83 protein-coding genes, 6 tRNA genes, 1 rRNA gene, 2 other RNA genes and 8 pseudogenes (2 of these 100 running past the window's edge) are annotated in these 89,144 nt (G+C 40.1%); 81 read left to right on the top strand and 19 right to left on the bottom strand.

What is annotated here, in order from left to right; genetic code table 11:
- From EEL30_03605 to EEL30_03545, 13 genes are all read left to right on the top strand, one after another.
- Window positions 1–1,656, top strand: a 23S ribosomal RNA gene (locus tag EEL30_03605); it begins 1,275 nt to the left of the window's first position.
- Between the two features lie 59 nt (window positions 1,657–1,715).
- Window positions 1,716–1,792: transfer RNA gene (locus EEL30_03600), tRNA-Asp, on the top strand.
- A gap of 22 nt (window positions 1,793–1,814) precedes the next feature.
- Window positions 1,815–1,890: transfer RNA gene (locus tag EEL30_03595), tRNA-Phe, on the top strand.
- Between the two features lie 9 nt (window positions 1,891–1,899).
- Window positions 1,900–1,975 (top strand) — tRNA-Lys (locus EEL30_03590).
- A gap of 7 nt (window positions 1,976–1,982) precedes the next feature.
- A tRNA-Leu gene (locus EEL30_03585) sits at window positions 1,983–2,065 on the top strand.
- An 11-nt stretch (window positions 2,066–2,076) separates the two neighbouring features.
- Window positions 2,077–2,152: transfer RNA gene (locus EEL30_03580), tRNA-Gly, on the top strand.
- Between the two features lie 250 nt (window positions 2,153–2,402).
- Entirely contained in the window at window positions 2,403–4,136 is a 1,734-nt protein-coding gene (locus tag EEL30_03575; GenBank protein ID QDX91531.1) for a tetratricopeptide repeat protein, read from the top strand.
- Between the two features lie 120 nt (window positions 4,137–4,256).
- A complete protein-coding gene (trxB, locus tag EEL30_03570) occupies window positions 4,257–5,216 on the top strand; it encodes a thioredoxin-disulfide reductase (GenBank protein ID QDX91530.1) in 960 nt (319 codons plus the stop codon).
- 193 nt (window positions 5,217–5,409) lie between these two features.
- Window positions 5,410–6,324 (top strand): RNase adapter RapZ, encoded by a 915-nt coding sequence (gene rapZ, locus EEL30_03565; protein ID QDX91529.1) that lies wholly within the window; start codon window positions 5,410–5,412, stop codon window positions 6,322–6,324.
- Window positions 6,325–6,421: 97 nt separating this feature from the next.
- A complete protein-coding gene (locus EEL30_03560) occupies window positions 6,422–7,408 on the top strand; it encodes a YvcK family protein (GenBank protein QDX91528.1) in 987 nt (328 codons plus the stop codon).
- 6 nt (window positions 7,409–7,414) lie between these two features.
- Window positions 7,415–8,362: a DNA-binding protein WhiA gene (whiA, locus tag EEL30_03555; protein ID QDX91527.1), complete on the top strand. Its 948-nt coding sequence runs from the start codon at window positions 7,415–7,417 to the stop codon at window positions 8,360–8,362.
- A 50-nt stretch (window positions 8,363–8,412) separates the two neighbouring features.
- Complete coding sequence (locus tag EEL30_03550) at window positions 8,413–8,670, top strand: HPr family phosphocarrier protein (protein ID QDX91526.1); 258 nt, start codon at window positions 8,413–8,415, stop codon at window positions 8,668–8,670.
- 104 nt (window positions 8,671–8,774) lie between these two features.
- The gene (locus EEL30_03545; GenBank protein QDX91525.1) at window positions 8,775–8,963 is read left to right on the top strand and encodes a hypothetical protein; all 189 of its coding nucleotides are present in this window, start codon (window positions 8,775–8,777) and stop codon (window positions 8,961–8,963) included.
- 56 nt (window positions 8,964–9,019) lie between these two features.
- On the opposite strand, the gene clpP is transcribed toward EEL30_03545, so the two are convergent.
- From clpP to EEL30_03520, 5 genes are all read right to left on the bottom strand, one after another.
- On the bottom strand, window positions 9,020–9,601 hold the full coding sequence (clpP, locus tag EEL30_03540) for an ATP-dependent Clp endopeptidase proteolytic subunit ClpP (protein ID QDX95659.1): 582 nt from the start codon (window positions 9,599–9,601) through the stop codon (window positions 9,020–9,022).
- A gap of 137 nt (window positions 9,602–9,738) precedes the next feature.
- The gene (locus EEL30_03535) at window positions 9,739–10,866 is read right to left on the bottom strand and encodes a hypothetical protein (GenBank protein QDX91524.1); all 1,128 of its coding nucleotides are present in this window, start codon (window positions 10,864–10,866) and stop codon (window positions 9,739–9,741) included.
- Window positions 10,866–11,420, bottom strand: a complete 555-nt coding sequence (locus EEL30_03530) for a hypothetical protein (GenBank protein QDX91523.1) — start codon at window positions 11,418–11,420, stop codon at window positions 10,866–10,868. The genes EEL30_03535 and EEL30_03530 overlap by 1 nt, the downstream gene beginning before the upstream one ends.
- Window positions 11,404–12,021: a sigma-70 family RNA polymerase sigma factor gene (locus tag EEL30_03525; protein QDX91522.1), complete on the bottom strand. Its 618-nt coding sequence runs from the start codon at window positions 12,019–12,021 to the stop codon at window positions 11,404–11,406. The genes EEL30_03530 and EEL30_03525 overlap by 17 nt, the downstream gene beginning before the upstream one ends.
- A gap of 52 nt (window positions 12,022–12,073) precedes the next feature.
- The gene (locus tag EEL30_03520; GenBank protein QDX91521.1) at window positions 12,074–12,334 is read right to left on the bottom strand and encodes a hypothetical protein; all 261 of its coding nucleotides are present in this window, start codon (window positions 12,332–12,334) and stop codon (window positions 12,074–12,076) included.
- 251 nt (window positions 12,335–12,585) lie between these two features.
- On the opposite strand from EEL30_03520, the gene ytzI reads away from it, so the two are divergent.
- Window positions 12,586–12,702, top strand: a complete 117-nt coding sequence (ytzI, locus tag EEL30_03515) for a YtzI protein (GenBank protein QDX91520.1) — start codon at window positions 12,586–12,588, stop codon at window positions 12,700–12,702.
- Between the two features lie 274 nt (window positions 12,703–12,976).
- Here the strand turns inward: ytzI and EEL30_03510 are convergent, their stop codons facing one another.
- On the bottom strand, window positions 12,977–13,492 hold the full coding sequence (locus EEL30_03510) for a copper amine oxidase N-terminal domain-containing protein (protein ID QDX91519.1): 516 nt from the start codon (window positions 13,490–13,492) through the stop codon (window positions 12,977–12,979).
- 648 nt (window positions 13,493–14,140) lie between these two features.
- A tRNA-Arg gene (locus EEL30_03505) sits at window positions 14,141–14,215 on the bottom strand.
- Window positions 14,216–14,477: 262 nt separating this feature from the next.
- Here EEL30_03505 and rpoN point away from each other — a divergent pair.
- The 9 genes and pseudogenes from rpoN to EEL30_03460 all read left to right on the top strand — a co-directional run bounded on the left by rpoN (window position 14,478) and on the right by EEL30_03460 (window position 23,958).
- Entirely contained in the window at window positions 14,478–15,863 is a 1,386-nt protein-coding gene (gene rpoN, locus EEL30_03500; protein QDX91518.1) for an RNA polymerase sigma-54 factor, read from the top strand.
- Window positions 15,864–15,948: 85 nt separating this feature from the next.
- Complete coding sequence (locus EEL30_03495) at window positions 15,949–16,248, top strand: glutaredoxin family protein (protein QDX91517.1); 300 nt, start codon at window positions 15,949–15,951, stop codon at window positions 16,246–16,248.
- Between the two features lie 153 nt (window positions 16,249–16,401).
- Entirely contained in the window at window positions 16,402–17,445 is a 1,044-nt protein-coding gene (locus EEL30_03490; GenBank protein QDX91516.1) for a hypothetical protein, read from the top strand.
- Between the two features lie 340 nt (window positions 17,446–17,785).
- Entirely contained in the window at window positions 17,786–18,790 is a 1,005-nt protein-coding gene (gene gap, locus EEL30_03485; GenBank protein QDX91515.1) for a type I glyceraldehyde-3-phosphate dehydrogenase, read from the top strand.
- A gap of 117 nt (window positions 18,791–18,907) precedes the next feature.
- Window positions 18,908–20,089 (top strand): phosphoglycerate kinase, encoded by a 1,182-nt coding sequence (locus EEL30_03480; GenBank protein ID QDX91514.1) that lies wholly within the window; start codon window positions 18,908–18,910, stop codon window positions 20,087–20,089.
- A gap of 35 nt (window positions 20,090–20,124) precedes the next feature.
- On the top strand, window positions 20,125–20,880 hold the full coding sequence (locus EEL30_03475; protein ID QDX91513.1) for a triose-phosphate isomerase: 756 nt from the start codon (window positions 20,125–20,127) through the stop codon (window positions 20,878–20,880).
- A gap of 13 nt (window positions 20,881–20,893) precedes the next feature.
- Window positions 20,894–22,435, top strand: a complete 1,542-nt coding sequence (locus EEL30_03470) for a 2,3-bisphosphoglycerate-independent phosphoglycerate mutase (GenBank protein ID QDX91512.1) — start codon at window positions 20,894–20,896, stop codon at window positions 22,433–22,435.
- A gap of 27 nt (window positions 22,436–22,462) precedes the next feature.
- Window positions 22,463–23,752, top strand: a complete 1,290-nt coding sequence (locus tag EEL30_03465) for a phosphopyruvate hydratase (protein QDX91511.1) — start codon at window positions 22,463–22,465, stop codon at window positions 23,750–23,752.
- Between the two features lie 110 nt (window positions 23,753–23,862).
- Window positions 23,863–23,958, top strand: a pseudogene (locus tag EEL30_03460) (DinB family protein).
- A 138-nt stretch (window positions 23,959–24,096) separates the two neighbouring features.
- Here the strand turns inward: EEL30_03460 and EEL30_03455 are convergent.
- Window positions 24,097–24,498 (bottom strand): cytochrome c, encoded by a 402-nt coding sequence (locus EEL30_03455; GenBank protein ID QDX91510.1) that lies wholly within the window; start codon window positions 24,496–24,498, stop codon window positions 24,097–24,099.
- A 419-nt stretch (window positions 24,499–24,917) separates the two neighbouring features.
- Between EEL30_03455 and secG the strand changes: the two genes are divergently transcribed.
- The 4 genes from secG (at window position 24,918) to ssrA (EEL30_03435) (ending at window position 29,068) form a co-directional block, all read left to right on the top strand.
- On the top strand, window positions 24,918–25,160 hold the full coding sequence (gene secG / locus EEL30_03450) for a preprotein translocase subunit SecG (GenBank protein QDX91509.1): 243 nt from the start codon (window positions 24,918–24,920) through the stop codon (window positions 25,158–25,160).
- Between the two features lie 184 nt (window positions 25,161–25,344).
- The gene (gene rnr, locus EEL30_03445; protein QDX91508.1) at window positions 25,345–27,927 is read left to right on the top strand and encodes a ribonuclease R; all 2,583 of its coding nucleotides are present in this window, start codon (window positions 25,345–25,347) and stop codon (window positions 27,925–27,927) included.
- A 112-nt stretch (window positions 27,928–28,039) separates the two neighbouring features.
- Entirely contained in the window at window positions 28,040–28,513 is a 474-nt protein-coding gene (gene smpB, locus EEL30_03440; GenBank protein ID QDX91507.1) for an SsrA-binding protein SmpB, read from the top strand.
- A gap of 200 nt (window positions 28,514–28,713) precedes the next feature.
- Window positions 28,714–29,068, top strand: a transfer-messenger RNA (tmRNA) gene (gene ssrA, locus EEL30_03435).
- Window positions 29,069–29,283: 215 nt separating this feature from the next.
- Here ssrA (EEL30_03435) and EEL30_03430 read toward each other — a convergent pair.
- On the bottom strand, window positions 29,284–29,610 hold the full coding sequence (locus EEL30_03430) for a hypothetical protein (protein QDX91506.1): 327 nt from the start codon (window positions 29,608–29,610) through the stop codon (window positions 29,284–29,286).
- 21 nt (window positions 29,611–29,631) lie between these two features.
- Entirely contained in the window at window positions 29,632–29,880 is a 249-nt protein-coding gene (locus EEL30_03425; protein ID QDX91505.1) for a hypothetical protein, read from the bottom strand.
- A 360-nt stretch (window positions 29,881–30,240) separates the two neighbouring features.
- On the opposite strand from EEL30_03425, the gene EEL30_03420 reads away from it, so the two are divergent.
- The 4 genes and pseudogenes from EEL30_03420 to ssrA (EEL30_03405) all read left to right on the top strand — a co-directional run bounded on the left by EEL30_03420 (window position 30,241) and on the right by ssrA (EEL30_03405) (window position 32,984).
- A complete protein-coding gene (locus EEL30_03420) occupies window positions 30,241–31,284 on the top strand; it encodes a hypothetical protein (protein QDX91504.1) in 1,044 nt (347 codons plus the stop codon).
- Window positions 31,285–31,598: 314 nt separating this feature from the next.
- Window positions 31,599–31,865: a hypothetical protein gene (locus EEL30_03415; protein ID QDX91503.1), complete on the top strand. Its 267-nt coding sequence runs from the start codon at window positions 31,599–31,601 to the stop codon at window positions 31,863–31,865.
- Window positions 31,866–32,048: 183 nt separating this feature from the next.
- Window positions 32,049–32,309 (top strand): annotated as a pseudogene (locus EEL30_03410) (elongation factor G-binding protein).
- A 149-nt stretch (window positions 32,310–32,458) separates the two neighbouring features.
- Window positions 32,459–32,984: a transfer-messenger RNA gene (ssrA, locus tag EEL30_03405) on the top strand.
- A 522-nt stretch (window positions 32,985–33,506) separates the two neighbouring features.
- On the opposite strand, the gene EEL30_03400 is transcribed toward ssrA (EEL30_03405), so the two are convergent.
- On the bottom strand, window positions 33,507–34,301 hold the full coding sequence (locus EEL30_03400) for a hypothetical protein (GenBank protein QDX91502.1): 795 nt from the start codon (window positions 34,299–34,301) through the stop codon (window positions 33,507–33,509).
- Window positions 34,302–34,483: 182 nt separating this feature from the next.
- On the opposite strand from EEL30_03400, the pseudogene EEL30_03395 reads away from it, so the two are divergent.
- A pseudogene (locus EEL30_03395) lies at window positions 34,484–34,616 on the top strand (YolD-like family protein).
- A gap of 325 nt (window positions 34,617–34,941) precedes the next feature.
- On the opposite strand, the gene EEL30_03390 reads toward EEL30_03395, so the two are convergent.
- A complete protein-coding gene (locus tag EEL30_03390; protein ID QDX91501.1) occupies window positions 34,942–35,811 on the bottom strand; it encodes a PhzF family phenazine biosynthesis protein in 870 nt (289 codons plus the stop codon).
- A gap of 486 nt (window positions 35,812–36,297) precedes the next feature.
- On the opposite strand from EEL30_03390, the gene EEL30_03385 reads away from it, so the two are divergent.
- The 4 genes and pseudogenes from EEL30_03385 (at window position 36,298) to EEL30_03370 (ending at window position 39,338) form a co-directional block, all read left to right on the top strand.
- A complete protein-coding gene (locus EEL30_03385) occupies window positions 36,298–36,909 on the top strand; it encodes a hypothetical protein (GenBank protein QDX91500.1) in 612 nt (203 codons plus the stop codon).
- An 89-nt stretch (window positions 36,910–36,998) separates the two neighbouring features.
- Window positions 36,999–37,352, top strand: a complete 354-nt coding sequence (locus tag EEL30_03380) for a hypothetical protein (GenBank protein ID QDX91499.1) — start codon at window positions 36,999–37,001, stop codon at window positions 37,350–37,352.
- Window positions 37,353–37,610: 258 nt separating this feature from the next.
- Window positions 37,611–38,925: pseudogene (locus tag EEL30_03375) on the top strand (hypothetical protein).
- A gap of 212 nt (window positions 38,926–39,137) precedes the next feature.
- Window positions 39,138–39,338, top strand: a complete 201-nt coding sequence (locus tag EEL30_03370) for a YwbE family protein (GenBank protein ID QDX95658.1) — start codon at window positions 39,138–39,140, stop codon at window positions 39,336–39,338.
- 211 nt (window positions 39,339–39,549) lie between these two features.
- Here the strand turns inward: EEL30_03370 and EEL30_03365 are convergent, their stop codons facing one another.
- Entirely contained in the window at window positions 39,550–39,729 is a 180-nt protein-coding gene (locus tag EEL30_03365; GenBank protein QDX91498.1) for a hypothetical protein, read from the bottom strand.
- Between the two features lie 129 nt (window positions 39,730–39,858).
- Here EEL30_03365 and EEL30_03360 point away from each other — a divergent pair, with 129 nt between their 5' ends.
- On the top strand, window positions 39,859–40,680 hold the full coding sequence (locus EEL30_03360) for an alpha/beta hydrolase (protein ID QDX95657.1): 822 nt from the start codon (window positions 39,859–39,861) through the stop codon (window positions 40,678–40,680).
- 334 nt (window positions 40,681–41,014) lie between these two features.
- On the opposite strand, the gene EEL30_03355 is transcribed toward EEL30_03360, so the two are convergent.
- Window positions 41,015–42,208 (bottom strand): DUF418 domain-containing protein, encoded by a 1,194-nt coding sequence (locus EEL30_03355; GenBank protein QDX91497.1) that lies wholly within the window; start codon window positions 42,206–42,208, stop codon window positions 41,015–41,017.
- 143 nt (window positions 42,209–42,351) lie between these two features.
- Between EEL30_03355 and EEL30_03350 the strand changes: the two genes are divergently transcribed.
- The 33 genes and pseudogenes from EEL30_03350 to EEL30_03190 all read left to right on the top strand — a co-directional run bounded on the left by EEL30_03350 (window position 42,352) and on the right by EEL30_03190 (window position 72,089).
- Window positions 42,352–43,071 carry a DNA-binding response regulator gene (locus tag EEL30_03350; GenBank protein QDX91496.1) on the top strand — a complete coding sequence of 240 codons (720 nt, stop codon included), beginning with the start codon at window positions 42,352–42,354 and terminating at the stop codon, window positions 43,069–43,071.
- Window positions 43,064–44,800, top strand: coding sequence for a sensor histidine kinase (locus EEL30_03345; protein ID QDX91495.1), 1,737 nt, complete (start codon window positions 43,064–43,066; stop codon window positions 44,798–44,800). Before EEL30_03350 ends, EEL30_03345 begins: the two co-directional genes overlap by 8 nt.
- Window positions 44,801–44,968: 168 nt before the next feature.
- Window positions 44,969–46,567, top strand: a complete 1,599-nt coding sequence (locus EEL30_03340) for an ABC transporter substrate-binding protein (protein ID QDX91494.1) — start codon at window positions 44,969–44,971, stop codon at window positions 46,565–46,567.
- A gap of 95 nt (window positions 46,568–46,662) precedes the next feature.
- A complete protein-coding gene (locus EEL30_03335; protein QDX91493.1) occupies window positions 46,663–47,613 on the top strand; it encodes an ABC transporter permease in 951 nt (316 codons plus the stop codon).
- Window positions 47,614–47,617: 4 nt separating this feature from the next.
- Window positions 47,618–48,463 (top strand): ABC transporter permease, encoded by an 846-nt coding sequence (locus EEL30_03330; protein QDX91492.1) that lies wholly within the window; start codon window positions 47,618–47,620, stop codon window positions 48,461–48,463.
- Window positions 48,464–48,508: 45 nt separating this feature from the next.
- Window positions 48,509–49,519, top strand: coding sequence for an ABC transporter ATP-binding protein (locus EEL30_03325; protein ID QDX91491.1), 1,011 nt, complete (start codon window positions 48,509–48,511; stop codon window positions 49,517–49,519).
- The gene (locus EEL30_03320) at window positions 49,494–50,474 is read left to right on the top strand and encodes an ABC transporter ATP-binding protein (protein ID QDX91490.1); all 981 of its coding nucleotides are present in this window, start codon (window positions 49,494–49,496) and stop codon (window positions 50,472–50,474) included. Before EEL30_03325 ends, EEL30_03320 begins: the two co-directional genes overlap by 26 nt.
- A gap of 26 nt (window positions 50,475–50,500) precedes the next feature.
- Complete coding sequence (locus EEL30_03315; protein QDX91489.1) at window positions 50,501–50,683, top strand: hypothetical protein; 183 nt, start codon at window positions 50,501–50,503, stop codon at window positions 50,681–50,683.
- Between the two features lie 486 nt (window positions 50,684–51,169).
- Window positions 51,170–52,455, top strand: a pseudogene (locus EEL30_03310) (XRE family transcriptional regulator).
- A 452-nt stretch (window positions 52,456–52,907) separates the two neighbouring features.
- Window positions 52,908–53,060 (top strand): aspartyl-phosphate phosphatase Spo0E family protein, encoded by a 153-nt coding sequence (locus EEL30_03305; GenBank protein ID QDX91488.1) that lies wholly within the window; start codon window positions 52,908–52,910, stop codon window positions 53,058–53,060.
- 190 nt (window positions 53,061–53,250) lie between these two features.
- On the top strand, window positions 53,251–53,748 hold the full coding sequence (locus EEL30_03300) for a hypothetical protein (protein QDX91487.1): 498 nt from the start codon (window positions 53,251–53,253) through the stop codon (window positions 53,746–53,748).
- 739 nt (window positions 53,749–54,487) lie between these two features.
- The gene (locus tag EEL30_03295) at window positions 54,488–55,465 is read left to right on the top strand and encodes an NAD-dependent epimerase/dehydratase family protein (GenBank protein QDX91486.1); all 978 of its coding nucleotides are present in this window, start codon (window positions 54,488–54,490) and stop codon (window positions 55,463–55,465) included.
- A 1-nt stretch (window position 55,466) separates the two neighbouring features.
- Window positions 55,467–56,576: an undecaprenyldiphospho-muramoylpentapeptide beta-N-acetylglucosaminyltransferase gene (locus EEL30_03290; GenBank protein QDX91485.1), complete on the top strand. Its 1,110-nt coding sequence runs from the start codon at window positions 55,467–55,469 to the stop codon at window positions 56,574–56,576.
- 22 nt (window positions 56,577–56,598) lie between these two features.
- On the top strand, window positions 56,599–57,246 hold the full coding sequence (locus EEL30_03285; protein QDX91484.1) for a DNA-binding response regulator: 648 nt from the start codon (window positions 56,599–56,601) through the stop codon (window positions 57,244–57,246).
- A complete protein-coding gene (locus EEL30_03280) occupies window positions 57,239–58,636 on the top strand; it encodes a sensor histidine kinase (protein QDX91483.1) in 1,398 nt (465 codons plus the stop codon). The genes EEL30_03285 and EEL30_03280 overlap by 8 nt, the downstream gene beginning before the upstream one ends.
- 315 nt (window positions 58,637–58,951) lie before the next feature.
- Complete coding sequence (locus EEL30_03275) at window positions 58,952–59,887, top strand: iron ABC transporter permease (protein ID QDX95656.1); 936 nt, start codon at window positions 58,952–58,954, stop codon at window positions 59,885–59,887.
- Window positions 59,888–60,904, top strand: a complete 1,017-nt coding sequence (locus EEL30_03270; GenBank protein ID QDX91482.1) for an iron ABC transporter permease — start codon at window positions 59,888–59,890, stop codon at window positions 60,902–60,904.
- 22 nt (window positions 60,905–60,926) lie between these two features.
- Window positions 60,927–61,856 (top strand): iron-hydroxamate ABC transporter substrate-binding protein, encoded by a 930-nt coding sequence (locus EEL30_03265; GenBank protein ID QDX91481.1) that lies wholly within the window; start codon window positions 60,927–60,929, stop codon window positions 61,854–61,856.
- Window positions 61,857–61,951: 95 nt separating this feature from the next.
- A complete protein-coding gene (locus EEL30_03260; protein QDX91480.1) occupies window positions 61,952–62,314 on the top strand; it encodes a DUF1992 domain-containing protein in 363 nt (120 codons plus the stop codon).
- A 155-nt stretch (window positions 62,315–62,469) separates the two neighbouring features.
- A complete protein-coding gene (locus EEL30_03255; GenBank protein ID QDX91479.1) occupies window positions 62,470–63,426 on the top strand; it encodes an alpha/beta hydrolase in 957 nt (318 codons plus the stop codon).
- A 148-nt stretch (window positions 63,427–63,574) separates the two neighbouring features.
- Complete coding sequence (locus EEL30_03250; protein ID QDX91478.1) at window positions 63,575–63,787, top strand: hypothetical protein; 213 nt, start codon at window positions 63,575–63,577, stop codon at window positions 63,785–63,787.
- A pseudogene (locus tag EEL30_03245) lies at window positions 63,778–63,980 on the top strand (hypothetical protein). The gene EEL30_03250 and the pseudogene EEL30_03245 overlap by 10 nt, the downstream one beginning before the upstream one ends.
- Before the next feature lie 175 nt (window positions 63,981–64,155).
- Entirely contained in the window at window positions 64,156–64,560 is a 405-nt protein-coding gene (gene tnpA / locus EEL30_03240; protein QDX91477.1) for an IS200/IS605 family transposase, read from the top strand.
- A gap of 2 nt (window positions 64,561–64,562) precedes the next feature.
- Window positions 64,563–65,648 (top strand): transposase, encoded by a 1,086-nt coding sequence (locus tag EEL30_03235; GenBank protein QDX91476.1) that lies wholly within the window; start codon window positions 64,563–64,565, stop codon window positions 65,646–65,648.
- 174 nt (window positions 65,649–65,822) lie between these two features.
- Window positions 65,823–66,725: an aldo/keto reductase family oxidoreductase gene (locus EEL30_03230; GenBank protein ID QDX91475.1), complete on the top strand. Its 903-nt coding sequence runs from the start codon at window positions 65,823–65,825 to the stop codon at window positions 66,723–66,725.
- 272 nt (window positions 66,726–66,997) lie between these two features.
- Complete coding sequence (locus tag EEL30_03225) at window positions 66,998–68,101, top strand: hypothetical protein (GenBank protein QDX91474.1); 1,104 nt, start codon at window positions 66,998–67,000, stop codon at window positions 68,099–68,101.
- A 146-nt stretch (window positions 68,102–68,247) separates the two neighbouring features.
- Complete coding sequence (locus tag EEL30_03220; protein QDX91473.1) at window positions 68,248–68,730, top strand: DinB family protein; 483 nt, start codon at window positions 68,248–68,250, stop codon at window positions 68,728–68,730.
- Between the two features lie 123 nt (window positions 68,731–68,853).
- Entirely contained in the window at window positions 68,854–69,468 is a 615-nt protein-coding gene (locus EEL30_03215; GenBank protein ID QDX91472.1) for a TetR/AcrR family transcriptional regulator, read from the top strand.
- Window positions 69,469–69,609: 141 nt separating this feature from the next.
- A pseudogene (locus EEL30_03210) lies at window positions 69,610–69,891 on the top strand (HlyD family efflux transporter periplasmic adaptor subunit).
- Between the two features lie 11 nt (window positions 69,892–69,902).
- Window positions 69,903–70,151, top strand: a pseudogene (locus EEL30_03205) (MFS transporter).
- Window positions 70,152–70,249: 98 nt separating this feature from the next.
- Window positions 70,250–70,756 carry a DUF4188 domain-containing protein gene (locus EEL30_03200; GenBank protein QDX91471.1) on the top strand — a complete coding sequence of 169 codons (507 nt, stop codon included), beginning with the start codon at window positions 70,250–70,252 and terminating at the stop codon, window positions 70,754–70,756.
- 96 nt (window positions 70,757–70,852) lie between these two features.
- On the top strand, window positions 70,853–71,527 hold the full coding sequence (locus EEL30_03195) for a tetratricopeptide repeat protein (GenBank protein QDX91470.1): 675 nt from the start codon (window positions 70,853–70,855) through the stop codon (window positions 71,525–71,527).
- A gap of 118 nt (window positions 71,528–71,645) precedes the next feature.
- Entirely contained in the window at window positions 71,646–72,089 is a 444-nt protein-coding gene (locus EEL30_03190) for a flavodoxin (protein QDX91469.1), read from the top strand.
- Between the two features lie 197 nt (window positions 72,090–72,286).
- On the opposite strand, the gene EEL30_03185 is transcribed toward EEL30_03190, so the two are convergent.
- Window positions 72,287–73,021 (bottom strand): copper amine oxidase N-terminal domain-containing protein, encoded by a 735-nt coding sequence (locus EEL30_03185; GenBank protein QDX91468.1) that lies wholly within the window; start codon window positions 73,019–73,021, stop codon window positions 72,287–72,289.
- 619 nt (window positions 73,022–73,640) lie between these two features.
- On the opposite strand from EEL30_03185, the gene EEL30_03180 reads away from it, so the two are divergent.
- The 6 genes from EEL30_03180 to lpdA all read left to right on the top strand — a co-directional run bounded on the left by EEL30_03180 (window position 73,641) and on the right by lpdA (window position 79,060).
- Window positions 73,641–74,390, top strand: coding sequence for a thiol-disulfide oxidoreductase (locus tag EEL30_03180; protein ID QDX91467.1), 750 nt, complete (start codon window positions 73,641–73,643; stop codon window positions 74,388–74,390).
- Window positions 74,391–74,393: 3 nt separating this feature from the next.
- Window positions 74,394–74,804, top strand: a complete 411-nt coding sequence (locus EEL30_03175; protein ID QDX91466.1) for a disulfide bond formation protein B — start codon at window positions 74,394–74,396, stop codon at window positions 74,802–74,804.
- Between the two features lie 336 nt (window positions 74,805–75,140).
- Window positions 75,141–75,731 carry a TetR/AcrR family transcriptional regulator gene (locus EEL30_03170; GenBank protein ID QDX95655.1) on the top strand — a complete coding sequence of 197 codons (591 nt, stop codon included), beginning with the start codon at window positions 75,141–75,143 and terminating at the stop codon, window positions 75,729–75,731.
- Window positions 75,728–76,126 (top strand): multidrug efflux SMR transporter, encoded by a 399-nt coding sequence (locus tag EEL30_03165; GenBank protein QDX91465.1) that lies wholly within the window; start codon window positions 75,728–75,730, stop codon window positions 76,124–76,126. The genes EEL30_03170 and EEL30_03165 overlap by 4 nt, the downstream gene beginning before the upstream one ends.
- A 37-nt stretch (window positions 76,127–76,163) precedes the next feature.
- A complete protein-coding gene (locus EEL30_03160; GenBank protein QDX91464.1) occupies window positions 76,164–77,045 on the top strand; it encodes an ROK family protein in 882 nt (293 codons plus the stop codon).
- Between the two features lie 620 nt (window positions 77,046–77,665).
- Window positions 77,666–79,060, top strand: coding sequence for a dihydrolipoyl dehydrogenase (lpdA, locus tag EEL30_03155; GenBank protein QDX91463.1), 1,395 nt, complete (start codon window positions 77,666–77,668; stop codon window positions 79,058–79,060).
- A 58-nt stretch (window positions 79,061–79,118) separates the two neighbouring features.
- On the opposite strand, the gene EEL30_03150 is transcribed toward lpdA, so the two are convergent.
- The 3 genes from EEL30_03150 to EEL30_03140 form a co-directional block, all read right to left on the bottom strand.
- A complete protein-coding gene (locus tag EEL30_03150; protein QDX91462.1) occupies window positions 79,119–80,480 on the bottom strand; it encodes an MATE family efflux transporter in 1,362 nt (453 codons plus the stop codon).
- 96 nt (window positions 80,481–80,576) lie between these two features.
- On the bottom strand, window positions 80,577–81,419 hold the full coding sequence (locus EEL30_03145; GenBank protein QDX91461.1) for a MerR family transcriptional regulator: 843 nt from the start codon (window positions 81,417–81,419) through the stop codon (window positions 80,577–80,579).
- 186 nt (window positions 81,420–81,605) lie between these two features.
- A complete protein-coding gene (locus tag EEL30_03140) occupies window positions 81,606–82,424 on the bottom strand; it encodes a serine protease (protein ID QDX91460.1) in 819 nt (272 codons plus the stop codon).
- Between the two features lie 564 nt (window positions 82,425–82,988).
- Here EEL30_03140 and EEL30_03135 point away from each other — a divergent pair.
- From EEL30_03135 to EEL30_03120, 4 genes are all read left to right on the top strand, one after another.
- The gene (locus EEL30_03135) at window positions 82,989–84,383 is read left to right on the top strand and encodes an AAA family ATPase (protein QDX91459.1); all 1,395 of its coding nucleotides are present in this window, start codon (window positions 82,989–82,991) and stop codon (window positions 84,381–84,383) included.
- 88 nt (window positions 84,384–84,471) lie between these two features.
- Window positions 84,472–84,669 (top strand): hypothetical protein, encoded by a 198-nt coding sequence (locus EEL30_03130; GenBank protein QDX91458.1) that lies wholly within the window; start codon window positions 84,472–84,474, stop codon window positions 84,667–84,669.
- A gap of 42 nt (window positions 84,670–84,711) precedes the next feature.
- On the top strand, window positions 84,712–86,094 hold the full coding sequence (locus EEL30_03125) for a GntP family permease (GenBank protein ID QDX91457.1): 1,383 nt from the start codon (window positions 84,712–84,714) through the stop codon (window positions 86,092–86,094).
- Window positions 86,095–86,160: 66 nt separating this feature from the next.
- Complete coding sequence (locus tag EEL30_03120) at window positions 86,161–86,943, top strand: 3-hydroxybutyrate dehydrogenase (GenBank protein ID QDX91456.1); 783 nt, start codon at window positions 86,161–86,163, stop codon at window positions 86,941–86,943.
- 93 nt (window positions 86,944–87,036) lie between these two features.
- Here EEL30_03120 and EEL30_03115 read toward each other — a convergent pair whose 3' ends face one another.
- Window positions 87,037–87,324, bottom strand: a complete 288-nt coding sequence (locus EEL30_03115; protein QDX91455.1) for a hypothetical protein — start codon at window positions 87,322–87,324, stop codon at window positions 87,037–87,039.
- Between the two features lie 369 nt (window positions 87,325–87,693).
- Between EEL30_03115 and EEL30_03110 the strand changes: the two genes are divergently transcribed.
- Window positions 87,694–89,144: the 5' portion of a bifunctional acetaldehyde-CoA/alcohol dehydrogenase gene (locus EEL30_03110; protein ID QDX91454.1), read on the top strand. It continues 1,159 nt past the right edge of the window; the window shows 1,451 of its 2,610 coding nt (coding positions 1–1,451); the start codon lies at window positions 87,694–87,696; the stop codon falls past the right edge of the window.

The following is an 89,144-nucleotide window of genomic DNA, read 5'->3' as shown; positions in this document are numbered from 1 at the left end:
GGAGCGCTTGGAAGTGAGAATGCCGGTGTAAGTAGCGAAAAGACAAGTGAGAATCTTGTCCACCGAAAGCCTAAGGTTTCCTGGGGAAGGCTCGTCCTCCCAGGGTTAGTCGGGACCTAAGCTGAGGCCGAAAGGCGTAGGCGATGGACAACTGGTTGATATTCCAGTACCACCTCTGTTCCGTTTGAGCAATGGCGTGACGCAGGAGGATAGGGTGAGCGGCCTATTGGATGGCCGTCTAAGCAGTAAGTGTGGTGTGTAGGCAAATCCGCACACCAGTAAGCACAAGCTGTGATGGCGAGGGAAATTATAGTACCGAAGTCCCTGATTTCACACTGCCAAGAAAAGCGTCTAGCGAGGAACAAGGTGCCCGTACCGCAAACCGACACAGGTAGGCGAGGAGAGAATCCTAAGGTGCGCGGGATAACTCTTGCTAAGGAACTCGGCAAAATGGCCCCGTAACTTCGGGAGAAGGGGCGCCTCGGTAGGGTTTATAGCCCGAGGAGGCCGCAGTGAAAAGGCCCAAGCGACTGTTTAGCAAAAACACAGGTCTCTGCGAAGCCGCAAGGCGAAGTATAGGGGCTGACGCCTGCCCGGTGCTGGAAGGTTAAGGGGATGGGTTAGCGCAAGCGAAGCTTTGAACCGAAGCCCCAGTAAACGGCGGCCGTAACTATAACGGTCCTAAGGTAGCGAAATTCCTTGTCGGGTAAGTTCCGACCCGCACGAAAGGCGTAACGACTTGGGCGCTGTCTCGGCAAGAGACCCGGTGAAATCATAATACCTGTGAAGATGCAGGTTACCCGCGACAAGACGGAAAGACCCCATGGAGCTTTACTGTAGCCTGGTATTGAAACTTTGTGCATCATGTACAGAATAGGTGGGAAGCTGTGAAGCGAGGGCGCCAGCCTTCGTGGAGCTGTCGTTGGGATACCACCCTTGATGTACGGAGTTTCTAACTTGCCGCCCTTATCGGGTGGAAGGACCATGCCAGGTGGGCAGTTTGACTGGGGCGGTCGCCTCCTAAAGAGTAACGGAGGCGCCCAAAGGTTCCCTCAGAATGGTCGGAAATCATTCGTAGAGTGTAAAGGCACAAGGGAGCTTGACTGCGAGACCTACAAGTCGAGCAGGGACGAAAGTCGGGCTTAGTGATCCGGTGGTTCCGCATGGAAGGGCCATCGCTCAACGGATAAAAGCTACCCTGGGGATAACAGGCTTATCTCCCCCAAGAGTCCACATCGACGGGGAGGTTTGGCACCTCGATGTCGGCTCATCGCATCCTGGGGCTGAAGTAGGTCCCAAGGGTTGGGCTGTTCGCCCATTAAAGCGGTACGCGAGCTGGGTTCAGAACGTCGTGAGACAGTTCGGTCCCTATCTGTCGCGGGCGTAGGAAGTTTGAGGAGAGCTGTCCTTAGTACGAGAGGACCGGGATGGACGCACCCCTGGTGCACCAGTTGTCACGCCAGTGGCACAGCTGGGTAGCTATGTGCGGACGGGATAAGCGCTGAAAGCATCTAAGCGTGAAGCCCCCTTCAAGATGAGACTTCCCATAGCGCAAGCTAGTAAGACCCCTCATAGACGATGAGGTTGATAGGTTCGGTGTGGAAGTGCAGTAATGCATGGAGCTGACGAATACTAATCGGTCGAGGACTTATCCATCCACATTGCCTGTATGCTGACTTTCATTATCTAGTTTTCAGAGAACAAATTTTAAATATGGAGCTGTGGTGAAGTTGGAGTTCACGCCGGTCTGTCACACCGGAGGTCGCGGGTTCGAGTCCCGTCAGCTCCGCCATATTTTTACTAAAATTTGATATGGCTCGGTAGCTCAGTCGGTAGAGCAGAGGACTGAAAATCCTCGTGTCGGCGGTTCGATTCCGTCCCGAGCCACCACTTTAATGGGAGCCATTAGCTCAGTTGGTAGAGCATCTGACTTTTAATCAGAGGGTCGAAGGTTCGAGTCCTTCATGGCTCACCATTGCCACGCGGGTGTGGCGGAATTGGCAGACGCACCAGATTTAGGTTCTGGCGGGCGACCGTGGGGGTTCAAGTCCCTCCACCCGCACCATTTTTTTATATGCGGACGTAGCTCAATTGGTAGAGCGTCGCCTTGCCAAGGCGAAGGTCGCGGGTTCGAGCCCCGTCGTCCGCTCCATTTGTTTATAATTGAACGGAATGACACCACTTGCTATGCAGGTGGTGTTTGTTGATGTATACAAGAAAATCTGCTATGATGGTAGACTCGGCGATCATCAGGTTATTCAAACATATAGATAAGTAGAATAAATAGTTCTAATAAAAAGATGCTTTAAGTGTTTTCCAGGTTGAGACACAGGCTACGATTTGATACGATATGTTGAGATTACGAATAGCTACTTTGAGCTCCTGGACTACAAGGAGGAATTATGAACAAAAATGAGCAAGAGAGACGTGGCGTAATTACTAGCTTTCAGCAGGACGCCAATTTTTTTGCTAACTGGGGAATGCGTTCGCTTCAACGAAACAATTTCACTAAGGCCCTACAGTGCTTTGACAGGGCGTTGGAGATTGAACCAGCAAATGCAGTACATCATTGCAATAAAGCCAGTGTTCTAGCAGAAATGGGTAAATTTGAAGATTCGAACGACATCCTGCATTCCGTTATAGAAAAAATTGACTCGTCGTTGGTTGATGTATATTTTTTTCTAGCAAACAATTATGCGAATATGGATGACTTTGAAATGGCAGCTGATATGGCTGTTAAATATTTGGCTTGTGAAGCCGATGGAGTTTATGCGGAAGAAGCGCAAGATTTACTTCATTATATATACTTTGAACTAGATTTACCGCCACGCAATCCACTGGAACCACAAGAAGATGAAGAAATGGTTATACAGCATGAAGAGGCTCGTAAAAAGCTAGAGGAAGGGAAATTTATGCAAGCTGTTGATTGTTTGAACAGCTTAGTTAAAGAGTATCCTGATTTCATGCCTGCATGGAATAACTTAGCGCTGGCCTACTATTATATCGGTGATTTTGATAAGGCTATGGATACGATTGAATTAGCTTTGGAAAAGGATCCGGGTAATTTGCATGCCATTTGTAATATGGCCGTATTACTTTCCCATCACAATAAATGGGCTGAATTAGTTCCCATTATCGCTCGCCTGAAAAAAATTCAACCTTTTCATTATGATCATATGTACAAACTTGCCACGACAATGGGAGTATTAGGCCAGCATGAGGAAGCCTGTAAGCTGTACCAAAAAATCTTGAGACAGCCTATGCTACATGATGTGTCTACTTACCACTATGCGGCAACCTCGGCTTATTTATCAGAACGATATCAACAGGCGATAAAATGGTGGAAAAAAGTACACCAGATGGATCCTGAAGCAGGCATTGCTCAATACTATTTAGAAAAAGCAAAGAAAGCCTTACATGGGATGCCTAAAGAAAATATTCCTTATCACTACCATCACCCGCTCAAAGAAATGGAGATGAACCAAGCTCCTATTACAGCAGAGGATTTTAAATATAATCCGATGGTAAGAGCCTCTATGCTATGGGCCCTACAACATGGCAAGGAAGAATCTAAGGAAACGGTTATCCGTACCTTGGCTATGATAGGTGATTCTGAAGCAATTTCCACATTGGAGTATTATATAGACATCACAAATAATGAAGAATTGAAAGAAGTAGCGATAACAGCTCTTGAAGAGTTAGTGGCAAGAATTGAAATGGAAAATAATAAGGAATCGGTATTGAAAGAGGTCACTTCTAATTCTAATGAATGGCCAAAGGGAAATCACACCACACTAGATCAAAGAGACCAAGCTGAAGACTTCTCTTTAGATTTGATTAACACTTCACACAAACAAACGATAACCGATCAAGTGGAGTTCATTATTACGGAACAATTATCCTCACCAACCGATCAAGAGAAGCGTGAGTGGATGATTCACCAGTGGAAATACTACATTAGTCAAAAAGAACAAATTCAAGTTCGTAAGCTGGAGGCATGGGCAGCTGCATTAGATTACTTATATGAAAGAGCGAAGGGCATTCATAAAATTTCCCAGAATAGTATTGCTGAGCAATACGGAGTTTCTAAGTCAACTTTGACAAAATGTTTACGGGCTTTGTCTTATATTGATTAAAAAGAATTCTTATTTTATAATAAGTATAATCTGTTATCTTATAACGTTACAATCTATAAAGAAACTGTGTTATATATTGATGATAGAAGAGGCTAATTCCCACCAAGGAGGAGTTACTTTATGAGCGACCAAAAAATCTATGATGTAATTATTGCAGGGGCGGGACCAGCCGGAATGACGGCAGCTGTCTATACATCTCGAGCGAACATGTCTACTCTAATGCTGGAGCGCGGTATTCCGGGCGGACAAATGGCTAATACCGAGGATATTGAAAACTTTCCTGGTTTCACCAGCATTTTAGGACCTGACTTGTCTAATAAAATGTTTGAGCATGCACAAAAGTTTGGAGCAGAATATCAATATGGAGACATCAAAGAAATCCGCGATGGCAATCCATACAAGACCGTAATAGTAGGCGATAAGGAATACAAAGCAAAATCGATTATCGTGGCTACTGGAGCAGAACATCGTCTATTAGGAGCACCTGGTGAAAAAGAATATTCTGGTCGTGGAGTATCTTATTGTGCTGTTTGTGACGGAGCTTTCTTCCGAAACAAGGAACTCGTTGTAGTTGGTGGAGGCGATTCAGCTGTTGAGGAAGCTATTTTCCTAACTCGTTTTGCAACCAAGGTAACGATTGTGCATCGTCGCGATGAATTCCGTGCACAAAAAATTATCCAGAAGCGTGCTTTCGAAAATGAGAAAATTAATGTTATCTGGGACACCGTTGTTAAAGAAATTCGCGGTGATAACCTAGTAACAGGCGTTTTATTGGAAAACCTGAAGACTGGTGAGCAAACCGAATATCCAACAAATGGCGTATTTATTTACGTGGGTATGGATCCATTGACCGAAGCAGTTAAAAGCCTGGGTATTACCAATGACGGAGGCTATATCCCAACTGATGAAGTAATGCGTACGAATGTAGAGGGAGTCTTTGCTGCTGGTGACGTGCGTGAGAAATTACTACGTCAGGTTGTAACAGCTACAGGCGATGGTTCTATTGCTGCTCAAAATGCTCAAATCTACGTAGAAGATTTAGAGGAACGACTAAAAGAGCAGGATGTTACAATATCGTAAAATCCTTGTAACACTACTGAAATATTAGGCGGGTACAATACAGATAGTTACTTTATTGAATGTGAATTGCCCCCTTTTTCTATATAACCTTGATTGCGTGGTCTGCGGATAGACCACGTCTTTTTTTTTGGCCGGAAAAATTTGGGTTTTCTTGCATGAATAATAAGGAAAAGCTTACTGGGGAGTGTGACATATGGTATCCTTAGAGGAGGATGGAGGCGAGAAAATGGGTGAAGATAGTAAACAAAAAGCAGTAAACTTACTCATTATTACAGGCATGTCAGGAGCGGGGAAAACCACAGCTGTGCAAAGTCTAGAGGATCTAGGTTTTTTCTGTGTAGATAATTTGCCACCAATCCTTATTCCTAAATTCGCAGAGCTTATTATTCAGTCGGGACGTGGGATTGAACGAGTAGCTCTTGTCATTGATTTACGCGGGCGTGAATTCTTTGACAGTCTTTTTGATGCTATTGATGGATTATCAGAAAGAGAAGGAATACATTTTCAGATTCTATTCTTAGATGCGAATGATCAAAACCTGGTTCGTCGCTATAAAGAAACAAGAAGACGCCATCCCCTTTCCCCAACAGGTACGCCTTTAGAGGGAATTATGGCTGAACGTAGACTTCTTCAAGATTTAAAGGGCAGAGCAAATCAAATTATTGATACAAGTCAAATGAAGCCAATGCAGCTTCGTGATAAAATTATAAATCAGTACTCACAACAAAGCTCTGAATGGACCCTTAATGTTCAGTCATTTGGCTTTAAGTATGGCATTCCGATTGATGCTGACTTAGTCTTTGATGTGCGCTTTTTACCGAATCCGCATTATGTTGATGATTTGCGACCAAAAACGGGTTGTGATAGCGATGTCGCTAATTACGTCATGAAATGGACCGATACACAAGAATTTTTGACACGGCTGATCGATTTTCTGAATTTTACCATTCCTCATTATCAACGGGAAGGGAAAAGTCAGCTAGTCGTCGGTATCGGATGTACAGGCGGAAAGCATCGATCTGTGGCAATTGCAGAGCATATTGGTGAAACGTTCCGTAAAGATTATCAGGTTCGCGTTACACATCGTGACATCGAAAAGAATAAATAACATAAGATGATAAGAAAAGAATAAATGGGAATCAGCACCAAAGAACTCTCAACAAAGGGAATCGAGGTGACCTATGGCATTAGGGAGAGGCACGAACATGCAACAAAGAGAAGAAATGTTGAAAGTCGTGGTAATAGGAGGAGGGACAGGTCTGTCCGTCCTGTTACGCGGTTTGAAAGAAGAGGCTGTTCATATCACGGCTGTTGTTACGGTTGCTGATGATGGCGGAAGCTCAGGGCGTCTTCGGGAAGAGATGGATATGTTACCCCCAGGAGATATTCGCAACGTGTTAACATCACTTGCTGACGCAGAACCATTAATGAAGCAGTTGATGCAATATCGATTTAACACCGGAACTGGCTTAGCTGGTCATAATTTAGGAAATCTGTTGCTTGCTGCCATGAATGATATTACAGGGGACTTTGTCACGGCCGTAAAGGCACTCAGCAGGGTTTTAGCGGTACGCGGGGATGTGTTGCCATCATCTACTCAATCTATCCTGTTAAAAGCGGAAATGGAAGACGGAACAATCGTCTCAGGAGAATCACAAATCCCGTTGTCAGGAAAGAAGATCAAGCGAGTCTTTCTAGATCCAGCAGATGCGCGTCCTCTGATTGAAGCTTTAGATGCAATCAAAGAAGCAGATGCGATTATTTTGGGGCCGGGTAGCCTGTATACGAGTATCTTACCCAATTTATTAGTTAACGGTGTTTTTGAGACAATACTGGAATCATCTGCACCAAAAGTATATATTTGTAATGTAATGACTCAACCAGGTGAAACCGATAACTTTACAGCTTATGATCATGTCAGAGCCTTATATGATCATGTTGGGGTAGAGTTTTTAGATACAATTGTGGTAAATACCGAACAGGTACCTGAAGATTATTTAGCTAAATACGCAGAAAAAAACGCATATCCAGTCTTATGTGATATGGATAAGTTGAAGGATTTAGGCGTGACGATTGTGGCTGAGCCTATGATTACCTATGGGGAATTGTACTTACGTCACGATGCAAAACGAGTGAGTCAGGAGATCGTGGCTATCCTTCGCCAGATTATATCGCAACTAGAAAGGAAGTGATGTGACATGTCATTCGCCGCACACACAAAAAAAGAGTTAACGTTGATTGAAGGTTCAACTTGCTGTAATCGATCGGAACTTGCTGCACTAATTCGTATGAACGGAACCATTCAACTAGGAACCGGAAAATTTATTTTGGATATCTCTACAGAGAATGCGGCGATCGCACGAAGAATTTACACGTTGGTTAAGCAAATTTTTCAGATTCATGCCGAGTTATTGGTGCGTAAAAAAATGCGTCTGAAAAAAAACAACGTGTATATTGTGCGAATTCCACTTCGGGCTTATGAGATCCTGGAAGACTTACGTATTATGGATAAGAATTTAACCTTTTATCCGGGTATTTCACATGATCTCGTGGCGAATGAATGTTGCGTACGTGCGTTTCTTCGAGGAGCCTTTTTAGCAGGTGGTTCTGTAAATCACCCTGAGGCTTCTAGCTATCATTTGGAAATTTTCTCTGCTTATCAAGATTTTTGTGAAGCGTTAACCGATCTAGCTAATCGCTATGAATTGAATGCCAAATGTATTGAACGCAAAAAAGGTTTTGTCATGTACATAAAAGAAGGCGAAAAAATTACGGACTTCTTGAGTGTAATTGGGGCGCATCAGGCTTTGTTATATTTTGAAGATGTGCGTATTGTTAAAGACATGCGGAATTCAGTTAATCGTTTGCATAACTGTGAGATTGCGAATATCAATAAAACGGTCAATGCTGCTACTAAACAAATGGAGAATATTCAATTGATCGAGAAAGAGCTCGGCCTTGAAAACTTACCTATTCGCTTACGTGAGGTGGCGGAACTCCGCTTGCAGAATCCTGACATTAACCTGAAGGAATTAGGCGAAATGATTCCAAGTGGGGTTGTGAGCAAGTCAGGCATTAACCATCGCTTGCGTAAGATAAATGAGATTGCAGATAACTTGCGAGAAAAACTGAGTTTTTCTACGTAGGGACATGTTATAATAGAAATAAAGGAAAATTCCAAGCGGGGAGGTCCAAGATGGTACAGCAACGGGTTATGGTTAAGCTTAAAACCGGGTTACAAGCCCGCCCAGCGGCATTCTTTGTTCAAGAAGCAAATCGATACCGTTCTGAAATTTACGTAGAAAAAGACAATAAAAAGGTGAATGCCAAAAGTATCATGGGAATTATGAGTTTGGCGATCAGCTCGGGAACGGAAATTACCATCTTGGCTAGTGGGGATGATGCCCAAATGGCAGTTGATACACTAGTTAACCTGATTGATAAGGATGAATAAAAATGTAAACGCTAAACCAGCAGGTATTGCTGGTTTTTTGTTTGCATGACCTGCTACTTGTGGTGAGATGCTAATTAGGAACATCTAAGCCAGGAGGGAAGAGCATGTCAAACAAAGCTAAGGGATTACCAGATTGCTGTCTAGAAGGCAGAGATAAGAACTTTATGGATATTGATCGCATGGTAAATGAGGGGCTGGGAGGCGGGATAGTTGCTGACCACAACGGTTTGATTGAAGAGACTACAGTTGATTCTATGGATGGAGAATATACAAATATGGCATCAACTAACTGATGAACGAACATGCAAAAGAGGGCAACCTAAGTCGCCCTCTTTATGTGTATCTATACTTATTTTCTTGTGATGACTTCGTCGATCAAGCCATATTCTTTTGCGGATTGAGCAGACAGGAAGTTATCGCGATCCGTATCTTTAGCAATTTGCTCGTATGGTTGACCAGTACGCTCAGCATAAATGCGGTTAAGGTGTTCACGCATTTTAATAATACGTTTTGCGGCAATTTCGATGTCGCTTGCTTGACCTTGAGCGCCACCTAGAGGTTGGTGAATCATGATTTCGCTATTAGGCAAAGCGTAACGCTTTCCTTTTGCTCCGGCACAAAGCAGGAACGAACCCATAGAAGCTGCTAATCCCACACAGATGGTTGATACATCTGGTTTAATAAATTGCATAGTGTCATAGATAGCCATACCGGCTGTAATCGATCCACCCGGGCTGTTTATGTAGATACTGATGTCCTTATCAGGATCTTCTGCTTGTAGGAACAAGAGCTGTGCCACAACGCTATTTGCTACCTGGTCATTGATAGGCGTTCCTAAGAAGATGATACGATCTTTTAACAGGCGGGAATAGATATCGTAAGCGCGTTCTCCACGGTTGGTTTGTTCAATAACAGTTGGAATCAGATTCATATTCATTCAGGTTCCTCCTCCCTTTTCTTACAATAATCATACACAATTGGTCAATAAAGGTCAAACAGAATCAGTGCTCTATCCCATTATTAAACCCAAAAAAATCCCATTTTAAACCTTATGCAAAAGCCTATTGTTTATAGAGCAGTTCGTTTGTTACTGGCACGAACACAGCTAGTAATCGCACCTAAGAAATAAATGCTGACCAATATTCCGAGTAGAAAGCCTAGTAAAGGGATTTGTATGATAACGACTAATAGGAATACACCAATAAATTCGGCTAATAAAGGTGCAATTTTCCAATGGAAACGACTAATTAATTTTTGTCCCAACCAAGTGCCTACATACACTTTTCCTAAAATAAGGAGCAGAGCGTAAGCGATCGCAATGGTAATGCCCACAGGAATACCGACAACAGTAAGGAACATACCAATACTAATCAGTGGAGCTATGATAAAAATAAGCAGTCCAATGCCAAACTGTTTAAAGGGATGGCGTGTATGTAGCTTCTCGCCCACATTGTACAGAGATCCAGCAAAAAAATAACGGATGAGTAGCCAAAAAATTAATGTACTTAAGCAGGAAGAGATAGACATCATTAACATAAAAGAACGGAATGACGGTCTAGGTTCAATAAAAGTATGTTTGTGTTCGCCCTTGATATAGGCACCAGCATCAATCTGAGCAGGCTCAAATGATGAATAAAGAAGATCACTATTAATGACAGCTGTAGGCTTGAGGTGAAGAGTTTCTACTTGAAAGAGGGATGTGCCTTGTTCTAAGAGACCGGAAAACGTAGCAAGATGGTACATCCCATTGGTTTCTTTTCCTACACGCCCTTCTATATTGATTTCATTGACAAAACCTAAAATACTGCCATTCACATTCCCTGATTGATTAATATGAAGCTGGTCAGCTCCAGCGGATATATTCTTTTGAATGGTACCTGAGACAGTCAATGCTTGAGAATAAGAGCGTACGTTTCCTCCTACTGTCCCCGACACATTTGTTAGGTAAGCAAACGAGATTACATCTCCTGTGACAGTCCCTTTTATGTCAATCATTTCTGCAAAGGCATATAAGTCTCCATCTACTGTTCCTTCAATAACAACTTTGCTAGCATTTGTAATCACATCTCCGTGATGTACCTCATTAGATTTCACATGATATAACTCTTCATTGTGTATATTGATAGCGGCTGCAGAACTAGCCAGGATCAAACAAAAACAAAGTAAGAAAGAGAGAAAAAATAGTTTCTTACTCATTACCTGGTCCTCCAGTTACCCGTATCCATTTTGATAGACAAACGAATGGCATACAAGAGAATGGCTAGCACAAATAAAATAGAAGAGATAAAACCAATGAGGTAGAAGTTCTTAAACATGAGTAAAATCATTGTTGTTTGCTCTTTGATCCAGAACATCGAGCTCCAGACTGATTGCCATTGAAACAGAGAATTAATAGCACTATACCAGTTATTAAGCCAGTTGATTCCCGCTAATGCTATGACAATAAAGAAACCAAGAGTTGCTCCAAAAATAAAGCGTAAACGATGGACAAATAGGTGGTGACGGTTTTGATTCAAACTTGCGATTTTGTTAATTTGATCACAAACGGTGTTTTCCAAGCGAATAGGCGGAAGCGTCGGTGTTGTAAGATGAATGGCTTTTACAAGCTCTGCCTGATCTTCAAGAAATGTAGCATATAATTTCTGACACTCAGAGCAACTGTGCAGATGGCTGGTCACTTGTTGCTGTTCTTCGTGGATTAATTCACCGTCTGCATACATCATGAAAGTAAACTCATCCGGATGTTGCATTGTGTACGCTCCTTTCTATTGATTTATGGCTCAGCAACTCTTTCAAAAACTTGCGGGAACGGAACAGTCTGGTACCAACAGTATTTTTGCTCATTCCTACAATGGTCCCTATTTCTTCATAACTTAATTCATCTACAAAGCGGAGGGTAACAATTAATCGATCTACTTCTTCCAAATGGCATAATAATTCTTGAATATGAGAGTAAAATTCCTTTTTCATAAATAATGCTTCTGGTGTATCAACTGCTTTTTGTTGTTTATTTACTTGATGATACAATTGATCGTCCTTCATGGTAATTTCCTTTTTCTTTCTAAGGAAATCGATGCATGTATTTGAGGATAAGCGGTACAACCAGGAATGGAAGGGGTAAGATTGATCAAACTTATTCAGGTTTTGGGCTACTTTAAGCCAAATATCATTGCATACATCCTGAGAATCATGATAGGAATAGACCATTTTGAGGACGATGCGTTGCACACGCTGATCAAAAAGCTCGACAAGTAAAGGGAAAGAATCAGCATCCCCTTTTAAAAATTTCAGAATATATTCTAAAGCTTTTCGATTTAGCGCGTAAAGATCTTCGCGTGATTGCTCTTCCACATTCGGTCCTCCTTTCTAGTACTAGTACGTATTTTCCGACACAAAAATTTCGCTAATCCAAATCCTTTTCTTCATTCGACTCATGGTGTTCATCTTCCTTCAAATCTTTTCCAACATCTTCTGTTAAATCAATCATAACCCGCATTTTTGCCTTCATTTTTTTACCTTTAATGATTGTGTACTCGGTAATATCTTGATGTTCTAAGCGACTGATAGCTTCTGCTAATTCTTCAGATGTCTGGTATGGTTGGATCGTTAGCAGACATTCATCTTCACTTGATTCTTGATAAATGAGAAATAATTGCTCTTGCATAGCTATAAACCTCCGAAAAGACTTATCCACAAAGTTATCAACAGGTTGTGCACAAAAACATTTGTTCGTGGAATAGCTTTTTGGTTAGTATGCAACAACAGCTTTGGATCATACGGAAGCAGACTGGTTATTATACGTTAAATAACATGTATAGTTGCATAAGGTGAGATGAATTCCCTTGGTTTGTTTTGGAATGTTCTGTACAATGTAGAGGGGAATAACTGTATAGTAATAAACGGGGGTGATGTAAATTGAGTTCCATGATTGTTGCAGTCGTTGTCATTGTCGGTATTATTGTCGGGTGTTCTGTCTGGGCAATAAATAAAGGATATTCTTATAAAAACAAAATAGACGATATAGATGAGTGATAAATAAAACACACCAGTAGGGTGTGGAATAAACGAAAACAACCTCCCTTGGTATTTACGATACTAAGGGAGGTTGCTACATATCTGGTCATTAAAGTAGCGTAAAGTATTTTGAAAGCAAAGAAATCAAATGTAAGTATGTAGAAATGGACTTGTAAGATTAGACAGGATGTGACCTGTGTAGCTTTTGATTCGGCTATGTCTTACACGCTGCAATACAGTGAATCGGAAAAGGAAGAAAAATAGTATGAACTTTGAACATTTCTAGAAATCATTAAAACATAGATTTAATATCACCGGAATTGGGATTTACGATATACCAGCCATAGGTGTTAATGTAACTATCTCCGTTTTGGAAGTTGTTTACGACTTCCTGATAAATCTGGATCACATAATTTCCACGTTCATCATCGTGATCATAGGCAATGGTGAAGTTCTCTGGTACTTCTTTACCGTGTTTCTGACGTACAAGTTCCACTGCTTGATACTTGGAGTAGGTCTTGCTTGTAGGGAGTTTTCCGATGAAAACGGATAGAGATTTCCCGTCATATACGATTGGCTTTCCTAAGTTTTCTGCTGCAAAGCGAACAGGGACATAAGCTGTATTTTTGTATAAGAAGCCTTGTGTTTGAACGGGTGGTGATTTAGGTATACCATCGAAGTAAAAAGTAATTGGTTTTTCCATATCTGGTTTGACAGCCATTTCTGAAGCGGCATAAGCGATAGAGGAAGATAAAATAGTTCCAATCCCAATGCCAATTGCTAACGATTTTAGATTCAACTTACCCATACTTGTTTTTAGCCCCACTTATCTTTATTTTTGTTAGTCAAAGTATGACAAATGGCGACAAAATCTGCAAAAGTCGTCGGTAATAGGAAATTGTATCTAACGTAGGCAAATAAACTGTAGATTTTCCTTATTTCACCCTGAAAAACGTCATATCAACCGAGGTATTTCATTTAAATACATGATTATTGTAGAGCCCCCCTCATTCTCAAGCCCTACAGAGAAACAGACAAGCGAGTAAATAAAGGCGAAACTGAGTAGAAAGAACCATGCAGCATGTCTGTGTAGATTTGTACGTAGATAAATTTTTAGTAAAAATCACTTGTTAGTTTGATTAAATTTAGGTATGATTGCGCTTTCATAAGTGGATACCAATTGGAGGTTCGTTACTACGCATACTTCTTTACCCTTCTTAACGTAGAAGCATAGCTACATACAGAAACATCCATGACATTGTTAACCAGCCTATACCAAACAGTACTTTTCGCATAATATCACCTAACTTTTAGAATAGTCTGATAATATTATAGCTTATTGAGTAATAAATGGATATCCGTTTTTAGAGAAAAAAGTAAAATTGATTCAATGGTTTGGTTCCGTAAACATAAAAAGCCCCCGTTATAAACGGAGACTTCGTTATGTACATCTAAATGGTACGCCCGATAGGAATCGAACCTACGCACGCGGTTCCGGAGACCGCTGCTCTATCCACTGAGCTACGGGCGCATAACTTTCAGACAACAAGGATTATTATATACGAAAATGGAGCATAGGACAACTTTTTTACTGTATGAGTAAAAAGGAGTAACAAAAAGGAATCTTTGCCGAGCTATTCTTGGTATACTGATGAAAAGTGTACCGATGAAAGATATACCTTGGCGAGAAAATTGCATGAACGCTATAATAGAGAAAGAGAGTAAGGAGGGGTGGAAGGATGATGTTGGTTTCACTGACATCTTGATGGGTTCTTACGGGAGGAGGATGCAATATGAATATGGGCTTAGGTTTGTATCAAGAGCAGACGTTAAAGTTGGTGATGACGCCTGAATTGCGTCAAGCTATTACAATATTGCAGTTTTCGGCCATTGATCTGATGAATTATTTGCAGGAACAAGCGATCGAAAATCCAGTCATTGATCTTCAGGAAATTGCGGTTGCACAAGAACCGTTGCCTCTTGATAAAAAGGAAAAGACCTTGGAATTCGATTGGAAGGAATTATTGAATAATCCAGGACACAACGATTTTTCAGTCAAAAGAGATGAAAGCGCCTACAATCCTCTAGATTATGTAAGCGATACGCGAACCACCTTATTTTCTCATTTAGAAGAGCAACTGGGTTATGTGAAAAGATTGACACCGGTACAACGTCAGATTGCCAGGTATATCATAGGAAATCTTGATGAGCGTGGATATTTAGAGATACCTGTTACTAGTATCAAAGAGCGATTAGGTGTTGAGTTAGATGAGGTAGAGGATGTTCTTCGCGTTATTCAGCATTTAGATCCAGCTGGTGTAGCAGCGCGCTCGCTAGAAGAATGCTTGTTGCTACAACTAGAGCATGAAGGGCAGGATGAAGAGCATATCGTAGAGGTTATTCAGCATCATCTGATGGATCTGGCTAATAACCGTTTTGGAAAGATTGCGGAGCATCTGCATATAAGCGTAGGCGATGTGCAACGGATTGCTGATTTAGTTCGCACGCTGAATCCGAGACCTGGAGTAGCATACAGTAGCCAAGAGACACGTTATATCGTTCCAGATGTTACAGTAGAAAAGGTAATGGGCGAGTATATTGTCCTAGTGAATGATTCTTCGTTGCCGCGCTTGTCTATCAATCCCTTTTATGAACGAATGTTAAAAGTGAAAACCGAGCAGGATGAGGCTCGGCAATTTGTTCATGAAAAACTGAATGCGGCGGTTTGGTTGGCAAAAAGCTTAGAGCAAAGACGGATGACTTTGTTACGCGTAACGCAGGCGATCGTTGACTTGCAGAATGATTTTTTTGAGAAAGGGATTCATTATTTGAAACCGATGACGCAAAAAGATATTGCGGAGCGAGTTCAATTACATGAATCAACGATAAGTCGTGCTACCAGTAATAAATACGTACAAACTCCTCGTGGTGTTTTTGAATTAAAGTATTTTTTCACATCAGCTCTCTCTACTGCCAATGGGGAAGCAACCTCGTCAGAAAGCGTGAAGAGAAGGATTAAAGCTTTAATAGAAGGAGAAGATCGTAATAAACCGTATTCCGATCAAAAGCTGGCGGAATTGCTGGAGAAAGAAGGGATTGAAATCTCCCGTCGTACCGTTGCTAAATATAGAGAGGAAATGTTAATCACATCTTCTGCTAAACGGAAGCGTTTTTTGTAAGGAGGAACACGACAGGAACAAAGAGAGAAACGCCGGAAAGCTAGGACTATAACCAGCAGAAATGAAAAGGAGCTAACCCACTCACATGGCTAGCAAAGCAAACATTCAGTTACAATCAGACAATATAGAGATTGTTTTATATGGAAGAGCCGGTTGTCATTTATGTGATGATGTAGAGGGGCATATCAAAAATTTGGCTATGGAGTTTCCGATAACATATAAGGTTGTGGATATCACTGGAGATATGAGATTAGAGGAGAAGTACATGTTTACTATTCCTGTAGTCGAGATAAATGGGCTTGAAACGTTTGTATCTATTGATTCAGTGGTTACGGAGGAAGAACTACGTGCATATTTACAAGAAAAAATGGGTAAATGTGAATAAATTACGATATCTCCGTTGGCTTCTTGTCAGTTAGCAGAGTGTGTGCTACATTAAGAGTAAGCATTCTGCTTATTTTTTTGGAAGCTGCGGGACATAATTTGTATGATGTGGGACGTTTGAAGTCCCGTCGAACTGAAAAAGGATGAATGTGGAATGCGTACTTTATTAAATATCCAAAACAAGCTTGTTCCCGACCTCGTACAAGTGTTGCGCAAACGATACGATCTTATGCAGTCGATTCGTCATTTGCAGCCTGTTGGTCGCAGGGCGTTAGCGCAGAATTTGCAAACGACCGAGCGCATCCTCAGGTCTGAAGTAGAACTCTTAAAAGATATGGGTTTAATTCATGTCAGCCCAATCGGCATGAGTTGCACAGAAGAGGGTATTCACCTTTTAAAAGAGATGGATTCAATGGCAGATGAGCTGTTCGGCTTTAATGACTTAGCTCTACAATTACAGCATGTATTACATATTCCAAAGGTAATTGTGGTTGCTGGGGATATGGACGTATCGGAATGGGGTAAAAAAGAGTTGGGACGAGTAGGAGCCCGGATCTTAAAACAAGTAGTTCAAGAAGGTGATGTGGTCGCTGTTACAGGCGGTTCCACGATTGTATCGGTAGCTGAACATGTGACACCTTCCTCGCACTTTCGTGATGTACAATTTGTACCGGCACGGGGTGGTCTTGGAGAAAAGGTAGAAATGCAGGCTAATACGATTGCTTCTTCTCTCGCAGCAAAGTCAGGTGGAACTTATCATCTATTGCATGTGCCTGATCGATTAAGCCCTGATGTAGTTCAATCTTTATTGGGGGAAGCACAGGTTGCAGAAGTTATGCAATTGCTTCACAAATCTCGAGTGGTTATTCATGGAATTGGTGATGGAATGGCCATGGCTATGCGACGTAAGTACACGGAAGAAGAGCTGGAAGTGCTACGAGATCTTGGTGCTGTTGGTGAAGCGTTTGGATATTACTTTAATGCGGCAGGAGAAACCATTTACAAAATGCCGACCATTGGCTTGTCTTTGGAAGACGTAAAGCGAGCTGATGTAGTCTTATCCTTAGGCGGAGGTAGTAGCAAGGCAAAAGCAATTATGTCCTTTGCCAAACAGGCATGCCAAACCGTTTTAATTACTGATGAGGGAGCGGCCCGAGCTATTTTGGAAGAGCATCGCCAATCCTCTACTCCAGTCTAAAATTAACAAGACAACTTCGTATGTTTTTTAATTGTCTGGGGATACACTAAATACCATTGGAAATCAATTCTTGTATTAGCCCTATGTATAGAGAATCTAACTTGCAAATGTGATAGAAGTGGAGAGTTTTAAATAGATAACGCGTTTGACAAGGACAGAACAAGGGTAAAAAGATTGGTGACCATGGGATTGGTTGGATAAAGTTTGACATACTAAGAACAAAGGTTTTTTGTTCGTTTTTACGGCTTTGTAATCGTCTGGTCATAGCAGTGCTATGAACTGGTTCGATATAGATTATCTACAAAAATATTCTAAGAGTGGAACTTAGGAGGTTATCTACATGGTAAAAGTGGGAATTAACGGTTTTGGACGTATTGGACGTAACGTATTCCGTGCAGCTCTAAACAACCCAGCAGTTGAAGTTGTTGCAGTAAATGACTTGACAGATGCAGTAACATTGGCGCATCTTTTGAAATATGACACAGTACACGGCAAATTGAATGCTACTGTTGAAGTAAAAGAAAACAGCCTGATCGTTAATGGTAAAGAAGTTAAAGTTTTAGCTGAGCGCGAACCTGCTAAATTACCTTGGGGCGAGCTAGGTGTTGAAATCGTAGTTGAATCTACTGGCCGCTTCACAAAACGTGAAGATGCTGCAAAACACCTTGAAGGTGGAGCTAAAAAAGTAATTATCTCCGCACCTGCTTCAAACGAAGATATCACAATCGTTATGGGTGTTAACGAAGATAAATACGATCCTGCAGCTCACACTGTAATCTCTAACGCTTCTTGCACAACTAACTGCTTGGCTCCATTTGCGAAAGTATTGAACGATAAATTCGGAATCGTAAAAGGTCTGATGACTACTGTTCACTCTTACACAAATGACCAACAAATTCTTGACCTGCCACACAAAGACCTTCGTCGTGCTCGTGCAGCAGCTGAGAACATCATTCCAACTTCTACTGGTGCAGCGAAAGCCGTATCTTTGGTATTGCCTGAGTTGAAAGGTAAACTAAACGGTTTCTCCATGCGCGTACCAACTCCAAACGTATCTGTAGTTGACCTAGTTGTTGAAACAAAAACTTCTACTACAGTTGAAGAAGTAAACGCAGCGCTTAAAGAAGCTTCTGAAGGTGCATTGAAAGGTATCATGGGATACTCCGAAGAGCCACTAGTTTCTTGCGATTACAATGGTAACCCTGATTCTTCTTCCATTGATGCTCTATCTACAATGGTAATGGAAGGCAACATGGTTAAAGTTGTTTCTTGGTATGATAACGAATCCGGCTACTCCAACCGTGTAGTAGATCTTTGCAAATTCATTGCTGAAAAAGGTCTGTAAGCCATACAAACCTTCATGTAACGTGAAAAGGGAGAGTTTCTCTCCCTTTTCCATTATATATAAGTACGAAACAAGCAAGTATTTAGTCAGGTAACAAGTCTGAGGGGGGTACCTTCCGTGAACAAAAAGTCCATTCGCGATATAGAATTAGCAGGTAAACGTGTGTTTTGTCGAGTAGATTTCAACGTCCCAATGCAAGATGGCGTAATTACTGACGACACGCGTATTCGTGCTGCTGTTCCAACTATTCAATTTTTGATTGATAACCATGCTAAAATCATTTTGGCTAGCCATTTTGGCCGTCCAAAGGGTGAAGTAGTGGAAGAAATGCGTCTTACTGCTGTAGGCGAACATCTAGCTTCTCTTCTTGGCAAACCTGTAAAAAAACTGAACGATTCAATTGGAACAGAAGTAGAAGCTGCTGTCCAAGAGATGAAAGAAGGCGATGTCATTCTTCTTGAAAACGTTCGTTTCCATAAAGGGGAAGAAAAGAACGATCCTGAGCTGGCGAAAAGTTTTGCAAAACTTGCTGACCTGTTTGTAAACGATGCATTTGGTACGGCTCACCGTGCGCATGCAACGACCGCGGGTATTGCTCAGCACATTCCGGCAGTAGCTGGCTTGTTGATGGAAAAAGAAATTCAATTCATGGGTGGGGCTTTGTCCAAGCCTGAGCGTCCTTTCACAGCTATCGTGGGCGGAGCGAAAGTAAAAGACAAAATCGGCGTAATCGAAAATCTGTTGGGCAAAGTAGATACTTTGATCATCGGTGGCGGTATGGCTAACACTTTCATCAAAGCACAAGGTTACAATGTTGGAGCTTCCCTTTGTGAAGAAGATAAGCTGGAACTTGCTCGCACGTTGATGGAACAAGCAAAAGAGCGTAAAGTGAACTTGCTTATGCCAGTTGACGTAGTGGTTGCTGACAAGTTTGCAGCTGATGCTAACAAGCAAGTAGTGAGCATTGACGCTATTCCAGAAGGTTGGATGGCCCTAGATATCGGACCAAAGACAATGGCTAACTACCGTGATGCAATTGTTCCTTCTAAAACAGTAGTATGGAACGGACCTATGGGTGTATTTGAAATGGACGCTTTTGCAGCTGGCACGATTGCGGTTGCTAACGCAATGGAAGAATGCCAAGGCACGACAATCATTGGTGGTGGTGACTCTGTAGCTGCTGTTGAAAAAGCAGGCGTAGCAGAGAAGATGACCCACATATCTACTGGTGGCGGAGCTTCCCTTGAGTTTATGGAAGGTAAAGAACTACCTGGCGTAACAGCTTTGCAAAACAAGTAAAATGATATATATGTTAAAGGTGAGGAGTGGAAGTAATGAGAACACCAATTATCGCTGGGAACTGGAAGATGTTCAAAAACATCGCGGAAGCAACTACGTTTGCCTCCCAATTACCTAAAGAGGATCAAACTCCTCAAATTGAAAAGGTTATCTGCGCACCTTACACGAATTTGCCAGCATTGGCTGAGCTATTCAAAGGTACTCCTTATAAATTGGGCGCACAAAACGTGCATTTTGAAGAAACAGGTGCATTCACTGGTGAAATCAGCCCACTTATGTTAAAAGAGCTAGGTGTTGAATACGTGATTATCGGTCACTCCGAGCGTCGCCAATACTTCAACGAAACAGACGAAACAGTGAACAAGAAAGCGAAAGCAACTCTTGCTCATGGAATGAAACCAATTGTTTGCGTAGGGGAGTCCCTAGAAGAGTACGAAGCAAATACGACTGAAAACGTAGTTCGTACGCAAACAGAAGCTGCTCTTAGCGGTCTAACTGCTGAGCAAGTCAAAGAAACAGTAATTGCTTATGAGCCAATTTGGGCAATCGGTACTGGTAAATCTTCTACAGCTGAAAATGCTAACAAAACAATCGCTTTCATCCGTAGCGTGATTGCAGGTGCATTTGACGCTAATACAGCAGCGCAAGTACGCATTCAATACGGTGGTAGCGTGAAGCCTGAAAATGTGGCAAGCTATATGGGTGAGTCCGACATTGATGGAGCACTAGTTGGCGGAGCGAGCCTAACTGTTGAAGGATACATGGGCTTAGTCAACGGAGTACAACAGTAGGAGGGGAAGCTACATGGCTAACAGACCAAAACCAGTTGCGTTAATTATTATGGACGGGTTTGGTCTTCGCGGTAATGATTACGGTAATGCTGTTAATCAAGCGAAAAAACCAAACTACGATCGCCTGATGAACGATTATCCAAATGCTACATTGCTAGCTTCTGGTCTAGAAGTTGGTCTTCCAGAAGGGCAAATGGGTAACTCTGAGGTAGGTCACTTGAATCTTGGTGCGGGACGCATCATTTATCAGGATCTTACTCGCATCACGAAGTCCATTAAAGAAGGCGCATTTTTTGATAATGAAACATTGGTTGCTGCTTTCAAGCATGCAAAGGAGAACAACAATAAGGTTCACTTCTTTGGCTTGTTGTCCGATGGTGGTGTCCATAGCCACATCAATCATCTTCTTGCTCTACTTGAGCTTGCAAAAAAGGAAAACGCAGAAGATGTGTTTGTTCATGGTTTCCTAGATGGTCGCGACGTAGCGCCTGATAGTGCGATCAAGTACATTGAAGAGCTTCAAAGTAAGATGAATGAACTTGGCGTTGGTAAAATTGCAACGGTTCAAGGTCGTTATTACGCAATGGACCGTGATAAACGTTGGGAACGTGTTGAAAAAGCATATCGTGCCATGGTCTATGGTGATGCGCCTCATTACTCTGATGCGATCAAGGCTGTGAAGGAATCCTATGAGAAATCTGTGATGGATGAATTCGTTATGCCTACTGTAATGGTAGATGAGAACGACCAACCAATTGGAAAAGTAGAAGACGGAGATTCTATCATCTTCTTCAACTTCCGTCCCGACCGTGCAATCCAGACTTCCCAAGCGTTCACGAATGAGGATTTCCGTGGCTTTGACCGTGGAGAGAATTATCCGAAAAACTTACACTTTGTATGCTTAACGAAATTCTCTGAGACAGTCGGTGGATACGTAGCATATAAACCAACTAACCTAGATAACACATTGGGTGAAGTGTTAGCTCAAAACAATTTGAAGCAACTACGCATTGCGGAAACTGAAAAGTATCCACATGTAACGTTCTTCTTCAGTGGTGGTCGTGAGCAGGAGTTCCCGGGTGAAAAACGTATTTTGATCCCTTCTCCAAAGGTAGCGACATATGACCTGCAACCAGAAATGAGCGCAAATGAATTAACGGATGCAGTAGTGAAGGAAATTGAAGAAGAAAACTTCGATGTGATCATTCTTAACTTTGCAAACTGCGATATGGTTGGACATTCCGGCATGATGGAACCAACTATTAAAGCTGTTGAAACCGTTGATGCTTGCGTAGGTCGTGTAGCAGACGCTATTATTGCTAAGGGCGGAGTATCCATCATCACAGCCGATCATGGAAATGCAGATTTGATGCTGACAGACGAAGGTAGACCTATTACTTCTCATAGCACAAACCCTGTTCCAGTTATTGTGACTAAAAAAGGTCTAGAACTGCGACCAGATGGTATTCTTGCTGACTTATCCCCAACTATGTTGGAGCTACTAGGTGTAACACAACCAGCAGAAATGACCGGACAATCCATTATTAAAAAATAATAATAAGACAATAAGGAGATGGCATTTATGACAACACTTATTACAGATATTTACGCTCGCGAGATTCTTGATTCCCGTGGTAATCCAACTTTAGAGGTAGAAGTATACTTAGAAGACGGTTCTATGGGCCGTGCAGCAGTTCCATCTGGTGCTTCCACAGGTGCACACGAAGCAGTCGAGCTTCGCGATGGAGACAAAGCTCGTTACCTTGGTAAAGGTGTAACTAATGCTGTTGCTAATGTAAACGACATAATCGCTCCTGAACTAATCGGTATGGACGCTACTGACCAAGTTGGTATCGACATGACAATGATCGCTTTGGATGGTACTCCTAACAAAGCGAAATTGGGCGCTAACGCTATCCTAGGTGTATCTATGGCAGCAGCTCGTGCAGCAGCTACATCTCTTGGTGTATCCTTGTACAACTACATGGGCGGATTCAACGCGAAAACTCTACCAGTTCCTATGATGAACATCCTAAATGGTGGAGAGCACGCTGATAACACAGTAGATATTCAAGAATTCATGGTTATGCCAGTAAACGCTCCTTCTTTCAAAGAAGCTCTTCGTATGGGTTCTGAGATCTTCCACTCCTTGAAAAAGGTTCTTCATGACAAAGGTCTTAACACAGCTGTAGGTGACGAAGGTGGTTTCGCTCCTAACTTGAAATCTAACGAAGAAGCGATCACTACAATCCTTGAAGCAATCAAAGCGGCTGGATATGAAGCTGGTAAAGACGTATTCATCGCTCTTGACGTAGCTGCTACTGAAATGTTCAAAGATGGTAAATACCACTTCACTGGTGAAGGCGTAGTAAAAACTACAGAAGAAATGGTAGCTTTCTATGAAGATCTAGTAACAAAATACCCAATCATCTCTATCGAAGACGGATTGTCTGAAGATGACTGGGAAGGTTGGAAGCTTCTAACTGATCGTCTAGGTAGCAAAGTTCAATTGGTTGGTGACGACTTGTTCGTAACAAACACTGAGCGTCTGACTACTGGTATCGAATCAGCAACAGCTAACTCTATCTTGGTTAAAGTTAACCAAATCGGTACATTGACTGAGACTTTCGATGCAATCGAAATGGCTAAACGCGCTGGTTATACAGCAGTTATCTCTCACCGTTCTGGTGAAACAGAAGACTCCACAATCGCTGACATCGCGGTTGCAACTAACGCTGGTCAAATCAAAACAGGTGCACCATCCCGTACAGACCGTGTTGCGAAATACAACCAATTGCTTCGTTTGGAAGATGAATTGGGAGAAACAGCTCGCTACGGCGGACGTGCAGCATTCTACAATCTTAAAAAATAAGGTTATTACATTCATACAAAAAGACATCTTTGCTTTAGCGAGGATGTCTTTTTTGTGTGGCTAACATTAGTGGGAGATTACTCGCAGGGAATCAGCAATCTGACTTTAAAATGATGCATCCAGGCTTTGGAGCTTTGAATGCACAAGAGTGGTATGTATTGGTGGAGATGCATTATCGACACCACCTCTTACAAAAAAACGACTAAAAGAATTTTTGTTACAAATGAAATAGTAAAAAACAAAGAAGCTCTGATGGTCACTAGGACTGTCAGAGCTTTTCGACTATATCAGGTAAGTGCGCTCGTCTGATATATCTTGTCGATTTGTTTGGAAGAGTAAATGTATTATTTCTTTTCAGACAACCATTTAGACACTGCGGTTATTTCCTTTGGATCTGTAAGAATACCTTTTGGCATAGAACCTTTACCGTTCTTGATGACATCACTTATCGCTTTTTCATCAAGTTGGGAGCCGATGTTTGCCAGTGCAGGACCTACCATACCTTCCAGGTTTTGACCGTGACAGGATGTACAATTTTGCTTAACGATTTGTTCAGCATTGATATTGGTAGTTCCACCAGCTCCGCCGCCCTTTGCTTCTTCGCCATGTTTAGGCGGATAAATAATAGAGGCTACGAGGAACAGTACGAAAACAAGGAACAAAATACCAAAAGAGAACCCAAATGCTTTCGCCGAGTCAACTACGTCGTTTTGATTCACGTCTTTCTTAAAGTTTGAACCAGCCATGCGAAAGGAACCTCCTAGATACTAGATATAAGAATGAAACCTACTTGCATTTTACGGGAAAAGCAGTGTACTTGCAAGGAAAGTGACACACTAGTTCACAATGTACACAATTCTGACAATATTTAAAGAACTTATATTTTCTTACCTTATTATAGAAACATCTGCAAAATGATGGATAGCGTAAACGCTTTTATAGGTAAAAAAGGTAAAGTTTAAATGATAAAAGATTGATTAATCTAAAAAAATCTGACTTTTATTCATTATAAAAGCTTGGCTTTTCTTTGTATAGAGAATGCTATCATTGGAAGTGTATGGAAGTGACGTTTATGCAAGTTGTTGTTCCCTTTTAATTGTGGTAAAGTAAAGATTATAGACAATGAAGGGTCGGTTGTACTTACATTGTAACGAGGTGAAATGTTATGCTAGCTTTACTTGCAAAGATTTTCTTAATAGTTTCCGCTATCGGTTTGATTCTTGTCGTTCTTCTGCAATCCGGTAAAAGCGCTGGTCTTTCTGGTGCAATTAGCGGTGGAGCTGAACAACTTGTTGGTAAACAGAAAGCAAGAGGAATGGATGCTGTTTTAGGTAAAATCACAGTGGTTTTCGCTGTAGTGTTCATGTTATCCGCTATCTTGCTGGCATTCTTCCTTCAAGCAAAGTAAATGTTAAAAAGACAGCAGACGCTTTTGTGTTGCTGTCTTTTTTTGTACGCATTTCTACATATGATGGTACAAAGGAAAAAATGACGGGTACAATAGTAAGGAAAGTATTACGAAAAATGAACAGGTTTTTTGTTGAACATAACTTGGCATACTAAAACATAATTAAGAAAAAAGGAGCTTTTACATGAAAGATATAGATATCCTTTCCTTTATGAGGGAACAGGCGTATCATCCCATGACGATACACGAGCTAGAAGAAGCGTTTAGCTTACAAGGCTCAGATGATTTTAAGCAATTAGTGAAAACCTTGAATCAGCTTGAGGATAATGGAGTAGTCGTACGTACACGTGCAAACCGCTATGGTATTCCAGAAAAAATGAATTTGGTTCGCGGTAGACTACAAAACCATCCAAAAGGCTTTGGTTTCGTGATTCCTGAGACTCAAGGTGAAGAAGATGTGTATGTGCATTCCAACGATATGCAAGGCGCTATGCACGGAGACACGGTTTTGGTTCGAGTGGAAAAAGAGGCATTTGGCAGTCGTTTGGAGGGTAAAATCGTTCGTGTTGTGGAACGTAGCACGAAGACGATTGTAGGGACGTATCAGGATCAGGAGCACTATGGCTTTGTGCTTCCAGATGATAAGCGCATTGGGAAAGACATCTTTATTCCACAACAAGCCGTAAATGGAGCTGTAGACGGCCACAAGGTGGTTGTAAAGATTCTCAAGTACGCAGAGGGTAGAGGAAACCCTGAAGGTGAGATAACGGAGATTCTGGGGCATAAGAACGACCCTGGAGTAGATATCCTTTCGATTATCCGAAAGTTTAACTTACCGGAGGGCTTCCCCGATGATGTACTAGCAGAAGCGGAAGCAGCTCCCGATCGTATTTCTGATGAAGAAATAAAAGATAGACGTGATTTGCGTGAGCGGATGATGGTCACCATTGATGGAGCGGATGCTAAGGATTTGGATGATGCTGTTTCTCTGGAGCGATTAGAGAACGGTAATGTACGTCTAGGCGTTCATATTGCGGATGTTAGCTATTATGTAAAAGGAAAGTCTACCTTAGATCAGGAAGCATACCGTCGTGGTACAAGTGTGTATCTTGTGGACCGAGTCATTCCGATGTTACCGCATCGATTATCGAATGGAATTTGTAGTTTAAATCCGCAAGTGGATCGACTAACGATTACCTGTGATATGGAATTCGATGCAGGGGCTAACATTGTTTCACATGACATCTATTTAAGTGTCATTCGTACCAACGAGCGGATGACTTACGCTGATGTTCGCAGTATTTTAGTTGATCAGGATCAGGAGCTACGTGAGAAATATCATGAATTAGTACCAATGTTTGAAAGCATGGAAGAGCTTTGCCTCAAATTACGTAAAAAACGGATGCAGCGTGGAGCTATCGATTTTGATTTCCGTGAGGCAAAGATTTATGTAGATGCTGAAGGCACACCAACTGACATTGGCTTCCGTACACGCTCCATAGCTGAGCAGATGATTGAAGAGTTCATGCTGGCTGCCAATGAAACGGTAGCAGAGCATTTCCATAAATTGAAGCGTCCTTTTATTTACCGGATTCACGAAGATCCAAAGGAAGAAAAACTACAAAACTTCATGGAGTTTATCACGAGCTTTGGATACAGCGTGCGAGGTAAGGGAACGTCTGTTCATCCAAAAGCGCTACAACAATTGTTAGAAGAGATCAAAGGAACACCTGAAGAGGTAATCATTAGTACGGTATTGCTTCGTTCCATGAAACAGGCACGTTACGACGCAGAGAGCTTTGGACACTTTGGCTTATCTACGGAATACTACACACATTTCACTTCTCCAATTCGCCGTTATCCAGACTTAATTGTGCATCGGATGATTCGTTTGTGGTTGGAAAAAGAGAAGCTGGATGCAAAAGAAGAGGCATACTGGACAGCGGAAATGCCGATCATTGCAGAACACACCTCTCAACGAGAACGTGTAGCAGTAGATGCTGAACGTGAAACAGATGATCTGAAAAAAGCGGAATACATGCTACAACATATTGGTGAAGAGTTTGAAGGCGTGATTTCTAGTGTAACTTCCTTTGGTATCTTTGTAGAGCTTCCAAACACGATTGAAGGATTGGTACATGTCAGCTATCTAACCGACGACTATTATAACTACCACGAAAAAATGTATGCTCTTATTGGAGAACGTACGGGTAAGCAGTATCGGATCGGTGACGAGGTTCTAGTACGAGTGACTACGGTTAACGTGGACGAACGCACCATTGACTTTGAAATAGTTGGCATGAAAAAGCCAAGTGAACTTCGATTTAACAGATCACGTGAAGCAAAAGTAATTAACGGCAATGGTCGAGATCGTGATCGTGGTGGCAACCGACAACAGCGTCGTTCAAAACCTTTTAAAGATGCAGGTCCAGCTGCTGTGAAACGAAAACGTAAGCAGGAGCGCAATCAAGGTGGACAAGGAGGTCAACGTACACAAGGTGGTAATCAACGTGGACAAGGCACTCAAGGCGCTCAAGGTAGCGATCAAACGCAAGGTGGCCAAAGTGCACGTGGAAGAGATGCTCAGCGTCGTTCCTCCGGTAATGCAGGAGCAGGACGCTTCATAGCACTTCCAGGGCAAGAAACCACTGAAGGCAAGGAAACTACGGAATCCAAACAAAAAGGGTTTTGGGAGGATTTTGTAAGCTCCAAGCAGAAGAAAAAGCGGGGCTCTGTGGTGAAACCAGCTAAACGTAAGCGGAAATAAATCTGTAATAAAAGAAGAGTAACAAGAAGGCAATGGCGGTCAAAGCGTTGCCTTCTTGTCTTATTTTTGCTAAACTTAGATGTACTACTCTTGCTCAGATGAGGTGATTTCCGTGACCGTTTCTAAAAAAGGAACAAAAACTGTAGCCCAAAACAAAAAAGCCAGACATGATTACCACATTGAAGAAGTGATGGAAGCAGGTATCGAGTTAACCGGTACGGAAATCAAGTCGATTCGAGGCGGGCGAGTGCAGCTAAAAGATAGTTTTGCTCGTATTGTTAACGGGGAGCTTATGCTGTATAACGTGCATATTAGCCCTTACGAACAAGGCAATCGATTTAATCATGAACCAGAACGTAATCGTCGCTTACTGATGAGACGTCTGGAAATTTTGAAGTTACACAGCTTGATTCGTGAGCAGGGATATTCCATTGTTCCGCTTAGCATTTATTTGAAAAATGGCTGGGCAAAGATTGAGCTTGCTGTTGTTCGTGGTAAAAAGAATTATGACAAGCGTGAGGATCTGAAGAAGAAGGATGCCCAACGCGAAGTAGCGCGTGCGCTGAGAGATCGTCAGAAGTTTTAGAGGAAAAGAACGGTTCTTGGTAGCAGTTCTTCCAACTCTGCCAGTAACCCACATTGAGATTTTTACGTAAGATGTGGTAGTATAGGTGTACAACGATGAACGATTCGAAACATCGTTGATCAAGGAATACAGCTTATTCATCTTAAAAGATGTTTTGTAGTAAGGAAAACCTAATAAGTTTTCTTTGCTCTTTCTATCCTGGGGGCGTTTTGGATTCGACGGGGATGGTAGAGCATGAGAAGCGAGCCGGGGGGCTGCGGACCTCGTCAACAACGCGGAAAGCCATTAACTGGCAACAAACAACTTTCTCTAGCTGCCTAATCTCAGCTAGGTGCTACCACTCCATCGCCCATGTGGCGTGACTAGCACTCAAACTTAGTGGGATACGCCTGAGGCTTCCGTCTGGAGCCGATGGAAGAAGATCAATCAGACTAGGTAGCGGGTCAGCGCGTCACTCCGCGAATCCACTACCGAAATTCAAATGAGTGACTGCGCTCGGAGATGCTCATGTATCGCTGTTTTCGGACGGGGGTTCGAATCCCCCCGCCTCCATAAAAGTATCGAAAATGGGAGATTAGACAGTTAAAAGCTGTTGAATCTCCCATTTTTCATTTTTATGAAGAACAATTTTTGGGAACATAGAGTATGGGAAACAGGTATCCTAGGTGCTTTTCGCTGTCTCAATAATCTGAGTCAGTCCAATAAATCGGTAAGAGAGATATTTTGCTATTTAAACAACCTCTAAGTATAACGAGGTGACTGACGGTCTTTTATTGATCATCTTCACAATGGACAAATATATATTTAAATTCATCCTCTTTTAATAAATGGTCTACTATTTCCTCTATTCTTTTTCTGCTTACGTTATCAACCAAAACCATGTCACTTGCCCACAGATAGGCGCCTTTCATATTTTCACCGGTTTTTTCATTTTTTTGTTGGAGTGTTGTTATATTTTCATAGGTGAAGAATGTTGCGACCCATTTTGAACGATCTGATAAGGTTACCATAACATCAACGTTATTATCGTAAATATTGTAATTTTTATTCTCAGATTGCTCTACATTAATCCAAATTTCTCTTTCTAAATTTTTCATACTTTTCTCCTTGTAATTATGTTATTTTCTTTTTTTTCCGTATATTTCTTCTAAACGCTCAATTACTTTAGATTGATTTTTTTTATCAGATTTTGCTAGTATTTCAACAGTATCTCCTTCAGTTCTTAGATATACTCGCGCTCCATTCTTTGAGCGAAGCTCAAAAACCCCATTAAAAAGATAGTTATTCCCTGATCCAGGATTACTATTTCCTTTTAGATACTCATTGAGCAAGTTGTTAGCCTCAGCTTGAAGTTTTTTATCTTTCATTGCTTTTTCTGTTTCACGTATAAGGAAAGAATCTTCATCTATTCTTGAGTTAACATAATATTTACCAATTTTCTTTCGGCCGTTAAGGACCTTATTAGCAAAACTAGCTATATCATCACCGTGCTCTTTTAAAAGATTGTACGTTTTCTTACCAGCCTTTGCCCCTTTTCCAGCAGGGAATAAAGATGGAAGTTATCCAGATTACTTGTATCATTTTCATGAAACAGTACTAGATGATAATAGAGAAAGTCGTGGTCATTCATTCTATTTAGTAGTTAATTTAAAATTTAGATAATAAAGGTGTGATAATATTATTAATATAATCACACTCGTATTTTATATATTGGAGGCGAATATATAATGAAAAAAGAAGAGTGGGACGAAATACCTCTAATTATCCCAATTAAGCCTATAGTAAGTCCGTCATTCATAGCTTGCAGTCATTCCCGAGAGAAAGGAAAACTAGCAATCTGTAACATTAATCTTGAAGAAGGGAAAAAAGAAACAGTATATTCAATCCCTCAACAAATAGCTAAAATGTCAATCTCGCCTACAGGGAATGTAATATATGGAGCTGAGCTTGATAAGAAAGATGACAAAAATGTAATCGCATTTTATAGGATAGAGGCCAATGAAAAAGGTATAAATAAAATTGCAGTGATACCAGCTGACGAATATCTCAATAATTGGATGGAAACAAATAGTCTTAATGACACTGAAGCCCATTTATCTGAAATATATTCCCTAGATGATCAATACGCCATTTTTTTTATCTCAAATTCAGGAGTTGAGTATGGGAAACCTTACTACAGTGATATTTTCTTAATTGACTCTATTGAATCATGTATTTATAAAGTAAGCTCAGATATAGGTCATGATGATAGTTTGCTTCGACTTGATAGCTTAAAAGCTTTCTATGCTGATCATCATTACTACTTCTATAGTAAAACAGGAAGGATTTATCCGTATGAAAAACAGAGCATGTGGAGAGAGACAAAAGCAAGCAATCCTTACTATGACCATTTGGAAACAATTATGATTTTTAACACGAGAGATTTTATTGAACAGGTCAAAGACAATAAGAAAATTCTAAATGGAAAATTAGTTGAGCAGGTTAATTATAATCAGACTTTGAGTGAAATAGATATAACAGCAGAAGGCATAAGCTATTTATTGGGAGATATTCCAAATGATTTACAATACTTGATAAAATACAAGACGAGCAACGGAGAAAAAGATAAAATTTTTGACGAGACTAGTATAAATGAATACAAAAATAGAGATAAACATGAAGATTGGCTGTATGATTATATTTCCAAATTACGGAATAAATTTAATGATAGATTTACATTAGAAACTCCATATAATCATTATAATTTATTCTTAAATGAAGATTTTGTTTAAACTGAGTATCCGATATAGACCACAACCAATCAAATAACTGCTCACTTCCCCTGTCAAACTACATCATATATTATTGAATTGTACAACAAATGAAAAATGCGTTATGAAAATCCCAGGAGGTGATAAGCAGTGGTAAAAAAGCGTAAATTGCCAGAAACCGCAGCATCTCATGCAAAGCCAAGTATTGGAGGCGATACTTTGCATGGGGTGGACATTTATCTATAATGAAATCGCCCAAATGAGCATAGATCATTTCTAATATTTTGGCTTTGCACCTTATTTTCATTTTTAAAGTGAATAGGGGGCAGGCAGAGATGAAATATGTAAAAGCAACAGCTATTTTACCCGAAAAGCTACTTGTAGAAATTCAAAAATATATTCAAGGTGAAACCATATATATTCCAAAACCAAAAAAGACCTACCAAAAATGGGGATCACATTCTGGCGGAAGAAAGTTAATTGATGATAGAAATATTGCCATTAAACATGCATTTAAAAATGGAAAAACGATTCATCAATTGGCCGAGGACTACTTTCTTTCTATAGAGACGATTAAAAAAATTGTTTATTCAAGTAAATAGGCACAAGAGGGTAGCACTTATAATCTTAGGAATAGATTATAGGTGCTTTTTATATGGCGAGTTCGTTTCTGAGTCAAATACCACATAGCATAGAATAAGCTAATTTTTTATAGTAAGAAGGGGGGCAACGAAAGGAACAATAATCCTCCCAAAAGATTAGGTTGAATATTTGGAGGGAAATATATGGTTGAACCATTTATTAGGAATCATCAATATAACTTTATTAAGAAGCAAACAGATATACTGCAAAACGCTACCTTAACTGTTGCCGATCTCAAAGTAATGGAGGCAGTGAGGTATGGTTCAGAATCAAAAGTAATAGAAGAGTTTCCTAATGCTACGGATATCCAAAAACAGTTGCTGGAGACAATTTCTTCATTAAGGGAAGCTGAAGATTTCCAAAAGTATCTTTGTTCATTATTACCCTACTTAGTTGAATTTCCACAAGTGACCGAAAAACAGATAAAGAAACTATTCCCCAAAAATAAAAAGCTTAAGGTTCCTGATTTAGTAACAATTGACTACCACAAGGTAACCTATCTTGGGTGGATCAATATTTCTAGTAATAAATTGTTCATCGTCTATCATTTGAAGGGGAAAATAGTCGGAATCGAAGGTAAATATACAATTGTAAATAAGAAAAACATATGTGCATTATGCCATGGACATGGTGAGGTTGCTTTATTTTCAGCGATATCGAAATCAAGACCTGTTAATGCATCTTCTGATTATTACAAAGCGGTTGGTCACTATATATGTATCAATAGTCATGAATGTAATAAAAGGATTACGGATGTTACTCCGTTAGAGAGGTTTATTGAGGACGTTATAGGCTAGATAAGCTATTTAAAATATCCTTTGGGAGTTAGCGTACATGGGGTGTAGTAACTTCTTCTGGCAAGCAGGTGCTACCACTCCATCGGCTATATGGCGTGACTAGCACTTACTCTTAGGGGGATACGCCTGAGGTTTCCGTCTGGAGCCGATGGAAGAAAGTCAATCAGACTAGGTAGCAGGTCAGCGCGTCACTCCGCGAATCCACTACCGAAATTCAAATGAGTGACTGAGCTCGGAGATGCTCATGTATCGCTGTTTTCGGACGGGGGTTCGAATCCCCCTGCCTTCATAAAAATGAAAAATGGGAGATTAGACAGTCATAGCTGTTGGATCTCCCATTTTTCATTTTTATAAAGAACAATCTTTTGAAACATCGATTGTATAAACTGCTTTAGTGTATTCCTAACGAGGTACTGCCAGTTCTTCTCTAAACATTGGACAGTTGGCAGATGAGTTACGGGTTGCGAGTGGTCAGGAACGTCAAAATAACTAGGTAGCCATAATATTAAAAATAAAGAAATCCCCCTTAAAATAGTAGGTGTAATAAAATTTAAATAAGTTTAGCACGTTCTATTGTAAGGGGGAGATAACAAAACCCTTAAGATTTTCTCTAATCAGGCAATCCAGTCTGAAGTTTTTATTGGCTAAGATAGGCATTAATCGCTTGATAAACCATTCTAATGGTTATAGCCAACAATACAAATAATGTTATTCTTACTTTCTTATTATCCCATGTCTTAATCAGGGCATATATATTTGAGATAAGTATGAGTAAGCAAATAATAATATCTACCATAGCTTCACCTAATAGGGTGTAATTTTATTTTTTAGTAGGTCATACGCATCTTCAAGAGCTTCTTTCTCTGCAACAGAAGCATTGTAGAGCTTAATTGCATTCCAGCCTGCTACCCCTGCTTCAGGAATTAAAGCAATGACAGTTTCCCAAGTTACTAAAGCAGCTCCTATAGCTCCTGTAATTGCCACTTGTGCATCTATTATAGCTTCATGTTTACTTTCAACTTTGTCTGCATATTTAATGAATTTTGATACGTAGTCATTACTATTGCTATATTTTACTAATCCTTTACCACTAGGTTCTTCTAAAAAATCATTAACTTTAGGAAAAGCCTTAAGATAATAATAGTTGCGATTAATTTCATCATAAGTGATTACTCCTGCACGACCGCCGCTATCACCTTTATAGGCTTTTGCAAAGGAATATTTACCTTTACTTGCTGTAACTGGTTGATTTAAAAAGTCCTGAGACAATTGTTCACCGTTAATAAAATACTTTTTATCATTTGTTATCTTAATCTCGGTAACTTTTCGGTCAGTAGTATCTTCGCTTTCATCATTATAGTATTTATTTTCTGTTACTGTAATCAATCTTACTAAAACTTCTCCTGAATCTTTCGTTACTTCCTTATAAACTTTTTCGATCTCTTCTCCGATTTCATTACCTTCATTATCTAGTATCGGATTTTTTTCATCATAAACCAAATTACTTGATTCAGCCCTTGCCGACTGAATATTTTGAATGCCAAACATGCTACAAATGAACGCAAAAACCATCATTAAACTCGTTATTTTCTTTAGCATAAAAGTCCTCCTGGTTCCTTATAAATTAGTTGTAATCAAGTTACTGATTAGAGAAAAAATCTAAGTTATAGCTAATGATAGACTGCTTTTTGAATTTTTACTACAATTTTCCATTAAATTATCATTTTACAATAGATCTTTTATATCATGTCATCATTTTATGCTCGGCTTTACTGCCAGAGGACTACGCTCTTACAATCAATTGGTGGAAAGTAATAGAGGGGATAGAGGTGTAATTTAATCTGCTTGGGATGGATAGAGAAGTTTGATTCAACAAATAAACAGATCAAGTTAAAGAACGATCAGAATTTCTAGTGGATACCTGTAGAGAATGTAGTGAGTGTTACTACTTAATGAAGAAAGGTTGTTTCTTTAATTAAAATAGAAAGGGGGGGATTTTTTCAGTACTTTCAAGGGAATCCCCCCCTCCTTATCAAAAAAAGCACCATCAAATCAACGAGAAGCAATTTCAATGTCCCATAGAGTTTTCCGTTCCACTATTCTCTGGAAGATGAAAAACTTCGATCATTTGTGATTTACAGCAGTGGGGGATGCAAATCCGCTCACCAGTGCCTGATGAGTCACAGCTTTCTGGTCAATGGCTGACCAGTTAGAAATACATTCGCTTCCCACATAAAATTTATAAGGTAACGGACCGTTTTTGAATATTTGATGCAGTACCTCCAACTTCAATTTGGGTGATACGCCCCTGTTTAACAGAAAGTCTTGAAATAATAGTAGAAGGTTGATTCATACTGTGACCCTGAGCAAAAGCTAAGCGGTGAATGGTATGGTCAGAAATGATTTTATGCTTGTACAAATAGCATGTTAGGGCCCCACATGATGTCCCTGTCGCACTTTCCTCCGGTATATCATACAAAGGAGCAAAATTCCTACAAGTAGCAATCATTCCGTTTTTGGTTTCCAATGTGAATAAATGAAAGCCAATAACCTGATATTTTTTACTTAATAGTGTGATTTGATCAAAATCAGGGGTAATTTTATTGAGAACCTCTAAGCTTCTAATTGGTACAAGTATATCCTTCAATCCTGTTGAAACAATCTCAAGCGGTAGTCGTTGGTCTAAGTCTTCTGCTGAGATATGTAGAGATTTGATGATATCTTCTCTATCTGGTTGATCATAAAAGGTTGGGAGGGCTTGCGAAAGAAAAATATGATGATCTTTTTCCACGGTTACCTGTAACAAGCCGGCTTTACATTCTAATGTATATGTGCCGTGACTAATTTTTTGTTGACATACCATTAGATAAAACGTTGCAATTGTGGCATGACCACATAAATCAACCTCGGCATTAGGGGTAAAAAATTGAATCTTAAAATCTGCGATGGAGGATGTCTGAATAAACGCTGTTTCAGAGAATCCAACTATATGAGCAATAGTTTGCATGTCCTTGTGTTTCAATAAATCAGCCTCTAATACAACGCCCGCTGGATTCCCCCCATTTTGGTCAGTTGCGAAGGCATTTAGCGTATAAACCATTACTTCCAACAAGATCACCTTTTTTCTGAAATTGTTTTATGAATTGAACATCCAGTTTCTATAGGTTTTAGCGATATCTATTACTTTACCTATTATATGATTTTTTAAAAAGATTACCTTTATTTCATCAATTAAAAAAGGGATTAGATGCATTTGAAATTGATGTGTGACTTGGTTTTAGGACCAAATATGACCAAAAAGAATTAGAAATACCAAATTGATCCAGATGGCACTGTATCTACAAAGAAATGCTGGGTAGAGTTAATAAAGAGCGAATAATCAAGCATTACATAAGCAATACGGCAGAAGTGATGGAGTTCGTGGAATTGAGTCAGGCATTAGAGAATCTTATTCATAAGGGTGCTAGACTCAGTTTATTTGGTCCAATCAAGAGATGTTTGCCATTTTGACGATAAACATAATAAGTCAATGCCATGGAGAGCGTAGTAGTGAGGCATAGACGATATTACTTCTGAATAATTAGGAGGGTCTATATTGGAACGATTTACAGACGAATATGGTCATAAATATTGCTTTAATATGGTAACTCATTATGGTTGCAAGGTAGTCGTGCACTGTCCGAAATGTACAAAAAATGCCTATATTTCTAAAGAAGCTAATGGATATGTTCTAAAATGTGGAGCGTGTTACCATACAGAAACACAATCGGAAGCCTATAAATACTCGGCTAGAGGGTTCTGCCAGCATTGTGAAAGGTACTTTAATCTGGAAGTAAAGGATGAAAAGAAAATAACTCAAAAACAATTGAATATAGCGTGTCCTCATTGCCACACAATGAATCAAGTTCCTATGCACAGAGTGGCAGATTATCAATGGCGGTACCAGGATATTAGAGATGGAAAAGATCCAGTTTTTCATTTGGAGCTGTACTATTTGGATTATTTTCGTGGGAAACCGGTATGGGCTGTAAACCGAGACCATTTGAACTATCTCATATCATACACGTCAGCATACTTGCGTGAAAAACCAGTGAACGGTCCCATGCGAACTGCCTCCCATTCCCTTCCTGTCTATATGAAAGAGGCGAAAAATAGAGAATCTATCGTAAAAATCCTCCAAAAATTACAGAGGAAATTTGAAGAATAGCAAGGATGATACTTCTGAAAAGGATTTGAAGGTACAAGCTCTACAGAACGAAGATTGGTGTAGCTATTTAATAGAAAGGGGGTTTTTACATGGAATGTTTTAAACATCTTGAAGAATTAATTAGAAGGATTGAGAAATTGGAATGGAATGAGTGGATTTATACGAATGTAAATGCTTTTCGGCGTGACCCACTACATAACGACTATTACATAATTCCGGAAGAAGAATGCTGGGATTTGGAGGAAGCGGGACAAACAATGAAAAACCACCGTGATGAGGCTATCCCTGCGTCTATAGCGGATCGGGAGGTGCAGTCCTGGCTGGAGATTGCTACTGTTCAAGATGTAATTGACGTAGTAAGAAGGCGGGGGGAGGAGCCAGATATTTTGCTGATAGCCAAAGCACTCCGCTATTATCATGAACAGGATGCTTTTATGGAATAAGATAAAGCTTCATTACCCTGGATATAAGATCAGTGGGGTGATCAAGGATTATGGTGACAAGGGTTCGTTATTGAAAATTGTTCTGTGACAGGAGAGCGAATTTATAAAACAATTCTTTAATAAAACGACGGATGGAACAGGAAGAATTTCTATGTTAGATGATGTTTCTGGTTCTCTCCTTGAACATCATTGTTTAATCATAATGGATAACAATTGAATTCAGCTTGTTTAACCTAATGCATCTAGGAGGAGATAAGAATGGACTGGTTAAATAAAGAAGTAGCAGCGGCATGGCGTGAAGAGGGACAACGGTATGCTTCAGATGTAAACCGTTTTATCCGTGAAATGAAAGAGATGGAAGGAAAACAGGAGCCCGAGTATCTCTCAGATGACCAGAGGACTCAATTGGCGGAAGAAGTATTTGAAATGATAAAGACTGCTAATAAGAAGGGGGAATGGCAACAGCTCCGTAAAGAGCTTCCACCTGCCACATGGCCGTTAGCTACGAATTTTGAAAAAGCGATGCAGGCTGTACGGTCTATTTCATTTCTGGACAGAAAAACGGTCGTCTTCACCGCAGGAGCAACATGGGACAAGAGCAGTGTTTTCATAGCGAGTGAAGAGGGGATACAGCAGTTTCCAGAGCTAAGCCATGTTGGCTGCTCTATGGATGGCTCTGTGTATGCTTTGGTTGGTCAGCAGGCTATCCGTCTCATCCGTCATCCAGATCGACATTTACAGGGAGAAGAATTAGCAGTGTTTCGTTGGGAAGATATATTGACACAGATTAAATCAACAATTCCTGATTTGAAGACCGGTTGCTGATTGTGAGTATCCTGAGGCGATACTGGAGGCAGTAATTCCATTTACAGACGGGAAAAGCTTGTTACTGGCTAGTGGGTACGGAATTTACTTGGTAGAAAAAGACCAGGTATCTCTTCTTCATCCTAGTGTTGCGGAGTGCTTAGAATATGGGGCAGAGGATACTGACATCGATATGCCCCACGCTTCGGTTTCCCATGATGAACGTTGGATTGCCTTTGGGAGCCAATCCAGTGACCATGTGCTAATAGACCGGAGAACTGGAGAGACCCATACATTCTATCCAGAGTCTAGCTATCCTCATTACTGCTTATTTTCTAAAGATAATCAGAGCGTTTGGTTTAATTCATGTCACTTCTATAATGGAATGACGTTTCGTGTTCCATTGAAAGAGGTAGAGAATGGTCAGGCGAAAGCAATAGAAGATTGGCCGATCATGGATGAGGAGTCTAGGGTATATGCAGCTGTGGCACTAACAGGGGGCACTGTGTTTGGTCATGCCTACGGCTACGTTCGATTTATCAATCAGGAAGGTCAGGAGTTATGGCGCCATTTTGTCGGCAGTACGATTTCTGGTATAGCGGTGTCCGAGGACGAGAGTTTACTGGCAGTCGGTACCTATGGGGGAATGCTTCACCTTCTAGATTTACAGGCTGAGGCGATGGATGAATACGGTATCGGAACCGGCACACTACGTGAATGTGAACGATTTATAATTTGGAAGGAAATGGACGGAGTGCTGCGTTGGTAAACAGGTAGATAAGAATCATATAATAGCATAATTGTAAGAAAAAATTTCTTCCCACGATAGCAGGAACAGGATATGGCAGGAAGTATAGAAAACAGAGAATACGGAGACATAAATGGTAGGATTACGTCTCATCATCGCCATTATTTGAAGGAAGAGCAAACTTGATTAAACACCTAGGGAAATACAAAATAGAAGGTATAGGCGGTGAGGACATGGATGGGAAAAAGCGAAGTGAGATCGTAGCTGGGCTTGAAGTAGAGATTGTTTTAAAGCAAGATCAGAGGACAGGAAAGCGTACACGAGGAATTGTGAAAGATATTCTGACAAATTCTAGTACGCATCCGCACGGGATCAAAGTAAGATTAACGAACGGAATGGTAGGTAGAGTACAAGAGATTATCAAGGGTGAGTAGCTTACGTTTATTCTGAGATTCTGGCAATGTTCTGGAAACGGGGGAAATACCTTTGTGGAACTCAGAAAGAAGGCTATAGGCAGGCTACACAATCCTTTTTCTTACTAAACACAAAAAAATGGAGATTGAACAGATAGTCTACGTTCAATCTCCATTTTTTCTTTCTTTTATCCCTACATATAAGGAGCTGATAAATCTGTTACGAGGTATCTCATCGACTAAATCTGGACTCTACGGCTATCTGGTCAATCCAACCACCTAAAGAGGCCCAATTACTCCAACCATCACTAGGAGCAACCTGCCAAATATGCCAAAGAGCCTGATCTCCTCCGCGAGCAAAGACGTCTAGACGACTGGAGGACCTTCTTTGTGTTACCGGTATTATTAACACCATCTTTCATTAAGATAAATGAATTATTTTGTAATACGTTATTTAGGGCATCTATCATTTGATACAAATGCCTAACAAAATAGGTGTGTGACTATAAAAGCTTTCCGAGATTGCTACTCCTCTTATATAATGCCTATAGGGGGTAGACAATTGATTCATTACAAAACGTATTTTCGCGGAGAAGATTATGAATGGGTGACCTTTGTGCATGGGGCAGGAGGAAGTTCATCCATATGGTTTAAACAGCTTAAATCATACAAAGAACGTTTTAATGTTTTACTGGTGGATCTTCGTGGGCATGGGAAATCGAAAAACTCCAAACGGAAGCGGTTTAAGGACTATACATTTGCAGAAGTAAGTAAAGATATCATTGAAGTTCTTAACCATTTACAAATCCATTCCACACATTTTATCGGCATATCTCTGGGGACTATTGTTATTCAGTCAATTGCTGAAAAGTATCCTTCCAAAATACGTTCAATGGTATTGGGAGGTGCAGTTACCAAGATAAATTTTCGTTCTCAGGTTCTTGTCACACTTGGCAACATGGTCAAGCACTTCATTCCTTATATGTGGCTATATAGTTTATTGGCATGGATTATTATGCCGAGTAAAAGACATAAGGAATCTCGTTCCCTTTTTATAAGAGAAGCAAGAAAATTATGCCAGAAGGAATTCAAGAGATGGTTTAAATTGACCAAAGGTATTAATAGTTTTTTACGAGCATTGTTAGCTAAGGAGTCTCGAATCCCTACTCTGTACATTATGGGAGACGAAGATTATATGTTTTTACCTTCTGTTCAAGCATGTGTTGAAAAGAGGAAATATTCAAAAGTGGTCATTGTTTCAAACTCTGGTCACGTCGTCAATGTTGATCAGCCAGAAGAATTTAACCGAATTTCTATTGATTTTATTCAGAATCAAAAACAGTTATCTAATGCCATAGGATAAGTAGATGTAAAAGAAGAAGACCTAGGAGTCCATTTGTGAATTGACTTTTAGGAGAGGTAACTTGGAGTCAGCAGAAGAATCTGGAATATAGAAGGTGAAGGTAGTGGGCCAACGGGTAACTTCGCTAATCCACTACCAAATTAAAAGTAGAATGCTTATGTGTACCTACTTTCCCTTGTTATAGGCATTTCATCAAAAGAAACTCGCATAAATCGTGAGCAAGCATGTAAGTAGAGCAAAATACCTCGAAATACCTCTTTCGCCAGTAACAACCTCTCTACGAGTCGTTCTCTATCCAATGTACATGGGAATAATGGGTGTGTTTATCAAGAGATCAACCTGTTTTTTCTATAGAAATCGTGTTTACTCTTTGGGACGCTGGCTTTCCAGACCACGAGAAGTACGTCCAAATACGCAATAGCTTTTCAATTGGGCCATAGGAAAAATGCTTCAAATACAAGAAGCTGGCTGCCACTTGTAGTGAAAAGATGATCAGAGACAGAAATATACCAGCAAGTACGCCAAATGTACCGAATAAGCCTAAACCATAACCATAAAAAATTGTGGTACAAATCACTGTTTGCATCAAATAGTTGGTCATGGAGAGCTTGCCGACACACTCGAAGCAGGTAAGCCAACGGGTATGAGTCAACTTAGAGTAAAAGAAGGCAAAGGAAAAAATATAGCCCAGTGACAGAACGCTAGCTCCAAGGAAGTCGCCAATTCCTGACCAATTGGCTGTAAGTAAGATAGGTAAGCTTTTTAGTAGCAGACCCAAGGGTAGGAATAGTAAGGCTCTCTTTAGATAGTAAGAACGCTTACCAAGAGGATCGACAAACCAGGTTGCTTTTGCAGCATACATGCCAAATAAGAACATAGGTGTAGTTATGATTGGAGCTATCAGGAGAATTGCAAAAAATTCCAAATCAGATATACCCAAATCATGGGGCGTACTGCGGTGCTCCTTAATCTCGCTGTACGTACCAGAAGAGTTAACGATCTGGGTTTGTTTGACATACTGTTCTAGCTTTGTAGGGTCCTTCGTTAGATTTTCAACACTACTAAATCCTAGTAGAGACGGTAGCAGAAGTAGGATACTTCCCCAGATGAGTAATGTTTTTTTCGTACGATTGACAAACATGATCAGTGCTACACCGATTATTCCATAGAAAAATAGAATATCGCCTTCCCATAGAAATGTAGAGTGAAGCCACCCAACAACCATAAGGAAAAGAAATCTGCGTAACAAATGTCTTCTGTATTTGCAATTCTGCCTCTCTAAGCTTTCTTTCAATTTCACCATGCTAAATCCAAACAAAAACGTAAAGATCGGTATGAAGCTCCCTTCAACCATAAGTTTCAGAAAGGAGTGGGTAAAGGTATCCATCACGGAAGGAGAGAACAGATGCAATTGATCCTTTCCCCACAACCCGTATTGAAAAATCAACATGTTTGCCATTAGGATGCCAAATAAACTTAATCCGCGGATTCCGTCTACAGCGGCTACTCTTTGTTTGCCCATCTTCATTTTTACAATCACCTCAGGTACTAATATAAGGCTTTTACTTTATGAAAGAATAAACAGAACCTTATGCAAGGGTAAAATATCCTCAGGTAGCGTTAAGGTGTAGTTAAGGTTACTGTGGTAGGATAGCAACGAGGTGGATAATTGTGGAAAACGCCAAGATATTGCTTGTTGATGATGAAAGATCGATCGTCATGATGCTGGAGAAAGTATTGAGGAACGAGGGGTTTAGCCAAATATTTCATGCCTCATCGGCACAAGAAGCCCTACAAATGGTTCAGGACCAGAAACCAGACGTTATTGTACTTGATGTCATGCTACCTGATCAAAGTGGATTTGACTTATGCCCCAAAATCAGACAGATATCCCACGCCCATATCTTGTTTGTTACGGCAAGGACCTCTGATTTGGACATTTTGACGGGTTTTGCCACAGGTGGAGATGACTATGTAACTAAACCCTTTAATCCATTGGAAATAGCTGCGAGAATTAAGGCACGCCTGAGACGAGGTAGCTTATCTCTGGATGCTTCAGAGCCAAAGATTGCGACATATAGCTACGATTTTGGTCGGTTTAGTGTAAATGAAACAGCAGGAGAGCTAGTGGTGGAAGGAAGGAGTGTCTCGTGTCCTGCTCAAGTTTTTCTGTTGCTCCTATATTTGTGCAAACATCCCAATCGGATATTCTCTAAGGGTCAATTGTATGAAGCCGTATGGGGATTAGATGGCCTAGCTGATGATAATACCGTTATGGTTCATATTCGCAGAATTCGAGAGAAAATCGAAGTGAATCCCAGTGATCCGCGCTACCTTGTAACCGTTCGCGGTCTTGGCTACAAACTCGTCAAGGAGAACAAACGTGAGTAAGTTAAAACGAAGGCTGGCCGTACATTTTACATATCAATTTTTTTTACTTGCATTGGGGACTCTGCTCCTTATGACAGTAGGATTATTTGTACTCATACAGGATATAAGTCATAGCGAAATCAAACGAAATTTTCCGATAGGTATGTTAGACACGGTTGTGACAGATACCATCTTTGAAAAAGATAAGGTGCAGCTAAACGATTTTTTGATAAAGCAAATGAAAGAAAAAAGAATGTGGCTACAGATTGTTTGTGAGGATGGTCGAGTTATTCATTCGATTGATACGCCGGAAACTTTGCCTAAAAGCTATCGGATAGATGAGTTGTGGAGAATTCATCAAACGCAACAATGGCATTCCTATACCGTGTACTCTAAAATCAATAACACATTTGATCCACCATTTTTGTTCTTACTAGGCTATATCGAACCAAACAAAGAACTGGTGGCAAAATGGTTTGCTAGCTATGCTCACCAAGGGAAGGTCGCTCCCTCTTATATCGCACAAGTAGAAAAAGAAGTGGATGACATAGACGGATATCTACACATTATCGATCAGCAAGGAAACGTCATTCAGACGATTGGTAAAAAATCAGAAACAAAGACATACCTTCCTATTGATTTAGTCAAGATGCAAATGGAGCCAGGCTCGTATCCGACGAAAATGGATGTTTACTATGACCCACAATTTTTGAATACGTGGGTTCTACACATTTCTAAAAAAGACGGTGAGTATCAGAAGCAACCATTTTTACATGAGATTATTTATACTCTTGTAAAATTAGGTGGGGGAATTTTTGTTGTGGCAATCCTTTTTTCCATTTGGCACGGTTATCGATACGGTCAACCGTTGCTCATATTTATCGGGTGGCTGGAACGAATGGGACAGGGACGCTATGATGAGGTATTGACGGAGAAAGATAGGAAAAATGCTTACCGTAAAAATGGAAGGCTACGCATGCGATATCGACTTTATCAGGAAGTCATTGAAGCCTTTTACCAAATGGCAGAAAAGCTAACTGCATCGGAGCGGGAGAAACAACGTTTGGAGCAGACCCGAGAAGAGTGGATGACGGGTATTACTCATGACTTGCGTACACCACTAACAACGATTCAGGGATATGGACATATTCTTGAAAGCAAACAATTTAATTGGACAGAAACGGAATTACAGCAAGTGGGTAATATGATTCGAGAAAAGGCGGATTATATGCGTATATTGGTGGAGGATTTTTCACTCTCCTTCCAGTTAAAGAACAATGCAGTATCATTTTCGATGAAACAAGTGGCGCTAAATGAGTTTGTAAGAAGGATCATCTTGCAACATATTAATGATGTAACCATAGAACAAACCTCATTTACCTACGAAAGTGCTCCAAATGAACTTTACATCATGGCCAATCCTAAGTGGTTTAAGCGTATGCTAGATAATCTGATAATCAATGCAGTAAAGCATACACCTTCAGGAACGACTGTTACCGTTATTACGAAGAGTGAAGGAGACAGGGCTATTTTAATCGTAAAAGACGAAGGATTGGGTATGGATGAGGAGACGAAAGAGAAATTATTTGAACGGTATTATCGTGGCACTCATACAGAAGAAAAGGCAGAGGGCTCAGGTCTGGGAATGAGTATCGCAAAGGCTATTGCGGAGGGTCATCAGGGGACAGTCGGGGTAGAAACGGTGCTAGGAAAAGGAACCACGATAACCTTATCGTTCCCATGCAAATAAGGGGATTTAAAAGCAGTCATTACAGGAAATTACTCTGCAATGACTGCTTTTGTTTTATGTGATATTTTAATTCCGATCGGATTACTTGCCTTTTTTGGCGAAGGTGCTATACTAGAAAACAACTTGATGTTATTCCCGAAGTGAGGATAAAAAATCGGAGGAGTGGACATGACTAAGCGTTTTGGAATTATTTCTATTTTGATGAGTATACTGTTATTTCTTAGCGGTTGCGCTAGCGAAAGTACAGCACCTCAGCAAGAGGGAGATCAAAGCCAATCTGTAGCAGAGAGTGGTAAGCCTAAAAGTGGAGGAAGCTTGGTAATAGCAGTTGGAGATGATCCAAGTGCTCTTAACCCGAACTATGCTGGGGACCGTGTGACTTTAACCATTAATCAATCCTTGTTTGCGCCCTTATTTACAATTAATGATGGAAAGAAAACATTTGTATTAGCAGAGAGCTCAACGCAATCCAAGGACTTTTTAACCTATACACTAAAACTCAGAGATAACCTAACTTGGCATGACGGGAAAAAGTTGACTGCTAACGACGTCGTATTTACTCTTACTAGCATCTTAGATGAAAAGCAACACAGTCCACAACGAAGCTTGTTTGTATTAGATGGCAAGCCGATCCAAGTGAAAAAAGTAGATGATACTACCGTAGACTTTGTACTTCCGCAAGTTAGTGCAGCCTTTGAAGGGGCTTTGGTTCAGGTATCACCAATCCCTAAACATATCTTTGAAAATGTAGAGGATATTGAAAAAAGCGATAAAAACTTCAGTCCAGTAGGTTCCGGTCCGTTCAAATTTAAGGAATACAAACCGGGAGAGTATGTAACCTTAGAACGCTTTGATAACTATTTTGCAGGAAAATCCTATTTGGACACTGTTACCTATCGTATTACTAAAGATAACAACGCAGCTAATTTGGCTATGCAAAATGGCGAAATTCAAATGAAGCTTATCGATCCACAAGACTATAACAAGATGAATGATATGCAGATGTTTACCTTAATTAAATATAACGAAGGCCGATTGGTTTACATGGCGTTTAATCTAAATATCGACGTACTGAAGAAAAAAGAGGTTCGCCAAGCGATTGCCTATGCTATTGATAAAAATGAATTAATTCATGCAGCTTACTCGTCTCTTGATTATGCTGAACCTGCTCATTCTCTACTTACTCCTGATGCTCTTTACCAAACAAAAGAGGTAACCACGTACGATTATAACGTGGAAAAAGCTAAAGATTTGCTGAAAAAAGCAGGAGTAAATAATTTGAAGCTCAGACTGGCATATGTGAATAATAACAAGCCACAGACCAGTCAGGCACTCTATCTACAGCAGAAATTGAAAGATGTAGGAATTGAAATTGAGCTACAGCCGTTAGATCCAGCAGCATTTTCAAACAAATCTCAGGACATGAAAAATAAAGATTACGATTTATCATTTGGTGGCTACATTATGGGGTATGAACCGGATGCTTACAAATCTCTATTTGTCAGTACAGAAGCTTTCAACTATTCCCATTACAATAACAAAGAGTTTGACGAGCTATGGTCCAAAGCTGCGGTAGAGATTGATACTTCAAAACGCGCTGACATGTACAAAAAAATTCAACAAACAGTAGCAGACGATGTACCTATCTATCCAATCGCTTATCCTAAATCCATTATAGCGATTGATAAAAGATTTGGTGGTTTACAAGAAGCTGTTACGAAGCCAGTTACCATGTTTGAGGATTTGTCCAAAATTTACGAGCAATAACAAGAAGATAGTTCTTATATTAGGAACAAGGGTGAAAATAAGCTGATGAGGATCAGCTTATTTTCATTCCAAGAAGCTGTTTTAGGAGGAAGTTCATGTTTTCATTCATAGCAAAACGAATTCTTCAATCTATTCCGATGTTATTTTTTATTTCAATTGTTTGCTTTGCTTTGATAAAGCTGGCTCCTGGTGATCCTCTGCAAGCTTTCATTACTCCAAAAATGAGTCTAGAGGATATAGAACGGATTCGGCATAGCTTGGGATTGGATCGTCCTGGATATATTCAGTATTTTATCTGGTTAAAGAATGTGTTTATGGGTGATTTCGGTTATTCACTCATCAATCACCGACCTGTGCTTACACAGGTAATGGAACGGTTACCGGCAACGGCTGGATTAATGGGAGCTTCTATACTTCTCTCCGTTATGTTGGCTATCCCATTAGGATTGATAGCGGGAGCAAATAGAAATAAGTGGATTGATAATATTTTAAACATGTTCTCGTATGTGGGAATTTCGATTCCAGCTTTTTGGTTTGCTATGCTTTTAATCTACTTTTTTGCCATTAAACTGCATCTTCTCCCCAGCATGGGAATAAGAACGATTGGGGTTACTTCCACCTGGGATGTTATCAAGCACGGTATACTTCCCTGTTTGGTCCTTAGTTTTGGCCAATTATCTGTTTATATGAGATATATTCGTTCCAACACAATTGGCCAATTGAGGGAAGATTACGTACAAATTCAATATGCCTATGGCTCTACACGATGGCAGATTCTTTTTAACCATGTGTTGAAAAATGTACTTTTACCGATTATTACCCTTCTAGGGATGTCTCTACCTGATTTGATTGCTGGCGCGATTATTACAGAAACGGTATTTTCTTGGCCAGGAATAGGCTCACTTAGTATTAAGGCTGCCTTTGGATTTGATTATCCGATCATTATGGCGATTACCATGTTTACATCTGTCTTGCTTATCATCGGAAATTTGCTGGCAGATATACTTTACAGCGTAGTGGATCCTCGAATCAGGGCATGGAGGTAGCAAGATGAATAGAAGAAGATGGAATAACGTAAAAGTAGAGTTGTTTTCTAATAGGCTTGGCTTCATTTCAGTGATTATTTTGATTGTTTTTGCACTTGGTTCCTTATTTGCTGTTCTTGCCCCGTATGACCCTAATCAAATTGTCATTCAGGATAGACTACAACCATTGAGTCAAGCACACTTTTTCGGAACAGATGATTTTGGAAGAGATTATTTTTCTAGGGCCCTTCATGGTGGGCGAGTTTCTTTGATGGTGGGATTTGCCGCCATGATCATTGCTACTGGACTTGGAACAACAATTGGGGCGATTAGTGGATATTTTGGAGGAATGGTTGATAGCATCATTATGCGAGCTGTAGAAATATTGATGTCGATCCCATCCTTTCTATTAATGCTCATCCTTAGTGTGTATGTAAAGCCTAGTATTCAGACTGTCATTATTATCATTGGACTTTTAACATGGATGAATGTAGCTAGACTTGTACGGGCTGAAACACTGTCGGTAAAGGAACGTGAATATGTATTGTACGCCAAGGTGTCTGGGCAAAGCTCATTTAAAATTATTTTCTATCACATCATTCCAAGCATCTCTTCTACTATTATTGTGACTGCGACTATCAATATTGCGTCTGCGATCTTAATGGAGTCGGCCCTTAGTTTTCTCGGGCTTGGTATTCAACAGCCCAACTCATCGTGGGGTAGTATGCTAAACAACGCACAAGGATATATAGGAGAAGCGCCCCATCTAGCTCTTTTTCCTGGCTTGTTTATTCTGCTTACGGTAATGAGCTTTAATGTTTTGGGAGATGTTTTACGAGTAGCCTTTGAACCAAAAGCAAATGACGAATAAGAAATCTGCATAGCGAATGAAGATGATTAGCTTGGAGTGAGGCATATGACGGAAGTTTTATTGGATGTGAAGAATTTAAGAACGTCCTTCTTCACCCGCGCTGGAGAGGTGCAAGCTGTTAGAGGAGTCAGTTTTTTCGTACAAAAAGGTGAAGTTATTGGGATTGTAGGAGAATCAGGTAGTGGAAAAAGTGTTACCGCCAAGTCAATTCTCTCTCTGATTGCACAACCGGGGAAAATTGTAGGAGGAGAGATCAAGTTTGGTGAAAAAGATCTGTTAGTAGCTACAGAAAAAGAACGAAAAGCGATTCGAGGAAATCGTATCGCTATGATCTTTCAAGATCCGATGACTTCTCTTAATCCTGTTTATAAAATTGGACGCCAACTTACGGAAGTAATCATGAGGCATCAAAAGGTAAGCAAGGCAGGGGCTAAACAAAAAGCGATCGAGTTATTAAAACAGGTGGGGATATCTTCTCCTGAAGAGCGATTCAATCAATACCCGCATGAATTCAGTGGCGGGATGAGGCAGAGAGTGATGATTGCGATGGCGCTCTCATGTGAACCGGAGCTATTGATTGCTGACGAGCCTACCACTGCATTAGATGTAACCATTCAGGCTCAGATTCTTGATTTGATAAAAGAACTGGCTACCCAATCAGATACAGCTATCATGCTGATCACACATGATTTGGGTGTAGTAGCTCAAGTATGTACAAGAGTAATAGTCATGTATAGTGGAATGGTTATGGAAGAGGGGAAGGTAGAAGATATCTTTTATCGCCCACAACACCCATACACACAAGGACTTTTGCGTTCCTTGCCTAAACACCATAATGGAAATAAGGAAAGACTTATTCCCATTGAAGGAACACCACCTAGCTTATTAAACCCTACGAAAGGCTGTCCATTTGCAGAGCGTTGCCCTCATATGATGGATAAATGTCTTAGCGAAATTCCGCCTTCTTATGAAAGAGGTTCAGGTCAACGAATGAAATGTTGGCTAGGAGAAGGAGATGGGGGGAAAAGGAATGAAGCCAAAGGACATTTTAGTTGATGTAAAGCATCTCAAAAAATATTATCCAATCCATAAAGGTTTTTTTGGTGGGACAACGAAATATGTGAAGGCTGTCGATGACGTCAGCTTTGAGGTTTATAAAGGCGAAACATTTGGCTTGGTTGGAGAGTCGGGGTGCGGTAAATCAACAACGGGCCGCAGTATTGTTCGACTTTTTGATGTGACTGATGGAAAAATATTGTTTGATGGACATGATTTAGCGAACATGAGTGAACAGCAACTCAAACCATTTCGTAAACGAATGCAAACCATTTTTCAGGACCCGTATTCTTCCTTAAATCCTGGGATGACTGTTTTTGAGCTTATTAGTGAACCAATGAATATCCATGATTCGCTTGGAGAAAAAGAGCGGAGGGAAATCATCCAGGCTCTGTTGGAGCGTGTAGGACTAAAAAAAGAACATCTGGATCGTTATCCGTACGAATTCAGTGGAGGACAGAGACAGCGAGTCAGCATTGCACGATCTCTAGCGGTGAAACCAGAGTTTATCATGTGCGATGAGCCAATTTCTGCGCTGGACGTATCTGTTCAAGCCCAAGTGGTAAACATGCTTGAGGATTTGCAAAAGGAATTAGGGCTGACCTACTTATTTATTGCCCACGATTTATCCATGGTACGTCATATCTCAGATCGCATTGGTGTGATGTATCTAGGTCAAATCGTAGAAGTCGCCCAAAGCAATGAATTATATGATCATCCAGCACATCCATATACGCAAGCACTTCTTTCCTCTATCCCAATAGCTGATCCTAAGCTACGGAATCAAAAACGTATCATTACTGAAGGGGATATTCCAAGCCCATTGTCAACAATTCGAGGCTGTAAGTTCCAGTCTAGATGTCCCTATGCATCATCACGTTGTGCAGAAGAGGAGCCGAAACTAGTAAATATTAGCGCAGGCCACCAGGTTGCCTGTCATTTGTTTGGAGAATAAGTCTGAAATAGGGAGGATATTACAAGATGTCTCTAGTAAAACTTTCACAAAATGAAGCACTGATGATTGAAGTACTGCGCGGAAAAGGTGTGACAGATCAAGAGCTGTTTGAAGCCTTGCAAAAGGGGGATATCAGTGCTTTTCAAGAACTGAATGATGACTTTGACTTTTCCAATCAAATCAGCGGATATGGTGTTACGTTACAGTAAACCAACAGAAGAAGACAGACAAAGAGAGCGGTTGAGAATTTGTTTATAAAGTAAGCTATCCTACATGGATGGCTTTTTCTGTTTCGTGATGACTGGATAGCTCTTGAAAGGGGGGATAGTTTACATCCATTCAGCATGTATATGTTCCAATATGGGGCTGAACACTTCCATAGCGCCACCCTAGATGAAAAATTCACGTTACGATAATAGATGCCATCATAACGTTCATACTCCTCTCCCCTGATATCTTTTGATAAAACATACATTAAAATAGAGATTCATATAAGAACTCTATTTTAATGTGCTTGAATTTTTATAATTAAGCACCTTTTTTCCTCAACTTTCAAAATTCCTATCATAAAAGAAAATAAATCAATCTATTATTTTTTGTTGTTATTTACAAAATTATACAATAAAGTTAGGATTGAGTTAAAAAATAATAAAGCTTGCAATGCTACTATTTACAAATAAAGGAAGGGGATTTGTATGGCAGACAGTCTAACTTTTACAACAATCGGAGAATTGATAAAACAAAGGAGAGAAGAACTGGGAATAAGGTTATCAGAATTATCTAGGAGAACAGGGGTTAGTAAAGGGATAGTATCTAAGATTGAATCAGGTGAAACAAAACGCCCTGAGCTAAGAACTTTAAAACCAATCGAGATGTTTTAAACATCCCCTATGAAGAGATTATTGAATGGTATATTAAAGCAGAACACAGATATGGGATGTTACATGACTTTTTAATGGAGGTTGCAGAAATTTCTAACCTTTCTCTAATGGAAAAAGTGGCAGTAAAGTTCCTTGAAAGCTCAAATAAAGACACCTATGAGTTACTAGAAGATTTATTTGAAATTGCCGATACCTTCGAAAATATTGAAGTGAGATTAACCCTCTACAATGTGATTGTTAAGTACGCTAGAACCCATGGGGTGCCAAAATACACAGCTAAAGGGTTATGTCAAAAATACCTCATCGAGAGAGAAGATTTGAAGCGCTTGGAAGAATCGTTTAAAGTAGGAGAAGAGGTCTTACACTACGTTGATTTTCTGTCTGATAAAGAGAAAATAAGATTCCTTTTCAGAATGTCGCTTCATGCTCATAATATAAAAAAATACCCAGAGTGCGTTGAGCTATGTACAATGGGTCTTAATTTAGAAAAGGAAAATACGGAGCTAAAAGCAAGAGCGTATTTAGCGATGATTAATTCGCTCTATTTTTTAGGATTATATGATGAACTTGAGAGCCATCTCACTGTTTATAAAACATTTAATTATCATTTCATAAATGAATCAGCTAGTTTGACTCAGGCATTAGTAAAGGCGAAGAAAAAGGAGTACGATACAGCTATCCCATTGTTAATGGATTGCCTACAAAACACCAGTAAGGACTCAAAAATTCATGCAGTAAATGAGTTAATTGAATTATATTTGCAAATGGGAAAATTTGATTCCATTGCAGAATTAATTGCTCAAGAAGATAAGTTTTTAATACTCGATGCGAAAACACCATATAAATATTATTCAATGGGATTATATTATCAATTTAAAGGTACTTATCAAATGTTAGTTGAAGCTTTCCAAGAAGGGTTAGATAGCTATATTAATAGCATGTCTGTATATGGAAAAATCAATGCTTTTCAAGATATTATACAATGTATGGAAACCATATTTGATTTTTATATATCGAAAAACAAAAATCTTGATTTACAGATGTTGCATAAGCTCCAAAAGGTATATAATGGAATTACAAAGAATAAGCTGATTAGTTAGCAAAGGAGGGATTAAGATGAGAAAAGCTTTTATAACAGTTTTCATGACTTTGGCAATGGTAACATCCTTAGGCTCTTTTAATTCTTTCTCTCATGTTGCAGAAGCTAAAATAACTCAGTATGTGTACGATCCAGGTCACTGATTCAGCTAATCTTTTTAAGGCGCTATTAAAACTAGCGCTTTTTTTGTGTGTGAAAATTATGTAGTATTATGTCGGATTTTGAAGAATGTTTCATCTCTAGCTATTTTTAGTAACTCCTGCAACACGTGGTAAAATAATACATAAGAGGAAGAAAGAAGGTATTATTATTAGTGTATGCTTTTTGATAATACAAAGGGGCGTTCCCAATGTCGCTAAACTAATCGGAACGCCCCCACCTTGAGCAACAAAAAAAGTTACTCAAGGATATTCTACCACTGATTTACAGGATAAGAAAACAGAAAATTTTAAATTGGAAAACGATTTACAGAAGCTTATAGAAATCCTTCGCAAAGAGTTAGAGCATCGGTATTTCAAAAAAGGTTCATTTTTACATCCAGAAGTATTGCTGATGAGTCAACAACTAGATGAATACATTGTAGCTATTCAAAAGCTTAAACACTAGATGTCGATAAGAATACGCTGTACGGAAACCTACGGAACCCTAAAGGGATATATTAATTAGCCGTTTTCAGCTATTCATGACAGCTAGGATTATTATTAGAGATAATAGTGAAAATTTTCCAAATAAGATTTATGATGAAAAAGGATATTATGTAAATGTTTTCTAATATTCAGAAAGAAGGTTTATAATTATGAAAAAAAATAGAATAGTTTCTTTCCTTACCGCTTTTGCATTAGTGGCTGTAATACCATTATCTGTTTCTGCTACAACTCCTAATGTTTTAGAGAAAACTAAGGAAAGTCAAGCTACGGTATCCCACCAAAGTGGTGAATCTAAAGCAGTAAGCGGAGCAAAAGGTGGTCGCTTTGAACCTTTAAAAACCAGAAAGCCGGTCGACGGACAGAAGATTGGCAACAGAACTCAGGATGATTTTGAATTTGATATCCCTGCTGGGTTTGGATGGGTTAAAGTGTATGTGATGAACACAGGAGATACTGATATCAATGTCACAGTTACTGATTCGAAAGGTAAAGAGGTTATGGGCGGAGTGGCAAAACCTGGTAAACCTTTTGATGAGAAAGGTAGTTCTCCTTGGAAAACTGGTCTGCATACAGTTTCGGTGACATCAGTGGAAGATATGTCTGGTAAAGTATCAGTAAAAATTGCAGAAACCAAAAGAGAACTATAAGAATAAGAAACCTTGGAGCTTTACTTCGGGTCAAGCAAGGTAGATTCTCGGTTCGTATTGCTAATGAACGAGATGAATTAGACTAGGTTTTACACTTGGAAGAATAAAATAATTGAATAAATAGGTTCCCAATAATTTCATATGTGTAAACTTAACGTTGTAACGTCCGAATACCCATAATTCGGACGTTTTTATTGTGTTAAATAAGCCCTGTGTGTTAGCTTAAGATTAATCAACACAGTGTAGCCTCTCCTTAAATAGAAGATTAATAACTAATAAGAATGCCCATGATTCTTGAAATATTGAGGATTCAAGGGTATTCTTCATTAGTATTATAGTTTCAAACAGTAATAACTACCTTATGATCATAACCAACTATGTTCTTAGATACGGTACGGTGAACCTTATCACAAGTAACAGTAAGTTTTCCATAGTTCGGGAATCGTGATAAGTAGTCGGGAGGACCCGTCTTTTTGTTTTAGAAAACTTGCCGTATCAATTAGCGCGATGAATCGTATCATAGATAGGTATTAATTTCCTATAGAATATAACGTCTACAATCTATATAAAAAAATGATTTTATAAAAGGAAAGTCACCTGATAGGGTGGCTTTTTTTAGTGGGCGAATACAGGCTATAGGATTATGTAGTCTCTTTAAATTTCCTTTTGTCACACTGGCGTAACACTTCAGAACTACTATATACCTAGTAGCTCGCACAAAGTGCTGGAGGGAATTTAAATGAACAACGAGACAATCTTAATCACGGGAGGTACCGGTTCTTGGGGATGGGAACTAGTTACTCAATTACTAACTAAACATCCAAAAGAAATTCGTATCTACTCTCGCAATGAAGCTCTTCAAGTAGAGATGAGTCAGCATTTTAATGATCAACGCCTACAGTTCATCATTGGTGATATTCGTGACAAACAAGAGATAATACGGGCTTGCCAAGGTGTCGATCATATTTATCATTTAGCGGCTTTAAAGCATGTACCCATCTGTGAAAATCAGCCTGAAATAGCGATAAAAACAAATGTGATTGGCACGCAAAACGTTATTGAGGCTGCCATTACTAATAAGATAAAAAAAGTAATTTACGTATCAACCGATAAAGCTTCAAATCCCTCAAGTACATATGGGATGACAAAAGCGATCGGGGAACGTCTCATGATTCAAGCGAATAGGCGAGACACTGCTACTAGATTTGTTTGTGTGAGAAGTGGGAATGTTTTAGGTTCAACGGGAAGTGTCATCCCCATCTTTAAAAATCAGATTAAGCAAGGCTTGGACCTTGGTGTGACGGACATGCAAATGACTAGGTTTTTCTTGCGCCTAGAAGAAGCCATTCAGATGTTGTTTATTGCTACAGAGAAAAGTAAAGGGGGCGAGACGTTTGTATTACACATGCCATCCTGCAAGATCAGTGACATGGCACAGGTATTCATTGAGGAATCAGGTAGAGATGATATTAAAATAAAACACTTGGGTTTACGTCCTGGAGAAAAGCTTAATGAAACACTCATTTCGGAATGTGAAAGTCACAGAGCCATTCATTTCAATCAAAACTATTTTGTGATTTTACCAACCTATCAATCTCCAGAGCTACAGGAGCATTATTCTACTTGCGAACCGGTTCGTTTTGATAGTTACCATTCTGAAAGCTCCCTTATGACTAAAGATGAGGTTAGACAGATGCTAGAGACAGGGGGGTCTTAGGATGAAAAAAATCATATTTACAGGAGGCGGATCAGCCGGTCATGTTACGGCAAACCTAGTGCTGATCCCTACATGTACCGAAGAAAATTATGAGATTCATTATATTGGATCAGAAAATGGCATTGAGAAAAGACTTGTAGCAGAATACGAGCAGGTTCACTATCATGGCGTATCGACAGGAAAGCTACGGCGATATTTCGATTGGAAGAATGTTACCGATGTGTACAAAGTCATAAAAGGAATCCTTCAAGCGTATCTCCTGATTAGAAAGGTGAAACCTGATGTGGTATTTTCACTAGGGGGATTTGTATCTGTGCCTGTAGTCCTTGGGGCAAAAATGAATGGAGTTGCTACTATTATTCATGAACCTGATGTACATATGGGACTTGCTAATCGGATATCTTATCCTTTTGCGACCAAGGTATGTACAACCTTCTTAGAAACGAAAAAGAATGACCCTTCAAAGAAGATTACTCATGTAGGTGCTATAATTAAAGATACGCTTAAATCAGGATATCGAGAGCAGGGAATTTCCTTCTGTAACTTTACCAATGAAAAGCCCGTCCTTCTTGTGATGGGAGGCAGTCAAGGTGCAGAGAAAATTAATCAGGTTGTTCGAGCGGTTTTATCTGATCTATTGATAAACTTTCAAGTGATTCATTTATGCGGACCAGGAAAGATAGATGCTTCCTTCCAACAAGAGGGTTATCAACAATTTGAATATGTTACACATGTATTGCCAGATTTGTTGGCAGCTGCTGATTTAGTGGTGTCCCGGGCTGGTTCCAACTCTATACATGAAATACTAGCATTGCAAAAGCCTATGCTACTAATCCCACATACAAGTGGAGGTACGAGAAATGGACAGATAAGGAACGCTGAAAATTTTCGAAATGCGGGATATGCAGAAATCCTCTTGCAAGAGAATATGACAAACCAAACATTTTTGGAGCGTGTCTATCATTTGCATCAAAATCGTGAAAAATATATCGAACAGATGAAAACCGACGATTCTGGAAAAGCTGTGGAGAAGGTTATGGAATTAATCAGGGGTCTCGATAAGAATAAACGTAATCATAAAATGATAGATTCGGGCCCATTGATTAAATAGATAATGGAAACAAGGAGTATCTATGAATATATTACTTGCAGATGATGATCTAGACATGCTGAGAATTATACGGCTCTATTTTGAAAAAGAGGGATTTCAGACGTTTACAGCCCAAGATGGTGAGGAAGCCTTAGCTGTGTTCTATAATCAAAAGATAGATTTAGCCGTGCTTGATTGGATGATGCCAAAGGTTAGTGGTCTTGAGGTGTGTAAAGAGATTAAAAAGCACCATACAGCCAAAGTATTAATGCTCACTGCTAAAGGGGAGCATGAGGACGAACTGATGGCGTTAGAAATGGGAGCCGATGAATATGTAAGAAAGCCATTTGAACCGAGGATTTTATTGCTGCGAGCAAAAAAGTTACTGCAAATAGAGGATAGCATTCGTATTGGTCCATTGCGGGTGGACATGCAGGGAGGAAAAATATTTAAGGACGGTATCGACTTGGAGGCTACCAATAAGGAGTTTCAATTAATGAAATGCTTTCTTGCGCACCGAGGCAAAATTTTGTCGAGAAAAGCATTACTAGATCAGGTCTGGGGATTTGACTATTTTGGAGAAGAACGAACCGTTGATACACACATTCGTAGGCTCCGTGAAAAGATTGGGGAGCAACTCATCAAGACGCATCGTGGCGTCGGATATAGTTTGGACGTAGGACATGAATAAGCTAAGTCGAAAGTTATTTTTACGCACATCAGGTATTATTTGTTTTGTGTTTGTGCTGTCTTTTCTACTTAATACGTTCTTTTTACCGAAGTATATTTTGCATCAGAAAAAGATTAATTTAGCAGAACTTACTTCGAGGCTGGAAGCAATGGATATAAAGCAATTACAAAATGATGTTGAGAAGCTAGAGTATGATTACAATGTAACAATTGTGCAAGCACCTTTTGGTTCAGATGTAAATGAGATAAATGGCTCGGTACGAGACCAATTAAATAAAAAAGGTATTACTCTGTCTAAATTCTGGATTACAGACGAGAGCTACGAAAAATTACAAAGGCATGAGACAGTTCGTAAAATTTATAGCCAAGAGAAGCTAGAGACCAGCTTTTTGGTTACCTTTTTAAATAAGAATGGTACATTGTTTGTTATCGGTGACTCTGTTGCCCATTCAAGTGCATTTATTCAAATGGTTAACGAATTTAACTTGTATTTAGCGATAGGAACACTTTTACTGACAATCGGGTTGTCATGGCTCATTGCCAGACAAATTGTACGTCCACTGACCCAGTTACGACAAACGGCAGAGGATATCTCTCATTTGTCTTTTCAAAAATCCGAGATTCAGACTGGTGATGAAATAGAGAGTTTGGCCGAAAGTATTAATATGATGAGTGACAAGTTAAAAGAGGCGCTGGAAGCATTGGAAGAAAAAAATCAAAACTTGCGTATATTTATTTCGGACATTTCCCACGAATTAAAAACACCCATTGCGCTGATCAAAGCGTACTCTACGGGAATCAAGGATGGGCTAGATGATGGTACGTTTGTCGATGTTATTAAAAAGCAAGCGGATGAAATGTCTGGGATTGTAGACAAGTTGCTGAATCTGTCCAAACTACAGAATGACTCATTCACGATGGAGTCTTTTGACTTCACTCTTTTATTTGAGCAAACCATACACAAGTATCAGATTACCATTCAACAGAAAAATCTCATGCTTACCGTAGAAGAATGTGGGTTAAGTAATACTTTGGTGGTGGGGGATCGAGCGAAAATTGAAATTGTGCTTGATAATTTTATCAGTAATGCAGTTAAGTACACCAAAAATAAACGGATAGCGATCTCACTTCAAAGAGAAGGCAACCATTTGATGTTCTGCATAAAAAACGGTATTGAGCATTGGGATAGCACGTATTCGGGAAAAATATGGCAACCTTTTTATGTGATTGAGAGTTCCAGAAATAAGAATTTGAGTGGAACCGGATTGGGATTATCTATTGTTCAAACCATTTTGCAGAAACACCATGTATCATTTGGAGTACGTGAAGAGCATGAGGTTATTGCGTTTTTCTTTACATTACCATTGGCAAATGATTATAGAGCTGATTGAGATAGATTTTCTATGCTAACCATAGCAAGTTCACCACCCTCTGAGGTGGTTTTTTCTTTTTTCAAAAAAATAAAATAATTGATGGTGGTTACATTTTTCCTTGATTTTTCATAAAGACTCAAGCTATAATCACAACTGAAAATAATTATCATTTTCATTAAAGGATAGATAGTGGTACTTTCATTTCAAACAAGAATTTGTTCAGGAGTAGGTATTTTGTTGAATAACTCTATTGTAAAAACTACTACAGCAAGACGGAGCATTTCTCTGGTTGGGTTGTTTTTCATATTGTCGTTTCTTGGTTTGATCGTTTCTATGTTTGTCGCTATTTCGTTTGGTGCAAAAGATTTGACACTGGGAACGGTATGGGCGGCTGTTACTTCTTATCATCCAGAGCTGACGACACATCAAATCGTTCATGAAATGCGGTTGCCACGTGTGATTGGGGCTGCTGTTGTTGGAGCGGCGTTTGCAGTCGCAGGAGCATTGATGCAAGGTGTGACCCGTAATCCGTTAGCTGATGCTGGAATTTTGGGAATTAATGCAGGTGCAACGTTTGTTGTAGCACTCAGTTTTGCATTTTTGCCACATTTGTCTTACACCAGCTTAATGATCATATCGTTTCTAGGCGCTGTACTTAGTACGTTATTGATCTTTTTACTGGGATCACAGACGGCTGGAGGGCTAACACCGTTACGCTTAACGATCGCTGGTGCGGTAGTTGCAGCGTTCTTACATTCACTCAGTTCAGGAATCGCCATTTATTATGATTTGAGTCAAGATTTGGCCTTTTGGTATGCTGGCGGTGTTTCCGGGGTGAGGTGGTCTCATCTTGCTATACTAGTGCCAATTATCTTGATTGCCATTTTGTGTTCCATTCTGTTGGGACGCTCTGTTTCGTTGCTGTCATTAGGTGACGACGTTGCGGATAATTTAGGGGTCAACACAAAGCAGATTCGATTACTTGGGATGGCGATTGCTGTATTACTTGCTGGAGTATCCGTTTCGGCTGTGGGTTCAATAGGATTTGTAGGATTAGTGATACCGCATATATCACGAAAGCTTGTGGGGGTCAATTATCGCTACATCATCCCGATGTCTGCTCTGTTAGGGGCGATCTTGTTAGTTTTAGCTGACTTAGGTGCCAGGATAGTTAATCCGCCTAGAGAGTTAGCGATTGGTGTAATGGTTGCACTTGTTGGAGTTCCTTTCTTTCTATACCTTGCCCGCAAAGAAAGGAGGGACTTATAAATGGAGCAGCGAGTTCACAGCAGGGAAAGACGAGCATGGACAGTTGGAGTAATCTTGATACTTATTTGTTTAAGCGTCATCATCATTAGCCTTAATACAGGCTCAATCCGACTTGCTCCTTTAACTGTTTTACAAACCTTCTTCGGCAACGGCAGTCAAGACGAAATGATGGTTTTATTTGAATACCGTCTTCCGCGTATTGTTGTTACTATGCTAGCTGGTGTGGGCTTAGGGATTTCTGGTGCTATATTGCAAGGATTATCCCGAAATGCACTAGCTGATCCGGGGATTCTAGGTCTTCATGCGGGAGCATCCCTAGGCTTGATTATCTTTGTTAGTTTTTTTCAATCGTTGAAAGGTGCCTCTGTCTTACTCATCCCCATGTTTACTTTTTTGGGAGGAGTGGTGACTGCTGTACTGATCATGGTGCTAGCTTATGATCGGGATAAAGGTTTACTGCCCATTCGACTAATATTGGTTGGTATTGCGATTATAGCCGGTTTCAGTGCCATTACGCTGTTCCTATCACTTGCGCTAGATGAAACAACATATGCTTTTACTTCTAGATGGCTAGTAGGTAATGTCTGGGGACGGGATTGGATTAACGTATTTGCCTTGTTGCCATGGATTTTGATATTCGTCCCATATGCACTCGCCCAATCAAAAGCGCTGAATGCTTTCTCGCTTGGAGATGAGCTTGCCATGGGCATTGGAATTGCTGTGAATCGTAAACGGTTGTTATTACTGGGAACAGCTGTGGCCTTATCATGCGCTAGTGTATCTATGGTGGGAGGAATCGGTTTTATTGGCTTGGTGGCTCCTCATCTAGCGCGTCGACTTGTTGGACCATTGCATCAACATATGTTACCGATAGCGGGTCTTATCGGACTGGTCATATTAGTCATAGCAGATACGATTGGCCGTTCTATTTTTCAACCGAATGCGATTCCGGCAGGTGTAGTAGTAGCTGCTGTAGGAGCTCCTTATTTTTTATATGTACTAGTTAAAACAAAATAAACGTTTGTTGTAAGGAGAAAAAATGAAAAATAAATTAATGATTTTTATGTGTATCCTATCTATTTTTGTACTATCCGCTTGCGGTCAAAGTACGTCACAACCCAAAAATACAGATGCGACAAAAGGGCAAACAGCTGAGCAACAGACAGAAAATAAAGAGCTTCGAATTGCTTCTATGTCTATTCATTTGACGAATAACTTACTTGCACTGGGAATTACTCCAGTTGGCTCCGTCATTGGTGGCGATCTAAAATCCTTCTTGCCTCACGTAGCAGATCGCTTGAAGGATACGAAACCGCTAGGTGTGGTATCAGATCCTGATATGGAAGCTCTGTTAGCATTAAAACCAGATGTGATTTATGTAGATCAACAATATGCAGGAGCTGATTTGTCTAAGTTCGAAAAAATTGCGAAGACGTATTCATTTAACCTAGATGATGGAACATGGCGGGATACTTTGAAAAAAGTAGGAAAACTGGTGGACCGCGAACAACAAGCAGAAGCCTTTATTAACGATTACGAAGCACAGGCAGAACGTGTGAAGAAGCTTGTACATAACAAAATCGGCGATGGTACTGTAATGGGAATTCGAGTAACGGGAAAAGAGCTACGTGTATTTAGCACGAGACGCCCTATGGGACCTATTCTATACGAAGATTTAGGCTTGAAACCTGCCAAGGGTGTAGAGAAGCTTAACAAAAAGAAAGCATTTGAAGTGATTTCTCAAGAGGTACTCCCTGATTTTGACGCAAATGCGATCTTTGTGATTGTTAATGACAGAGGAGGAGCTGAAAAGGTATTTGAGCAATTACAAAGTAATCCAATCTGGAAAGATTTAAAAGCTGTGAAAGCGAACCACATCTACATGATTCCAGAACAACCATGGCTGGATTATTCAGCGCTTGGTGCGAAAATGGCGTTGGATAACGCTGAAACGATTTTTGGAAAATAGGCGACTATATAGATAGGGAGCGTAAGTCATGCGGAAATTCCTCCGCATGGCTTTATTCCTTTAGGAAAAGGAATAAAAAACATTCATGGAGAATAATGGAACATAAAGCACGGATGGATGCTATCTACATGGAACATGAAAAACGCGGGGATTTTGACAATCTACCGGGTAAAGGCAAACCGTTGCCTAAAGAATCCTTAGAAGGTGATGTTCTACATAATGTACTAAAGCATGCTAACTATTTACCGCCTTGGTTGGAGCTTCAGCGCAACATTCGAGATTTAATTGGAAAAGCGATTGGACTCATGGATCAAGCTGCGAGCGAAGATTATGTACAGCAAAAAATTGATGACATCAATAGTGAGATCAGAAAATATAATGGAATGTGTCCGATTTCTCTACAAAAAGGGTTAGTCACATTCAATAATCTCAGACAAAAATACGATAGCTGGGAATAAATGCGACATCATTTGGATAAATGAAAGCATTTAATTCACTTTGCTAGAGAATAGGATGCTTTTACTTTGTGTTCATGCAGAGGAATTTGTTATTTTTTATAGAAATAATAGAATTTGTCATAACAGAATAAGCTTACTCAAGAGGAGAAACACGCATGAACAAACGACGATTCATCATTGCATGTGGCGCGATTATGGCTGTCTTATTTATCGCTCTCGTTGCTGCTAGTAGCTATTTTTATCATGTAAGCGTAAACCGCGGTGGTCAAGTCAAGCTTTATTCTGGTGAACAAGAGGCGTCTGCTACCCCTATAGATGCAGCAGTGGAACAGGATAAAATAAACGTAAGGGAATGGTATAAAAGCCAAGAAAAAGGCAGTTTGGAGCAAATATCATTCGATGGCTTGAAGCTAAAAGCTACTTATATACCAAGCAAACAACCCAGTGACAAGGCGGTCATTTTAGCTCATGGCTACCGTGGCAAAGGGGAAGATATGAAAAGCTATGCAAAGTTCTACCATGACTTAGGGTTTCAGGTATTAATGCCGGATGCTCGTGGACATGGGCAGAGTGAAGGGGATTATGTCGGATATGGTTGGCATGATCGCAAAGACTATGTAGGTTGGATCACGATGTTAACGAAACAGGCAAACGCTAAGCAAATTTTCTTGCATGGTATCTCCATGGGTGGAGCAACGGTCTTGATGACTAGCGGCGAGGATTTGCCATCTGAGGTAAAAGGAATTATTGAGGATAGCGGTTTTACATCCGTGACCGAAGAGTTAAGCTATCAGTTGAAGAATCTGTATCACTTACCGACTTTCCCACTTATGCAAACAACGGGTTGGACTACTAAGCTACGAGCAGGTTATTCGTTTGAAGAAGCTTCTGCCATAGAGCAAGTGAAGAAGAATACTCGACCACTATTCATCATCCACGGTGATCAAGATAAATTGGTACCAACTGAGATGGCATATCGAATCTTTGATGCAGCGCAGGGAGAGAAACAACTCTGGATAGTACCTGGAGCCGGGCATACGAAATCCTTTACTATAGCTAAAGTAGAATATCAAGATAGAGTAAAGAATTTTATCGAAAAGGCACTTCATTAACGATGTGACTAGGTGTCCCTCAAAAAATAAAAATAGACGTGGAAAGCATCTGTTTATAGCGACTTCGCTGTGGCAGATGCTTTTTATTTGGGCACGTTGCCTTCTCTCTTACATAAAATATAAAAAATACGCCTAGAGGAGGGTACTCATGATGTTGGAGGAACAGGATGTGTTAGAGGTGGCAGGGCGCTATTTGCCTGATGGTGCAGAGGTGTTGCCAACGGTGGAGCTTGACATTCCAGCATATGTTCGTTTTATAGACATGGACGATGATGGCAATATGAAAGTGGCTGTTGCTTACCGATGCCAAGGAGGAACGGACCATCCTCTCTATTGGTATTATCTGGCGGAGGCCCATTGATTTATGCTCAAAATACAATCATTCCGCTTACCAAGCAGTACCGGGAAGAGAAGTATCAACCTAACAAGGATTACTTAGTCTATTACCCTCAATTGGAGGTATGGCTAACATGGTAGCACAGGAACAGGTAAACAAGCGTTTAAAAGAATTATCTCAAGTGAAGAAGATAGATAAGGATGTCCAGCTAGATTATCAACCGTGCCGTAAAACCCCTTGCTTTAGCTATGAGGATATAAGGCACTTTGCTCTGCATCCTCAAAAGAGGGTGCTAAGAGCAAACAAAAAAGAGTTCTTTTTTTTGCTGATTGCCGTTAGATATGCTAAATATATCTAACGGCATGTGGTATAATTAACCATAGGTGATGGCTTTGAGTAGATCAGTGGAAAGTAACCACAATATCGTATTTGACTGTAAATACCACGTTGTCTTTTGTCCAAAGTATCGCAAAAAGGTTTTGATTGAACCAGTAGATGTTCGATTAAAGGAATTGTTTCTTGAAAAAGCACAGGAATTGCGTGCTGAAGTGGTCGAGATGGAAATCATGCCCGATCACGTTCATTTGCTAATCACATGCGATCCTCAATTCGGAATCCACCGAATGGTGAAACATTTGAAGGGCTATACATCCAGAGTTTTGCGGATGGAATTTAAACATCTCAAAAGTAGACTCCCCTCACTTTGGACAAACTCCTACTTTGTTGCCACAGTTGGGACTGTTCAACTGGATGTGATTAAAAAGTACATTGAGTCTCAAAAAGAAAGGAGTGATTGAACATGCACAAAGCTTACAAATTTCGTTTGTATCCAAACAAAGAACAAGCGACACTCATCAACAAAACGATCGGATGCACTCGCTTTGTATTCAATCACTTTCTTGCAAAGCGAAAGGATGCTTACGAACAAGAACAGAAAACACTCAACTACAACGATTGCTCTTCCCTGCTCACACAACTCAAAAAAGAGATAGAGTGGCTGAAAGAAGTAGATTCCACTGCCCTGCAATCCACTTTGAAAGATTTGGATTCTTCGTACAAAAAGTTTTTCAAGGAAAAGAAAGGATATCCTAAATTCAAGAGCAAGAAGAATCCAAAGCAATCCTACACATGCAAGATGAACATCAAAATGGAAGGGGATCGTATTAAACTACCTAAACTTGGATGGGTTACATTTGCGAAGTCAAGAGAAGTCGAAGGACGCATTCTCTCGGCTACCGTTAGAAAAAATCCTTCAGGCAAATACTTTGTATCTGTTTTGTGCGAAACAGAGATTCAACCCCTATTACAAGCAGAAAAGACTGTTGGAGTTGATCTTGGCATCAAAGACTTTGCCATTCTTTCGACAGGTGAGAAAATAGCCAATCCCAAGGTTCTTCGTTACTACGAAAAGAAGCTTGCTACTTGGCAACAGAAACTGTCCAGACGTAAAAAAGGTGGTCAGAACCGAGAAAAATCACGAAAACAAGTAGCTCGTCTACATGAAAGAATATCGAACACACGAAACGATTTTCTACACAAACTGTCAACTCAACTGATTCGTGAAAATCAAACGATCTGCTTGGAAGACTTACGTGTGGAAAACATGATCAAGAACCACAAGCTTGCGAAAAGCATTGCAGATGCGTCATGGTCAGCATTCAGAACCATGCTGGAATACAAAGCAGCTTGGTATGGAAGAACAATTTCCATTGTTGGGAAACAATTTCCGTCTTCGCAGTTGTGTTCTGGTTGTGGATACCAAAATAAAGAGGTAAAGAATCTCAATTTGCGTAATTGGACATGCCCGAACTGCGGCGCACAACATGATCGTGACAAAAACGCTGCCATCAATATTGAGCAAGAAGGACTTCGACTGTTGGCATAACCAACTGAACTGTGGGACACACAGGGATAGCTTGGTAAATTTCACTTCGTTAGGAGTGACTACCCAAGAATCCCCTGCATTTAGGCATGGGGAGTGTCAAAAATTGTTAGAGGATAATTGTCATGATATAGTTAGGTAGAATAGATAAGGTGTTTAAAATAGGGAGTGATCCTGATGGAACGAGTTATCCTACATGATGATCTAACATTTTCACGCATTATTCACGGTTTGTGGAGACTAGTGGAATGGAATATGAGTAAGGAAGAGGTCGTGCATTTTATAGAATCTTGTTTAGAAATGGGTGTCACTACCTTTGACCATGCAGATATTTACGGAGGATATACGTGTGAGGAGCGATTTGGAGAAGCATTAGCTCTCAAGCCGTCTCTTCGTGAGAACATGCAAATTGTGACCAAATGCGGAATCAAGTTGATGAATCCGAACAGACCACCGCAAAAGCTACATTACTATGATTCAAGTAAAAATCATATTGTGACATCAGTTGATTCCTCTCTTCAAAAGCTACGCACGGATTATATTGACGTACTTTTGATCCATCGCCCTGACTATCTAATGGACCCGACGGAAGTAGCAGAAGCATTTCGTGAATTGCACGCTACAGGTAAGGTAAGGCATTTTGGGGTCTCCAACTTTACTCCTTCTCAATTTGATTTGTTGCAGTCTTACTTGGACAAACCACTTGTCACTAACCAATTGGAGTTGTCTGCTGGCAATTTTGATTTGTTTCAGAATGGCACTGTAGATCACTGCATGCTTCATCGAGTTAAGCCAATGGCCTGGTCTCCTTTAAACGGGGGAGCGATATTTACCTCCCAAACGGAAAAACATGTACGCTTGCGCAATACTTTAATGGATGTGGCAAAAGAGATAGGAGCATCTTCCATCGAACAGGTCCTTTATGCTTGGTTATTAATGCATCCAGCACAAATCATGCCGATTGCTGGCTCTGGAAAATTGGAGCGAGTTGCGTTGGCAGTAGATTCATTATCACTACAATTGACTCGGGAAAACTGGTACGAGATTTTACGGGCCTCTATAGGGAAAGATGTAGATTAACATAAAGCAACAAAATGAAAGATAAATAGGAAAATGATAGGGAAGCGGTCGTATAGCGATCGCTTCTTTTTTTCTGGAAATGGCTCTGATTTCTGGAGGTGTTACTTGGACAGGTATCTCTCTTTTTCAGGCATGCGAAATAAGCAACGTGAATAAATCAAAAGGGAATGGATGCGTGACTATTACCATCAGAAAGAAGCTGTACATACACAACAGCAAAGTTACCGTTAAAACAGAAGGGGTGACTTCTTGAGAGAGGAGAGGAAACGCTCATGAATACCTGGGCTACTTTTCAAGAAAATGTGTTATATCCTGATTGTAATGCAAGGTATTATTTCTATCCGTTTGTAGTTGATCCTGAGGTAGAGATAATTATCGAGGGCGAATATCCTTGTTCACGATATATGTCTTACACGGTGTACGGATGCAACCAACAAGCGATTGCAAGCGCGTTTGATCAAATGCTGATCCCAAACGATGGCTGTGTAAACACGTTCGACCCGCATGCGAATTGGTATGCTTCGAATCGTAGCTATACGCTCAAACTTCAGTTTACACCACCACCACCTTTTGTATGTCCCTTTGTTCCGGGAGTAGAGAATAATACATTCTTTGTTGGCGCATTGCCAAATGGGCAGCCTAATCCGTCGGGAATTCTAGTGTATCGCATTTATGTGGCGAGTGAAGGGGTAGAGGAAGCAGGGGGAGAGTTGCCCAAAGTCACCTATCGGCGTAAAAAGGATGGAAAGCGCCTCAGAGTGAAAAATCCGATGCCGCTTGATATGGGGGCTATTTTACAACAAAGCAATTGGATATGTGCAATGCAACCTAGTCAAATGACAAATCCACCAGTAACTCTCACACCTACACCTAATGTGCTAACGTGGTACCGGCCAACATACAAGCAAAATCTGATTCTATTAGGAAATCCGCAGGGAGGCTACACGTATGCACCCCTTTGTTCTTCGCCTGCTCAGTATTTGTGCATGAGATGGAGGGCACCTACGTTTCCTGCTACGTATCATAATCAGTCAATTACAGGTTTAGAAAATATGCGGTATTGGAGCATGTCCTTTGTCTCTACTGTGGGGACGGCTACTATTTGTACATTGGCTGATTATCAAACGGTGTTGGATCAACAGGGGTACGCTAATCTGATAGTAGGATTTGGCGCTCCACGTCCTGCTTTTGCTACACCAGAACGTGGTTATACATGGGTTGATTTAGGCAACCAACCGGTTAAGGGTGTCATCTATCGAAATATGGTGGTATCGGCATGTTTCCCGTGTACGGCAGCGAATGTACCCTTTGGTCAACAGGTAACTATGCAAATGGGTGAATATTTGCCTGTAGGACAATACATCCCAGTAAGCTGAGGAGGAGGAGGAAACTTCACATTTATTGAATGTTTCCTTAGTTTCGAGGATCGTTTCTACAAGTGTATCAGTATACAGGAAATCCTAATCAACGTGAAGAACAGATGTTGATAGTGGATAAAAAGTAAAATATAGGAGGTACATACATGAATATACATGAAGTTAGGGCAGAGTTAGTGAAGGCAGTAGAGGGTTTGTCAGATACAGATATCAATCAGGTGGCCTTGGAAGAGGTCTGGACAATTGGACAGGTCTTGGAGCATTTATACTTGGTTGAATGGGCAGTGGCTCAAAATGCTAAACGAGTTTTGGCAAATGAAGATGTTATTACAGAACCCAAACCGATTTCATTAACGTTGGATCGTAGCAAGAAGTTGCAAGCTCCAGCACCGTATGAGCCAACTACTGAGCCTAAACATGTTGAGGAGCTTTTACAGAAACTAGAGGCTGCTCGTACCTCCCTGTTAGCTGTCTTTGAAGGGGCAGAAATTTCTCAACGCGCGAAAAAGGCATTTCCACATCCTGTATTTGGACTGCTGGACATGAATCAATGGCTGGAGTTTATTGGATTGCATGAACAGAGACATCTAGAGCAGATCAAAGAGATTAAAGCAGGCTTAGTTGTGTAGATGTAACAAGAAGAAAAACAGACGGCCATTCAGGTGTCTGTTTTTTTATAATCACTCTTTACAAACCGCTGGTCGGTATGTAAAATAATAACAAGGAAATCATTCCAAAAGGAGAAAGTGCTCATGACACAACAGAACCATTCGATTTCCACTTTCCAGATGTTACTTGCTACTACGGAAGAGATCATTCGTGAGCGGGGATGCCGTCAAACGACTTTACAGGAAATTATGAACAGAACTAGTTTGTCAAAAGGGGCCATTTATCATTATGTGCAGAGTAAGGATGAACTGTTTGCCTATATTTTGCAAGCTAAAATGGAAAAGGTAAACGAGCAGTTTCAATACCAAGTAGAAATTGCTAAGTGTGGAGAATTACACGATCCCTTAAAATCCATTATTGATGGTTTTTCAGAGTTGCTACAAGGAGAGAAAGAGGTCTCCAGTCAAATTTTTATCTATTTGCTTAGTCAAAAGGAAAATAAAGAGATTGCTAGTTTATTGAAACGATTTCATGAATTCTCTGTTGATATGCAGATGAAGTGGATTCAATGTGGGCAGGAAGCTGGTGCTATCTCAGATAGTGTTGATCCACGAAAAATGGCCAGTTTTTTTATGACCAATACCTACGGGAGCATCATTGCGAAGGAAATGGGAAATGATCTATTTTCTCCTGATGACCAATATCGTATTATGAATGAGCTATTACAGAACAAAAATGAACAAAGCGAGAAAAAGTAGGATAGCAGGGGGTCATTTATTGATCTCCATCTGCTCATCCTAGTTATAAGGGAGCGTAAACACTGAAAGAGCGTAGTAGCTCATTATTTTTTAACGATAAACAAACCGCCAGTCGGTATGCTGACAGGAGTGTTGAACTTTTTATATATTCAGGCCAATATTGAAGAAACCAAAGCGGGATAGGTTAAAACAGGGCAACCAGTGGAGATTCGCTTAGATATGTTTCCCGGTCATGTGTATCAAGGCAAGGTGGAACAGGTAGGAGAAGCTACGCAGTCCACATTTTCCCTACTTCCCCCATCGAATGCAGCAGGTACTTTTACGAAGGTAACACAACGTATCCCGGTCAAAATAAGCTTTCTTGAACAAGCGTTTAATTTTAAACCTGGAAGTATTGCGACGATTACGATTCTTGTGAGATAGGGAGAGAAGTTATGAATAGAACTGAACATAGCAATCTGAGTCCAGCACCAACGCTATCTTCCCCTCACAGCTTCTGGCCTGCTGTATTTGCCATCGTATTAGGTACATTTATGGCGGTATTGGATACGAGTATTGTTAACGTGGCCATCCCAGAGATGATGAATGTATTTGGAGTCTCCACGGATGAGATTCAATGGGTTGTTACGATTTATACACTTACGATGGCTGCCATCATTCCCCTTTCTGGGTATGTAGGTATTACTAGATAACACTGATCTACGCTTGCGTCCAGGAATGACAGGATTAGTAAAAACCAATGAAAAAATAAAGTGAGAATGAAAGGGTGGATGGAGGTATTATGAGTAACGTTCAAAATGGTCGTTTCGCTGCAACAGCTGGCAAATCTTTCGTCGTGTTTTACATTGGAATGCGCATCAATAAATGGTGGGCGGTTCATAAATGGTTACCTGTCTTTTTAGCTATGGTGAAGATGCTTAAAGAGTTATACCAGCATCCTGAACTAGGCTTTATGGGAGGGGAATACTGCTGGAATGGTAGAACGATTGGACTTATACAGTATTGGAATTCATATGAACAGTTGGAGACTTACGCACATGGTGGCTATCATCTGGAGGCTTGGAAAGCTTTTCATCGTAGCATAGGCTCAGATGGGAGTGTAGGCATTTTTCACGAAACATATAACATAGAACCTACAAAGTACGAAGCGATTTACGCGAATATGCCTTTGTTCGGACTAGCAAAGGCGATTGGGCAGGTACCTGCAACAGGTAAATATCAAAGCTCAAGAAAAAGATTAACAGCAAATCTCCATGGAGAGAAAGTAGAGCAAGAGTCTAGTGAATAATAGATAGGCGATGTACTATAAATATATATTTTTCAAGTTGTTTACATGTTAGAATAGAAGGGCAGTAATATAACGGGATGGTAGGAGGAAGAATGTTTGGGTAAGTTTTTTCTTTTTTCATTCTTATTTTGGATTTTTGGTAATCCTTTTATCGCTCTACTTGTGATTTTATTGCTCATTTATTTACTAGACTTACGTTATATGCGTCTATTTCCTAGCTGGTTTCGACCAATCAAGCAGTCTAGCCGTTTACGAAAAATAAAGAATGACCTTAGACTTAATCCGCACGATACATCAGCCAAACTAGAAGTGGCACGCATCCTAATGGAGAAAAAGCGCTATGAAGAAGCCTATCAGTATTTAAACGCAATATTCTCCGTTATGAATGATTCCGCAGAATATCTTAGTGACTATGGAATCTGTCAAATCAAACAAGGTCAGGTGGACCAAGGTGAAGCAAATGTCTTACGTGCCTTTGCTAGTAATCCACGCGTCAAATATGGTGAGGCGTATTTGTATCTAAGCGAATCTTATGCAGAGCAAGATACAGCAAAATCATTGAGCTATCTAAAGTCATTACAACAGCTCAATTCCTCCTCTGCAGAGGTTTATTATCGGATGGGGAAACTTTATGAATACCTAGGGGAAAAGCAAGAGGCTAAACAAGCGTATAGAGAAGCGATTGAAGTATATAGAGGACTACCTACATATAAAAAAAGAATGGAAAGGCGCTGGTCTCTCCTATCGTGGTTTCGTATCAAGCTGATGTAAGAGTCAGCTTGTTTTTTTATAAAAAAAGTGTTGACAATGATAATCAATATCAATATTATGTAAGTGATAATAATTTTCATTTAGTGACCAGAAATATAGATATAAGGGAGAGATCTCCGTGAGCAAAATTGGGATGATATATGCAAGCATGACAGGAAACACCGAGGAAATGGCAACGTTGATTGCTGACAGCATTCGTGAGCAAGGATATGAAATTGTAGTAAAAGAGGTATGGAATGCGAAGGCTGCTGACTTGGTTGAATATGATGCGATCCTGTTAGGGGCATACACTTGGGGCGACGGAGATCTGCCAGATGAATTCCTCGACTTTTACGATGAGATGGATGGACTTGATCTTACGGGCAAAAAAGCAGCCGTATTCGGTTCTGGAGATACTAGCTATCCGATGTTTGGAGAAGCCGTAGAGGTACTGACCAAGAAACTACAATCCTTGGGAGCAGAGATCGTGGTGGAGGGCTTGAAAGTAGAGCTGTCGCCTGGAGATAAAGAGATTGAGGAATGCAAGGAGTTTGGAGCTACTTTTGCGCAGAAGCTAGGATAATGCTCTAGGGTGAAAGTAACGAATAAAATAGGGAGTGGTAGAGGTAAAGGGAGCCAGAATGTGGAAACAGAGAGTTTCTGTTTTTCATGTCTGGTTTCTTGTTTTGTTCTGTTTCCAGCTTATGTGATGAGCATTATACAAAAAGCCCCGGAGAAAAGTCTCCGGGACGAGGCATAAAAAATCTTCGTTTTATACCCTTATTGCTTCTTGTAAGTAATTTTATTGGTTTTACCTTTACCATCGAACGTCCACAGATCATCATCATCATCTGTGTCAACGAGAGTTCCATCAATGTTAGCCTCATCAAAATCCTTTTCATCCCAGATATATTCGCAGACTTCCTTGATGAACTTTTTGATTTCAGATTCACTTAGATCTTTATACTCATCTTTGTAGTCTCCAAGATCAACTTCGATGGTAAGGTCAAGATCATCTTCATCGCCTTTTAATTCTAAGTTCCATTTGATTTTTTTGTATTTACCAAACTCTTTGTTTAGATCGTCTTCCAAATCGTCTACATCACTATTTTTGCTCTTTTTCTTCTTATCCTTATCCTTCTTATCCAACTGATCTCTATAGTTGGAAACGTCTCTTTCTAAGCTAGCGATTTTAGAATCTTTTGAAGAAATTTCAGATTGTAGCTGTGCAATTCTTGGGTCTACACGGTCTCCTACAGTTACTGTGTAGCTAGCTTGATCCCAGGAGACGTCTTTGTTAAATACGCCTGCCATCATGCGAAGTGGGATGTAGGTAGTACCATTAACGATGAATGGTTCTGTGTCAGTTGGAACTACATAGCCGTTATACTTTACTTTCACATTGTTGTAAGTAGCTTGAACATTTTTCTTCACAACAGCTGCATCAGTTGTTGCAGGCAAAGCCCCGATTAATAAAGCTGAGGACAGCAAGAGTAGTGTTTTCTTTTTAAACATGTCATTCTCCTCCAGTTAGTGTATCATCTCTTCTTTTGTTATTTACTTATAAACACTTTATCTAATAATGAAACGGTAAATTAGATTGGAATTCTCTCTAAATTAGAATTCGTGAAATACACAGCTAAGTATCAGAATAGAGCCTAACAGATTATTTTACAAGAGAAAAAAGTCATAGTGATGTCCAATTTTCATCTTTTTTCCTGTCAAATTCGAAAAATTTTTTCCATTATTTTTGTTAAAACCTTTATTGCTGGGAAAGTTTTTTACTTATGATAAAAATATCCAAAATAATTAATGGTAATAATTACTAACATTTCAATTATTGCAAACAAGAGGGAATAGTGTAAAAACCCATCTATATAAACGTGTAATTATGTTTAAAAAGTTAACATCGGCTTTTTAAACTTGGAAAGAATAGACTTACAAATCGAAACATATAAAAAATAGAGTGGAAATACTCGGAAAAAATCATCAGTTATAATAAAATGAAAGTAGAAGTAATGTTACAATTCGTTCAAAAAATATCCACTTTAGTGAAGATCACAGCATTGCGATAAAATCAAAGATCAACTACTATGGAGAATAACTGTATTTTTGTAAGTAAATAAATATTAGTATGGGTGGTGTCAAGTTGAAACAGCAACATAACCAAAAGAAGAAAGCTGTATCAGGAAACAGAGGGAAATCATCCGACCGATCTTCCAAATGGATTTTTTGGAGCATCGGAATTATTGCTGTTTTAGTAGTAGCGTATCTCTTCCTTATGCCTAAATCTACGCAGATGGTATTGATGGAAGCTGCTGATTATGAAGGGCAACCTTATCTTGGTAAAGAGACTGCCAAAGTGAAAATTGTCGAGTTTGGTGATTACAAGTGCCCTGCCTGCAAGACATTTAATGAAGAACTTGTAAAGCAGATTGATAAAGATTATGTGGAGACTGGAGTAGCTCAGTTCTACTTCTTTCAGGACCCCTTTATTTCTGTAGACTCACATCGTTCTGCTTTATTTGCTGAGACCGTATTTGGTGAATTAGGAAATGATTCCTTCTGGAAATTCCATGATTTATTGTATAAGAATCTACCAGCAGATCTCAGTTTAGAAAAGAAAGATTACTTTACAGAAGATATGTTAAAAAGTCTCTTAGGTCAAATGGCTGATGCACAACAAACGGAGAAGGTCATGCAGGCTTTCGCGGCTAAGAAGTATCAAGCAGCTGTTGACAAAGATTTGGCTATCGTGAAAAAGCTTGATGTACGGGGTACGCCAACCTTATATATAAATGGAAAGCGATTTGAAGGAAATAGCATGGACGACTTCAAAAAAGCTGTAGAAGAGGCAGCTAACCCTGTTGCAGAGGGGAAGTAGCTCATGAATAAGTCGTTAGTATTTTCCTGGATTACCGCACTTATTGCAACGATTGGTAGTCTTTATTTTAGTGAAGTGATGCATTTTGTACCGTGTACGCTTTGTTGGTATCAGCGAATTTTGATGTACCCATTAACGATTCTGTTGGGGATGGCGGTGTATCGTAACGATATCAGCATTTATCGATACATATTACCGCTTTCAATCGTGGGAATCATTACTTCAGCCTATCACTATAGTGTGCAGAAAGTTCCTTTTATGAAAGGAGCCGCTCTCTGTACCCAAGGTGTGCCGTGCTCAGGAGAGTATATTAATTGGCTTGGCTTCATCACGATACCATTCTTGGCGCTACTAGCTTTTGTGATTATTACAATTTGTCTGTTTGTAGTGAAAAGAGCGGCAGATACCGAGTAAGTTTAAGAAGCTAGTACTAGCATTTATGCTATTCAATTCCAAGTAGAAACGACAAATAGCAAAATGACATCCATAATCGGTATGAAGATAGCAACAGACGGCAGAGTGTAGGAAGATTGTTCTTCCCATACTCTGTTTTTTTATCGTCAAGGATTCCTTCAGCAAGACTTGATTGAACCCAAGTTATTACTATGCAACTATAGCTTAACCTGTGTTAGAGTCAGAGGCTTGGCAATTCCTAAGGTATTGCTAACAAACATTTTTTCTTTTAAACTAAGTAGTAAAGGAAAATATAAAAAATATAATATTTTCCTTGTTTCTAAAGAGGTGATTTCGATGCAAGAACGTATTGCTACATGTGCCATGGAAGAGATCAAACAATATGGAATCAAATTTACAATGTCAAATGTTGCCCACCGAGCAGGCGTCAGTACCAAGACCTTATACGGCTGTTTTACATCCAAAGAAGAGCTACTTTCCTACATTATTCAGCAGGATATGCAACACTATTTCATTAAAGAAACAGAAATCTTACAGAGTCAGCATGTTAGTCCAATTGAAAAATTAAAACAGCTCTTTCTCGTTATTCCTAGTGAGCTTATTACATTTGACTTACGGTTTCTGGCAGATTTAAAGAGGTTTTATCCTGAACAGTGGGAACTTTTTAATACACACATGCATGAGGGATGGGACAATATTGGTCGATTTATAGAAGGGGGCATTGCAGAAGGAATATTTCGACCTGTGAATGTTAAGGTATTTATTCAGATGTTTATAGGCTCCTTACAACAGATGACCTATCAATCTCCACTCACGCAGCAACAAATGACCGTACACGAGGCGTTGGAAGCCATTATCGACATTATGATGGAAGGTGTAAGAGAAAGACAAGGTGAAAGGAAAAAGAGAGAGGAGAGCGAGAAATGAGTTGGGTATTTTTAGGTGTAGCTATTCTGTTAGAGGTAGCAGGTACCACCATGATGAAGCTGTCGAATGGATTAACGAAGGTATGGCCAACAATTCTTATGTTTGTGTTTTATTTTATTTGCTTTTCTTCGTTAAGCCTCGCATTAAAAAAGTTAGAGGTTGGTATTGTATATGCCATTTGGTCAGGGGTAGGTACCGCGTTGATTGCGACGATCGGAATTATTTGGTTTAAAGATAGCTTATCCATGCAAAAGGTAATTGCAATCCTATTGATCATTGCAGGGTGTGTTCTCTTAAATATGCAAGGAGATTCTCATGGTGGGCAAGCAGAAGGAAATCATGATGAAGATACCGTAATGGTAGCATCAGATGGTAAGGGTGGCTCACACGATTAGACAAAACAGTTCGTATCCCAAAGGGAGGGCACATAAGATGAGACTTGGAGCCGTTGAAGCAGGTGGGACAAAATTTGTTTGTGCAATCGGAAATGAACATGGAGATATTTTTGAGAGAATTAGCTTTCCGACCACAACACCAACAGAGACACTTGAGCAAGTCATTAATTTTTTGCAAGGCAAGAATTTGGATGCAATTGGTATTGGTTCTTTTGGACCCATTGATGTGAACATGAAAAGTGATACTTATGGGTATGTAATGAATACGCCAAAGCTGGCATGGAAAAATTATGATGTTCTTGGCCATATGAAAGAACATTTTTCGGTTCCGATTGCGTTTGATACAGACGTGAATGCCGCCGCATTGGGTGAAGCTACCTGGGGTGCCGCTAAAGGATTGGATAGTTGCATTTATATGACAGTGGGGACGGGAATTGGTGTTGGAGCGATTGTAGAAGGGAAGCTTTTACATGGGATGTCTCATCCAGAAATGGGTCATATTTTGTTAAAACCACATCATACGGATTCATTTAAAGGTGTATGTCCGTATCATGGAAATTGTTTGGAAGGTATGGCATCTGGGCCAGCTATCGAGAAACGCTGGAACCAAAAGGGAGCGCAATTGCAAACAAATGAGGAGGTTTGGGAACTAGAAGCCTACTATCTAGCCCAAGCTCTGATGAATTATGTTCTTATTTTAGCTCCTAAAAAGCTTATCATAGGAGGCGGAGTCATGAAGCAAGCACAATTATTTCCACTAGTGAGCCGTCAACTGACCGGGCTATTACAGGGATATGTGAGTGAAAATCAGTATTTCTATGGTGATTTGTCAACCTACATTGTCCCACCAGCACTGGGAGATAACGCAGGAGTATGTGGTGCTTTGGCATTAGCGAAAGAAAGCTTGGTACAGGGATAAAAGAAACGATCAAGGATATTATGAAAAGGCCTTATCCTAAGGTTTTAGATGGGGAAGAACAATAATAGTAGAATTGAGACAGGTAAATAATCGAAGGTAGAGTTAATAGATTTACATTTTATTAATTTATGCTAAAATAAAAAGACCGATCGGTCTCTCTTTTGAGAAAAAGGCATGCCCAATTTTTAACGCAGCAATCGAAATGGATTATTTAGAAGGTAACACCTTAATTATAGCTATACGACAGGCAATGGATTATTTAATCCATTGGCTATGCGGAATAATTCAACAGGGAATTGCAAAAAACGAACTAGCTCATCATATCGAACCAAAAACAGTCGCACTTTATATACTATCTACAGTTGAAGGTGCGTAAGTAATAAGTAGATTACACGAAGATCGAGAGGTATTATCAATCATTAAGTAACAATTAATCGCCTATTTATTTAGTCTTAGTTCATAACGGCACTATTGCCGTTTTTAATTGAACAATAAAAGACCGATCGGTCTTTTATTTGGTGGTATGCGTATGATTATTACTTTCACTAAATTTGAAAGCGACTATGGGATAAGCGATTTTGGTCTACTGTTTTCCAATTTTAAAGGAGTGTGAAAAGGATATGATAGAGGTTGAAACAATCGTAATTGGTTCTGGACCTGGCGGATATGTTGCTGCAATCAAAGCCTCACAATTAGGGCAACAAGTGGTAATTATTGAAAAAGAAAACCTTGGTGGTGTATGTGCTAATGTCGGTTGCATCCCATCAAAGGCCCTTATTTCTGTAGGACACCGTTTAGAGCAAACGAAGTATTCAGACGATATGGGTATTTTAGCTTCTGTTGTGAAAGTTGACTTCGTAAAAGTGCAAGAATATAAAAATGGCGTTGTAAAGAAATTAGTAGGCGGCGTTGAAGGCTTATTAAAAAGCAATAATGTAGATGTCGTAAAAGGTGAAGCTTATTTCATAGATGCTAACACTGTACGCGTAATCAACGATGATTCAACTCAAACATATACATGTAAAAATGTAATTTTAGCAACTGGGTCACGCCCCATTGAAATTCCAACCTTTAATTTTACAAAACGTGTTATTAACTCTACAGGTGCACTTAATTTAACTGAAGTTCCAAATAAATTAGTTGTAATCGGTGGCGGTTACATCGGTACAGAATTAGGTTCTGCTTACGCTACCCTTGGTTCTGAAGTAACAATTATCGAAGGAGGTAAAGATATTTTATCTGGCTTCGATAAACAAATGACTCAAGTTGTGAAAAAAGGCCTTATGAAGAAAGGCGTTGCAGTAGTAGTAGATGCATCTGCTAAAGGTGTTGAAGAATCTGAAAACGGTGTAATCGTTACCTACGAAAATGGAGGCGAAGAAAAGAAAGTTGAAGCTGACTATGTATTAATAACAGTTGGTCGCAGGCCAAATACTGACGATATGGGTCTTGAGGAAATCGGCATCGAGTTTGCTGACCGCGGTTTATTAAAAGTTGACCAGCAATGCCGTACCAACCTCCCGAACATTTTTGCGATTGGTGATATTATTGCTGGTCCACAGCTTGCCCATAAAGCATCTTACGAAGGGAAGGTAGCTGCTGAAGCTATCGCAGGTAAGCGCTCGATCGTTGATTACTTAGCGATTCCAGCAGTTTGCTTCACAGATCCTGAATTAGCAACAGTTGGTTACACTGAAGAGCGAGCAAAAGCAGAAGGTATGGAAGTAAAAGCAGCGAAATTCCCATTCTCAGCAAACGGTCGTGCGCTTGCATTAAATGCAAAAGAAGGGTTCGTGAAGCTAGTTGCGCGTAAAGAAGACGGTTTATTAGTAGGTGCTCAAATCGTGGGAAGCGGCGCATCGGAAATGATCGCCGAAATGGGTTTAGCAATCGAAGCGAGTATGACAGTTGAAGATATTGCATTAACAATCCACGCTCATCCAACATTAGGTGAGGTTACGATGGAGGCTGCTGAAGCCTTACTTCATAAATTAAAAATAGATGCAACACAGTAAACGGGTTTAGCCATGCATATAAAAAAGGTAGCGCTTATAGGCTACCTTTTTAGATTTTTTATAGAGTAACTTCTGTTTCCTGTTTTGTGAATTGCGGGACAGGTGGAGTTTTTCGATTCAGCATACTAATCCCGAGTGCAGTCAAGGCTTCTGCTAAAGGGACTGCCAACCAAATGCCATTTACCCCGAACCATTGAGGTAAGATAAACAGCAAAGGAATGACCAGCAAGACACCACGAGTTAAAATAATCCATAGTGATTTACGTATCTTCTGAATGGCTTGGAAATATTCCCCATAGACCAAATTATATCCTAAGAAAAGATAGTTGATGAAAAATAGATTCATCCCGTTCACAGTAATTTGAATCAGCTCTTTTGACTGAATATCAAACAACATGATAAATACGTTTGAAAACAAAACTCCAAATAGTAGAGCGACGGCTCCGAAGCCCCAGCCCGTTTTTACCGTTAATCGTAAGCTAGTTCGCAGTCGTTCACTTAATCTGGCGCCATAATGGAAGCTAGCAATCGGTTGCAAAGCCGCTCCTACCCCCATGAACAACAGCAATAGCATCGCATGGATATAATTGACGATGGCGTACGCTGCGACACCCTGTGTCCCCAGATATTTCATAAAAGCTAGGTTATACGCAAGGGTAGTGATTGCAATGGTGCTCTCCGCAATAAAGCTAGGAAAACCAATATTTAATATTTGTCCGATTTCCTTTAGATGAATACGGAAAGCCACAAAACGCAATGTACTACCTTTCGTAAAAAAGTGAGTGAGTAGAACCAAAAAACCAAAAGCAGCCGATAATACAGTAGCGTAGGCAGCTCCTTTTACACCCATTCCCATCATGAAAATAAAGATATAATTAAATAGTATGTTAAGAACCGATGTGACGATTAGGCCCATCATTGCTAGCTTGGGGTTTCCGTCATTACGGATAAAAATGCTCAAGATGTTTTCTAATACATAAATCATCCCGAAAGTTAACAACACGCTTAAATAATCAAGTACATAAGGTAAGATCGCCTTGTCAGCCCCAAAAATATAGGCAATTTGTTCAATATTGGGTAAGCAAACCACCATGATCAGACTAACTAATAGGACTGCCAGCGTAAAAGATTGCGTAAAAATTTGGCGAGCGTGTGTTACTTCATTTCTTCCCAAGGCAGCAGAGTAAAGAGTAGCTCCACCCATTCCGATCCAAAGTGAGATAGAGAGGAAGATGGAAAAGGCGGGTACGGAGATGTTTACCCCGGCTAATCCCTCTGGGCCCACCCCGCGACTGACAAATACCCCATCGACAAAAATATTAATCGACATAAGTAGCATGCCGAGTACGGAAGGGATGAGATACGAGATAAATAGCTTAGGCACGGGGGTCTCCCTTAGTTTAATTGCTGCGTCTGTCATAATACGACCTCCTTGTGATAGCTTTTATTGTAAACCTTCAAGCTACTTGAAGCTCAAGGGGTCGCAAGCAATTTTTTTGCTAGTTGTCAAAAAGCATTAGTTATTTGGAGGGTATTCCGAGGATTGTACTGGTATTTGGATTTCAGTAACAAATTCGTCCGATTCGCTAGTGATAGCCAAGTCCACAATGCCAAGCTCATAGGATTTACCAGTGATTTCATAATTGCGTTCTCTGATAGCTAAAAGCAGACGCTCATATGACTGGCCGAGCTGTTCATATGAGCCATAATGCATTGTACATGCATACAGCCCAGCCGGAATGCTGGGGTAGCGCTCCTTCTCAACCGGTAGATCATCAATCATGATGAATAAACTGTTGTAATCTTGATATTCTCCTTTTAGAATGGAGGATTTGGACACGGAAGTACCAATATCACCAGCAAATAACGATACCTCTAAAAGCTGAAGATCGCTTTGCAATACATGTAAATGATATTCCCAGTCTTCATCAGTTAGGTCTGCTTCCACGACCATGGAATGAATATAGCGCTTCGGCAAATCTTTAAAGACTACAGTAGTATCCACTTTATCTACGCCTTGTTTGATGGTTGTGATCTTACTTTCCAACCGATTTAACATGTAGGCGATTTCTTGTTGTTTTTGTTTGAGCGATTCACTTTGTTTTTCAAGAATGTCCAAAGCCAAATCTGGTGTACGTTCATCCATAAATCTTTTAATCTCTAGTAATGGTATACCTAAATGGCGAAAAAACTTAATAGAGGTTAATGTGGAGAATTGGTCAATTGTGTAGTAACGGTATTGTGTTTTCTGATCAATTGTTTTAGGCTGAAAAATACCTTTTTCATCGTAGTAGCGAAGAGTTGATTCGGCGATACGATGCATACGAGCCATCTTGCCAATCGTAAAGCGATTTTTCATAACTGATTCCTCCGGTTTGGACACAGGCTTGTCTTTGTTTCCTAGTATTACATTATCTTGTCCAACTGGGGAAAATCAATGGAGCAGTAAAAGGCATAAAAAAAGACAGACGAAATGATGAATTTCGTCTGTATGTATATGTAACATGGATGGGATAGTCGACCACTTTATTACAAGATGATCTACTTATCCGATGAATTCTTGTACCCAGTAACCGTTATAGTATCCTACTCCGATTGTTGTGAAGGAAGAATTCATAATGTTTTTACGGTGTCCGCTGCTGTTCATCCAGTCTTTCATGACTTCTTTTGCAGAACGTTGTCCTTGTGCGATGTTTTCACCAGCTGTACGGAAGGAAATATCATACTGCTCCATCATGTCGAATGGAGATCCGTAAGTTGGGCTGTTATGATCAAAATAATTGTTTTTTGCCATGTCTTTTGCTTTGTCTGTTGCCATTTTAGATAGTTCGTTATCCATGCTAAGTGGTTTCAGACCAGCCTTTGAACGCTCCTGGTTTACGATATCTACTACTTCGTTTACCATTGCGCTTGCTTCAGAAGATACGTTCTCTTTTGAATCGTTATCTTTTACTGGTTCTTCGATGGAAGGTTTTTCCTGTTCGTCTACAGAAGCTTCATCGCAATCCTTATTAGAAGTTTCCCTGTCTGCCCAGCGATTTTTGTCTTTTGATCTAGAAGGTTCTTTAATATCGCAATCTTCTTTATTTTTCAATTGATCAAAGATAGAATTCCCCTTGTCCTTATTTTGGCTCAAAAGGCTATTCAATACATCGGTAGGAAGACAATCCTTGGCGTTTCCTTGCTTCTGATTAAGTAGATCAGACAATGCATTCAGATCAAGGTTATTAGTAGTACCTTGTTGGATCGGCAACTGTTTCACCATGACCATTGGAGAAGCAGCCAACGCAGAAGTAGCGAGCCCACTTACTGCCATTCCTACTGCCAATGCAAATACTGTTTTAGACATCCATTTTTTCTTCATTTCTCATCGCTCCTTTTTTTTACCTACGAGGTTAGTTGTCGGATTCGGATTGAGGATACAACCCTACGCAGAATCATGCGCGATTCACCCCAGGCGATCAGCATAAGCCTAGCACCATTGGTAATCCCCCGCACTTCTCATGATTTGGGAAGTTTCGGCAAACTCAGAATAACAAAGTTGCAAGAGCTGAAAAAGCCGTAGATAGATGGTAAAAATAGATAATAATTCCTATTAAAATTTGATGAGAAAAGGAGGAATAAGGAAGAGTTCAAGTGGTTAAAGGGATGAAGCTGGATCAATATGATCGAAAATGGAGAGAGTGTTGACAGGTAAAATGTAGGGGAAAGAGCACATTTGTTATATTTAGGAGCATGGTGGAGGTGAGTAACAGAGAAAATTGTGGTTATGATTACCATTAGTTCTGATCGTATCAGGGATCAATCTGCACATTTTGGGCCATGTATTATAATCTGTTTATGATATCAGGGGAGATTAAACTTATGTTTGTTGTTGTTAGAAAAGTGTGATAATATCGATTGTTACTATCCAGGAGGGGGATGAACGATGACATTTCATTCCGCTGCATCGTCAGATTATTTGGAACTATTAGAAGAGGTGTTTGAAAAAGCATATGAATGTATCGTGTTGACCGATCCAGAGGGTATTATTCTGATGATGAATCATAATTATCGGAATTTTATCGGGATAGTCGACCCCATCGGTAAACACGTTACGGGGGTTATCGAAAACACGCGAATGCATGTGGTAGCCAAGACTGGCAAAGCAGAGCTGGCTGAGATTCAGCGTATTAATGGACGTGAGATGATAGCGAACCGTGTCCCCATATATCGGGAAGAAAGAATGATTGCCGTACTTGGAACCGTCATGTTTCAGGATGTGAGGCAACTACACGCCCTGTCAGCTACAGTGGATCAATTAAAGCAAGAATTAGATTACTATAAAGGAGAACTACATAGGAAATTAGGAGCAACCTATCGATTTGAGCAGATTGTAAGCGCCAGCGATTTGATGAATAAATGTAAGGAACTGGCGATGAAAGTAGCCAAAAGCGATACAACGGTACTCATTACAGGAGAGAGTGGCACAGGAAAAGAGCTGTTTGCGCATGCTATCCATGCGGCAAGTCAACGGGCGATGGGACCTTTTATTCGTGTCAATTGTGCGGCTATCCCTGATAATTTACTGGAATCTGAGCTGTTTGGGTATGAAGAGGGAGCGTTTACTGGAGCTTTACGCAAAGGAAAAAAAGGTAAGTTTGAACTGGCTGATCGAGGTACCATCCTTTTAGATGAGATTGGGGACATGCCACTTGCTCTGCAAGCCAAGCTCTTACGCATTTTGCAAGAAAAAGAGGTAGAGCGAGTTGGAGGAAGTCGGCCAATATCACTGGACGTACGAGTAATCGCTTCTACTAATAAAGATATGATTGCTTTAATGAAAGCAGGTACATTTCGTGAGGATTTGTTTTATCGATTGCATGTTGTCACCGTTACAATACCGCCGCTTAGGGATAGGCTGGAAGACTTACCATACTTAATAGAGAGTCTCAGAGAGCAGTTGATTGAGTCGACTGGGATTGTGGTCAAGGGAATGGATGAAGAGGTGTGGGATGTCCTGCGCTATCATAGCTGGCCAGGGAACGTGAGAGAGTTGCGTAATGTATTGGAGCGTGCCATGCATATGATGGAGGGAAATTGGCTTCGGGCTGAACATATTCTGTTACCAACATCCACATCAAGAAGCATGGTGAAACAAAGTCGGTTTCCTAGTTTAAAGGAGTGTTTGGCAAAGGCCGAACTAGAAGCTTTGCAACAGGCCGTTCAACTATCTGGTGGAAATAAACGGGAGGCGGCCAAATTACTCGGGATTAGTAAGTCCAGCTTTTATCAGAAGTGGGAGAAGCAATTGAGTGAGCAAACGAAACAAGTGAAGTATTGAGTCCAAGATTTTGGAATGAGTCCATAATCTTGGACTTTCTTATTATGTATAGGAGAAAGACTAGGTATAAATAGAGGTGATTCCTTCTGTGTTGGTAGAAAGAGGGCTACGGATCGAATTTGTTTTCCGAAAGTTTGGACTTTTTATTACGATAAGTATTCAGATGGAACCAGCTTATAAGAGAGTGAACCACGGTGAAAATGCTGATAGTATCTGTCAAATTTGCTGGAATGATGTAGAAAAATACTTCTTGTGGAGTGAATGGCATAAATCGTGCTTTACATAGAGGGTAGACACAATTTTGTCACATGAAAGAGGGGAATTATTTATGTTTTTAGAGATTTTAGCGATTCTTGTGTCGTTGAGTCTTCTGATGTTTTTTGCTTATCGTGGGTACCCCGTTATCGTATTTGCCCCGATTTTTACTCTATTGGCTGTAGCCTTATCAGGATTGGCACTGATGCCAAGCTATACAGAAACCTTTATGACAAATGCGGCTAATTACATTAAAGCATTCTTTCCTGTATTTCTATTGGGGGCGATCTTCGGTAAGGTGATGGAATTAAGCGGAGCAGCTGGTTCTATCGCACAGACAATCGTTAAAGGCTTAGGATCAAAACGCGCTATGTTATCCATTGTTTTAGCTTGCGCAATCCTAACCTATGGTGGCGTGTCCTTGTTCGTTGTAGCTTTTGCAGTATATCCATTTGCAGCGGCTCTTTTTCGGGAGGCTAACATACCAAAACGCTTGATTCCAGGGACGATAGCTTTAGGAGCGTTTACATTTACGATGGATGCGTTGCCTGGTACACCACAGATTCAAAATATCATTCCGACTAATTATTTTGGGACAGATGCCTATGCGGCTCCACTTGTTGGTATTGCGGGAGCGCTACTGATTTTTTTAGGTGGAATGCTCTGGTTGGAAAGACGTCGCAAGCAAGCAGCCATAGCAGGAGAGGGCTATGGTGACAATCACAAGAATGAACCAGAAGAAAAAGAAGCAGAAAAATATCCTCATATAGCCTTGGCGATCTTGCCTTTATTGCTTGTGCTCCTCACCAATTTCCTATTAAGCAGAGGCTTCATTGCTGTTGATAGTTGGTACGATCCGGCTATGCTCAAAGAAAAATTCAAGATTGAGAATGTAAAAACGGTAGCTTCTTCATGGGCTTTGGTCATTGCATTGTTAGTAGGGGTCATTACAGCTTTGGCCATCAATGTAAAAGCAGTACATAACAAGCTAGCAGCCGGACTTACCACAGCAGCCATGGGTGCTTTACTTGCCATCTTTAACACGGCTTCTGAAGTAGGCTTTGGGAACGTTGTTAAAACATTACCAGGCTTTAAAATCATTCAAGGCTGGATTTTGGGAGCAAGCAATCATCCACTTGTATCAGAGGCCTTAGCCGTGAACGTGTTATCTGGTATGACTGGTTCTGCTTCTGGAGGTTTGTCAATTGCCTTGGAAGTGATGGGGAAACAGTACTTAGAACTTGCAAATGCCGTTGGTATTTCACCAGAACTATTACATCGGATTGCTTCTATGGCTTCTGGGGGCATGGATACGTTACCGCATAATGGTGCTGTTATCACATTGTTGGCTATCACCGGACTTACTCACCGTCAATCCTACAAAGACATTTTTATCATTACAATATTGAAAACGGTTACGGTTTTCCTGCTCGCTTTCGTGGTTTCCATTTTCTAAAGAGCGTTGAAAAAGGTAGAGATGAAAATTCTTTGCAATGATAAAAAGGCACAGGAGGAATGTCTGATGGGATTATTAGATCAAAGAGTAGCGTTAATTACTGGGGCTGCGAGTGGCATTGGTTATGAAATGGCCCAGCATTTTGCTAAGGAAGGTGCGATTATTGCCATCGCTGATCTAAAGGAAGAAGCGATTTCTGAGTCCGCTAAGAAGCTTCGTCAGCAGGGATATAAGGCCATCGGTTTATGCTGTGATGTTTCAAAAGAGGAGCATGTTGTAGCAAGCGTACAAAAAGTTGTCGAAGAGTATGGCAGACTAGAGATTTTAATTAACAATGCAGGCTTACAGCATGTGTCCCCAATCGAAGAATTTCCTACAGAACGTTTTGAGTTGTTGTTGAAAGTCATGCTAGTGGGGCCGTTTTTAGGGATTAAGCATGCATTCCCTGTCATGAAACAGCAGAGGTATGGGCGTATTTTAAATATGTCCTCCATAAATGGATTGATCGGATTTGCAGGGAAAGCAGCTTACAACAGTGCAAAACATGGAGTGATTGGTCTAACGAAAGTGGCTGCATTAGAAGGAGCGGCACATGGAATTACGGTAAATGCTCTGTGCCCTGGTTATGTTGATACGCCTTTGGTACAAAATCAGTTGAAGGATTTGGCAGCTACTCGTAAGGTACCTTTAGAAAAAGTACTGGAGGAAGTCATTTATCCATTAGTACCTCAAAGGAGATTGTTGTCTGTAGAGGAGATTGCAGATTATGCTTCTATGCTCGTAAGTGATAGGTTAAAAGGAGTAACCGGTACAGCTGCCGCTATTGATGGTGGGTATACAGCCCAATAAAAAATCACTAGCGAGTGGGTGTAATAGAAAAAGCAGGTGACAGAGAAAGAATAGAGAATTCCTTCAACTGAGCCTGCTTTTCTATATATTTTCCTATTGGAAAGAGAATGTAATTTCTTCTAAGCCTTCATTAAAGTCAACGGTCATGCTTTTATCTTCAATAAACCACATGTCATCTTTCTCAAAAAAGAAGGTGATGCCTTCAACCGTACTGGTGAGTGCAATTTCATTAGGATCTGCTTTTGAAATTCCCATGGAATAGCTTTTATGTAGGCTGGTGCCTCCTCCGTATCGGACGAAAAAACGAATGGAATCACCTGATTTGAAACCCCAGTCTTTTTTGAACCAAGCAATTGCCTGTGGTGTAATGGTAATGGACATTGAGAGCCACTCCTTCATCATGTCATCTGGAGATTGGACGATACAGAAGTATCTTTTTATGTAGCATACCAGATTTTTATTGAAACATGATAGGATATAAGTGTAAAGTGTAAAAAGGTTAGTGATGGAAAAGAATAAAAATTCGTGTGACAAACATCACATACTAATTTTCATTTATCGAGTAAAATAAGAATGTATCAAGGAGCTCGATAGAAAAAGAACAGCTCTAAAGTGGTTTATGAGGGATAGCTTCTGTGCACAAGACTTACATGAAAAAACAGCCATAGTTCCTTATAAACTACAATGTGAAATATTTCACAAAAAAATTATGGATAAAATGCTTTCTTATATAATAAGGAGGAAGAAACCATGGCCAACGAAGTAAACGTGCAAGAACAAACAAAAGAAGAGGTAGTAAAGACAATGATTGATACCTTAGTGGAGAATGGTAATCAAGCATTAAAAGAATTTGCTAATTACGATCAAGAGCAAATAGACATCATTGTCAAAGCGATGGCGCTAGCTGGTTTAGATAAGCATGTATATTTGGCAAAATTAGCTCATGAAGAAACAGGACGCGGTGTTTTTGAAGATAAGATGATCAAAAACATTTTCTCTACGGAATATATTTATAACAGTATTAAAAAAGATAAAACGGTGGGCGTCATTCATGAAGATGACCAGAACGGTATCATCCAAATAGCCGAACCAATTGGTGTAGTGGCAGGAGTAACACCTGTAACAAACCCGACTTCTACAACCATGTTCAAAGCAATCATATCTATTAAAACAAGAAATCCAATTATTTTTGCCTTCCACCCATCTGCACAGAAGTCTAGTGCAGAGGCGGCACGTACCTTATATGAAGCAGCGATAAAAGCAGGTGCTCCAAAACATTGCATCCAGTGGATTGAGCAACCATCACTAGAAGCAACCAAACAATTGATGAACCACTCAGGTACAGCTCTGGTATTGGCAACAGGTGGAGCTGGCATGGTGAAATCGGCTTATAGTACAGGCAAACCAGCCCTTGGTGTAGGACCTGGTAACGTACCTTGCTATATCGAGCGAACAGCGGTAATCGAGCGTGCGGTAAATGACTTGATCCTATCCAAAACCTTTGATAATGGTATGATCTGCGCTTCTGAACAAGCTGTTATTATTGACGAACCAATCTATGAACGAGTAAAACAACTAATGATTTCTAATAAATGCCATTTCTTAACACCTGCTGAAAAGGCAAAAGTGGAGAAATTGGTCATAAATGAACATACATGCGCTGTAAATGCGGATATCGTAGGAAAACCAGCTGCGGTCATTGCTGAAATGGCTGGTGTACACGTAGATCCCGAAACGAAAATTCTACTAGCAGAACTGACAGGGGTAGGTGCCGATCATCCATTATCCCGTGAAAAGTTAAGTCCTGTACTTGCATGTTACAAAGTGAAAAATGCGGATGAAGGATTCCGCCGTGCTGAAGAAATGCTTGAATTTGGCGGTCTTGGACATACAGCGGTCATCCATACAGAAGACGATGATTTGATGGAAGCATTCGGAATGCGGATGAAAGCGTGCCGTATCGTAGTAAACGCTCCATCTTCTCAAGGGGCGATCGGGGATATCTACAATGAATTCATTCCTTCTCTAACGCTTGGTTGCGGTTCTTATGGTCGAAACTCTGTATCTACCAACGTAAGTGCTGTGCATATGATCAACGTCAAAAAGGTGGCGAAGCGACGCGTGAACATGCAATGGTTTAAGATCCCAGAGAAAATTTACTTTGAGAAAAATTCTATCCAATATCTGCAAAACATGCCGGA

The sequence above is a fragment of the Brevibacillus laterosporus genome, from assembly GCA_007833815.1.
Lineage (GTDB): Bacteria > Bacillota > Bacilli > Brevibacillales > Brevibacillaceae > Brevibacillus_B > Brevibacillus_B laterosporus_D.
Note: the sequence above shows the minus strand (reverse complement) of the source record. Positions and strands in the feature narration are given on the sequence as shown.

What these genes read in the sequence shown, in the direction of transcription:
- EEL30_03415 (QDX91503.1), top strand. Translation starts at nt 31,599, where the DNA reads ATGAAATATGTAAAAGCAACAGCTATTTTACCCGAAAAGCTACTTGTA.
- clpP (QDX95659.1), bottom strand. Translation starts at nt 9,601, where the DNA reads ATGAATCTGATTCCAACTGTTATTGAACAAACCAACCGTGGAGAACGC.
- EEL30_03255 (QDX91479.1), top strand. Translation starts at nt 62,470, where the DNA reads ATGAACAAACGACGATTCATCATTGCATGTGGCGCGATTATGGCTGTC.
- EEL30_03370 (QDX95658.1), top strand. Translation starts at nt 39,138, where the DNA reads ATGGATGGGAAAAAGCGAAGTGAGATCGTAGCTGGGCTTGAAGTAGAG.
- gap (QDX91515.1), top strand. Translation starts at nt 17,786, where the DNA reads ATGGTAAAAGTGGGAATTAACGGTTTTGGACGTATTGGACGTAACGTA.
- EEL30_03315 (QDX91489.1), top strand. Translation starts at nt 50,501, where the DNA reads ATGTCTCTAGTAAAACTTTCACAAAATGAAGCACTGATGATTGAAGTA.
- EEL30_03115 (QDX91455.1), bottom strand. Translation starts at nt 87,324, where the DNA reads ATGTCCATTACCATTACACCACAGGCAATTGCTTGGTTCAAAAAAGAC.
- EEL30_03420 (QDX91504.1), top strand. Translation starts at nt 30,241, where the DNA reads ATGAAAAAAGAAGAGTGGGACGAAATACCTCTAATTATCCCAATTAAG.
- EEL30_03520 (QDX91521.1), bottom strand. Translation starts at nt 12,334, where the DNA reads ATGCAAGAGCAATTATTTCTCATTTATCAAGAATCAAGTGAAGATGAA.
- EEL30_03175 (QDX91466.1), top strand. Translation starts at nt 74,394, where the DNA reads ATGAATAAGTCGTTAGTATTTTCCTGGATTACCGCACTTATTGCAACG.
- EEL30_03300 (QDX91487.1), top strand. Translation starts at nt 53,251, where the DNA reads ATGAAAAAAAATAGAATAGTTTCTTTCCTTACCGCTTTTGCATTAGTG.
- trxB (QDX91530.1), top strand. Translation starts at nt 4,257, where the DNA reads ATGAGCGACCAAAAAATCTATGATGTAATTATTGCAGGGGCGGGACCA.
- EEL30_03475 (QDX91513.1), top strand. Translation starts at nt 20,125, where the DNA reads ATGAGAACACCAATTATCGCTGGGAACTGGAAGATGTTCAAAAACATC.
- EEL30_03135 (QDX91459.1), top strand. Translation starts at nt 82,989, where the DNA reads ATGACATTTCATTCCGCTGCATCGTCAGATTATTTGGAACTATTAGAA.
- EEL30_03295 (QDX91486.1), top strand. Translation starts at nt 54,488, where the DNA reads ATGAACAACGAGACAATCTTAATCACGGGAGGTACCGGTTCTTGGGGA.
- EEL30_03335 (QDX91493.1), top strand. Translation starts at nt 46,663, where the DNA reads ATGTTTTCATTCATAGCAAAACGAATTCTTCAATCTATTCCGATGTTA.
- EEL30_03220 (QDX91473.1), top strand. Translation starts at nt 68,248, where the DNA reads ATGAATATACATGAAGTTAGGGCAGAGTTAGTGAAGGCAGTAGAGGGT.
- EEL30_03140 (QDX91460.1), bottom strand. Translation starts at nt 82,424, where the DNA reads ATGAAGAAAAAATGGATGTCTAAAACAGTATTTGCATTGGCAGTAGGA.
- EEL30_03325 (QDX91491.1), top strand. Translation starts at nt 48,509, where the DNA reads ATGACGGAAGTTTTATTGGATGTGAAGAATTTAAGAACGTCCTTCTTC.
- EEL30_03265 (QDX91481.1), top strand. Translation starts at nt 60,927, where the DNA reads ATGAAAAATAAATTAATGATTTTTATGTGTATCCTATCTATTTTTGTA.
- EEL30_03260 (QDX91480.1), top strand. Translation starts at nt 61,952, where the DNA reads ATGGAACATAAAGCACGGATGGATGCTATCTACATGGAACATGAAAAA.
- EEL30_03170 (QDX95655.1), top strand. Translation starts at nt 75,141, where the DNA reads ATGCAAGAACGTATTGCTACATGTGCCATGGAAGAGATCAAACAATAT.
- EEL30_03545 (QDX91525.1), top strand. Translation starts at nt 8,775, where the DNA reads ATGTCAAACAAAGCTAAGGGATTACCAGATTGCTGTCTAGAAGGCAGA.
- whiA (QDX91527.1), top strand. Translation starts at nt 7,415, where the DNA reads ATGTCATTCGCCGCACACACAAAAAAAGAGTTAACGTTGATTGAAGGT.
- lpdA (QDX91463.1), top strand. Translation starts at nt 77,666, where the DNA reads ATGATAGAGGTTGAAACAATCGTAATTGGTTCTGGACCTGGCGGATAT.
- EEL30_03355 (QDX91497.1), bottom strand. Translation starts at nt 42,208, where the DNA reads ATGAAGATGGGCAAACAAAGAGTAGCCGCTGTAGACGGAATCCGCGGA.
- EEL30_03560 (QDX91528.1), top strand. Translation starts at nt 6,422, where the DNA reads ATGCAACAAAGAGAAGAAATGTTGAAAGTCGTGGTAATAGGAGGAGGG.
- EEL30_03470 (QDX91512.1), top strand. Translation starts at nt 20,894, where the DNA reads ATGGCTAACAGACCAAAACCAGTTGCGTTAATTATTATGGACGGGTTT.
- secG (QDX91509.1), top strand. Translation starts at nt 24,918, where the DNA reads ATGCTAGCTTTACTTGCAAAGATTTTCTTAATAGTTTCCGCTATCGGT.
- EEL30_03430 (QDX91506.1), bottom strand. Translation starts at nt 29,610, where the DNA reads ATGAAAAATTTAGAAAGAGAAATTTGGATTAATGTAGAGCAATCTGAG.
- EEL30_03235 (QDX91476.1), top strand. Translation starts at nt 64,563, where the DNA reads ATGCACAAAGCTTACAAATTTCGTTTGTATCCAAACAAAGAACAAGCG.
- EEL30_03425 (QDX91505.1), bottom strand. Translation starts at nt 29,880, where the DNA reads ATGAAAGATAAAAAACTTCAAGCTGAGGCTAACAACTTGCTCAATGAG.
- EEL30_03320 (QDX91490.1), top strand. Translation starts at nt 49,494, where the DNA reads ATGAAGCCAAAGGACATTTTAGTTGATGTAAAGCATCTCAAAAAATAT.
- EEL30_03185 (QDX91468.1), bottom strand. Translation starts at nt 73,021, where the DNA reads ATGTTTAAAAAGAAAACACTACTCTTGCTGTCCTCAGCTTTATTAATC.
- EEL30_03285 (QDX91484.1), top strand. Translation starts at nt 56,599, where the DNA reads ATGAATATATTACTTGCAGATGATGATCTAGACATGCTGAGAATTATA.
- rapZ (QDX91529.1), top strand. Translation starts at nt 5,410, where the DNA reads ATGGTATCCTTAGAGGAGGATGGAGGCGAGAAAATGGGTGAAGATAGT.
- EEL30_03455 (QDX91510.1), bottom strand. Translation starts at nt 24,498, where the DNA reads ATGGCTGGTTCAAACTTTAAGAAAGACGTGAATCAAAACGACGTAGTT.
- EEL30_03490 (QDX91516.1), top strand. Translation starts at nt 16,402, where the DNA reads ATGCGTACTTTATTAAATATCCAAAACAAGCTTGTTCCCGACCTCGTA.
- EEL30_03280 (QDX91483.1), top strand. Translation starts at nt 57,239, where the DNA reads ATGAATAAGCTAAGTCGAAAGTTATTTTTACGCACATCAGGTATTATT.
- EEL30_03165 (QDX91465.1), top strand. Translation starts at nt 75,728, where the DNA reads ATGAGTTGGGTATTTTTAGGTGTAGCTATTCTGTTAGAGGTAGCAGGT.
- rnr (QDX91508.1), top strand. Translation starts at nt 25,345, where the DNA reads ATGAAAGATATAGATATCCTTTCCTTTATGAGGGAACAGGCGTATCAT.
- EEL30_03230 (QDX91475.1), top strand. Translation starts at nt 65,823, where the DNA reads ATGGAACGAGTTATCCTACATGATGATCTAACATTTTCACGCATTATT.
- EEL30_03145 (QDX91461.1), bottom strand. Translation starts at nt 81,419, where the DNA reads ATGAAAAATCGCTTTACGATTGGCAAGATGGCTCGTATGCATCGTATC.
- EEL30_03575 (QDX91531.1), top strand. Translation starts at nt 2,403, where the DNA reads ATGAACAAAAATGAGCAAGAGAGACGTGGCGTAATTACTAGCTTTCAG.
- EEL30_03150 (QDX91462.1), bottom strand. Translation starts at nt 80,480, where the DNA reads ATGACAGACGCAGCAATTAAACTAAGGGAGACCCCCGTGCCTAAGCTA.
- EEL30_03380 (QDX91499.1), top strand. Translation starts at nt 36,999, where the DNA reads ATGGAATGTTTTAAACATCTTGAAGAATTAATTAGAAGGATTGAGAAA.
- EEL30_03510 (QDX91519.1), bottom strand. Translation starts at nt 13,492, where the DNA reads ATGGGTAAGTTGAATCTAAAATCGTTAGCAATTGGCATTGGGATTGGA.
- EEL30_03160 (QDX91464.1), top strand. Translation starts at nt 76,164, where the DNA reads ATGAGACTTGGAGCCGTTGAAGCAGGTGGGACAAAATTTGTTTGTGCA.
- EEL30_03125 (QDX91457.1), top strand. Translation starts at nt 84,712, where the DNA reads ATGTTTTTAGAGATTTTAGCGATTCTTGTGTCGTTGAGTCTTCTGATG.
- EEL30_03215 (QDX91472.1), top strand. Translation starts at nt 68,854, where the DNA reads ATGACACAACAGAACCATTCGATTTCCACTTTCCAGATGTTACTTGCT.
- EEL30_03465 (QDX91511.1), top strand. Translation starts at nt 22,463, where the DNA reads ATGACAACACTTATTACAGATATTTACGCTCGCGAGATTCTTGATTCC.
- EEL30_03400 (QDX91502.1), bottom strand. Translation starts at nt 34,301, where the DNA reads ATGCTAAAGAAAATAACGAGTTTAATGATGGTTTTTGCGTTCATTTGT.
- EEL30_03290 (QDX91485.1), top strand. Translation starts at nt 55,467, where the DNA reads ATGAAAAAAATCATATTTACAGGAGGCGGATCAGCCGGTCATGTTACG.
- EEL30_03330 (QDX91492.1), top strand. Translation starts at nt 47,618, where the DNA reads ATGAATAGAAGAAGATGGAATAACGTAAAAGTAGAGTTGTTTTCTAAT.
- EEL30_03200 (QDX91471.1), top strand. Translation starts at nt 70,250, where the DNA reads ATGAGTAACGTTCAAAATGGTCGTTTCGCTGCAACAGCTGGCAAATCT.
- EEL30_03180 (QDX91467.1), top strand. Translation starts at nt 73,641, where the DNA reads ATGGGTGGTGTCAAGTTGAAACAGCAACATAACCAAAAGAAGAAAGCT.
- EEL30_03120 (QDX91456.1), top strand. Translation starts at nt 86,161, where the DNA reads ATGGGATTATTAGATCAAAGAGTAGCGTTAATTACTGGGGCTGCGAGT.
- EEL30_03550 (QDX91526.1), top strand. Translation starts at nt 8,413, where the DNA reads ATGGTACAGCAACGGGTTATGGTTAAGCTTAAAACCGGGTTACAAGCC.
- EEL30_03270 (QDX91482.1), top strand. Translation starts at nt 59,888, where the DNA reads ATGGAGCAGCGAGTTCACAGCAGGGAAAGACGAGCATGGACAGTTGGA.
- EEL30_03360 (QDX95657.1), top strand. Translation starts at nt 39,859, where the DNA reads ATGCCTATAGGGGGTAGACAATTGATTCATTACAAAACGTATTTTCGC.
- EEL30_03530 (QDX91523.1), bottom strand. Translation starts at nt 11,420, where the DNA reads ATGCAACATCCGGATGAGTTTACTTTCATGATGTATGCAGACGGTGAA.
- EEL30_03535 (QDX91524.1), bottom strand. Translation starts at nt 10,866, where the DNA reads ATGAGTAAGAAACTATTTTTTCTCTCTTTCTTACTTTGTTTTTGTTTG.
- EEL30_03225 (QDX91474.1), top strand. Translation starts at nt 66,998, where the DNA reads ATGAATACCTGGGCTACTTTTCAAGAAAATGTGTTATATCCTGATTGT.
- EEL30_03340 (QDX91494.1), top strand. Translation starts at nt 44,969, where the DNA reads ATGACTAAGCGTTTTGGAATTATTTCTATTTTGATGAGTATACTGTTA.
- rpoN (QDX91518.1), top strand. Translation starts at nt 14,478, where the DNA reads ATGAATATGGGCTTAGGTTTGTATCAAGAGCAGACGTTAAAGTTGGTG.
- EEL30_03250 (QDX91478.1), top strand. Translation starts at nt 63,575, where the DNA reads ATGATGTTGGAGGAACAGGATGTGTTAGAGGTGGCAGGGCGCTATTTG.
- EEL30_03495 (QDX91517.1), top strand. Translation starts at nt 15,949, where the DNA reads ATGGCTAGCAAAGCAAACATTCAGTTACAATCAGACAATATAGAGATT.
- EEL30_03275 (QDX95656.1), top strand. Translation starts at nt 58,952, where the DNA reads ATGTTTGTCGCTATTTCGTTTGGTGCAAAAGATTTGACACTGGGAACG.